This window comes from Nocardia kruczakiae NBRC 101016 (assembly GCF_001612965.1).
In the GTDB taxonomy this organism is placed as follows: domain Bacteria; phylum Actinomycetota; class Actinomycetes; order Mycobacteriales; family Mycobacteriaceae; genus Nocardia; species Nocardia kruczakiae.
Map to the genome: position 1 here is coordinate 1 of NZ_BDBL01000025.1, position 115,343 is coordinate 115,343.

The window sequence follows — 115,343 nt, forward strand, 5'->3', positions numbered from 1 at the left end:
TGCGCACCGGGACCGGCGCCGCCGTGAAGACCACCGGGTCCTGTCCGCCGCCCCGCTGCCCGCCGCCGGTGCGGCCGGGCGCGTTCCCCGCGGGTGATTCGTAGGCGCCGGAGACGTAGCAGGCGTTGAACCGCAGCGGATCGTCCGCATCGCTCTTGAGGTAGGCCGAACCCGGCACACTCGGCAGGTGGTAGGCGTCGGTGATGCCGAGGACCGCGCGTGATTCGTTGGCGGAGAAGGTGCGCAGGCCGATCCGGTAGGACAGATGGGAGTCGAGGCCGCGCAGTTTGTTCTCCTCGAGTCGCTGCGAGGCCAGCAGCAGGTGCACGCGCAGCGAGCGGCCCAGGCGGCCGATCATGACGAACAGATCCGCGAAATCCGGCTTCTGCGAGAGCAGTTCGGAGAACTCGTCGACGATGATGAACAGCGCGGGTAGCGGGTCGAGGGCCGCGCCGGCCGCGCGGGCTCGCTCGTATTCGGTGACGTTGGCGAAGTTGCCGGCCGAGCGGAGCAGTTCCTGGCGCCGGGTCATCTCACCCGACAGCGCGTCCTTCATACGATCGACGAGGGCGATCTCCTCCTCCAGGTTGGTGATCACCGCGGCGACGTGCGCGAGCGATTCCAGTCCGAGGAAGGTCGCGCCGCCCTTGAAGTCGACCAGCACCATGTTCAGCTGATCCGGCGAATGGGTCGTCACCATGGACAGCACCAGGGTGCGCAGGAATTCGGACTTACCCGAACCCGTTGCGCCGATGCACAATCCGTGCGGGCCCATACCGTTCTCGGCCGACTCCTTGATGTCGATCTCGACCGGCGTGCCGTCGGGAGTGATGCCGATCGGGACCCGCAGCCGCTCGCGATCGTTGCGCGGGCGCCACACCGACGCCGGATCGATCTGCGCGGCGTCGGGAATCTTCAGCAGTTCCATCAGGCCGGGCACGGCTCGCGATTCGTCGCCGAGGCTCACGATCTGGGCCGCGGTGGCGACCCGGTAACGGGCCAGCGCCCGCGCCAGGGTCTGTGCTTCGGCGATGGACACCGGGTCGGAGGTGGCGAACTGTTCCACGCCCGCGGCGGATCTCGCGGCGACGGTACCGTCGGCGACCACCAGCTGCAGACCACGGCGCACCGCGAGTCCCGCCTGCGGCGCGGTCAGGTCGAGCACGGTCACCGAATCCAGCCCGGCGTCGCTGACGATCCGCTCGGTTCCGCTGACGTAGCCGTCGTCGATGATGACCAGCAGGTGGATGCGCCCGGCGGTGGGCTGCGCGTTGCGCATGAACCGGCCGCGCTCGAGCAGTTCGGCCGCCATGGAGGTCTCCAGTTCGGCCAGCGACCGGTACATCATCCGAGCCGCCCCCATGCCGTCGCGGTCGACCGGATGTTGCAGGTGCGGAAGCCATTTCGCCCAGGACCAGGCCTCGGCATCCGGGTCTGCGCAGATGATCGCGACCGCGGCGTGGTCGGGGCCGTGGAAGGTCACGTATTCCATCAGCATGGCGCGCACCAGCATGCGCGTCTCGTCCGGGCGGCCCTCGATGTTGATCGCCGGGAACGCCCGCAACGACAGGGCCGTGGGCAGGCCGTGCACCACCGAATGGGTGCGCACGAAGCGGCGCAGCGCCACCGTGGACACCGGCTCGAGGTCCTCGAGCGGACCGGTTTCGGGGCGGGCCAGTTTGGTGGCCAGCCGGTGACTGCCGACGCCGACGCGCACATGCCCGAAATCCGGGTCGTTGGGCCGGCGTTCCCACATCCGGCGGGTACCGGCCACGGCCCGCAGATCGGCCGGTTCCGGATGGCTCCAGATCAGCGATTGCAGCTGTGCGCCACCGGTTTTGCGGACATCGCGGCGGACCTGGTCGAGGTAGCGGAAGTAATCCTTGCGTTCCTCGTTCAGTTCGGCGGCGCGCTTGGGGCCGCCCGAGCCGCGCATGCCCGCCATCATGCCGACCATCGACATCAGCATCATCATCGGGAACATCAGCATGAAGGGGTTGGCGAGCAGATTGCGCCCCATCATCACCATCATCGCGATCATGCCGACCACCGCGACCACCATGACCACGGGCATGAGCCGCATCAGCAGCGCGGGCGGCACCGGCCGCGGAATCTCCGGCGGGGCGGTCAGCGCCACCTCACCGCCCGGTGCGCGCGGCGGGGCGATCCGCGGTCGGCGCACGAATCCGTCGGTGGACATGCCTACTCTCCTCGAGCCGAGTCGGTCCCGGTGGGAGCCGGGGTGGCGGACAGGTATCCGGCGGCCGGATCGTCGGCGGCCGGTTCGGGCCGCCTGCGCCGATACGGCAGGGCGGCGGCCCAGCCGACGGCCAGCAGCGCCAGCAGCGCGCCGGAGCCGATGATCGCCACCCGGCGCGGCAGTGGGTCGGGGCCGCGGTCCGGGTCGGGCGGCGCGATGGCTCGCGGCACCTGCGCCGCCTGTCCGGGTGGTGGCGGCAGCTGCGCGGTGAGGGCCGCCAGCGGATCGATGAGCCCGAATCCGACCCGATCGTCGCGGCCCGCACCGGGATTGTGCGCGGTCCGCTCGATCCGGTCGATCACCTGCGCCGCGTTCAGATCCGGGAATCTGCTGCGCACCAGGGCCGCGAGGCCCGAGACGAATGCCGCCGAAAAGCTGGTGCCGTCGATGGTCAGCGGTCCCTCGTCGCCGTGTTCGGTGTCGACCAGGCCGGTTCCGCCCGGCTTGCTGTCGAGGGAGACGATCGAGCGGCCGGGCGCGGCGACGCCCACCCACGGGCCGTGGATCGAGAACGGTGAGGTCGCTCCGTCCGGATCGGTCGAGGCGACCGAGAGCACGTACGGGGAGAACCAGGCCGGGCTGATGACGGTGCGCACTCCGTTCCAGCCGCTGGTGTCGTTCTGGGCCGAGCAGGCGGACTGATCGAGGTTGCCGGCCGCGGCGACCACGACGACATTGCGGTCGGCGGCGTATTTCGCCGCCGCACCCAGTGCGCCGTCGGCGGTGTCGGAACCCGCTGGGGTGCAGGAGACTTCGGAGATGTTGATCACGGTGGCGCCCATGTCGACCGCGCGCACCACGGCGGCCGCCATCGTCAGCACGTCACCGTATCCGCCGGCGGCGACCTTGCCGGTCTCGTCGTTGTTGCGGTTCTTCGCCTCGTACTGCAGGCTCAGCTGCCGGATGGCCAGGATCTGCGCCTCCGGGGCGACCCCGGAGAAGGCGTCGGAGGGGTTCGGACGCGCGGCGATCAAGCCGGCGACCAGGGTGCCGTGGCCGTCGCAATCCTCGGTGCCGTCGCCTGCGGTGACGAAGTCGCCACCGGGCTGCAGATCCGGCAGGCGCGGATGGCGGTTCACCCCGGTGTCGATGACAGCGACCTTCTGCCCGGCGCCTCGACTGAACTTCCAGGCGCGATCCAGATCGAGAATCCGCTGCGGCAGTGGCGGATCCCGCGGAATCGCACCGGTCAGATACGGTTCGGCGCAGACCGCACGCTTCTCGGTCTGGTCCGGCGGACCGTTCTTGGCGTTGACGGCCAGCGCCTGCCCGAGCGCGCCCTCGTCGATCGCCGGCGGGGCGACCGCGGTCGCGGGAGCACCCCCGAGCAGCGACGCGCCGAGTACCGCCGCGGCAGCGGCCACGCGCAATCGGCGAGTGGCCTGGCGAACGAAACCCGCTATCGGACTGTTGTTTCCGTAGCGCAGCACAGTCATCGCCCGATCAGATGTTCCGCGCGGCCGAGTAGACGTCCATCAGCCAGAGCGACAGCGGCACGATGGCGATGATCAACAGGTACTCGAAGATCTCGATCGCCCGCCGCAGCACCGGCGACACATCCGCGCGAGGTCCGAGGACACCGAAGCCGACCACCGCCCCGGCGACGATCAGCAACAGTCCCGCACCGATGGCACGCCAATCCTCGTGCGTCACAGCGGCACCGGCGATGACGGCCAGCGCCACCACGGTGCCGCCCGCGATCATCGTCGACGCCTGGGTGAGATCCGCGTACGCCCGGCCACGCAGGCACAGCACCACCGCGGTGATCGCCGCCAGTACCAGCCCCTGCCAGCGCGCCCCGCCCAGCGGATCGGCGCCCAGGACCGCCCCGAAACCCGCTGCGAGCGTGGCGCCCACGAGAATTCCGGACTGGTACTGGTTGGCCGCCCGGGCGCGGCGCTCCAGTCCCGCCGCCGAGGGCAGTGCGGTCGCGCCGATGACTCCGATGTCGGCGATCGTCGGGCGGGGTTCATGATCGGTGGGGTCGATGGCGCCGCCGGCGGTCGGCACCGGGGGAACCGGCAGGCGCGCGGCGGCGACGGCGGCCCGGGGAGCCATCGTGATCAGCACCAGGCCGGCGATCAGCACGCCGACGGCGATCTTCGCGATGTCGAAGTCCCACACCATCCGTACGGCCGCGGCGATCGCGAGCACCGCGGCGCCGGTGACCACCGCGGCGACCACGAGCGATCCGGCGCGGGTCATCGAATACAGTGCCAGCGCCACGACCAGTGCCGACACCGCCGAGAACAGCAGGTGTGGCGACCCCACCCAGCCCGGGGTGAGCAGGCCCGCGCTCGCGCCCAGCAGCGCAATCGCGAACAGCGACAACACGATCGCCGTCGTGCGCTCGGCCGGATAGCGGCGCGCGACGATCACGGCGGCGCCGGCGGCGAGCGCACCCGCGCCCAAAGCGATGAATCCGTTCCAGATGCCGGTGCCCTTGCCGGACACCAGAACCGCTACCGCTACCAGTACCGCGATGAGCCCGGCGCCCAATCCCATTCGCCGAGCCGCCGTCGATGACCAGGCATTTCCCGATTCGGCGGTGAGCCGCGAGACGGCGTCGATCACATCGTCGAAGAGCGCGGGCGCCTCCTTGGCGGTCACCGAGCGCAACACCAGCAACTCGCCGTCGAAAACCTCTGCGTCGGTGAGTGATTGGTGCGGCGGGATGGGGTCGCGGCCGATCCGCGCCAGCGTCCAGTGCTGTGCGCGCACGGGCGTGCCCTCGTCGTGTTCGGTCAGGTCGGGATTGCGGGAATCGATCAGCTCGACCAGGTCGGTGATGTACGCCGCGACCGGCACGGTCGCGGGCAGGCCCACATCGAGTTGAGTATTTCCGCCGATCACCGACACTCGGCACAATTCCGGGTCAACGGCCCCCACGCCGCTGCTCGACGACTCGGTCACGGATTACAGAACTCCCTACGATTTTCGTCGCTGTATTGCGACGTTCCAAACTTAACCGAGATCGGCTGTCACGGCAGCCGGTATGCTGAGCGAGAATTAGCACATTGACGCGTTTAGGGGACTGTCCGTATGACCGGCAACCGCCAAGCACAACGCGCCTTCGATGCCGGCGTATTGTCATTGGGTATCGCTATCGACGGCCAGGAATCCACGCCCGATCTCGAATATGCGAAGCTCGCATTCCAGCGCGCCACCGAATGGGATCCGGGCATGTGCGACGCCTGGCTGGGCCGGGCCGCGGCCGGGGAGATCACCCCCGAGGTGGTGTTCAACCTCTACAAGACCAGCGGCTCCACCCTCTACCGCGAGCAGCGCCGGCTCGGCCTGGCGCCGCGGCAGCTGGCGGGCCGGTTCGTGGTGGGTCAGTACATCGACTATCCGCTGGCCGGGTACACCGAGATCTGGCTGGCGCAGGCGACCCAGCTCATCTCCGCCGGCGATTACGACGAGGCCGAACAGGTGCTCGACGAGCTGGCCCGGCATCGCGCGGGCCTGTTGTCGCAGCCCGATCAGGACCTCGACGACCGGATCTGCCAGTACGTTCGCGGCCTGCTGCACTACACGACGCAGCGCTGGCCGGATGTGATGACGGTGCTGGCCGGTTCGGCGGACTGGCAGGACTCCTACCTGGCCGCCGGTGCGCACGTGATGGTCGGCACGGCCTGCGCGCAGCTCGGCCTGTTCGGCGAGGCGATCCGCCGGATGGAGGCCGCCGAGAACGGCCCGATTCCGGCCGCCGCCACCACCGCCCGGTTCTGCCGCGGGTTGTGCCTGCGCGAGATGGGCCGCGAGGACGAGGCCCAGGCCCTGTTCGAGAAGGTGTTCTCGGAGGCGCCCGACTTCGCCGCGAACACGCAGGCCATGCGCGATCGCAAGTACCGCCTCACGGTGACCTCGAAGGAGCTGATCGACGCGCGCACCGACCGCTGGGATCCGGCCTCGGCGCCGACCGCCGAACAGGTCGAGACCGAGGAGCGCGGCGACCGGGCCAAGCGCCTGCTCGAGGTCGCCCGCGCCGAGCTGGACGAGCAGATCGGCCTGGCCGCGGTGAAAAATCAGGTGGCGAAACTCCAGGCCACCGCGCAATTGGCGAAAATCCGCGCCGAGAAAGGTATGTCCAGCGCGCCACGCGGACAACACCTTGCGTTCACCGGCCCGCCAGGAACCGGTAAGACGACGATTGCCCGAGTGGTGGCGAAAATTTACTGTGGGTTGGGTTTGTTGAAAACCGATCGACTGGTAGAGGTAAAGCGTTCGGATTTCGTCGGTGAACATTTGGGAAGCACCGCGATAAAAACGAATAAATTGATCGATTCCGCGATGGACGGAGTGCTGTTCGTCGACGAGGCGTACACACTGATTCAGACCGGTCTGTCCGGTGGTGACGCCTTCGGCCGCGAGGCCGTGGACACCCTGCTGGCCCGGATGGAGAACGACCGCGATCGGCTGATCGTCATCATCGCCGGATACGACGGCGAGATCGACCGCTTCCTCGCCTCCAACGACGGTCTGGCCTCCCGCTTCGCCAAGCGCGTGAAGTTCGAGTCCTACACACCCGAGGAGCTCGGCCGGATCGGTCAGTTCATTGCGAGCAAACGAGATTCGGAGGTCGCCGAGGATGCGCTGGAACTCCTGCAGGCCGCGTGCCGGGAGCTCTACGAGCGCCAGGTGACCGACCAGAGCGGCGAGCAGCGACGCGCGGTGGACCTCGCCGGTAACGGACGGTTCATCCGCAATGTGATCGAGGCCGCCGAGGAGGAACGCGAATTCCGTTTGGCCACCGATGAATCCATCGATCTGTCGGCGGTGGACGAGACCGTGCTCATGCGGATCGAGGGCGCCGACATGGCCAAGGCGCTGGAAGGTGTGCTCGGCGGATTGCGCTGAGCCGCACTGTGATCGCCACCGGGCGGCCGGTGGCGATCAGTTGTTCCTGCCCGGCGGTGGGATCGGCCGGGCACAGGCCATCGCGCTCGGGCCGGCGTCCGGGCACTGCGGCAGGCTGTCGTGACTCATCAGCGCGTCCTGCCGGGTCAGCGCCGGACCCGCCGACAAGGCCTCCACGATCGGCTTCGGCGCCGGCTTCGGGGTCTTCGGCATCCCGAGGACCTTGGCGGTGTCGGCATCAGGGATGCCGTAGCGAATTCCGTTGTCGCCCACGTAGAACAACGGCCCGTTGCTCACCGCTCCCGGTTCCGCGCCCACCGACCGCACGAATTCCCCCGTGCCCGGGCGCAGATAGACGCCGTCGATCCGATCTCCGGCGCCGTCCGCGGTCGCCGGGACGACCGGCTCCGCATCCGCGGGCAGCGGCAGTGCCCGGCCGGCGAGCAGCGTCACCGTGGCGCGCGCGTCGTCGGCGGCACGGGTCCACGACAGGCAGGTCACCGGATCCGCGTCGGGTGCGAGCACGGTCGGAACCTGCTGCGGGAAATCGTCGATCGGCAGCCGGTGCAGGACCGGAATACCGACGATGCGGTCCGGCGGGACCGTCGAGATCTCGTTCATACCTTGCGAGTTCGCGTCGCGGATCAGACCCGCGGCGAACGGCGTGACCCGTTGCACGCCGTCGGCGAGGACCACGTACAACTCGTCGGCGTCCACGCCGTGGACCCTGATCACACCGCCCACCGGCACATCGGACAGCTTGCCCGGGCCCGGCGCACCGTGCCCGCCGATCTCCGGAACCGCCAGCGGCGGAACAGGTTCGGTGGCGTCGAGCAATGCACCGCCGATCGGGCGCGGGCGCTGATCCCGCAATCCGAGGGAGCGGATCAGAACGGAATCGGCGGGATCGATCTCGGCCCGCTTACCGTCGTAGACGAGAAAGGTCTTGCCACCGTGGGTGGCCAGCAGCGCCTGGTCCGCCCGCACCGGCACCGCGTGGGTACCGCCGGCCGGATTGTCCAGCGGCCCGGCGATCACCGTGGTGAGCGGCCCCGTCGCGGCAGCACCGCCACCCGTCGAGGGCGGCAGCAGGTTGTCGCACATCGTCCAGGTGGACCGCCGGGGATCGCCCGATCCGGCCAGTGCGCCGGGTGCGCCGGGAATGCCCAGCAGCGGACCGCGCGGCTGCGTCAATTTGCTGTCCTTGACCGAGGCCGGGGACGCGGCGGCGCCGGTGATCAGGCGCGCCGAGGCCAGGTTGAGCACCGGATGCAGCGTTCCGTCGACGAGGACGTAGAGCGCGCCGGAGTCCTTGCCCATCACGATCTTCGAATCGCCCACGGATCCCTGCGGGTGCAGGAAGGCCAGGATCGCGGCGCCGGCCACCCCCAGCAGGCCCAGCACGGCGCCGATCACCAGCGAGCGGAACTGGGTGCGCATGGGATCGTGCAGCATCCGCACGTCGCGCCGCACCAGGGCGTGTTCGTAGCGCTTGAGCAGGAACCGGTAACCGTTGACTTGGGCACGGGTGGTCAACTGCGCCGGCACAACCGCCTCCCGATACCCACTAGCTGTTTCCGATGACCCGATTCGAATGCGCGAACCGTATCCGGCCGCGCTTCGACAGACTAGCGAAGCCGAACGAGTTCGGTCCATTATGTGCGCATGAACTCCACCGCGCGCGGAGATAAAGACACACCGTCCGAGGACGATTCATCCAACGCCCCCGAAAGCCGCTCGAACGTACCGCAATTGCGCTCGACCGAATTCTGGCTCTTTCACCTGCTCCCCCTGCGCCTGGTGCTTCCGGTGCTGGTCACGGCGGCTGTGGGCGCGTTCGTCGCCAGGGTTTTCACCCCGTTGTGGTGGGTTCCGGTCGTCGTTGCCGCGGCGGTGACGATCGTCGCGCTCACGCCGATTCGCGGTACTTCTCTCGCACAATCCCTGGCGCGTGGAATTACCTTTCGTTGGCAATTGTTTCGTAATCGTTCCACCGCCGTTCAACATTCGCCATTCGATGTTCCCCTGGCCGAAGGCGGAAGTTACGGAATGCGCTGGGACGGTGACCGGCTCATCACCATGTTGCGGATCGACGCACAGCCGCGGACGGTGACCCGGCTCAGCCCCAGCGGACTGCTCGGCGACGATATGCTGCCGCTCGCCGAGATCGCCCGCTGTCTCGATCAGTTCGACATCCGGCTGGCCGCCATCGACGTGATCAGCACCGGATCGCGCAGTGCCGGCACCGGTGCGGTGGCCCGCACCTACGAAAGCATCCTCGGACCGCTGCCGGCCGTGGCGCATCGGACGGTCTGGGTCGTCCTGCGGCTCGATCCGCTGGCCAACGCGCCCGCCGTGGATCGGCGGGGCGGAGGGGCGGAGGGCACCTTGCGGTCCGCGGTCGTGGCGACGCGGCGGGTGGCCAACCGGCTCGCCGCGCGCGGTCTGTCGGCGGTCGCGCTCTCGGCGACCGAGATGAATCAGGCGGTCGCCCAGCTGACCCTCGGCGCGGCGCCGGAGGAGTTCGAGGAGACCACGGACAGCCTGATCCACAACGGTTTTCACCACACCACCTACCGCATGACTCCCGAGGCTCTGGGTTCGCGAGGCATCGCCGAGGTGTGGTCGACGCCGACGGTGACCTCCACGATCACCGTGCGGCTACAGCGGGTGCCCGACGCCGGGACCGCCGCGGCCGCGACTACCGATCCGTCGATCGCCGTGACGGCCACCGCACGCTTCGCGACTCGCGACGCGCCGTGCCGGGTGCGTTCCGCCGGACTGATTCCGCTGCCCGGAAAGCAGCGGCGCGCATTGCTTTTCAGCCTGCCGCTGGGCACCGGGGTACCGGCGCTGCCGCTGGACAGCTACCTCGGACCGCCGGACGCGCTGGATCGGGTGCCGATGCCGATCGCCGGATGCGGACAGCTCATCGGCGCCGACAACTCGGGCCAGGGCGTGGCGCTGCCGCTGGTGAGCCGGCAGGTGCGCCGGGTCGAGGTGATCGGCTCACCGCTGGTCGCCAAACAGGTGATCCTGCGCGCCATCGCGTTGGGCGCGAGTGTGGTGGTGCATACGAATCGGCACGACGAATGGCGGCCGATGGTCGGCTGTGTCGATATGCCGCAGGCGCTCACGCTCGCGACCTGGTCGGCCGGTTCCCAGCAGGCCAGTTCGTATCGGTTCGCGACCATGGTGGTCTTCGACGGTATCGCGCCGAGCGGACACCACTCCGATGCCACCGTGATGGTGCTGCGCCAGCACGGACCGGTGGCCGACGGTTTCGAACCCGATGTCACGCTGATCGAGGACCCCGTGACCGCGAACAGAGTCACCGTACGCACCGAGAGCGGGGAGACCAGCGTGTACATGGTCGCCACGCCCGAGGAACTGCGGTATGTGGGGGCGAATCCAGCGGTCCCGGCCTGAACGGCGAAGGTCCCGCCCGATCTGGGACATCGGGCGGGACCTTTGTGGTGAAAACTGTTCCGGCAGTGTCGGAATCAGCCGCCGAAGCCGTTGGCGACGACCTTGTCGGCCGCGGTCGCGTTGTTCATCGCGGCCGAGACGGCCTTGGACAGCGCCGACACCTTGCCCATGGCGGTGCTGGGGTCGCTGTCGCCGTTGATGTCACCGAACTGCTGGTCCCACTTCTGCTTCGACTTCTGGAACGCCTCGAGACCGGCGTTGCCCTCCCAGGCCTGGGCCAGCTTGGCCGCGCAGTCCTGCAGGTTGCTCGCCTCGGACTGCAGGTCCTTGTGGAAGCCGTTCAGCAGGTCGGAAAGCTCCTGGAGAACTGTTCTTTCGTAAAGCATGTCACTACCTTTCGTACGTGTGCGGTGGAACGGTTGTGCTGGATTCGCCTCAGACGCCGAGGTTGGTCAGACCGCCGGTCTGCGAGATGAGCTGACGGAACTCGTTCTCGTTCTCGCTCTCCAAGCCGGTGTAGGTCTTGTTGCCGTGGCCGACTTCCTCGGTCATCTCGTTGAGGATCTGGTTCAGCTTGGCCGCTTCCTCGTCCCAGTCCTGGGCGGCCTTGTTGCACGCCGAGAACGCGTCGCCCTGCCAGCCACGCTTGGCGGAGTCGACCGCCTCGGTCACGCGGGCGATGGTGGCGCGGATGCGATCGACCGAGTTGGCCATATCCGTCTGCGCCTGCGAAGTACTCGCTGCATCGTTACTGATCTGCTGTCCGGCCATCGTCTGGCCCCTCTCTGTGTTTTCCGGTAATGCGGCGTATTCCGGTCATGCGGTTCGGTAGTACAGGTGGTCACTGGCACGGGATTTCGCGAGCTAGGGCATCCACCTTCCCCCGGGCAAGGTGCCGATCAGCGCCGTAATCGCCTGTGCGACGCGGTGATCGGATCCCGGCGTGAAGGTGGTCCACATCCGCTGGTCGGATGCGGCGCCCGGACTGGCCGCGATCCGGCCCCGGGCGGTGTCGTACACCGCCACGGCGCCGGACGATCGGGTGGTGATGCCGTCGGCGTGCACGTAGGCGACGATCTCGGCGTGCGCGTGGCACTGCGACAGCGCCATGCCGAATTCGATCGCCGCGCGTTCCGCGACGTCCAAGCCGTACAGCGCCTCGGCGAATTCGGTTGCCGCCATGGCGTCGTCGAGTCGCTGCGCGAGTTCGTCGGTGGCAGCGCTGAAGCTCGCGATATCCGCGGGTTCGGCGGGGCCGAGGACGTCCAGGACCGGGCGGGCCAGCGCCGCACCGTCCTCGTCGGCCCAGATGGTGCGGACGTCGATCTCGTCACCGGCTCGGACGGCGACCGCGTGCCCGGCGCCGCGCCGTACCACGGACACTCGGCACACACCGGCCGCGGTGACGATCCGCGCCGCGAGTTCGCGTTCCGGCTGGGCCAGAATCGACAGGGCCGCACCGAGTTCCGGGTCGACATCGTCGTAGCGGTCCACGAGTCCGGCACCGCGCAGCGCGCGCAACGCCTCGGCTCGCGCGGCCGTGAAGGCATCGATCGAGTCCTGCCGCGGACCGACCTCGAGCACCAGCGGCAACGTCTGCACGCCGAGCAACTCGGCGACGGCCAGGACGGCGTCGTTGGTCAGGGTCGCCATAACTCTCCTTACGCGGGGCTCGCAGTTCCGGTCGCGGGCGGCGCCTCGACACCACCGAGAACCGGTGGGGCGGCCGCGAATCCGGCATCGAGCTCGAATTCGCCGACGCCGGGCGCGTCCGCCACCCCGGCCCTCGCGGTGCGTTCCTCCTCGGACTGCGCGGCGGCGGGGCCGGCCGCTGCGGGGACCGCTTGGCCCGTCGCCGTGCCGGTCTGCGTGGGCGAGGCCTGCAGCGCGGTGAATTCGGCCGATTGCGCGGCCCGGGCGACGGTCTGGACACGGGTGCCGGTGAGGGTGCGCGGCATGTCGAAGGCGGTCAGGTTCGGCATGGCGGGCATACCGGCTATCGCCGACATCGCGGGCGCCGATTCGGCGGCCACCGCGGCGGCTGCCTGCTCCCCCGCGAGGGCGTCGCCGGTGGCCAGCACCGGCGGCTCGAGCTGCTGCCACGGCATCGCGAGCGGTTCGGTGGCGGCCTCGTAGGTGCGCATCACCCGGGCCGCACCGGCTTTGGCGACATCCTGATCGGCGCTGATGTCGGCGGCGGCGCCGACCAGCGGCGCGCCCATCGCGGCACCGATGGCCTGCACGGTGTGCATCGCCTGTTCCAGCGCCGCGATCTCCGCGATATGCGGCATCGCCAGCCGGGCCACCTCGTACGCCGCAGCCTGTTCGGCGGCGTGGGTGGCGTTGCGCCCGGCGGCGGTCGCGGCGTCGAGCAGCCAATCCCGCATCCGCGCGATCCGTTCCAGCACCTCGTCGCTGTGGTCGGACTGCCAGTGGCCGCGGATATCGGAGACGATCCGGTCGTAATCCAGCACGGCGGCACCGAAATTCGCGGCCAGGCGTCCCCAGGCGGAGGCGGCCTCGGCCATCGGCACCGAGCCCGGACCCGTCGTCAACTCCCGCGCCAGCCGCTCGGTGGGCCTGGCTTCCCAGACCACCCCGGTGAAGCCGTCACCCGGCGGTTCGACCATGTCGTCGTGCCCCGATCAGGCCGTGGCGCCGAGGTCGGCGGCGTTGTCGCTGTCCATCCGGGACAACCCGCGCGACTGCGCCCGGAGGGTGGCGGCCAGTTTGCGCAGCTCCTGCACGCCGAGATTGCCGGACGAGTCGAACGACGCGCCGACCTCGGTCAGCGTCGTCGCCGCGCGCCGCGACACCTCGTCGACACCGGGTGCGGCGACTGACAGCGCCGGAGTGTCGGCCCGCAGGCCCGCCTCCAGACGGTCGGCGAGTGCGTCGAGATCGGCGGCGGTGCGCGCCGCGACTACGGGATCGAATTCCATCGCGAACTCCTAGAGGGTGAGGGCTTTGTCCGGTGGCTCGGTGTCCGGGGTGGTCGTGACCGCGTCGGCGGCACCGACCACGGGAAGGGAGACTCCGGCGATATCACCCACGACGTCGTTACCGTGGGCGGCCGTGACGAGCTGACCGCGCACCGCCTCGCTCGCGCTGCCGGAATCCGAAGCGGCACGCGCCATTCCGGCGGCACCCGCTCCCGGCGTCATCGGCATCATGCCCGGGCCGCCGGTCGTGCCGGTCGAGGCGATCGCGGATTCGGTGCTCGCGGTGACGGCCGCCTCCGTCATGATCGACGGGGTGCGCGCGGCCTGCAGCGGCGACGACATCTCGGGTGCACCGGCGGCCGGTGCGCCGATTCCGCCGGGCGCGCCGGCTCCGGATCCGGTGGCGGCCGGGGCTCCGCCCGACGGCGGAACCGGCGCCGCGATCGGTTTCGCGGCGCGGCCGGTGAGGTTCGTGGCCGCCTGCGCGCCCGCCCCGCCGACGGCCGACAACGATTGCACCATCTGCAGTGCCTGCGAAACATATTGCGTCGCAGTGCCCGCGGCGCCGCCCGAACTCGACGCGCCGGTGGCCAGTGACATGCCGGACGGGGTAGCGCTGAGCCGGGACGTGGTCCCGGCCACGGACTTCAGCGAGGACTGCGGCACCGGCACCCGCTGCGCGGCGACATTCGACACCCCGTGCGGCACATTGGTGATCTTGACCTTCTGCCCGGTGTGCGCCATCTTCGCGCTGTGCGCGGTCAATTCGACTCGCGTCTTGGTGACCACGGCGAGCGCCTCGGCCAGCGTCTGAGCCGACATCGCCAGCACGAACACCTGCCCCGGCGGGGTCACGATGAACGGGGCCGCCGCCGCGAGCGTGGTCAGATACTGCGAGGTGATGCCCGTCATCAGCGCATTACCGGTGAAGACGCTGCCGGCCGCGGCGGTGGTGCCGAGCGACATCTGCGCCCCCTGCCCCGCCACCGCGGTTCCGTCGGCGGCCGCCTGGGTCGATTTGGCCGCTGCCGACAACGCGCCCGCGCCCTGCCACAGCGACATCGCCGTCTGCATCGCGGTGGTGCCCAGTTGAACGACGGTCTGCAAGACGGCCGACACCTGGGAGAGCACCTGCGTCGGGTCCGCGCCCGGGCCGGAGCCGAGTTTGCCGGTTCCGAAGCTGCTGGCCAGATCCGTGATCGGCTTGGTCAGCGCGTGCAGGTCGAGCACCGGCAGCGGCGGTAGTTGCGGCAGCGGTGGCGCCGGCGGCAGCTGTGGCAGGCCCGGCAGCCCCATGTCCCGCAGTACGTCGTTGACCGGCCGGTCCACGATCGACCCCATCGCGCTCTGGCGCAACAGGTCGACGATCGACCGGTCCAGGCCCGGTTCCATCACGCGCGACCGATTCCGCCGAGCAGGTCGGCGTTGTCCTGGTCGGTGGTCGCGTAGGTGGCGGCACTCTGATGCGCGGTGACCGCGGTTCCGGCGTGCACGGTCGCCAGCTCCGCGACCGAACTCAGGTGATTGGCCTGTGCCAGCGCGTATGTCGCGAGGAAGTCCTGGCCGATCAATCCGAAGACCGGAACGGCCGCGGCGATCGCCACCGCCTGGTTCACTGTGCCCGCGGAGAGGGTTTCGGTGGCCATCGCGGCCGCCGTGTCCCCGTAGCGACGGATCGCCTCCGGTACTGCTACCAACTCGCCCATCTGAAAGCCCCTGCCCGGTAAGCCGATTCGCGCTCGCGTAACCGGCGGATCGAACATCTACCGAGCAATTGCAACAGGCGACGACGTAGATTGGCACGCGCGCAGCTTAAGAACGCGTTACGCGTCAGTGAATCTCGCGCGTACCCGCGCCGTTCTCCTCGTTGAATGCGGCGACCAGTTCACCGCGTTGCGCGAACGCCCGGGCGGCGGCGCTGCGCGCGGTGGACACTACCACCTGCTCGAATTCCGCCGGGGTGAGCCGATTCACCAGCGGTGAGAAAATGAGATCGAGCAATGCCCCGTTACCGTCCACCTCCACCGTGACGGCACCGTCCGGTGAAGTTTCGCGAGCGCGTACAGCCGCCATCCGGTCGCCGAGGTCGCGCATGCGTTCCAGCTGCCGCTCCGTGCGGGCGACCAACTCGTCCATCACCGAAACACCGGTCGGGTCGGGCGGATTCGTCATCGGCTCGCCCTCGTTGGCGTCGTCTCCGGCATTGTGGGCTACCACTCCACCGACCTCAGCCAGCTCTGCGGTTCCGTGTCGTACTCCTGCTCGTCGATCAGTTCCTGCCGTTCGACCTGCTCCGCCGTGGGGAGTCCGGTCAAGGCGAGCAGATCGCTGCTCACTCCGGCCTCGGCGAGTTGGCGGCGCCGCGCGAGTCCGGCCCGATCGGCCGCGCGCGAGCACAGCCGGAGCAGTTCGGCCGCCAATTCGGCAGGGTCGCGGCGCAATTCGCTCGCTTCGATCGAAATGCGCAGCGGCAGTCCCTGTTCGGTGGTCTCGACCGCTATCGCGCCCGATCTGGTTGTCGCGGTGGACATCGTGCTCCTCGTTCGTCGGTCGGCATTCGGCTCGTTCGGCCGCGGGCTCAGACGCGCTCGTCCTTGATCGCGCGGACGACGGTGATGATCTCGGCGTTGACGGCGGCGATCAGTCCCCGCCGGTCCACGCCGGTGGCGGTGCGTGGCGGGCCCGCCTGGATCACGTAGCGGCCGTCGCCGGGCAGGTCGCGCCAGTCGAGATGGCGGACGGTACGACCACGCGGGCCGAAACGCGAGACGCCCTGGGCGATTTCGATCGTCCCGGAGCGTTCCGGGACGATATCGAGGAAGCGCTGCCCGGCGGCGTCGGCGGGCTCGTCGTAGCTGTCCCACAGTTGCGGGGCGCCGCCCGCGCTGTCGGCCGATATGTAGTGAGCTTCGGCAGCTCCGGCCGCCGATTCCGGATCGGGCGGCAGCAGGATGTGCCCGGAGACGCCGGCTTCGACCGGCGGCAGCGCGTCCGCGACCATATCGGCCAGCCGCAGCGGATCGCACTGCACCATCGTGAATCCCCCGGCGTGCAGCAGGGTGCGCCCGGGCAGCTGGGTCAGCAGGTAGCCGCGGTCCTCGCGACGCGCGGCCAGCAGCCGGACCGCCCCCTCGCCGCGGTGTGGATCGTGGCCGTCGAATCCGGTGACCAGGACGGCGAGATCGGGGCGCGTGCAGTCGCGGACCGCGTCGAACAGGGTGTGGTCGGGCCGCGCCAGCATCCGGTCGCGCAGCCGCGTGCATTCGCGCTGGAAGTCGTCCTCCAGCGGAATGTCGGTGGTGTAGACGAACGGACGCGGTGGCCCCTCGTCACCGAAATGCCGCCACAGGACGACGAATTCGAGATCGGTGAAGCTCCAGCTGCGAGTCATTTCTCGACGACCGGTTTCACGACCACGGGCGCATCGCCGAGCGCGTCCTCGAGATGCTCGACCGAATCCAGATAGGCGGGCCGCTTGTGTTCCTTGCCCTGCTGGTTCTGCGCGCCCGCCCCGGCCGCCCCCGGTGATCCCGGAGTGCCGGCCATCGGCGCGGCACCGGCCCGGCCGGTCGCGGAATCCACGGTGTTGGCACTCAACGCCGTGCTGAGCGTGCTCGCCCGCGGGAACAGCTTGGAGGCCTGCGCCAGATCGCGACTGAGCGCGGGCAGTCCCGGCACCCCGGCACCGCCGCCGGGCACACCGCCACCGCCGCCGCCCGCACCGCCTCCTGCGCCGGCCAGGGCGGACAGCGGATCCGAACCGTCCATACCCGGAATACCCAGCCCCGGAATATCGCCCAGCCCGGCCTTGGCCAACGCGTCCTGCTGCTGTTGCTGCGTCAGGGTCTGGGCAACCTGCTGGAACGCCTGCATCAACTGCTGCACGCCCTGCTGCGCGGCCGACATCAGCTGCTGGACAGCGGACATGACCTGCTGCTGTTGCTGCTGTTGCTGGGCGGCCGCCTGCTGCTGCTCCTGCTGCTTCTGCAGTTGTTCCTGCTGCTTCTGTTGTTGTTCCTGCTGTTGCTGTTGCTGCTGCTGATCCTTGTGTTGCTGCTGCTGGGCTTCCTTCTGCTGCTTCTCGAATTCCGCGGCCTGTTTCTGCTGCTGCGCCAACGCCTCCCGCTGCTGCCGGGCCGCCGCCTCCTGCGCGGCCTTGGCCTGCGCGTCGTTGGGTGTGCCGCCCGGAGTCGTACCGCCCGGCGGGGTCGAGCCACCGGGCGGAGTGTTGCCGCCCGGCGGGTTCTGACTACCGGGCGGGTTCTGACTGCCCGGGGGATTCTGGCTGCCCGGCGGGTTCTGCCCGGTCGGGTTGTACGGGTTGGCGGGAATCTGGCCGAATGCCGCGGCGGCCGCGGGCAGTACCGGCACGTGCGACGAGGACTGGTTCATCCCGAAGACATAGGTGCGCCGGAAACTGTCGCGAACGGTCTGGATCCACTGCTGCTGCGTCTTCGCGTCGGCATCGTTGTTCGGCGGCATGCAGTACTGGGTCTCGTTCAACCACCCCGAGCTGTAGACGAGCAGATCACCGGTGCCCCTGATCGCGGTGGACAGCCCCGGGATGCTCTTGCCGTAGGCCTGCACCGCCGCCACCGCGGTCTCCTTACCCGGCCCGCTCCACTTGTCGACGGTCACCGAGTCGATCTTGTTGAGCAGATCCGAGTACACCTTGTTCACCTCGGTCGCCATCCACCACCACGTGCCCGCGTGGTCGGCGAGATTCTCGGCCACCTTGTTCACCCGGATGTAGTTGCCGACCTGGAACAGGTCGTACCAGCTCATGTAGTCGGGCGCTTCGGGACTGATGGTCGAGGACTGGAACGACTGCAATCCCGCCTTGTTGTCCATCGCGTTGACGGGGTTCTTCAAATCGTCGGTGGTCCCCGGCACTTTCGGCGGATCACCGATCGGGTCCAGGCCGTCGGCGTCCCACATGTAGTCCGGTTTACCGCTGACGTTGTCGAGCAGCGCGGAGTTGAAGCCGTCCATCTTGCCGTAGGCCTTGCCGGCCGCGATGAACGTGTCGATCATCTGGCCGAGGATCGTCTTGTGGTCCTCGAAGACCGTCTTCAGATCGGTGGCCTCGGTACCGAACTTCTTGCCCAGCGCGGTCCCCGACGCGAGATTCGACACCGGCGATCCGGCGGTGAGGTCGTCGGTGTAGAGCTGCAACGTCTTCAGCGCGGCGATCGTGCTCTCGGCGGCCGCGGCCACCTCCAGGGCCACATCCGGCTCGAACTTCAACGCATCCTTGCCGGACGTGTGGTTCTTCGTGTAGTCACTCAACGCCGGCCACGGATTACCCGTAGCGACGGGCGTAGTCGGATCGGGCGCCATCGGTCGTGCTCCTCGAATTCGGTACCAGCGGACGCTGCGCGTTCACCCCGTCGGCTACCGGCCGGAGGTCGTCCCGCACCGCGACCGATATGCCGAATAACAAGTCCCGCATCATCTTTCGAACATGCTGCGACCTGCGAGCAACACCGGCGGCAACGGCGGTTGAACGCGGGGTGAAACACCGGCGGCCAATGTCATCCGGCTCGCAGGGCGCCGCGCCGCTCCCGGAACCGCTGTTCGAAACCCTCGACATACACCGACGGCGCGATCGAGGACGAGGACTGTTCCAGCACACCGTCGTCGGCGACGTAGAACACGGCCCGCCCGATCGCCACCTCGCCGGGTTCGGCGGGCACGTACACCATCCAGCCCACCGAGATCCGATCCGCGTGCAACCGATCCAGCGGATATCCGTCCGTTTCGATCCCGGCCTCGCCGAGATGACCACGCACCCGCTCGAGCGCCTCGGGTTCGGGCAGCGGCGCCGGGCCCGTCGGCGTCGCACCGGCCAGCGTGAGCTGGTTGAAAGCGCCGTCGATATCGAAGCCGCCGTCGTCGCCGAAGACGGCGACCAGGGTCTCGCGGGTGACCACATTCGCCTCGGCCGCGGCGACCAGAGTGTCCACCGCGGAGCGCAATTCGTCGTCGGCCTCGCCGTCGATCAGGCCACCGATCACCTGCGCGACCGTGGCCGCGGTCCACACGCCCGGCAGCGCGTCGCTGAGGTGATCGGCCGACGGCGACTCGCCGCGATACCACCGCCCGTCCTCGAACCAGTAGCAGAACGACAGCAACCCGTCGCCGAAGCGCGGATTGAGCACCGAATTCGACACCCATTCCGGTGCACCGGAATACAGCCCCGGCAGCGGTGCGCCACCGTTGTAGGAGGCATCGAGCGCCGGCGCCTCCCACACCCCGCCGGAGAGCACGGCCCGGCCGCCGGGCAGGAGATACAGCGTGCTGCCGCCGCGCCGGGCGCCCTCGAACCAGCCCAGCGAGGGCAAGACGCGCGGCCCCCACTGCGATCCGGCGGCGACGAAGGCGGCCGCCATCACCGCCCACCGGCTCCACAGCGTGGACAGATCCGGAAAGTCGTCGTCGGACACCACGGGCACCACGCCCGCGGCTCGATCGGCGCGAGCCTGCCGGGCCGCGACCGCCGGCGGCCGGGACTGCCGGTCGCCGTGCCCGATGTAGGCGCCCAGCCAGACCGGCACCCGATCGCGCGGATACGCCTGCAGATCGGCCAGATACGCCTCCGGCGCCAGCAGTTGATCGGCGGGGAACGGTTCGTCGCCGTAGTCGTAGTCCACCTGGAGATGTCCCGCGCGGTCCAACCGGACGAACAGGCGCCACCAGGGACCGCTGGCGAAGGCCGCCGACAGATCGCGGTGTTCGCGCACCAGTTCCAGGACCGACTCGGGCGGATCGGCGCGCAGCATGCGGTCCTGGTCGTCGGTGAAGACGACCTCGCCGCCGCCGACCACCACCGTGATGGCGAAGACCGCGGTCAGCTCGTGCCAGCCCTCGGGAGCGACCGCCGCCAATTCGCGGGCGATCCCGTGCGCCAATTCCCGGGCGCGCGCCTCCGGATCCGTTGCCGACGCGACGGATTCGGTCATGTCGCCGCCCAGGGTGAAGCCCACGTCCGGTTCGTCGTCGGAGTCGGGGACCGCTCGGTCGTGCGACCGGAGATCGGCCCGGTCGTCGTGTGCGGGATCCGGTGCGGACGCCGCCGGTGTGGTGACCGGTCCGGCCGACGCCGGTGTGGCATCCGGATCGGATTCCGGTCGCGAATCCGGGTTGTGGTCATCGGGGCGGGTCACGTCGCGGTGTTCTCCTCGTTCGCGTCCAACGTCCGGCGCGGCCGGCCGTGGACATCCTCATCGGTGCGATGCTCGGTAACAGTGTGCGGTGCTGCGCTTTTCACCGCACGCCCCGGACTTCGGCGAAGATCTGCGTCCGGCGGGCAGGATTGTCGAGCACATCGCGAATCCACAGGCCGAGGTCGAGTTCCGGTTTGCGCCGGCGGTAGCGCACCGTGCACACCGCCAGTCCCGCGCGGGTCACGGTGAACTCGGTATGCCGACGCCCCGCGCGCTGCCAATGCACGATGACCGCCAGATCGTCGGCATCGATCAACTGCCCCGCGACGCGCAGGAACAGCCGATCGTCGGTGCGGAAGAAGACGAACTCCACACCATCCAGATCGCCGTACACCCCGCTGAACGGGCCCATCGGCTCGGCCGACTCGTGCAGCGACCCGGTGAGCGGATCGACCTCCGCACAACGATGACCGTTGAACTCCTGCACCAGGATGCGCGTCGGGGCGGGCGTGGGCGAGCCGGTCGGGTGTGCGTAGTGACGTGCCGGAGTGGAAGCGGAGGCCGCGTTGTTGCCGTTCGGCATCGGTGGGGGGAACGGTGGGAAACCGTTCTGCGGGAAGTTGTTCTGCGGTTGGGCCGCCGGAACCGGTTGTACCCCAAGGTGTCCCGCCGCGCCCGGCTCCGGATCACCGAGGGAGAACGGGCGATCGACCGAGAATCGCCGGTCGTGGACGTTTCCGTCTCCCGCTCCCGGATCGTATCCGGTGCCGCCGTGGCGGTTTCCATTGCCGTACCGGTCGGCATCGCCAGGGCCCTGCCCGACGCCATGATCCCGCGGGATCGCTGCGTGTGAACCGTCGGATACACGCGGTTCAGGGGCCGGCTGCTGCGGAATCTGCTGTGGGATAGCAGGTTCAGCCGTGTAAGGGATCACCCCCAGCGGTTCACCGAACGGGTTGAGCCCGGTTGCAGCGTGGTTCACATTTCGCTCGATACCCGCGCCCGGCAGCGGGAACGGTTGCGGGGCGGCATTGCCCGGGGCGACTGCGTCCGAAAGCCACGGCGGTACCGGGATGTTCTGCTGAGCCTGCGAATTCGGCAGATGGTGGTCGTGGCCGCCATGGTCGTGATCATTTCCGTCGTGGTCGTGGCCCCCGTCATGAGCGTGATCATGCCCGTGGCCGTGCCCTCGGTGATCGCCGTGGTGATCGGGGTCGTGACCGTGATGGTCGTGATGGCCTGCGCCGGGCTGTCCCGGGCCGGGCTTTCGCGGCGGCTGATGCGGCGGCCGGTGAGGTGAGGGCGGCTGATGCGGCGGCGGCTGATGGGGGGCCGGCGGCTGATGCGGCGGGGGCTGATGGGGCGGCGGGGTGGGTATCGGGGTGGGCGGGAGGTTGACGTCGATGGGCTTCGGTGTGTAGTCCGGCCACTCGAATTCGGCGTTGTGCGGGACGTGCGGGACCGGCGTGATGTACGGCTTGCGCGGATCGCGAGCGCGCGGGCTCGCAGTGCCCGCGTGATCGGGTTCGCCACCGTCCGGCGGTTGCTGCCCAGCACGTCGGCCGGTATCCGCGCGGCCCTCTTCTCCGGACTCGGAATCCGTTCCGTTTTCGCCCGATCCCGGCTCGCGCCGGGCCCCGCCGCGCGGTGACGCGTCATGCTCGTCGGCGCCGGAACTCTCCGTCCTCGTCTCTTCTGTGCCGTCGCCCAGGGCCGGTCTCGGTGCGTCCGTGCCATCGAGGGCGGGGCGGGCCGGATTCGGCTCAGCCGCCCGCTCATCGGGCCCGGCCGCGTCGAGGTCGTCCAATCGGCGGGTGAGATCGCCGCGCAGGCGCCGGAGGGTTTCGGGCAGTTGCCTCGGCTCGACCGCGGCTTCGGGTTCGCCGAGGCGTTCGGCCCAGGCGAAGCGCTCGCCCGGGTCGGCGGCGTCGGCGAGCTGTTCCACGCGGCCGGCACGCAGCAGCAGATCCAGCAGCGGGTCTCGGGCGCCGGGGGCGGGCAGGGCGCGCAGCGGTCCGGCGTCGCGCGCCGCCAATTCCTTCAGTGCCGCGACCGGATCGCGCGGCAAACCCGGGAAGCGTTGCCGCGCATCGGTTTCGTTCAGAATCTCGGCGGCGCGGCGTTCGCGTGGCGAGAGCCATGAGGGGTCGGGCGCGGGTGCGTCGACCGCGTACGGAATCCGCGACATCCGCAGTGTCTTGTCGCGGTCGTGCTCGGGCGCATCGGGCGGCAGTTCGTCGGGATGGACGGGCACGCCGTCGCGGATCACGAGATGTCCGCTCAGGCGGCGCCGGTTGGTGTCCCAGTCGTAGCCGTGCCGGGCCGCTTCGAGGTCGGCGTCGTGCCAGGTGGCGTCGTCGTGGTCGGCGAGGTATTCGGCCTCGACGTAGGCGTCGTCGAGCAGCAGCAGGTCTTCGTCGTACGGCGTGGTCCGGCCGTCGCCGTCGCCTTCACCGGTGAGCCGCAGCCAGGCGTCGGCCACGTGCGGGAGCCGGTCGTAGGTCTTCTTGACCATCCGGCCCGTCGGATCGGCGTGGTCGCGCACCCACATCTCGTTGCGCATGAGGTGGTCCTTGACCAACTGGATGCGCTCGGTCAGTTCCGCGCGGGTGAGCGGAGTGCCGTCCGGATGCCGCGCCAGGTTCAGCGCCTCCAGCCGGGCGCCGCCGGGATCGGCGGGGTCCAGCAGCGGATCACGGGCCCGGGTCAGCAGGTCGACGATCCGGTGCACATCGGCATTGCCGGCATCGTCGGCGAATCGCCCGATCACGCGATCTGCCCAGCGCTGCACCGCATCCCAGCGCGCGACATCACGGTCCTGACGCGGTGTGGACCACTCCACCCGGTCGCGGGGCGGCACATGATCGGCGGCCGACCACGGCCGATGCGGCGGTTGCAGATCGATCCGCGGCCCGGCTCGCCATCCCTTCCAGCCGCGGAACGAGCGCACGACCGGAATCTTGCGCAGCACCGGATGATCCGGATCGAACGCGCCGTCGGGCAGCCAGGTCGTGTGCCCGCGCACCCACTCCCCGATCTCCGGCCGACGCTGCAGCGGACCCAGCACCCACGGGTGTTTGCGAGCCATGTCGTAGAGCTGCACCCACCGCTTCCCGATGGTGTAGAGCGCGCCGTCGAGCGGCATGCCGTGATGGGCCTCTTCGTCCCAGCCCGGCGGCGGTTCCGGTTTCGGCCCGGGTCCCTGATGCCACCACAGTTCGGCGCGGCCGGCTTCGCTCAATGTCAGGATCTGCTCATAGCTCAGCTCCGGCCAGTGATCGGTGAGGAGCCGAAGTACCAACGGCTCCACCATGTTCTGGAACGGTTCGGCGCCGAGTGTGCCACTGAACCCGTCCGGCATCTTCTCCTCACGCTGCCGGTACGGGATGTGGGAGTTGTCCGTACCGCCGAAGGCGGCCCATCCCTTGGGCGGCAGCCGCCAGCCGTCGACCTCCTTCTGCCAGTATTTGTCCAGCTTGGTGCCGCGCGGCAGTTCCGGCTGGTAGGCGCGGAAACCGCGGGCCTGGCCCTCTCTCGTGTCGTGCCACTGTCCGTCGGCGCCGCGCCAGCGCACCATCGTGTCGCCGGCGAACGGCAGAGTGTCCTCGCCCCGGCGGCCGCGCGCGGGCAGTCCCGTACGCTCGATCTCCACCGGCGCCATGGTCTCGACCCGCGCGCGGATCTGACCGGCGCCGTCACGATCGCCGCCCGCCAATTCACCCGTGACCGTCAGCCGATCGATGCTGGTGGCCGGATCCTTCAGCAGCGGAGCCAGATCGGGATGCCGGGCCAGCGCATCCAGCAGCGGAGCGTCGAATCGATCGTCGGCGGGCCGGCGCGGACCGTCCGGATCGTCGGCGCGGACCGGCACGTCCGGATGGTCGAATCCGGCCCGTCCGGCGACGACGATGAAGCGGGCCGGGCGGCCGCCGGTGCCGTCCTCGCCGGGGGCACGACCGTGGTCCAGCCACACGTTCTCGCTGATCCGGCGCAATGCCGGCGTCTCATCCGTGCCCACCGCGGCCCGCCAGTGGTCGGCGACGGCATCGGGCCACGCACCGGTGAGTGCGACCCGCTCGTCGTTGAAGCGATCGATCTGGTGTTCGGCGCGCTCCACCGCTTCCTCGGCGTCGGCGAGCCGGCGCAGGTTCTCCGGGGTGCGCTGCGCTGGGTCGTCGAGGAGCCGGGACAACTCATCCCTGGTGCGGCGCAACGGTTTCGCCCGCTGCACCGCGGCGCGGTGGTCGTCGGCCACCCGGCCGAGTTCGTCGCGGACCGCCTCGGCCTGCGACGCGTCGTGGCGGGCGCCCCGCCGCTCCAGATCGTGGATCTCGCGGTCGATGGCGTCGAGCCGGTCCTCGAAATGGAACAGCCGGTCCAGCGCCTCGGCCAGTTTGTCGACGTGGCCGGTCTGTTCGCGCTCCTGCTCCGGATTGAGCTGCTCGTGCCGGGCGACGTCGGGGCTGTCCGGGCCCGCGCTGTCACTGACGTAGCGCCCGGTGTCCGCGCGCAACTGGCGCAGGGTTTCCGACCAGCGGTTGCGGCTCAGATCCACATCGCCGAACGGGTCGGCGCGATGGTCGACCTTGGTGCGCCAGAACTCGAGATCGGCTGCTACATGGGCACGTTCGCGCACCTTGGCGTCGAGTGCGGCCTGCGGGTCGGCCACCGGCGCGGTCTCCGGTCGGGGGCCGTCCGCACGCGGATCGGCGGATTCCGGCGCTTGCGGCTCGGTTCCGTTCCGCTGCGGCTGCTCGAGTTCGGCGGGTCGACGGGCGGCCGCGTCGAGTTCCGGTGGCGGCCGGTGCATGTCGTCGACCCGAACGCGTCCGTCGGCATCCACGCGAACCTGCTGGAATACGAATTCGCCGTCGTCGCCGAGCACTGCGCGGCGGACAGCGGGATCGAGGACATGATCCGGATTCGCGCCCGGCGCCACCACCACGAGCCGGTCCGGTGCGCCGTCGCGGCCCGGAACCAGCCGCGCCACTTCCGGTTTCGGATTCGCCGGGTCCACGGAGCGCCCGTCGGCGGCCAGCGGAATGCCCTCGTGGCCGGCCAGGACATCGCGGGCAGCGAGTAGCGCGGCGTCGGCCGCCACCCGGTCACGCGCGGACACCAACGTCTGATCGTGCACCCGCAACAGCCCCAGTAGGGCCTTGCCGAGCGATTCGGTCTCCTCGGCCCGCGCTTCCTCGGCGCGGCGGTCCTCGAAGAACTTCCGCAGATCGGCCCGTGGAATGTCCGCGCGGTTCCACAGTTCGTCGGCCCGCGCCCGGCGCCGGACGATCAGATCGCGTACCGCACCGGCCAGCTCGCGCGGCCGCATCCGCCACGCGTCGTCGATGCCCAGATGTTCGGCGAGCTGCACGATCTTGGCGAAGTTCTTGTCCGCCTGATCGTTTCGCCGGCCCAGCTCCGCGCCGAGGTCGCGCAGTTGTCGGCGCAACGCCCGGGTGCTCGGCTCGTGTTCGTGCTCGTCGCCGGCGATCCAGTCACCGGGACGACGCGCCGGCTCCGGCCGCGTGGCAACGGGTTCCGTCGACGCCGGATGGTGCTCGCTCACCCAGATCCGGCCGTTGTGGTCCAGTTCGAGCCGGTAGTAGACGGCGTCGAACCCCTCGGCCGCGTGCCGGACCCGCTCCCGCGCGGGCAACCGGAGCTCCGGATCGCGACCCGCGCCGACACCGACCCACCTGCCGCGTTCGCCCGGTGCGCCGTCGACCCGCATGTGGTTGGGGGCGTCGAATCGGAAGCGGCGATAGGAGACGCCGGAGATTCGCGGCCCGCGATCGTCGAAACCGGCTCGCAGCCGGAGCATCTCACGTTCGGCGGCGTGCTGGGCGGCGGCCCGGCGAGCGGATTCGTTCGCCGCCGCCGTGCGATACCGGTCCACCAGTTCGACGGTCGCGCGGCGCTGCCGCTCGGAGATGGTATCGCGATGGTCGTTCACCGCCTCCCGTACCGCACGTTGCAGTTCCGGTCGTGACAGCCCCTCCGGGTCGACGCCGTATTCACCGGCGAGCCGCTCGAGCCGGCCCAGGTCGACGGTGCGCCAATCGTTGAGTTCGATGGACAGTTCGGCACGCCGCTGGGCAGGCGGCGCCAGCCGATCGCGGATCGCATCGGCGACCTGATGGTCGGACGGCAGCGCCACACCCAGGCGCGCGGCGCGCCGATCCACCTCGAGCCGGGGCGCGCCGCGATCGAGATCGCCCAGCAGATCACGCAATTCGTTCCGGATCGCGGGCGCGGTGCCGTCGGCATCGGCGGTGCGGGCGATCGTCTCGCGCAGGATCTCGCGCCGCATCTCCTCCGGCCGCAAGCCGAGATCATGAGCACGCGCGGTCATTCGCATCCAGGCGCGGGCCCGCGTGGCACCGGCATCCGCCAGATCCCGCAGCGCTTTACGCAAGGCACGCGTCACCGGACGGTGCTCGCGCTGCGGACCGTTCTGGTCCCACGCTTCACGCGCGGGCCGCTCGCCACCGTGCGGCGCGGGCGGGTCCGACTGGCGCGGGAACTGCGAGATGCCCGAATCCTGTTGCACCGGCAGGTTTTCGGAGCTGCCGTCGCCGTTCTGCGGCGGACTGCCGTCGTCGGAACCTCCACCCGTCGGTGGCTTACCACCGGCGCCACCATCGTTCCCACCACCGGCCGCATCGGGTGCGGGTTTCGCGCCGGGTCCCGCCTCGGCCTGCGGCGCAGCACCACCGGGCCGGTCGCCGCCCGGCTTCGCCGGCGAGCCACCCGTGCCGTCGCCACGGGAATCGGCCCCCGGCTCCTCCCCCTCGTCTCCGCGTTCGGTCGCGGATCGCTCGTCGACGGCCTGCAGTTGCTGCTCACCGGGTTTCGCCACAGCACTTTCATCGGACGCATTTCGGGCACCACGGTTCGCTGCAGACCCCTCTGTGGACTGGGGGTACGCGGCCCGCAGCTGCCGTTCTTCGATCCGGGCGGCCTGGTAGTCCCGGGCGGCGCGCATCATCTCGCGGCGCAGGCCATACAGCTCGTTCAGCCGCTGCTGGGCACGATCGCGGGCGGCGGCCCACTGGTCCGGACGCAGATCGTTGCGGGCGATGGTGGCCTGATGTTCGGCCGACTCCTCCTCGATCCGGCGCAGGATCGCCGCCTCCAGATCGCGTGCGTTGCCGTGATCGGGGAGGCCGAGTTCCCCTGCGATCCGGCGCAATTCGTGGTGTGCCGCATTCTGCCGGTCGAGCGCGGCGTTGATCGGATCCGGTTGTGCGCCTTCGACTCTCGCCGTTCGGTGAAGCGATTCCCCGCCGGCATTCTCATCTGGCAACGGTTCGGCCGCTCTCACCTCCGGTTCCGGCTCCGCCGCATCGGATTCCACCTTCGGCGCGGCAGCCTCGTCCGCACCCGACTGTCGCACCGCAGCGTCTCCGCCCTCCGGCAGAGGGCGGTCCGATTTTGTCGTCGGCGTATCCGATCCTGGTTCGGACGCAGCAGGTTTCGGCTCGCTGCGCGATGGCGAAGGAGGCGGTTCGGTGGGCCGGCGGTGGTCGCCGACGATCTTCCAGAGCCAGTCGGCATGCTGGGCGGCTTGCCGCGCCTCCCATTCCGCTTGATCGGCGCGCATCCGAGCGGCCCAGGATCGGGCACCCTCGGGGCCGTCCGGATCGCGCGCGACCATCTCGTCGGCGAGTTCGCGCATGCGCAGGGCATGCCGGTCCGCCATGCGCGCGTCCCAGCTCGCATTCTCCGCGCGCATCCGCATGCCCCATTCGGTCGGCGATTCGATGCGCGGAGGTGCGGTGGCACCGGAATAGGCACCATCGGGGTCCCCACCCTCGGGTTCCGGCGGTTGCGCACCCTCCCCCGGAGAGCTGGGCGGCTTCGACGGAGGTCCTTGCGGCGCAGCGACGGCCGCGCCGTGGTCCCCGTCGCCTTCGGACAGCTCCACATCGCGTTCCACGGCGGCGCGCAGTTCCGCGTCCAGATCCGCGACCCGCACATCGTTGTCGTGGAATCTGCGTGTCGCCTCGAACAGCGCGTCGTGCCTGCGCGAGAACTCCTCGAACCGCCGTCGATAGTCGGCGAGATTCTCACCCCGGACGGTGCGCGAACCGAGTTCGCCGAACAGATCGTGCAGGGCCGAGCCGTCCTTCAGATCGTCGGACAGCAACTCCTCCGGCGTCACGCGGAGTTCGTGGGCATGGTCCTCGATATGGCTGCGGGCCCGTTCGCGCTCGGTCCACGCCGCCGCCCATTCCCGGCTGATCCGATCGATGGTCGCCTGCCGGTTCTCCGGCAGGTCGGCGACCGCCTGGTGGTAGCGGTCGTCCAGTTCCGCCAGCGCCCGCAGATCGGCGGCCCGCTGCCGCACCTCCTCGCGCAGTTCGCGCTGCACCTGCTCCCGCTGCGCCGGGGTGAGCCGCTCGTGCTTCTCGATCTTGCCGTCTCGGTAGGCCTCGTAGGCCCGCACGTACTGTTCCGGCGTGGCGTCGGTGAGGTCGTGGCCGAGCAGCCGGGCCCAATCGCGATTCGGCCGCGATCCGGAAGCGACCGGCTGATCCGGGTCGGGCGTACCGAACAGCCGCTGCCCGTCGCCGATGACCTCCCGCAGGTGGGTCAGCGCCTCCGGATCGTGCATCGGTACTTCACCGTCGAACACTCGCGGATCGGTCGCGGGGTCGAAACGCAACCCGTTCGTGAACGGGTCCGCGTCCGCGAGAGTCCGGATGAAATCGGTGAGCGCCGCGGCGGTGCCGGGCTCGCGGAGCCGCCCGCGGATCAGCGAGGTCAGCTCACCGGGGTCGATTCCCTGCGGATTCCGCTGATAGTCGAGTTCCTTCGAGTACTTCTTCGGGAAGACGTCCTCCGGTTCGCCGCCCAGTGCCCGCACGAGGTTGTCGCGGGCCTCGACCAGGTGAGCCGGATCCTCGCCGCGCCCCTTCAGATAGCTCGCCAGTTTGTCGTAATACTTGACCAGCTGCTCGACCTGCTGTTTGCGCAGTGCGTTGCGGGTGCCGCGGTCGGCGATCGATTCGGCGACCCGCTCCGGTGTCGCGTGCTGCGCGTCGTCGATACCGCTGGTCTGTGCGAGCCGGTCGCGCGCGTTGGCCAGATCGTGAAAGGTCTCGATGGCGTCGCTGCTGCGCGCGTGGTCCAGCAGCGCCTCGATCTGGAGGGCGCGCAGGTCGTTGGCGCGCAGTTCGTGTTCGATGAGTTCGGGTGTGATCCGGTCGGGGTCCAGGCCGAGCTCGCGCGCGAGATCGTCTCGCACGGAACGGATTTGCTCCGGCGTGCGGGCATCCGGCGCGACCGGGGCCGGCTCGGCGGGCGGCTGGGTGACGTGCCAATTGCCGTCGGCGTCGCGGACCAGCAGTCCGTCCAGATGCCGGCCCTCGACGTCCACCGAGATCGCCCGCCCCTCGATGTCGCCGAGGTGGCGGATGTGCGCCTGATTGTTCGCGTCGACGACGACGGTCCACTTCTCCGCCCGCACCTCACCGTTGTCGAGGCGCGCGGCGAGTCCGGGATGGCGATCCAGCGCTCCGGCGAGCGTCTGTTCGTGGTCGCCGTGCACGTCGAGGATCACCAACCGGCCCGGCTCGCCCGGCCGCTCCGGCGGCAACTCCCGGACATCGTTGGCGGGGAAGCGTTCCCGGAATTGCGCCACCTGATCGGCGAAATCCCCGATCTCCCCGGCTCGTTCGTGCACTCCGTCCCGCAGGTCGTGCAATGCGCGTTCGAGCTGATCCGGTTCGAGCCGGGACAGTTCGGCGGCGAGCAGGTCGGCCCAGGTCGCGCGTTCGTCGCGAATCTGGTCGCGCCGCAGCGCATTCTCGAAATACGTCCGCAGGCCCTGGTCGCGGCCCGACTCGTCGTCGGGGTCGTATTCGATGCGCTCGTCCGGATTCTCGACGTTCAGCACGTCGAAGTCGCGGCCCGATTCGGCGCCGTTGTTCACGCCACGCCAGTTCAGCAGGCCGGGATCGTCACCCTGGGCGATGATCACTTCCTTGAGGAACCGCCCGAGCGGATTGTGGTCGGTGATCGACTGCGGCCGGTACGGGATATCGGCGTGTTCGGCGTTGTAGCGATGTGCCGCGTCGCGCAGGGCTTCGATGACGGCGGCCCGGCGGAGATTCTGGTATTCGGCGGTGTCGAGGGCGCGGCGCAGCGTTTCCGGGCTGATATCGGACAGCTCGACGCCCAGACGATCGGCGGCGGCACGCAGCTCGTCGGCCGGATTGCCGTGCGGCGCTTCGGATTCGCCCAGCTGCGGCACGGCACGGCCGGGCAGGTCGTGCGGCCGCGATTCGTCGACCAGATGGCCCAGGCCGATATCGCGCAGATACTTGTGCATCGCCGCGACCTCGGCCGGATCCGCGTCCTCGTTCCAGTACGCGTACTCCCGACCGTCGCGGCCGTGCATCGGAATATGTTCGCCCGCTTGCAGATCCATCCGAGCGGTGAGGTGGTTCAACAGCGGCGCGTGCTCCCGGTTGATCCAGAGCGTGAACGACTCCTTGAGCAACCGCGCGTAATTGATGCTGATGTCGTGATCGCCGAGGGTCTCGAGCGCGTGGATATCGAACAGATGCCCGAAATCCTCGGTCATCTCGGTCTGATATTTGCCGTCCTGACCACTGCCCGACGGATATTTCGGATAGTGCCCCTCGTAGCCGCCGGTGAACCGCTGCCACAGCGAACGCAGCCGGCCGGGCTTCGCGGGCTCGACCTCACCGCCGGCCGCCTGCTCGCCTTCCCGGACCGGCTCCACGGACTCGACCCGCCACCGCCCGCCACCGTCGGCGACCAGCCGCAACCGCACGTGCTCACCGTCGACGGCCACGATGACCTCAGCTCGCCGCGGGGGCTCACCAGGGGCCGCACCCGGCGTGGGCGTCTCGCCGGGCGGGCGGCCCGCACCTCCGGCACCGTCGGGCAGCTCCGGACTGTCCACGTGCGGTGCGCCGTCGAACCCTTCGGGATGCCGGAAAAGTACTGTGACGCCGGTGTTCTCGCCCAGCCGTCCCTCGAGCCCGGAGTCGCCCGGCAGATCCGGATCCCCGAACGTGACCTCGGTGTAGCCCAGCTCCTCGGCGAGCGTGCCGGTGAAGGTCCGGCGCGCGGCCTCCTCCGGTGTGAGCCCCTCCTGCACTCCGGCGTTGAAACTGTCCAGATTGTCGGTGAGCGCCCCGCCGTCGAACCATTCGGCCTGGATCGCCTCGACGCGGTCGCCGAGTTCGATCATCAGATCCCGGAACATCTCGCGCCCGGACGGGGTATCGGGGCCGACACGCACCTCGACGTGCAGCACGCCGCTCTCGGTCACCCACCCCTTGATGCCGTAAGCGGTATCGCCGCCGTAGTGGTTGGCATAGCTGGTCCCGCCCCCGTCGCGGTGCTCGGGTGGACCGGCCGGCGGGCGAGGGGGCTGCCCGGTGGGCGCATCCTCGCGGGGCGGATGCGCCGAATCCCATGCCTCGCCGTAACCGTGCGCGTAACTCGCGCCGCCGTCGGGCGCGTGATCACCCATGGCCGGGCGGATCGCGTCGACGCCGGCCTGGTTCGCGATCCGGTCCAGTTCGGCGGCCCGCGCGGCCGCATCGCCCGGCAGATCGTCCCGCGTGGCCGCCCGTTCGCGAGCCGTGGTGAACGCGTCGCGGTAGATCCGCTCGAGCGGGCTGGTCGCGATGTCGTGGCCCGCCTCGCGCAGCTGCGCGAGCGCGTTGTATTCCATTGCGTGCGCGTCGTTTTCCTCGTCCAGCATGTGCGATACGTAGTCGTCGCGCGACATCCGATCGCGGTCGAGCACACCGTCGCCGGTGCCGCGCTCGTGCGCCCGCTCGGCATGGATGGCGGCATGGACCAGGGCGGCCATCTGCTCGCCGTCGGTGCCACCGATGTCGAGGGTGAGCCGGTTGCGGGCGGGCTCGTAGCGATGCCCGCCGCCGGAGTCGTGTTCGATGATCACGCCCCGCGCGTGCAGGGTGTCGACCGCCCAGGCGCCCACCGGCACCTCCGCCAGCTTCCGCCGCAACTCGCCGATGATCGCCTCGGACGCCTGGGCCGCGAGGTCCTGCGGTTCGACGGGTTCGGCGGGATCGTCGCGAGCGGGTCCCGGCTGATCGACCCGCTCGTAGCGGATCTCGCCGTTGTGACGGGTATCGACATTCAGGTGTTCGGCCTCGAGACCCGGGCGGGCCAATCGCTCCACGATCTCGGGCGGCGCCGCCCTCATGACCCGCTCGTGATCGCCGGGTGCCGCGGCGACCATGATCCGTTCCGGCTCACCGGGAATCACCGCGAAGTGATCGCCGACCAATTCCGCACCCGGGGCGTCGGCGATCATGTCGCCGAGCAGCCGGCGCGCCACATCCGCCGCGGCGCTCGCCCGCAGCCGGTCGACCTCGGCCAGGGCGTTGTGATGGCGATCGACGAGATCCGACATCCGACGCAGATCGTGGGCCAGCCGCTGCAACTCGGCGCGGCGCTCGGGCGCCGGCCCGTCGTGCCCGAGTTCGCGGCCGACATTGCGCAGCTGTTCGGAGATCAAGTGCTGCACCATATCCCGGCGCATCGTCGGGTCGTATGGAATGCGGTCGGCCACCCGATCGGCGATGTGGGCCAGCTCCTGCGCATGCTCGTTCAACCGCACGGTGGCGATATGCCGTTCGAGTGCGGCCGAGCGGATACGGTCGCGGACCACCGGATCGTCCGGCACGTAGCGAATACTCCGATCGGCCGGCGTGCGGGCGCCGTCGTGCGCGCGATCCCAGATATCGCGGTAGTGATCGGCGTAGGTCCGGCCGCTGTCGTTGGGCGGGATATGTTCGAGGTAGTTGCGCAGATGGTCGACCGCCACCTCGTGCGCGATCTCGTGCGCTCCCGAGCCCTCGAGTCCGCGCAGCGCGCGCTCGTAGGCCTGGCGGTAGGCGACCTCGGCGGGATGTTCGGCGATGTCGTAGCCGAGTTCGCGCAACTCCGCCGCCAACTGGAATCGGCGTCCGGAGGCCATCGCCTCCTCGTGCACCATCTCCCGCACATAGTCGTCGCGCGAGAGCTCGAGGGGCCGATCGGCGGGGGATTCGCCGTTGAGATACCGCTCCGCGTGCACGCTCTCGTGCGCGAGGGTCAGGGCCTGAGCGATCTGGCCGCGCCCCTCGGCGTACAGAACCGCCGTGATGTCGCGGCGCCGGAACGACCCTGATCGGCCGTCGCTGTGCGAGCCCTGATCGATGTGCTCGCGATAGCGGCGATCGGTGAGTTCGCCGAGAATCCTTCTGCCGGTGGGTGTTCGAAGCAGCAGTTCATGGACGCGGCCGACATTGTCGTCGAGCGCCTGCCGAATCCGCACAGCGGACGGATCCTGCCGGCGTGCAAGGGCTTCGCGGTGTTCCGGGGTGAGCGGATGGATGGGACGCCCACGGTGGTCGAACAGGATCATGTGGGTGTCGTGCAGATCCGCGGGCACGCTCGCCGGGTGGTCGGTCACCACCCCCGTACTCGGATCGCGCACCACGATCCGCCCGCCGCCCTCGTGGACCATGACGTAGGCGTGCGCACCGACGACTCGGCGGCCCGGACCGGCGTGATAGCCGTCGACCACCAGCGCCGACGCACCCTTGCGCATCCGCGAGAGACGCCGCGCGATCGCGTCGTGGTCGCCGACCTTCACCATCCGGCCACCGGCGTCGGCCTGCACCTCCGCGGCGGTCATACCTTCCGGCCCGACCGCCCGCTCGGGCAGCCGGATCGTCTTACTACCGGTGAGATCGCGAATCAGCCTCAGCGCCAATTCGGCACAGCGACCGCGGGTCGACTCCGGACGAGGGGGAGCCGGTTTCGCCGCTTCGGGCGCACCGGTGTGATCGGGCTGCTCGCTCCGCCCGGGCCGCACCGGCGGATGATCGCCGACCGGCGCCGGCATGGGCGGAGCACCCGGCACCAACTGGTCTTCGGGCCGGTCACCGTTCGCGTCGTCACGGTCGCGCCGGGCGCCGTCTTCGCCGATCTCGCCGCGGACCGGTTTGCGCACCGTACCGTCGTGGTTCGTATCAGCTGCCGGGCGCCGTCGCGGTGCGCCGTGCTCGGACGATTTCTCCTGCGTGCCATCATGTTCCGCGCGCGAGTCGTCCGGGTGGGAGTGGTCTCGCGCCGGATCGCCGGTGTCGTCGCGCGGTGTTCCTGCGGCGTCGTCGGCCGTATCGTGGCGCACCCCCGGCTCGTCCGCGCGGTTCGACGCGGCCGAATCCGCATCGCGGTGTGCGGCCGCATCGGCATCGCGGGGTGCCGACGAGTCAGCCTCATGAGGAACGGCGGTATCCGCATCCCGGGGGATCGACGAGCCGGCATCGCGGGGAACGGCGGAATCGGCATCCCGAGGGACCGACGAGTCGGCGTCGCGGGCGGTAACGGACTCTTCTGCGCTTCGTCCGGCCTGGTCGGACTCACGGGACGGGACACGCTCGTCGTGCGGGAGCGAATCACGCGGACCGACATGTTCGGCATCCCTCGGACCGGCATGTTCGGATACTCGGGGCTCGGCGCTGTCGGTATCGCGCGGAGTTGACGTGCCGGTGTCGCGCTGCTCGGGATCCCGCTGAAACGCCTCGTCCCGATCGTGCGGTGTCGACGTGTCGGCCTCGCGCCGCTCGGGGTCCCGTTGTGCGGGCTCGGCCGGATCGCGCAGTGGCGTGGACTCGTCGCTGGGGGCTCGGGTCTCGTCGCGAGTGGTTGCTCGGTCCGGTCTTTGCGCGGCTGGTTGGTCGGATTTGGTTGGCGTGCGCGTGGTTTCGGGGCGTTCGCCCGCACCGCGCGCCGGTTCGGTACCGCGCCCCTGGTCGGTACGCGGTCCGGCACCGGCACGGTCTCGTGGCTGGGCGGTCTCCCCACGGTCTCGCGGCTGGGCGGTTTCTCCGCGGTCGCGTGGCGGGGCGGTGTCCGCGCGGTCCGGTTTGGCGGTGATCCGCTCGCCCTCGCTCGCGCCGGCTCGGTTCGCGGCGCGCGGGCCCTCGGAGTCGCCGACCTTGGCCTGGACGCGCGGATCGGCGGCGGGGCGGGCCGCGGACGTTTCGGCGGCACCGGCTCTGCCCTGTGGCCGGGCGTCGGTGGCGGAACCTCGGCCGAGATCGGAGGCGGCGCGTCCGTCGGTGGCGGTTCGGGCGTCCGGAGTGCGGACGTCGCCGGCCCGGGGAGTCTCGGTACCGCCGGACGCGGGACCACGGGCGTCGATCGGCGAGGCGCCGGATGCGGAGGTGGATCCCGTCGATGCGCCGGTTGTGGCGCTGGAACCTGTCGAGGCTCCCGCGCTCGAGGTACTCGGACCCGACGACGCGCTCGCCCCGGACGCCGTACTCGGGCCGGACGACGCCGCCGGGCCCGACGCAGCGGCAGAACTCGCAGGCTCGGCCGGACCCGACGCAGCCGTACCCGACGCGGCGGCGGAACTCGCCGACTCGGCCGGGCCGGACGACGCGGCAGGACCGGCGACCGCGTCGGTCTCGGTGGGAGCGGCGTCCGACGCATGGGACGCCGACTCCGAACCGGATGTCGTTGCGGAAGTGGCGGTTTCGTGCGCGACACCGCTCTGCGGCACCGTGGTGTCGGTGGGCGAGGAATCGTGTGTGCCGCCCGGCTCGTTTCGGGTCGGCGGAGCCGAGGACGAGTCTGATACCGGACCATTGGATGTCGCGGATTCGGACGATGGATTCGAGCCCTCCGTCCCGGAGCGCTCCGACGCAGGAGTCGGCGCTCCGGCCTCAGCTGTGTCCGAACGATGTTGTGACGCAGTCTGTTCCGGCGCGCCACCGGCCTCCGATGCCGGGCGTTCGTGGGTGCCCGCCGTCGTTGTCGGCGCACCCGCGTGACTGTCGTGCCCATTGGTCACCGGCCCGCCGCGCACGGGCCCGGAAGATCCCTGCTCGCCACCCGCACCGGCAGTCGAATCACCGTGCGGCACAGCACCGTTACCGTTGGCGAGATCGACGTGCGCGTTCGGCACGGTGCCGTCGTGGGTGAAACCGTGCAGGTCCCCGATATTGCCCAGATCGGCGCGCGGCGCGTTCAGCTTCCAGAACGGTGAATTCTCGAAATGACTGTGCGCGAAATTGTGATTCAGCGCCGACGCCCCGCCCGTGATCGCACCGGCGCTGAACATGCGCCAATCCACGTGGGTGTTCTTCAGGTTCTTCAGCGCGGTGTCCAGATCACCGTGTGCCAGATCGGAGGCGAACTGCCAGCCGACCGAGCCGCCGAAGGCCGCCACCGAGTTGACCAGGCCCGATCCGGCGCCGATTCCCGCGCGGGTCAGGTTGACGCCCCACTTCGAGGTGACGTCGCCGACCTCGTTACGGAAGGCGTTGCCGAACTTCTTGCCCATCGCCTCGCCGAAGGCGCCACCGGCGGCGCCACCGACACCGGCGGCGAAGGTGGTGACCTCGAGCTGCTGCCAGTCGATGCTCTTACGGTGCCCCTCCCACACCTGCCACTGCTGCACCGCGAAATCCTGGAGCGCCCCGAGGGCGGCGTTCAGCAGCACATGCCGGAACATGAAGCGCACCAAGGCATTCTCGGCCAGCAGACCCGCCCAGCCGGCCATCGCGTCGAGCACCCGGCGCATCATCATCCGTACCGCGACGCGGGTCGCCACGATGATGCCGGCTTCCTCCGCGGGAGCGGTCGGCGGGAAGATCCACACAGCCGCGATATCGGCGGCGGTGATCACCAGCGTCGAATAGAACATCAGCTTGGTGTATTCGATCTGCGTACCGCCGCCGTAGACCGAATCCCCGACCTGATCGAAGTATCCCGCCAGCGCCTCCAGCGAATCCTTGCCGTGGCGCATGCTGTCGAACGTGTCGATCATCTGCTGCTGACCGTCGCCGGACGGATAGGCGGCCAGCGTCGCGGACTTGGCGTCGTCCATCAGGCTCAGGATTTCGCGCAGCTCGCCGGCGGCGGTGTGCCAGTCGCCCGCCAGCGACCACATATCGTCTTCGTTGCCGTGCGGCCATTCCATTCCGATGGCCGCACCCAGCCACTCGAGCCAGCTGGGAAACTCGATCATGCGCCGTTACCCCGGGTCACCAACTGGAGTCGGTGACCCGGCGTTCCGGTTCGACCGGATAGGTCTCCGCATCCGCGAACCGGAGCTCGTCCTCGCCGTAAGCGGCGGTACGTTCCGGCGAATCCGGCGGTGCCAGTGAGGGTTCCGGTGCCGTCGGCAGCCGCATATCCGGCATGCCCTCGATCAGATCCGTGAGTTTGGGCAGCCGTGCCCGGCGTTCCCGCAGCGGCGCCATCAATTCGCGGTGCCGTTGCGCGAGGTTCTTCGATGCCTGCTGGGCTGCCTCGGTCACCGCCCGGGCGATCTCGGAATAACTCAGATCCTCGATCCCGGCGCCGAATTTGGTTTCGATGACGGTGCCGTCGGCATTCACGCTGACCGTGACCCGGTTCTTGCGCACCGACGCGGTACCGGTCAATTCCGCACGGTCACGCTGAATTTCGGCGATCACGCGCAGTTGCTGTCTGGCCTCGCCGATGATTCCCGCCAGCTCGGCCTTCATATGCTCGTTCGTCATGGGCGCTCGATCCGCGGCCGCTCGATCACTGGAAGCCGTAGGTGTTGCCGTGCTCCATGGTCTCCAGATAGGTGGCGCTGTCGTTCTGGCCGTCGGAGAACTTCTGGAAGGCGGTGGAGAAGTTCCGCGCGCCGGTGACCATGTTGTCGTGCGCGGCGAGGTAGCCGTCGCCACTGCCGGTGCCCGCGAACTGCTTGCCCAGACTGTCGTCCCCCCAGCAGTTTCCGTACGCGGTGGTCTTGCCCTGCAATCTCGTCAGCACCTGTTCGATGTGGTCGCGCACATCTTGCGTCTTGCCGGCGGCCGTGCGGAGTTTCGCCACCTCGACCTCGATCTCGTCCGCCATCGTCCGTCCCTCCATCGCACTGCCGGCCGGCGCCCGTCGACGCTGGACTTCGACGATGGCAGCCGCGGGAAAATCGTCAGTGGCGCCGACGTGAACACCCGGTGGCCGGTCCCGGAAGCCACCGCGAAACCCGCCTCGGCGGCCGGTATCCGATGATGGAGGGCATGCGAATCCTGGTACAGCGCGTGAGCTCGGCCCGGGTCACGGTCGACGACGAGGTGGTGGGACAGATCGACCCGCCCGCGATGGGGGTGCCGCACGGCCTGCTCGCCCTCGTGGGTGTCACCGGCACCGACACCGTCGCGCTCGCGAAAAGTCTGGCGGACAAACTGTTTCGTCTGCGCATTTTGGACGGTGAGCGCTCGGCCGCCGATCTCGGTGCGCCGATTCTGGTGGTCAGCCAGTTCACCCTCTACGCCGACACCGCGAAGGGCCGCCGGCCGTCCTGGTCGGCGGCGGCGCCCGGATCCGTCGCCGAACCGCTGGTCGACGAATTCGCCGCCGCACTACGCGACCTCGGCGCCACCGTCGCCACCGGCCGCTTCGGCGCGCACATGCAGGTCTCGCTGGTGAACGACGGGCCGGTCACGCTGCTGCTCGAGGCGTGAGCGGCGCGCTCACTCGTCCACCTCCTGATAGTCGTTCATCCGCTGCACGATGTGTTCGGCCTCGGTATCTATCCAGTCGATCAGCCCCGCCGACCCCATCCCAACGGCTACCGGCGCCGGTTCCTCCAGGGGAATCACGTAACGACCGTCGCCGGGCAGATCCCGCCACAGCCGGGCGACCGAGATGCGCCCGCGCGGACCGAATTTCGATCTGCCCTGCGTCAACCGGACGGTGCCGGTGTGAGTCGCGGGGATGTCGAAGAAGGCCGCGCTGGTGAGTCCGCGAAAGTCGTCATCGTCGTCGGCGATCATGGAACCGCCACCCGAGGGCCGGCCCGCGCTCTCGCCGATCTCGATCTCGATCGGTCCGCGCCGTCCCGGTTCGGCCGCGGGCAGCAGACCGACGACTGTCTCACCGAGCGCCCGCGGATCACAGGCGGTGATGGTGAAACCTTCGGCATGTTCGAGGGTTTCGCCCGGCAACTGAACGACCACGAACCCGCGGGAACCGAGCCGCCCGGCGTAGAAGCGCACCCGCTTGGCCGGATTGTCGAAATCCGAATCCTCCCAGGCCTCCCCACCGACCAGCACCTCCGGCAGCACCATCGTGTCCACGATCGCTTCGAAGGCGCTGTCGCCGCGATTCTCCAATTCCGCTCGGGTGCGGCGCCATTCGCGTTCGTAGTCGTCCAGATACGGAATGCGGCTGGTGATGCTGAACATCGACGGCACAAGGCCGAAGAATCGAGTGTCGCACAACACCTTGAATTCCAGGTCCGTCAGAGTCCACCTGTTCACATGTCCTCGTTCATGGTTCGATCACCGGCTTGACGCGGAACGGGGTGTCGCCCATCGCGTCGTCCAGCCAGTCCGTGGAGGTCAGATACTTCGGCCGCCGATGCTGGCCCTGCGCTCCGGAATTGCTCGCGCTCGAGGCCGGTGTCCCCGCCATACCGGGCTGACCGGGTTGTCCGGGCCGGCCGGCCTGCTGGTCGTACGAATCGTGCTGCCCCGCACCGTAGGAGGAGAGATCCGCCGGCAGCGACGCGCGCGGAAACTTGTCCGGTTGCCGCGGCTGATCGAGTTGCCGGGGCGGCGTCGTGTCGTCGGTCCCGGTACCGTCGCCGACTCCACCGCCTGCTCCCCCGCCGGTATCGGCGCCTCCGCCACCGGCACTGTCGCCGCCGCCACCGGGATCCAGCTGTGCCGCGATATCCGACAGCCCCTCCATCCCCGGCGTGTGGCTGAGGTCGCGCAGCCGTTCCGCCAGCGCGCGCAGCGGATCGGTGGCGTCCGTGCCCGACAACAGTTGATCCAGACCGGGAATGCCCGAGAGCAGATGACTCAGATCCGGATTGCCGGACAGCAGCTGATCCAACCCTGTCGAGCCCGACACCAGCTGGTCCAGGCCGGGGATACCGGCCAGGAGATGACTCAGATCCGGGTTGGTCGCCAGCAACTGGTCGAATCCGGGAATGCCGGACAGCAGTTGGCCCAGGCCGGTCAGGCTGTCGTGGGCGGTCCGACCGAGCTGGTTCAGCGCCTGTTCGCCGCCCGAGAGCAGCGATTCGAGCGGGTTGGAGCTGCCTGCGGTTCCGCCGAGCAGCGATTCGAGCGGATTCGTAGCACCGGTCCCACCGAGCAGCGATTCCAGCGGATTCGAGCTTCCCGTCGTCGCCGAATCGCCGAAGGACGGCACCGTCTGCCCGAGGCTGTCGCCGGTGGTGCCGGTTCCGGCTTCCGTATTCTGTTCTCCCGCAAGCCCGGACAGGAGATCGTCGAGCGACGGCAGTTGCTGTTGGCCGTTCTTGGCCGCGCCGGCCCCGGATTGCTGCGTCTTGCCGAGATTCGACGGAATCGTCGACGACCCCGTCCCCGAGGTCGATCCGGTACCGGTCGACGAACCGGTGCCACTGCCGCTCGGACCCGAATACGGCGTGCTGCTGGGACCGGAACTGCCGCCGGAGGATCCGCCGGTGTCACCGAGACCGGCGGAATTGAGCAGGTCGCTCAGATTCGGGAGTTGCTGATTGGACTCGCCGCTACCCGGCATGCTGTCGTAGTTGCTCGGGATCTGTGAACTCTTGCTCGTCCTGCCGGAACCCGAACTCGCCCCGGATCCACCGCCGTAGCCGCCGCCCGTGCCGCCTCCGTAACCCGAGCCGGTGTAGTCGGAACCGCTGCCGTACTCCGCGCCGCTCCCGTAACCCTCGCCACTCCCATAACCTTGGCCGCTGCCATTGCCTTGGCCGCTGCCATAGCCCTCACCGCTGCCATAGCCCTCACCGCTGCCGTAACCGGACCCACTGCCGTAACCGGACCCACTGTCATAGCCCGAACCACTGTCGTAGCCGCCCCCGTAGCCGGAGCCACTCCCCGAACCCGAACTGTGGGATCCCTCTTCGTATCCGGCCTCGTAGCCCTGCTCGTATGCCGCTTGGAGCTGCTGCGATGTGGCGCCGCTGCCGGACCCACTGCCATAGCCGGAACCGCTGCCGTACCCGGACCCACTGCCGTAACCCGAACCGCTCCCGTACCCCGACCCACTGCCGTAGCCCGACCCACTCCCGTAACCGGAACCGCTCCCGTAACCGGAACCGCTCCCGTAACCGGAACCGCTGCCGTAACCCGAACCGCTGCCGTAACCGGACCCGCTGCCGTAACCCGAACCGCTGCCGTAACCCGATCCGCTGCCATAGCCCGAACCACTCCCGTAACCCGAACCACTTCCGGACCCACTTCCCGATCCCGAACCACTGCCGGAACCGGATCCACTGCCCGACGTGCTGCCACCGCCCGTCTGACCCGGAATGGCGATCGTCGGAATCGTCGAGATCGTCGATTTCATCGGATCCGCGTAGTACTTCTTGTAATTGGCGCGGTATTCGTCGGTGTGGTGATGTTTGCAGCCCGTCTTCTCCGGCTGTCCGGGAGTCGGCATCGACTTGCGGGTCGCCTCGAGCCAGTCGCTGGTGTACCGCAAACTCGCCCCGGTCACCTTGATGGCGTCGATCAGATCCTGCGTGCTGTCCTTGTAATTGCGCACGGCGGTCACCGCCGCGGCCGACGCGTCACCGGTCCAGCTGGCCTGCAACTTCGCGATCTGGTCCGCGTAGGTGGCCATATTGCTCGATATCAGTTTCGACATCGAATCCCAGAACCCGGACAGATCCATCGGCGGCTGCGCGTGAATCGTCTGACCCAGCTGAATCATCTGATCCCAGTCCAGGCTGTCCGGATTCTCGATGTTGATGGTGACCGAATCGGTCTTACCGCCGTAACCCTGAATCGCCTCGGGAAAACTCGGCATCGACCAGCTGTCGTCGACGAAATCCTGATTGAGGTCGGCGACCAGACTCCCCCCGTTCGAGGAAAGTTTGGGCGGCGTCACATTGCTCGTGACGTTCTTGGGTTTGGCGATCGTGTCGAAATTGAACGTCGAGCTGTGCTCGTGCGCGGCGAACGTCTTACCGGCGGCGACGAAGGTGTCGAACTGATCGCGAACCACATTCGCATGCGTCATCAGCGAGTTGTACAGTGCCGCACCGTGATTGCTGTAGACACCCGCGAGGTCCCGGCTGGACTGCAGAATGCTGAAGGCGCCGACCTCGTGCGCGCGAGTGTCGTGGACCGATTGCGCCAATGCCTCCAGATTGGCGATCAGCTGCGCCGCGGCATCGGTGGCGGCCTTGATGTCCTTCGTATCGAATTGCAGCACACCGGAATTCGCCGCGCCCAGAATCTGCGTCCATTCGGTGGTATCCGCATTCGGCAACGTCATGATCAGCCTCCGAGACCTTGGGTCGAACCTTGTTCGGCGGCTCTGAACTGGTCGGCGGCCGAACGCTCACCCTCGGCGAACTGAAACAGGGCATCGGCCATGCCGTAGCCGCCGTCGACCATATTGGCCCGCGTCGTCTTGTACCCCTTGTCACCGTCGGCGAACTTCTTGCCGGACTTGTCGTTTCCCCACGGCTGGTTGGTGGAGTCGTTCTCGATTCCGGTGAGCGTGTTGTGCAGGGTATCGATCACGCCCCGCACTTTGTGTGAGACGTCCTCGGGCAGGTCGGCGGCTCTGGTCAGCGCGTCGACATCCACCTCGATCTTCTCCGCCATTGTCAGTCCCTACCTGTGTGCCTACATCTGGAACGGCTTGTCGACATTCGGATCGCCCCCGCCCGGATCGTTCGCACCCGGATCGTCCGTGGCCGGATTGCCGGTGGGCGGATTGTCTGCGGCCGCCGCGCGCGGTGCGGGTGGAGGTTCGGCCGCGTCCAGCCACGCTTGCTCGCCCGGCGCATCAGGCGCGTCGAAATGCGCCGGCATCGGACCGATCTCCGGCACCTTCTTCGGCCGCGACTTCGCGCGATAGTCCTTACCCGGCCCCAGCGGTTTCCCCGGATCCTGCGGCTCGGCCGGATCGGACGGTGGGGGCGGAGCCGGAGCCGGTCGCGACGGCGTCATGTAATTCGGATCCGACGGGTCGCGGAAACCACCGCCACCTTGCCCACCATTCACCGGCGGCGCAGGAGCAGGGCGCGACGGGGTCATGTAGTTCGGATCCGAGGGATCGCGGAAACCACCGCCACCCTGACCACCATTCACCGGCGGAGCGGGAGCCGGACGCGACGGCGTCAAGTAATTCGGATCCGACGGATCGCGGAAACCACCGCCACCCTGCCCTCCGGTGGAGGGATTCGGCGCGGGAGCAGTGGGCGGACCCGGTTGGGTGAACGGCCGGGAAAAGTTCGGCGGGTTACTCGGGTTACCCGTCGAATTCGCCACTGGCGCAGCGTGAATCGGCGCCGACGACGAACTCACCGGCCCGCCCGCCGACGCTCCCGGCTGCGTGAACGGCCGGGAGAAGTTCGGCGGGTTGTTCGAATTCCCCACCGGCGCGGCGTTGATCGAGGGCCCCGGGCGAGAGCCGGGGGCCGCGTTCGCGGAGCTGCCGGCCGGATGCGGGGCGGATCCGTCGCCACCGCCCACCGGCGGCGCGGGGGCCGGACGCGACGGCGTCATATAGTTCGGATCCGAGGGTGAGCGGAACCCACCGCCTCCTTGTCCGCCGTTCACCGGCGGCGCGGGAGCCGGACGCGACGGGGTCATGTAATTCGAGTCCGACGGATCCCGGAAACCACCACCGCCCTGACCACCATTCACCGGCGGGGCGGGAGCAGGGCGCGACGGGGTCATGTAGTTCGGATCCGACGGATCGCGAAAGCCACCTCCACCGTGCCCACCGTTCACCGGCGGTGCGGGAGCCGGACGCGACGGAGTCATGTAATTCGGATCCGACGGATCGCGAAAGCCACCTCCACCGTGCCCACCGTTCACCGGCGGTGCGGGAGCCGGACGCGACGGAGTCATATAGTTCGGATCCGACGGATCACGGAAACCACCACCACCGTGCCCTCCGGACGCCGACTGGTGCTGACCACCGAAGCCCGGTGTGCCCGAATGGTTTGCGCCACCACCGGTACCGGCCGCCTGGGTCGGCGGGGCGGGAGCCGGGCGCGACGGCGTCATGTAATTCGGATCGGACGGATCGCGGAAACCCCCACCACTGTTCACCGGCGGGGCGGGAGCCGGGCGCGACGGAGTCATATAGTTCGGATCCGACGGATCACGGAAACTCCCACCCTGCTGGTGATTTCCGCCCGTATTCGTCGTCGCGGCATTCGTCGTGGTGCCGGGGTGCGTCGTCGACGACGACTCGGTCTGTCCCGGTACCGGCCGCGGCGTCAGCGGATTGTTGGTGGGTGGTGTTTTCGGCGGGGCCCAGGGCGCTTTCGCATTCATCCACAGGTTGAATCGCGGGTCACCCTCGGTATCGGTGGTCGTCTTCGTACCGAGACCGCGCATACCGCCGACCATGCCACCGCGGGCCGCACTACCGACCCACCCCTCCGGCCCCGCGAAGGCGCCCGCGATATCGCCGGTCACCGCACCCGCGCCGATATTGCCGAAGATGTTGCCGAAGACACCGGCCGTGGCGCCGATGGTCGCCCCTTGCAGGAACATTCCCGACCGGAACGGCATATTGGTGATCGCGCCGCCGAATTTCTTGTCCAGATTGCCGATCCCGAAGCCCATGTAGCGGCCGAGTTCGCGACTGGGAATGGTGCTCAACGCCGACGCCGCCCAGGAGGCGCCGAATTCCTTCCAGTTGAATCCGTGCCGTTTACCGTCCGCGATCTGCGCGCCCTGCACGATCGCATTGGTCACCGGCGCCCAGAGCGCGCCCTCACCGAATTTCAGCGTGTAGACACCCATGCCCTTGGCGGTGGGCAGAATCGTCTTGGCCTTGTACTTCCAGGTCTGCCCCTTCATCCCCTTCCAGGTATCGGCCGAGAGGATGTGTTTGAACCAGTACCGGGAGGCACCGTTGAGTTCGCCGCGGGTCGCGAATCCCAACTTCGCCCACGCCCGTTCGAGTGCGTTCTGCAGGGCGTCGGCGATGAATTTCACGATCGATCGGGTGGTGCCGATCGCGGCCGCCTCCACCGCCGGTGCGGTCGGCGGGAACAGCCATGCCCAGGCGATCTCGACCAGCAGAATGCACAGCGAGACAATGATGTTGATCTTCGCCGACTGCAGTTCGGTGCCGACGTCGAAGGTCGAATCACCGATGGTCTTGAACGATTCGGCCAGCGTCGCGAGCGACTGGTCCCCCTGCAGGAAGACATCGAACAGCTTGCCGATCTGATCGGCGGCATCACCCGCCGGAAAGGCCGCCATCGCCGCGGTTTTCGCGCTCTCGATGCCGGGGACCTGCGCCGCGAGATCCTTGGACGCCTGCTCCCAGGCCCGCGACACCGCCCACATCTTGTCTTCGTCACCGTCGGGCCAGCTCGCACCGGCAACCCGGGCGATCGGACGTACGGGCGGGGGCAGGTACAGGCTCACGGCGGATCAGTCCTCGTCGGACACCATCGAACGGTGCGCGCTACCGTCCATCGGATGCGCGGGCGGGACGTCGCGATAATCCTCGACCCGGGTCGGTGTCGGTGGCGCGGTGGGCATCATCTGCCCGAGATCCGGTGCGCCCTCGACGAATTCCGACAATTTGGGCAACTGTAGCTTGCGTTCACGCAGCGGCCGCATCAGTTCAGCGCCCAGGCGCAGCACCTCGGCCGCGGCCTGCTGCACCGCCGCGGTCATCCCGGCGGCGATCTCGTCGTAGGTCAGATCCGCGATATCGTCGGCGAATTTCGTCTCGATCAGCAGCCCGTCGGCATTGACCGTCACCCGAATTCGCTGCTCACAGGCGCTCGCCGTGGCCGTCAGACGGGAGCGTCGCAACTGGATCTCCGCGATCCCGCGCAATTGCTCGTCGAGCCCCTCGAGCACCGTCATCATGTCGGCATGGAGCCGTTCGTTGACCACTGCCACCTCCACCGTCGACGCGCGCAGTAGCAACAACAGCACACCAGGTTGAATATCCGGTGGCGCCCAAGGAAATTCAGTGTCGACTACCGCCGTGCACCCGGGACAGATGGGTGGCCAGCGCCTCGAAGATCAGGAAGTTCGGAATATCGCTCACCATCGCCGAGGTCAGCGCGAACCAGCGCCCGGCGACGTCGACGCTGAGCCGGCCGTCGGAGATCGACACCTGATTCACCTGCGTCCACGGCGCCGACTTGCGCGGCGAGCCGACCTCGTACCACGTCATCCCCAGCTCGCCGAACACGAGCCGATGCCCCGCCTGCAGGGCCGCCAGTGCCTGCGGCAGCTGAGCGTCGGTGACGGCCCGCTGAATCGCCGGACCCCACTGCTGCGGATCCGATATACCGTCGCCGACAACGAAATTCGTACCGGCGAGATCGGTGAGGGTGTAGGCGTAGGTGGTGCCGATGTGATGGCCGTTGCGCATATGCCGCACGATGTTCTGGTACACGGTGGTGCTGTCGTAGCGCACCGCCCACAACCGTCCCAGCAGGGCCGCGACCAGTCCCCGCTCGTAGAGGTCCAGCCGAGCGCCCTCATAACTGCGGGTGTATCGGAACGCCCGAATCAGCGCCGGTACCAACACGATCGGGAAGATCGCGGCCAGGATGCCGAGCACCGGCTGCCGCACCGCGAACGACACCACCGCGGCGATCACCCCGGCGGTCGCGAGCACGATCAGCACGATCTTGCCGCCCGTCCGCGGCGACCGCGGCAGATACGTCTGCTGATGCCGGCCCAGCCCGGACCGCGCGGCCAGATCGCCGATCGCCGCCGCCAGTTCCCGATCGTTACCCTCGGCCATCGCCGAACCGGCCACAGTCCCCCCTCGACACACGATTACCGAGTCAGCTTAATCGACGTGGCGCGACCGACACCGCTGTGGCACACCCGCAGCGCCTCGCCGCACCGCTTGTGAGATGTCCAATGCGCACACCGGAACCGATCGATCGCACCGGCCCGCGAGTTAGGTTCTCGACCAGCAGATATTCATCGACACGTGCGGTCACGACACCGTACGCCGACTGAGAGGAGGGCCCGTGACCGAACGCAGTATCGCCATGAACCCCGGAGTGCACGAGGTTCTCGACTACTTCGGCAAATGTCCCGAATGCGGTTATCCCGCACGGGCTTCGGCCGATTTCGCCGGGGCGCCCACCGTCGTCGCCAGCTGCGACCGCCCGTGCGGCTGGACCGGCGTGGTACCACTCACCACCATGACCGGGCGTACGGCGTAACAGCCCGCCGACAGCACGACGCACCCGCGCCGACGAGGCCACGGGTGCGTCGCGAACGAATTATTCGGGGCGAACGGTCAGGATCCGCGGACCGTCCTCGGTGACCGCCACGGTGTGTTCCCAGTGCGCGGCGCGGCTGCCGTCGGTGGTGACGACGGTCCAATCATCTTCCAGCACAGTGGTTTCCGTGGTGCCGAGGGTCAACATCGGCTCGATGGCCAGCACCGAACCGACCACCAGTTTCGGACCGCGTCCGGGCGCGCCCTCGTTGGCGAGGAACGGATCCATATGCATCTGACGGCCGATGCCGTGTCCGCCGTAGCCGTCGACGATGCCGTAGGCGCGGCCGTGCTCCTTCTCCGCGGCGCGCGTGCCCAGCTCGATCGCGTGCGAGACGTCGGTCAGGCGATTGCCCGGCAGCATGGCCGCGATACCGGCGTCCATCGACAGCCGGGTGGCCTCGCTGAGCAGCCGGTCGGCCTCGATGACCTCGCCGATGCCGAACGTCCACGCCGAATCGCCGTGCCAGCCCTCGAGAATCGCACCACAGTCGATGGAAACCAGATCGCCCTCGGCGAGCACCTCGTCCTTCGACGGAATCCCGTGCACCACACGGTCGTTCACCGAGGAACAGATCGATCCCGGGAAACCGTGATAGCCCTTGAAGGACGGGACTGCGCCCGCTTCCCGGATGGTCTGCTCGGCGACCTCGTCCAATTCCCAGGTCGAGACCCCGGGCTTGGCGGCGGAGCGCACGGCGACCAGCGCGCGGCCGACGATCGCGCCGGCCGCGGCCATGGCATCGAGCTCACCGGCGGTGCGGAACGGCACCACCTTCTTCTGCTTGAGGCCGAAAACCATTCGCCTCAGCGACCCAGGGCTCGGAGTGCGCGCGTGTTGACCTCGGTGATCTCGCCGACGCCGTCGACGGCCACGACGAGACCGTCGTAGTGCTCGAGCAGCGGCTCGGTTTCCTCGCGGTACACATTCATCCGGTTCCGGATGATCGTCTCGTTGTCGTCGCTGCGTCCGCTGGTGCGGCCGCGCTCGACCAGACGCTCGACGAGCGTCTCCTCGGGAACCTCGAAACTCAGCACCGCGTCCAGCGCGTGGCCGGACTCCTTGAGCATCTTCTCCAGGGCCTCGGCCTGGTCGACGGTGCGCGGGTAGCCGTCGAGCACGAAGCCGTTGACGGCGTCGGGCTCGGCGATGCGCGACTCCACCATGCGGTTGGTCACATCACTGGGCACCAGATTGCCCGCGTCGAGGTACTTCTGCGCCTCACGGCCCAACGGAGTCTGCTGGGAGATGTTCGCACGGAACAAATTCCCCGTGGAGATGTGCGGAACGCCCAGCTTGTCCGACAGCAGTTCGGCCTGTGTCCCTTTACCGGCACCCGGCGGTCCGAGCAGTACGAGTCTCACTTGAGGAACCCTTCGTAATTTCTGTTCATCAGTTGGCTCTCGATCTGTTTGACCGTATCGAGGCCGACGCTCACGACGATCAGCACCGACGTACCGCCGAACGGCAGGAAGTTCGAACCGCCACCGCCGGCACCGATGTGCAACAGCAAGTTGGGCAGTACGGCAACAGCACCGAGGTAGATCGAACCGGGGAGGGTGATTCGGCTCAGTACATAGTTCAGATAGTCGGCGGTCGGCTTACCCGGACGGTAACCGGGAATGAAGCCACCGAACTTCTTCATCTCGTCCGCGCGTTCCTCCGGGTTGAAGGTGATCGCGACGTAGAAGTAGGTGAAGAACACGATCAACGCGAAGTAGATCAGGACGTACACCGGGTTACCCGGGTTCACCAGATACTTCTGGATGATCTTCTGCCACCAGCTGTCGGAGTTGGACGACTGGGTCAGCTGGGCGACCAGATTCGGCAGGTACAGCAGCGAGGACGCGAAGATCACCGGGATCACACCCGCCTGGTTGACCTTCAGCGGTAGGTAGGTCGACGATCCGCCGTACATCTTGCGGCCGACCACGCGCTTGGCGTACTGCACCGGTATTCGGCGCTGGCCCTGTTCGACGAAGATCACGCCGACGATCACCACGAAGGCGGCGACACACACCAGCCCGAAGATCAGGCCACCCTTGCTGTCGAGGATCTGCTTGCCCTCGGTCGGGATACGGGCGGCGATACCGGCGAAGATCAACAGCGACATACCGTTGCCGACACCGCGCTCGGTGATCTGCTCGCCGAACCACATCACCAGGGCCGCGCCGGCCGTCATCACCAGCACGATGATGATCATGCCGAAGATGCTGGTGTCGGCCAGGATGTCGTCGGGGCAGCCGCGCAGCAGCTGACCGCGCGAGGCCAGGGCGACCAGGCCCGTGGCCTGCAGAATCGCGAGCGCGATCGACAGATACCGCGTGTACTGCGTCATCTTGTTCTGGCCGGACTGGCCTTCTTTTCGCAGTTCCTCGAACCGCGGGATGACCACCGTCAGCAGCTGGATGATGATGCTCGCGGTGATGTAGGGCATGATCCCGATCGCGAACACCGACAGCTGCAGCAGCGCACCACCGGAGAACAGATTGATCAGCTGGTAGATACCGGCATTGTCACCGCCGGAGACGACGTCGATGCAATGGCGGATCGCCTTGTAGTCGACGCCGGGCGACGGTAGCGAGGCGCCGACGCGGTACAGCGCGATCAGGCCCAGCGTGAAGAGAATCTTCCGCCGCAAGTCCGGGGTCCGGAAGGCCGACACGAAGGCGGAAAGCACAGATCCTCCTGGCTGACGACACGGGGGTCACGCCCACTTCCGTCACCTCGGCACATACCGGTGCCCTACAGGGCAGAGCCGGTCCTGTGCCACGACAACGGGGCAGACTGGTTGGCAGACAACACTTGAACTCTAACAGCGGCGCCGGACGGGCTCTCACCCGTCCGGCGCCCCGACTGTATTACCAGTAACTGTCAGCCCAGTTCGGTGGCGGTACCACCGGCAGCGGTGATCTTCTCCTTGGCGGAGCCGGAGAACTTGTCGGCGCTGACCTGAACGGCCACACCGATCTCACCCTCGCCGAGCACCTTCACCAACTGGTTCTTACGCACGGCACCGGCAGCGACGAGCTCGTCCTTGCCGATGGTGCCGCCCTGCGGGAACAGGCGCGCGATATCGCCCACGTTCACGACCTGGTACTCGACGCGGAACGGGTTGGTGAACCCCTTCAGCTTCGGCAGGCGCATGTGGATCGGCATCTGGCCGCCCTCGAAACGGGCCGGCACATTCTTACGAGCCTTCGTACCCTTGGTACCGCGACCGGCGGTCTTACCCTTGGAGCCTTCACCGCGACCCACACGGATCTTCTCGGTCTTGGCGCCCGGGGCGGGCCGCAGGTGGTGGAGCTTGATGGGGGTCATGCGGTTTCCTCCTCAACGGAAACGAGGTGGCGCACGACGTTGATCAGCCCGCGGTTCTGGGCGTTGTCCTCGCGGACCACGGTCTGGCGGATACCGCGCAGGCCGAGGGTGCGAAGCGACTCCCGCTGATTCTTCTTGGCGCCGATCGTGGACTTGATCTGGGTCACCTTGAGCTGTGCCATGTCAGACTCCCTGTCCGGCACGCGCACGCAGCATGCCCGCCGGGGCAACGTCCTCGATCGGCAGACCGCGGCGAGCGGCCACCTCCTCCGGACGCTGCAGCATCTTCAGGGCAGCGACGGTCGCGTGCACGACGTTGATGGCGTTGTCGCTACCGAGCGACTTGGCCAGGATGTCGTGGATACCGGCGCACTCCAGCACGGCACGCGCCGCACCACCGGCGATCACACCGGTACCGGGCGAGGCCGGACGCAGCATGACGACACCGGCGGCAGCCTCACCCTGCACCGGGTGCGTGATGGTGCTGCCGATCATCGGGACGCGGAAGAAGCCCTTGCGAGCCTCCTCGACACCCTTCTGGATGGCCGCGGGAACTTCCTTGGCCTTGCCGTATCCGACACCGACCAGGCCGTTGCCGTCGCCCACGATCACCAGGGCGGTGAAGCTGAAGCGACGACCACCCTTCACGACCTTGGAGACGCGGTTGATCGCGACGACACGCTCGAGCTGGTTCTTCTCGGCGGCATTGTCGCGACGGTCACCGCCGCCGCGACGGTCGCGGCCACCGCCGCGCTGATCGCGCTCGTTGCTGTTCTGTCCGGCGGGTCCGCTGCCGCCGTCACGCCGCTGACGTCCCGGCATCAGACGTTCCTTCCGTTCAGGGTCATTCGGTCCATGAGTCGAATCTGCATCAGAACTTCAACCCACCTTCGCGCGCGGCATCCGCGAGCGCGGCGATGCGGCCGTGGTAGTCGTGGCCACCGCGGTCGAACACCACGGCCTCCACACCGGCAGCCTTCGCGCGGGCGGCCAGCAACTCGCCGACCTTCTTGCCCTTCGCGGACTTGTCACCGTCGAGCGCGCGCACATCGGCCTCGATCGAGGACGCCGAGGCGACGGTCTTGCCGACGGAGTCGTCGATCACCTGGGCGTGCAGGTGCCGCGAGGAGCGGAACACGACCAGACGCGGACGCTCGGCGGTGCCGAGGACCTTCTTGCGCAGACGGAAGTGCCGACGGGTCTTCGACACCCGGCGACGAGTCGACGCATCCTTGCCGACCGGCTTGCGGGCGGCTTTCTGAGCTTCAGTTTGTGCCATGGCTTACTTACCCGTCTTTCCGACCTTGCGGCGAACGACCTCACCGGCGTAGCGGATGCCCTTGCCCTTGTACGGGTCGGGCTTGCGCAGGCCGTGGATCACTGCGGCGATCTGGCCGACCTTCTGCTTGTCGATGCCGGACACCGAGAACTTGGTGGGGGCCTCGACCTGGAAGGTGATGCCCTCGGGGGCCTCGATCGGAACCGGGTGGCTGTAGCCGAGGGCGAACTCGAGGTTCGAACCCTTCTGCTGCACGCGGTAACCGACGCCGAAGATTTCCATCTTCTTCTCGTAGCCCTGGGTCACGCCGACGATCATGTTGTTGATCAGGGTGCGGCTCAGGCCGTGCAGCGAGCGGTTGCGGCGCTCGTCGTCCGGACGGCCCACCTCCAGCTCACCGTTCTCGGCCTTGGTGACGGTGATCGGCTCGGCGACGGTGTGCGAGAGGGTGCCCTTCGGACCCTTCACCGACACCTGCTGGCCGTCGATGGTCACCTCGACGCCGGCGGGAACCGAGATCGGCTTCTTACCGATACGCGACATTGTTCCTACCTCCCTTACCAGACGTAGGCGAGGACTTCCCCGCCCACACCCTGCTGCTTGGCCTGACGGTCGGTGAGCAGGCCCTTCGACGTGGAGATAATTGCCACGCCCAGACCGCCCAGCACCTTGGGCAGGTTGGTGGATTTCGCGTACACCCGCAGACCGGGCTTCGAGACGCGGCGCACACCCTGCAGGCTGCGCTCCCGGCTCTGGCCGTACTTCAGGTCGACGATCAGGGTCTGGCCGACGGGCGCATCCTCGGTGCGGTAGTCGGCGATGTAGCCCTCGCGCTTGAGGATCTCGGCGATGTTCGCCTTGAGCTTCGAGTGCGGAGCCTTCACCTGATCGTGGTACGCCGAGTTGGCGTTGCGCAGACGGGTCAGAAAGTCTGCGATCGGATCAGTCATGGTCATGTGTTGACCGTTACCTTTCTCGCCGCGGTTCCCATACAGCACCGTCACGCGGGGCGGTCGTGGGCCTACGACAATTTCGGCTGGTCCGGACGACACCTTTGCCGACCGGATTCGGAATGCTGTCACCCGGAGCAATGCGCACGCATATGGGCACGAGGGTGCCCGAGCAACCGGTCTAGTGTAGGCGAGCGGTATGAGCGGGCAAAATCGGGTAGCGATCAGACCTCGAGATCCGCTTCGATCGCCTTCAGCCGATGCCGGGCCAGGGCGAGATTCGCCCGTGCGCGGTCCAGGGCGAGATACAGAAACAGCCCTTTGGACGTGCGGCCGGTCATGGGGCGGATGAGGTGGTACTGGCTGGACAGGGAGATCAGGATGTCCTCGATGTCCTCGTTGAGGCCGAGCTGTTCGATCGTGCGCAGTTTGGCGCGTACCACCTCGGTATTGCCGGCCCCGGCGACCTGCAGGTCCAGGGATTTCGAACTTCCCAGCATCCCCAGCGACATACCGCTGTTGTAATCGACGACGGAGGCTCCCAGGGCGCCGTCGATCGACATCATTTCCTTCAGCGCCAAATCGAGGTTGGACATGTTCTTTCCTTTCAATCGGTATTACTTGTTCGGTCTTTGCTGTGCTTTCCGGTCGGGACGGCGGTGAGGTGGTCGGCGATCGCGCGGGCGGCCGGGCGGGATTCCAGATGCAGCCGGCCGACATTCACGTCGGGCTCGGCCAGCACCGTCAGCGAGGTCCAATCGGCGCCGTAGACCACGACGTGACCGCCGGTACCGCGCACGACCACCTCGTGGAATCCGCCACCGACCGCGGTGGTGGCCAGCCGATGCGAGAGCGCCAGTTGCGAGGCCGACAGCGCGGCCATACCGGTGGGCTCGATATGGGCGGGCAGATCGTGCTCGATGAGCAGGCCGTCGCTGGATGCCACCAGCGCACCGATCAGCCCGGGGACGCGTTCGCGCAACGCCTTCAATTCCGCGAGAACCGCCGCATTCGGCTCGGGTCCCGACATTGTCACCTTGCTGAGCCTTCCCATGAGATCGCCGAGCAGCCTCTTCCGCACGGTCACGCAAGTTCCTCCAACGCCGCCCGCAGGCGGACGAGCACGTCGATATCCACTGGAGATTCCCAATGGTCCGGTGGCGCAACGGATGTCGCGAAGCGGCGGCGCCGGACCAGCGGCGGCGCCCCGGCCGGCGCGTCGCGCGGTCGGACCGGTGGCGCGAGCGGCTCGAAGGAGGACGGCCCCGGCGGCTGGATCAGTTGGGCGTGCGTGAGATCGCGGACCGCCACCAGGCAGCCGTAGCTCGTGCGCCCGAGCTCCTGCGCGATATCGGCCACGGTGCGACGACCGTCGGCGGCGGCCAGGACCTCTGCCTGTCCACCGCTGAGCGCGATCCGGCGACGCCGCACCCGGCGGACCGGAACGACCGGCACGCGATCGACCGCATCGGCCGGCCACGGCCCCGCGTCCGGATCACCGCGGCGTGCACATTCGTCCACCAGCAGCCGCGGGTTGATATGACAGACCGGCGCCAGCCAATGTTCGGGCGCGGGCTCGAATTCCGGCACCGCCTGGGAAGCGAGCAGGAAGTAGGCGGCATCGAAAACCGACAGCAGCGCAAGGGTTTCCAGCTGCGGCTGCGCCAGCACATGTCCCGGGTCGCCGGCCCCGGCGCGTTGCCAATCCTCGGCGGTGGCCACACCCGCCTCGACGACGAGCCGGTCCAAACCGGTCGTGCGCCGGCAATCGGCGGAAACGATTGCCCCCCTGGTGAGATGAAACGATCCGTCCCCCGCACGCAGTACGCCGGTACTCCCCGCTTCCTCCAGCCGGCTCAGTTCTACCGCCAGTTCAATTCCCATGACTCCCCTCGGTCAATTCGGAGAGAATCCCCCGCAACTGAAATCTCGCCAGGGCCAGATTCCCGGATTCCTCGTCGAAGAGAACGTGCACGAACAACCTGCCGTCGAAATCGCCGTCGATCAGATTCAGCAGGTGATAGCCGCGGGTCCCGCAGACGATGATCTCGGTGACGTCGTCGTCGCCGTGCTCGGTGGCCAGCGCCGGGCATGCGAGCACCGAACGCACCACATCCGTTGTGGCAGCCGCATCTTCGTGTTCGTCGATCGAATCGCGGCGACCGGCCGCGGCGATCGCGAGCCCGCTGGCCCCATCCGCCAGCGTCACCCCGCGCGCCCCCGGAATCTCCATGATCCGCCGCAGGCATTCGTCGATACTGATCACACGCCACCGCTCGCCGAGTTCGGGCTATCTGAAACGCCGACGCTACACATCACCCGCCGCACCCGCATGTCGAATGCGAAGAATCGCAGGCAAAACTCGTGCGCCACAAGATCATTGGCGGGTATCAGACATTGCGGTCCCACCCCGCCGCAGAGCGCGACGCGACCTGGCCACGTGCCCCGGAACCGAAATCGAGCAAGCACTCAGCATCCGACGCAGCAGTCGGTATCGCCGCCACATCCGGGGCCGCTCACTCGTGGCAGCCGTCGACCGACGTCACCAAATGCTCTGCGATGCAACATGTTCCACCTACAACAGGCGAATATTCACAGCTTTTTCTGAGACGAACCCGATACGATTTGTCCCATTCGCCCACGACAGACAACAACTCAGGGAGCTGTATGCCTGCCATGAGCCTCACTCCTACGCATCGTGCACTCGTTCTCGGTTACGGATCGCTGCTCGCCACCGTCGCGGGCTTCGTCAATGCCGTGGCCATCCTCACCTTGGCCATCCCCGTCGGTAATCTGACCGCGACCACAACGCGGCTGGGGATGGACACCGCGAGCCCGTGGCTGTTCGAAAGCAGCGTGCTCATCCTCATCCTGATCGGTTTCCTACTAGGGGCGGCATCCGCCGGCGCGACCCTGGCACCCACGAAAACCCATGCGGGAGTTCGCCACAGCGCCGTCATGATCGGCGAAGCATTGCTGCTCGCGCTGGCCTTCACCTGGTCGGAACACACCGTGGCGGTCTTCTTCGCGGCACTCGCCTGCGGGCTGCAGAACGGGACGACCTCCAGCCTGCGGACAATGCAGATCCGCACCACTCATTTCACCGGCACCGTCACCGACCTCGGCCTGATCATCGGCCGGTCCCGTCGGCACGGCGTCGACCGCTGGCGGGCCGCGGTGCTGTCGGCCACGATCATCACGTTCGTCATCGGCAGTGTCGCGGGCACCCTGTTCGCCACCCGGGTCGGTGAAGCAGCGCTACTGGTACCCGCCGCGATCTGCGTCGCCATCGCCGTCGCCGGCCTCGCCTACGATCGCCGCCGCCCCTTCCGAACACCCGCGAGCGAACCCGAGCCACCAGAGGCCGGCAACTCCTGCGAGCCGGAGATCAGCAACAGTTCACGGGCGATGTACCAGGTCGGCTGACTCCGGCTGCCGCGTGCCGATCAGGTCCCGAGTTCGATCGCCGCTTGTCACGGAGCTGGAGCGAGTCCCGGGCGGCCCACTGAACTAATCGTGCAAACCTCGCCGATTTTTGCGGTTTTCCCGCATTTTCGCCGAGGTTTGCACGATCTGTTCACCCCTTCCCCATCCGCATCCCGTGGTCGGACCTCGAATTCTGAAGCGCAGCAACGCATACACAAGAAAAGGTACGGACCCCTCGGGGTCCGTACCCATTCTCGATTCGATTGTCGCGCTCAGCGCATGCGCTGCCTCAGCAGCGCGAGCTCACCAGGAGCTCTTGTGCACGCCCGGCAGCTCGCCGCGGTGCGCCATCTCACGGACGCAGACGCGGCACAGGCCGAACTTGCGGTAGACCGCGCGGGGGCGGCCGCAGCGCTGGCAGCGGGTGTAGCCACGAACGGCGAACTTCGGCTTCGCGGCGGCTTTGTTGACGAGAGCTTTCTTAGCCATGTGCTCAGTTCTCCTTGAACGGGAAGCCGAGGTGCTTGAGCAGGGCGCGGCCCTCCTCATCGTTGGTCGCGGTGGTCACGACCGTGATGTCCATACCGCGCGGGCGGTCGATGGAGTCCACGTCGATCTCGTGGAACATCGACTGCTCGCTCAGGCCGAACGTGTAGTTGCCGTTGCCGTCGAACTGCTTCGGCGACAGGCCGCGGAAGTCGCGGATACGGGGCAGCGCGATGGACACCAGGCGGTCCAGGAACTCCCACATGCGGTCGCCGCGCAGCGTGACGCGCGCACCGATCGGCATACCCTCACGCAGCTTGAACTGCGCGATGGACTTGCGGGCCTTGCGGATCTCCGGCTTCTGGCCGGTGATCAGGGCCAGGTCGTTGACGGCGCCGTTGATCAGCTTGGCGTCGCGGGCGGCGTCACCGACACCCATGTTGACGACGACCTTCACCACGCCCGGGATCTGCATCACGTTGGCGTAGTTGAATTCGTTGTTCAGCGCGTCCTTGATCTCCGCGCGGTAGCGCAGCTTGAGACGAGGCTGAATGTTCTCTGCGGTGGTCATGCTCAGATGTCCTTCCCGTTGCGACGGGAGATGCGCACCCGCTTGCCGTTCTCGTCGGTGCGGTAACCCACCCGGGTCGGCTTGCCGTCGGAGTCGACAACCATCACGTTGGACACGTGGATGGGCGCCTCCTGGGTCACGATGCCGCCGGAGCTGGCGCCGCGCTGGTTCGCGGAGTTCGCGACGTGCTTCTTGATCCGGTTCACGCCCTCGACCAGGACCTTCTCGGTAGCCGGGTAGGCCTGGATGACCTTGCCCTTGGCGCCCTTGTCCTTACCCGAGACGACGATCACGGTGTCGCCCTTGTGCACCTTCATGTCAGAGCACCTCCGGGGCCAGCGAAACGATCTTCATGAAACGCTTGTCGCGCAGCTCACGGCCGACGGGGCCGAAGATGCGGGTGCCACGCGGATCGTTGTCCGCCTTGATCAGCACCGCGGCGTTCTCGTCGAACTTGATGTACGAACCATCCGGACGACGACGCTCCTTGACGGTGCGCACGACGACCGCCTTGACGACATCACCCTTCTTGACGTTGCCGCCGGGGATGGCGTCCTTGACGGTGGCGACGATGACGTCGCCGATACCGGCATAGCGACGCGACGACCCGCCGAGCACGCGGATGCACAGAATCTCCTTGGCACCCGTGTTGTCGGCGACGCGCAGTCGCGACTCCTGCTGAATCACTTCAGCTCCTCCTAGACCTGGACGTAATGCACGCCGGATTACCGACCCGACGGGCATGGTCAGTTGCCCTTCGACGGACCTTGACGGCCCGCTCCCGCACAGTAGCGGGGCAGCGCCTGCCAGCGGTTTTGCACGATCTCCGAAGATCAACCACTGTGGGTTCGCGGCCGAAGTGCGGGCACAATGCCTGCAGGCAACCCGACAAGTGTAGCGAAGGCGCAGGTCGAGCCCAAATCAGGGGCGGACGGGGCATCCGGCGAGGCCGGCCCCCATGGGTGGCGGTCGAACTCAGCCGATACTCAGCAGGTTCGGTTAGCCTCTCACGGACGCGACCGGCCCCGCTTCCGGGTGGGGCCGCGGTGTTGTCGCGCAGGTGCACGATGAAGTCGGGGAGAGGATTTTCTGTGACATCGTCCGGTCGCCAGGTCCGCCTGGGTCGTCGCTCGTTCCTGATCGCCCTCGGCGCGGTGCCGGTGGCCACCGCCCTGGTGGCGTGCAACAGCGACGACACGAAGCCCAAACCTCTCACCGGACCCGATCTGTCGGGCGTCGACCCCGCGGTGCGCCCGCAGGACGATCTGTACCGCAATATCAACGGCACCTGGCTGCGCACCTACCAGCTGCCACCGGACAAGGTCTCCTACGGCACCTTCGCCGAGGTGTCCGATCGGGTCGAGGGCCAGCTGCGCGAGGTCATCGACGGCATCCACGATCCGAAGGACGGGTCGGAGGGCCAGCAGATCCGCGACCTCTACGACGCGCGGATGGATCTGGACACGCTCGAGAAGCTCGGCACCGCCCCGCTGCAACCGCTGTTCGCCCGGATCGACGGGGCGCAGAACAGGGCCGATCTCGCGAAGGTCATGGGCGCGCTGCCGCTGGGCGGCCTGATCGGGCTGGGCGTGAGTATCGACCGCAAGAATTCGAACGCCTACATTCCGGCGGTGGGACAGTCCGGCCTCGGCATGAGCGAGCAGTACTACCGGAAACCCGAATTCGCGCAATATCTTTCGGCGTACCAGACGTTGCTGCACAAATTGGCGACCGGCGCCGGCCTCCCGGATCCGGACGGTGCGGCCGAACGCACCCTGGACCTGGAGAAGCGCATCGCCGCGGGTTACTGGGACAACGTCCGCACCCGCGACGCCGACGCCACCTACAACCTCATGGCGTGGAACGAGATGACCACGCTCGCACCGGGTTTCGACTGGGAGCCGTGGCTCGCCGGTAGCACCGACCGGCCCAAGGAGCTGTTCGCGAAGATGGTCGTCGGCGAACCGTCGTTCGTCACCGCGGCGGGTCAGCTGTGGACCGAGGTGGATATCAACACCTGGCGGGAATGGCTGAAACTCAGCCTGCTGCGCAAATACGCCAAGTACATGAACAAGGACCTCTCGGACGCGAATTTCGATTTCCTGAAGGCCACCAGCGGAATCGAGCAGCGACCGGAGCTGTGGAAATCGGCGGTCGCGGTCGTCGACGCGAATCTCGGTGAGCAGCTGGGCAAGCTGTACGTGGCGAAATACTTTCCGCCGCAGGCCAAGACGCGGGCCAAGGAACTGGTCGACAATCTGCTCGCCGCCTACCGCGAGAACTTCCGCAATTCCTCGTGGATGTCGCCGCGCACCCGCGAGGCCGCGATCGCGAAACTGGACAAGATCACGGTCAAGATCGGCTACCCCGACAAGTGGGTGGACTATTCGAAGCTGAAGGTCACCCGCGGCCAACTGGTCGAATCCCTGCTCGCCATCGAAGCTTTCGAGGCGAAGCGATCGATGGACAAGCTGGGGACGCCGGTGGACAAGGCCGAATGGGGCATGTCGCCGCAGACCGTCAACGCCTACTACGAGGCGACCTCCAATTCCATCAACTTCCCGGCCGCGATCCTGCAGGCCCCGTTCTTCGACACCGGCGCCGAACCGGCGGTGAACTACGGCGCGATCGGCGCGACCATCGGCCACGAGATCGGCCACGGCTTCGACGACCAGGGTTCGAAGTACAACGGCGACGGCAATCGCGAGGACTGGTGGACCCCGGAGGACCGGGCCGCGTTCGAGGCCAAGACCAAACAGTTGATCGATCAGTACAACGCGCTGGTGCCCGAGGGACTGCCGCCCAGCGATCACGTCAACGGTCAGCTGACCGTCGGCGAGAACCTCGCCGACCTGCGCGGATTGATGATCGCGCTGGCCGCCTTCCGCATCGAGGAAGCCAAGAGCGGCCGCAACGCCCCGGACTACACCCCGATGTTCCAGTCCTGGGGCCGCAATTGGCGCGAGAAGCAGACCCAGCAGTCGCTCGAACAGCAGGTCGCGACGGATCCGCACTCCCCCGGCGAATTCCGCTGCAACCAGGTGGTGCGCAACCTGCCGGAGTTCTACACGAGCTTCGGCGTCCAGCCGTCGGACAAACTCTTCCTTCCCGAGGATCAGCGCGTCGCTCTGTGAAACCGGTCAGTGGGTGATCAGTCGCCAATCCTCGGGAAGGTTGGCGGCCGTCACCTGCTCGCCGTCCACCGCCAGATCCACCGCGGTACCGCCGAGGCGCAGATCGGTGAGCTCTACCCTGCCCCAGCGCGCGGGGACGTGCGGCAGGACGGTCACCGTGCGGTGCGGCACATCGGGTTCGAGTCCGAGGAACGAACGGACCAGCAGCAACGGCGCGGCACTGGCCCAGGCCTGCGGCGAACACGAGGTCGGGTACGGCACCGGCGCCGAGAACCGAGAACGCTGGAACCCGCAGAACAGCTCGGGCAGGCGGCCGCCGAAAGCCGTTGCGGCGTCGAGCAATCCGTTGGACAGCCGGGTGGCCAGTCCCACCGCACCCGGGATGTGACGGTAACGCAGCAGTCCGGCGACGGCGATGGCGGTGTCGTGCGGCCAGACCGAACCGTTGTGATAGCTCATCGGATTGAACGCGCCCATCCCGGAAGACAGTGTGCGCAAACCGAATCCGGAGTCCATCTCGGCGGTCGCCAGATGGTGCACCAGCTGTTCGGCATGTTCGTCGGTCACGATGCCCGACCACAGGCAATGGCCGACATTGCTGGTGAGCGCGTCGACGCGGCGTTTATTGCCGTCCAAAGCGACTGCGTACCAGCCCTTTTCGGGAATCCAGAACGCTTCGGAGAATTTCGTCCGCAGTTCGGCGGCGTGTTCGCGCAGCTTCTCGGCCTTGTCCGACTGCCCGAATTCCTCGGCCAGTTCGGCGCGGGCCAGGATCGCCGCGTAGACGTAGCTCTGCACCTCGCACAGCGCGATCGGCGCCTGGGCGAGATGTCCGGCCGCGTCGTTGATGCCGTCGAAGCTGTCCTTCCAGCCCTGATTGATCAGGCCGCGGTCGGTCGCGCGCTGATATTCGACGAAGCCGTCGCCGTCGCGGTCGCCGAAATGCGACATCCAGTCGAGGGCCGCGTCGGCCGCCGGCAGCAGCGTCTGCACGGCCTCCGGCGAGGCACCCCACCGCCGGGTCTCGGCCAGCAGCATCACGAAAAGCGGTGTGGCGTCGACGGTTCCGTAGTACACCTCACCGCCCAGGGCCAGTCCGCCCGCCGGGCCGCGGCGGATCTCGTGCATGATCCGGCCCGGTTCCTCCTCGGTGAGGGCGTCGACCTGCTGGCCCTGCATTTCGGCCAATTGCTGCATGGTGCCCAGGGCGAGCGAGGAGTCCAGCGGCAGCGCCATCCACGCGGTGAGCAGCGAGTCGCGGCCGAACAGCGTCATGAACCATGGGGCGCCGGCGGCGACGAAGGTGCGGTGGCGGCGTTCCTCGCGAATCTGCAACGCCCCCAGGTCGCTTTCGGTGCGCTGCAGAATGGCGGTGAGCTGCGGATCTCCGGTGGTGAGTTTGGTGGCGGTGTCACGCCACGCGGCCATCTTGCGGCCCGGTTCGCTGCTGCGGTAGTGCTCGCCGGGGCGGAGCGCGACATGCACCCGCTGATTGGCCACCGTCGGCTGGGCCAGGATCTCGGTCTGCCAGCGGCCGGTGGCAGGCACGACGATGCGCCAGGTCAGCGAGCCGGGCAGCACAATCGGCAGTTCCGAGGACGAGACGGCCAGGCCGCGGGCGCGATCGGAACGGTCGTTGAGCAGTAGTTCGTTGTCGGTGACCAGTATTTCGGCCCGTCCGTGCCCGGCGCGGCCCTCCTTGACGGCGAACAGATCCACGAAGTCGGCATCGGCACGCAGTTCCAGCACCACGGCCGTGGGTTCGCGGCCGAGATTCTCCAGGATCACCGTCTCCCGCATACCGTCGGCGACGAGGCGTTCGCGCACCACCAGCAGACTGGAATCGGCGGCGCCCGACCGCGGCGGCCGCCGCAGGATGAACCGTGCGGTGAAGGCCTCCGGACTGAGCACCGACAGCGGTTCGAGCCGCTGCCCGTCGACCCGCAACTCCCACCGCGACACCACGCGGGCATCGCGATAGAACAGGCCCTGCGACGTTCCCGATTCCACATCGCCGACCCGATCGGACAGGCAGAAGGTGCTGCCCTCGACCAGCGTCACCGAACCGTTCAGCAGGGCGGGTTCGCCGCCGTTGAGAGGTGAGGGGCCGGTCATCGCGCATCACCCCCTCGGGGGTGTCGCGGCACCGCGGCGGGCACAGTAGATCGTTTCGTCGACTCGAACATCACCATCGCGAACGGCTCCTCCCTGATCACCGGCGACAACCGATCCGGCTCGAGGTGTGCGTGGGCCTATCCGACAACGTTCGTGCGAGAACGTCTCGATCATCGAGAGTAACCGCTGGACGGTGTTCGGCACGGCCGATCCCTCGACCACGTCGCAAATCCGCGCCGCGGCGCAGCAGCGTGGATCGCGGACGGGACTCAGCGCGCGCGATCGCCCGCTCCCTCGACAGGCCGTTTACGCGGCGGTTTGACGTTGACCAGGCTGCGGTCACCTCCGTAGTGGGCCAGCACCCGGGGATCGATCACCGCGCGCCACAGCGGCGGCACCGCGGCCAGCAGGACCATCCCGGCATAACCCATCGGAAGCTGTGGCGCCTGCTCGACGCTGCGCAGGGTCTGGTAGCGGCGGCCCGGATTCGCGTGGTGGTCACTGTGGCGCTGCAGATGGAACAGGAAGATGTTGGTGACCAGGCTGTCGCTGTTCCAGCTGTCGCGCGGCGAACAGCGCCCGAATGTGCCGTCGGCGCGCCGCACGCGCAGCAGGCCGTAGTGCTCGACGTAGTTCACCGTCTCGAGCAGAAGGATGCCGATCAACGCCTGCAAGGCCAGCCACGGGATCACCCGCGGGCCGAAGTACAGGATCATGGCGCCGAACAGCACGACGCTCATCGACCAGGCCTGCAGCAGATGATTCTCGTAGCTGAACCACCGCTTGCCCCTGCGTGCCAGCCGGTCCCGTTCGAGCCGGAAGGCCGAGCGGAGCCCGCCGAGCACGGTGCGCGGCAGGAACACCCAGAGGGACTCGCCGAAGCGAGCGCTGGCCGGGTCCTCCGGGGTCGCGACGCGGGCGTGGTGGCCGCGGTTGTGCTCGACGAAGAAGTGCCCGTACGCGGACTGCGCGAGCGCGATCTTCGACAACCATCGTTCCAGATGCTCGGACCGGTGGCCGAGTTCGTGCGCGGCATTGATTCCGATGCCGGACACCACCCCGAGTGTGATGGTGAGACCGAGTTTGTCCACGAAGGACAGGACGTTGTCGGCCCACAGAAAACCCGCGACGAACAGGCCGAAGAATTGCATCGGCAGGAACAGGTAAGTGCACCAACGGTAGTAGCGGTCGTTGGAGAGCGCTTCGTAGTCCTCGTCGTGCGGATTACTGCCGTCGTCGCCGATCGCCCAGTCCAGCAGGGGAATGGCCACGAAGACGATGATCGGCCCGATCCACCAGAACACCGGCGATCCGGTGAGGACCACCAGTGGCCCGGGAAGCAGGGCACAAGCCGGTGCGATCAACCCCAGCATCCACAGGTAGCGCTTGGGATCGCGGGCGCGCGATTGTTCGAAGATTGCCATATTCTTCTCGCTGTCCAGGAGTGACACCAGATCGAGAATGCGGCCGCGGAAAGCGGCGTAGGCCTGAAATATTCAGAGTAGCGGTTCGTGCCAGGCTGTCCAGAGATCGCCGAAAAAGACCTACCGACGGGCAGATACCCCCGAATCGCCAAGGTATGTCCCCGATTTTTGCCAGGCCCGGTTTTCGGTACGAGACACCGCGACGCCGCCCACCCTGATCGGCGGGCGGCGTCTGTGGGGCTCGCTACGGCAGGGCGCCGCAGTTACTCGGCGCGGGCAGCCCGGCCAGCCGATCGGTCATCCATGCATCCGCGGTCATCAGCGACGGGAAATAGGCCAGGTCGTGGGTGCCCACGACGCCGGTGACAGCGGGCACCTGCGGATTCGCGTCCAGCTGAACCGGAGTGCCACCGGCGCACCACCCGGCGGCCACGGCGCGAACCGGCGGATACGGCGTGCCCTCGTCGTTCGCGGCCGAGGCGATGAGCACCGGCATCGAGGGCGCCCGGGTTCCGATGCGCTGCTCGTCGAATGCGGCTTTCAGCGCTGGAGAACGGTCGATGACCGCGGTGAGAGGTTCTCCGCTGGTGGTGATTTGCGTTATTCGCCGTATTTGAATGTCCAATGACGCCGCGATGGCGCACTTGCCCAGAGCGTCGTTCATCAGTCCTTTACCGGCGTCGTTGATTTCGGCATCGAGAATCGGACGCGTTTCGGGATAGTCGGCGGCGATACCGTTGAGAGTGAACGACGCGGAGGATCCGACACCGGGTTGGCCGTAGTTGTAGCCGATGAAATTCTCCGGGTCGACGATCGGGCCGCCGATGTAGGCCCCGCGCACGTTCAGTTCCGGCGCATAACTCGATTGCAGTTCGGCGGCGCCGGCCGAGGCCATGCCGCCCTGGGAGTAGCCGAACAGAATGACCGGCGAGTGCGGATTCAGCCCGGTGCCGGGCAGCTGCAATGCGGCACGCGCGGAGTCGAGTACGGCATACGCCTGCGCTTTCCGGTTCAGGAAATCGTGCACATCGGGCGTGCCCAGACCGTGATAATCGGTCAGCACCACGGCCATACCGCGCGCGAGCAACGACGTCAGCGCGATGACGTCGTATTCGGCGATGACGTCGTACGGCGGCTGGAACTGAGCCAGCTGCGGCAGCACCTTCGACGGCGCGCACTGATCGCCTTGGCCCTGCGAGCCGACTCCGTAGGCGACCAGCGGACGTTCACCCGGGCCGGTCCACGGCAGCGTCGGCTGCAGATAGGTCGCCACCACCGCGGTCGGAGCGTCGTGAGTGTCGCTGCTGATGTACATCATTCGCGTCGACGCCGCCGGCACGACACCCGGTTGGCCGGGCGCCGACATCACCAGCGCTGCCGGTTGGGCACGAAGGATCGCACCCGGGGGCATCGGCGGCACCGGCGGTGGCATGTAGAAATCATCGGCGGCGACCTCCGCAGCCGGTTGCGGCGACGCGGGTGGCGCCGAGATCGCCGCGCCCGCGATGACGACGAGCGAGCCGAACAGAACTGCGTTCCATCTGCGGATCAAGCCCCTCACGATCGATCCTTCCCTGCGTTCTCAGCGGATGTATCTCGAGCGTCGAGCGATCGAACATCAGCGGCCCGGATGAACGCCGTCGCCCATCCGGGCACGGGCCGCTACGGCAGCGCGGCGCAGTTGCCGGCCGCGGGCGCGGCCGCGAGCCGATCGGTCAGCCACATCTGCGACGCCGCCAACGACGGGAAGAACGCGAGATCGTGGGTGCCGATGACACCGGAAATCGGTGGCAGCTGGGAGTTCGCGTCCATCTGCACCGGCACGCCCCGGCTGCACCACGCGGCGGCCACCTCTCGGATGGGCGCGTACGGCGCACCCTCGTCGTTCCTCGCCGAGGCGATGAGCACCGGCGCCGACGGCGTGCCGCTACCGATGCGCTGATCGGCGAAGGCCTGGCTCAACGCCGGCGACCGGTCGATCACCGTGGTGAGTGGCTGTCCGCTGGAGGTGAATTGGGCCGTCTGCCGCTGCGGATTGTCGATCGATACCGCGATGGCGCATTTGCCCGCCGCATCGCGCATCAGCGCCTTGCCGGCGTCGTTGAGTTCGGCGTCGAGTTCCGGACGAGTGTCGGGATAGTCGGCGGCGATACCGTTGAGCGTGAAGCCGACCGCACCGGACAGGCTCGGCTGGCCCTCGTTGAAGCCGATGAAGTATTCGGGATCCACCACCGGCCCGCCGATGTACGCGCCACGCATATTCAGTTCGGGCGCATAGCTCGGTTGCAGTTCGGCCGCACCGGCCGAGGCCATACCGCCCTGGGAATAGCCGTACACGATGACCGGCGACTGCGGTCCCAGGCCGTTGTTCGGCAACTGCTCCGCGGCCCGCGCCGAGTCGAGTACCGCATAGGATTGCGCTTTCCGGTTCAGGAAGTCGTGCGTTTCCGGTGTGCCCAGCCCGTGGTAATCGGTGACCACGACGGCCATCCCGCGCGCCAGTAGCGAATACAACGCCAACACATCGTATTCGGCGATGACGTCGACCGGCGGCTGGTATTGGGCGAGCTGCGGGAGCAATTTCGAGGGCGCGCATTGATCGCCCTGTCCCTGCGTGCCGACCGCGTACGCGATCAGTGGGCGTTCACCGGGGCCGGTCCAGGGCAGGATCGGCTGCAGATACGTGCCCGTCACCGCGGTCGGCGCGTCGTGCGTGTCGTTGCTGAGATACATCATGCGTGTCGAGATCGCCGGGACGACACCGGGTTGTCCCGGCGCCGAGAACAGCAACGACGCAGGCTGGGCCCGCACGATGGCACCCGGAGGCCCCGGGGGCAACGGCGCCGGGGGAACGTAGAAATCGTCGGCGGCGGCCTGCGCCGACGGCTGCGTCCAGGCATGCGGCGCCGAAACCATTCCGCCCGCGACTGCGATGAGAGCTCCGAACAAGACAGCGGTACAACTGCGAATCCGGCTCCGCACGATTCGTCCTTTCCTGAGCTTCGGGATGCCTATCGGAACGAACAAACGGATCTCGACAGTACCGAAAAAGACGTATCGATCTTCGGGGAATCAGAATGACGGTCGGCGTGTCTCGCTAACGACTGGCTAACGGGTTGTCCGGAGGCGGACCGGTCAACTCTGAACGGCCCGCCGATAACCGCGAATGGCCATGGCGCCGAAAACCACGATCAGCCCTGCCGACCATGCGACCGTCTGCAACACCGGAACCAGGAGCGGACCACCGAGGGTGAAGTTGCGCATCGCCTCGATGGCGCAGCTCATCGGCTGGGCCCGCACGACCGGTTGCAACCAGCCCGGATAGTTCTGCACCGGTACGAATCCGGAATTGAAGAACATGCCGACCAGCACGACGATCGCGAACAGCTGCACCACCTTGTCGCCGGCGCTGCTCACCCCGACCGCGACGACCAGTGGCGTGAATCCGGCGATCACGATCACCGGCACCAGCAGGACGCCGATCGCACCGCCCCAGCCCTGCTGGAAACGCAGGCCCAGCGCCATACCGACGGCGACGACCACGATGGTCGCCGCGAGCGCGCGGGCGCATTCGGCGGCGAGCCGGCCGGACAGCCCGGCCCAGCGATGCATCGGGAGCACCCAGAACCGGCGCAGCAGACCGCTTTCCCGCTCGGCGTACAACGACATGCCGGTACCCATCGCGCCGTACATGGCTCCGGCGACGGCGATCATCGGCACGAAACCGTAGATCGGGTCGGCCCCGCCGGTGGCGCCGAGGGATTTGTCCAGCACCAGGTCGTACATGAGCAGCAGCAGAATCGGCAGCACCAGCGTGCTGGTGATCACCTCCGGCTGCCGCGACCAGCGCCGCAGCAGGCGACCGGTCTCCACCAGAGTCTGTGAGCCCAGATCGCCGATCCGGTTGCCGAGCACGGGAGAATCGCCCATCACCACCTCGCTCACGGCTGTGCCTACCGGGGACTTTCCGGTCACCTCACTCATGCCCGGCGCCCTTCCGCTCGCACCGCCAGAACCGCGGCCACCACCAGCAGCACCGCGATCCAGATCGCGGCTACGCGGAGTTCGGAGGTGTACTGCCCCGCGGCCAGCCCGCGCAGCGCGTCGGTGATCTGGGAGACCGGCTGATTGCGCACGTACGGCTGGATCCAGCCCGGAAAGCCCTGGACCGGAACGAATCCGGTGGAGGTCATCACCAGCAGCAACTGCGGGCCGAACAAGACCGTGCCGCTGAGTTCGCTGTTGCGGGTGATGGTGCCGAGCGCATCGGTGGCGATCACCAGGGTGGCGCCGAAAGCCAGGACCACCAGTACGAAGACCAGCGCGGAATCCGCGCTGTGGAATCGGAATCCGAAGCTCGTGCCGATGACCAGCGCCCCGGCGAAGGCGGCGACGGCACGCACCAGATTCGCCGACATCCGCGCGGTCACCGGAATCCACGGCGGCACCGGCATCGCCCGCAAGCGTGTGGCCATGCCGCCGACGACCTCTCGTGCCGCCCGGTCACCGGCGAACATGGAGGTGAAGAACATGGCGAAGACCGCGATCAGCGGAAGCAGGTACTGGGCGTAGTCGATACCGCCGGCTTCCATGGAATGCCGCAGCGGCACATAGAAGCAGACGAAGAACACCACGGGCGCCGCGAAGGCCAGCACGAGATCGCCTTCGCGCAGGGCGCTGCGAATCATGCGCCCGCTCAGGGCGGACCACTGCAGACCGGCCGGAACCCGGAACAGTTCCGGCGTTTCGGTGGTCGCCGCGCTCATGCCGATACCTCTTCGGCCGGTTTGGTCAGCTGGATGAAGACCTCGTCGAGGGAGGGGCGGCGCAGCGCGATATCGATCAATTCGATTCCCGCGGTGTTGATTCGGTCGAGCGCCTCCGACAGCGTCACCGCGCCGCCGGGCGCCGGCACTGACACCCGATCCTTCGATTCGGCGATCGTGACCTCGCCCAGGTTCGCCAGCGCGGCGGCCACGGCCGGCACATCCGCGGCGTCGACCGGAACGACCTCGCAGTAGCTGTCGCCGGAGCGGGCCTTGAGCTGATCGGCGGTTCCCTCGGCGATCACCGTGCCCTTGTCGACGACGATGATGTTGTCGCTCAACGCATCCGCCTCCTCGAGGTACTGGGTGGTGAGCAGGATCGTCACGCCCTGTTCCTTGAGCGAGCGCACCAGCGCCCACAGGCTCTGGCGGCTGACGGGGTCCAGGCCGGTGGTGGGTTCGTCGAGGAATACGACCCGTGGCGGGCGGACCAATCCGCAGGCGATGTCGATGCGCCGGCGCATACCGCCGGAGTACTGGCCCACCCGTCGTTCCGCCGCCTCGGTGAGCGCGAACCGTTCCAGCAGTTCCTCGGCGCGCTGCGCGGCGGCCTTGCGCCGCAATCCCATCAGCCGCGCGAAGAGCACCAGATTCTCCCGGCCGGTGAGCATTTCGTCGAGCGCCGCGTACTGCCCGGTCAGCATGATCGACGACCGCACCTGCGCGGCCTGGGTGACGACGTCGAAGCCGGCCACCCGCGCACGGCCGGCATCGGGCCGGATCAGCGTCGACAACACCGACACCGTGGTGGTCTTCCCCGCGCCGTTGGGCCCGAGCACGCCGAGCACACTGCCCGCGGGGGCGCTGAAGCTGATACCTCTCAGCGCACGCACCGGGCCGAAGGTCTTCTCCACGCCCTCGACGACGATCGCGTCGTCCGTATCCGCCGGACCACCCATTGAATTCGACACCATGCTCTCCGTCCGAGCGCCCACCCAATTACTTTGGTAAGGCTAACTTGATTATTCGACCGACTCCACCGCTTCGGCATCAGCCCAGCAGCGCCACCACCTCGTCGAGGGAGGCGCCGCCGAGGATGGCGGTGACGGGGAGATCCCGCCGCAACTCGGCCTCTACCCGCTTGCGCAGATCGAGCGCCTGCAGCGAATCCAGACCCAGCGCCACCAGCGGAACCGAGCCGTCGACGGCCTCGTCCGGCTCCAGCCCCATCACCCCGCGCAGCGCGTCGCGCACGGAGTCGGCGACGTCGCGCGGCACGGCCGGAACTTCCGCGGCGGGCACGGGTTCGGCGGCGGGCTCGGCGACCGGCGGCGCAGGTTCCGGCTCGTCCTCGGGTAGCTCGGCGAACTGCGGCGCGAAACCGAAGACCGAGAACAGGTCTCGAATCCGTCCCCACTGCGCGGCGGCGACCAGAACGTTGGCCGCGCGCGGCGCGAAACCGGCGGCGACCGCCACCGCCGGGTCCATCGGCAGCAGTCCGGTGCCGCTGATGCGGGCCAGCGCTTCGGCGTGGTCGGCGCCGACCGCCCGCCACAGACCCCACTGCACCGACGAGCATCGGATGCCCTCGGCCCGGTAGTGCGCGGCCTGTGCGTCCAGCATCCGGTTGACCGCCGAATAGACCATGTGCCCGCGCCCGCCGAGCGTGGCCGACAGCGAGGAGCACACCACGATGCGGCCGTCGCCGGTGCGCGGGAAGATGCGCGTGAGATTGTGCAGCACAACGAATTTGGCGTCGGCCGCCGCGCGGATGGTGACCGGGTCCGGATCGGCGGCCGCCGCCTCGTAGTCCACGGCGGCGTGCACGATCAGGGTCGCCGGACTCGCGGCGTATTCCGCGGCCAGGGCGCCGAACGCCTCCGCATCACCCGCGTCGCAGCGCCGCACGACGACCTCGGTGTCGTACCGGGCTCCGATCTCGGCGATACGCGCCCCGGCGGCGGCCGTACCTCCGGATCTGCTGACCAGCGTGATCCGGTCCGCACCCGCGGCGGCGAACTGGGCACAGAAATCCAGCCCCAGTTTGCCGGTGCCGCCGACGATCACGACCTCGCGCAATTCCTCCGCACGCAACGGAGCGTCGCCCGCGGTGTCGTCGAGGATCAGCCGTTTGGCGTAGAAGCCGCCGTCGCGCACGGCCAGTTCGGGTTCCGCGGCGATGTGGATCGCACCGAGCAGCGCCTTGGCCGCCGCGGTGGCGTCGACCCCGGCGCCCAGATCGGCATGCCGGAAGGCGACGCCCACGTGTTCGGCCGCCAGACAGCGGAATCCGGCCTGCACCGCGGCATGGAACGGATCCGGCAGATCGGATTCGACGACCTGTTCGCCGCCGCTGGTCACCAGCCAGATATCGCCGATACCGTCCAGGTCGTCCAACCAGACTCGGGCGCCGAGGAATTCGGCGACGTCGTGCACGGGTCCGTCCGCCGACGAGGGCGGGACCAGCACCACCACGGTGTCCGGCCTCGTGCCGGAAACCGGCTCGACGACCGTGGCACCCTGGCGCGGTGCGGCCGCGCGGACGGCCGCCGCGAGATCTTCGTTCGCGCCGGCCGGATCGATCACCGCGAAGGTCCGTGGCGGCACCATCGTTCGCCGCTGCAACCGGGTCCAGGTCTCCACCACCCGTTGCGGGGCGACCGTCGAATCGTCGGAATCGCTGTCGGCGAGCGGCTTGTGCGCGGCGCGTGCGTAATCGAACGGCGCCCACAGCGATTTGGCGCTCATCCGCGTATTGGGGAAGTCGAGCAGCGGCAGTGCGGGCACACCACCGTCGCCGGGTTCGCGCAGCGCCTCCCATCGATAATTCGCGTCGTGCACCGCGACGGTCGCCAGATTGCGGGTGAATTCCCGCAGGTCCTCGGCGGTGCGGCGGGAGGTGCCCAGCGCCTGGAATTCCCGCTGCCCGGGGATTTCGCTCAGGTTCTCCTGGATCGCGAGCATCAGCGTGGGATGTTCGGAGATCTCGACGAAGGTGCTCGCGCCGGCGGCGGCGGCCTTCTTGACGGCCAGGTCGAATCGCACGCGGTTGCGCAGATTCAGGTACCAGTAGTCCACGATCGACAGATCGGAATGCAGCCGGTCGCCGAAGGTGGCTCCGAAACACTCGATATCGGCGTCGAGGAATGCCGCATTGTCCATCTCCGAACTCACCGTGCCCGACAGAGGTTCGCGCGCGGTGGCCACGAAGGAGGTGTGCGCGGGATATTGCACCCGGATCTCTTTCGCGAATTTTCCTGCGGCATTGAGCGTTTCGACGATGTCGACCACAGCGGTGCGTTCACCGGAGATCGCGATGATATGCCGGGAATTGATCACCGACAGTTCCACGAAATCGGCCTGCCGGGCGATCAGGTCCTCGCATTCGTCCCGGTCGACGCCGAGCACCGCCATCGAGTAGCCGGTCAGCTCCATGCTGTCGACGATCTGCGCCCGGGTGGTGACGATCCGCACCGCGTCCCGCAGGGTCTGGGCCCCGCTCACACAGGCGGCGGCGATCTCCCCCTGGGAATGCCCCACCGTCACGCCCGGGGCGACCCCGGCGGCCTGCCACATCGCGGCCACACCGATCATCTGCATGAACAGTGCCGGCTGCACGGTCAGCGCCTTGTCGTCGGCCTGCTGGTCGGCCTCCAGCAGATAGGCGCGCGGCGACCAGCCGTAGAGATCGTGAAAGACCTTGTCGCACTCGTCGACTGCGTCGCGGTAGGCCGCTGAGTGCTCGTAGAGCATCGCGCCCATGCCCGGGCGCTGGCTGCCCTGACCGGGAAAGACGTAGGCCACGCGCTGCGCGGTCGCGGCGCGCTCCGATCGAACCACCGCCGGATGCGGACGGCCGTCGGCCACGGCGCGCAGCGCGGCGATCACATCGGTCTGCGCATCGGCCATGACCAGGGCACGGTGGCGGCGCGGCGACCGGGTGCGAAACAGCATGTCGGCCACGCGATCCGGCGACACCTCGGGATGCCCGGCGAGGTAGTCCGCGATCGCGGCCGCCTCCGATCCCACCAGATCCGGATTGTCGCTGGACAGCAGGATCGGAACGCTGCCGTCGGGCAGGCGATAGCTAGACATGACTCTCCTCTTCGGCCGGAACGGCCAGCAGCGCATGGGCATTCGTGCCCGAGACGCCGAACGACGACACCGCCGCGTAGCGCACGCCGTCGTGCGGCTGCCAGTCCTCGAGTTTCGCGGCCAGCCGCAGGCCGGTGGCGTCCCAATCCACCTTGCCGGTCGGGTTGTCGGCGAAGCGGGTCGGCGCGATCTGTCCGTGCAGACCGCTGAGCAGCACCTTGATCAGGCCGAGCATGCCCGCCGCCGCCTGGGCGTGGCCCAGATTCGATTTCACCGAGCCCAGGCGCGCGGAGCCCGAACCGTAGACGCGGTCCAGCGCCTCGAGTTCCAGCGGATCCCCGACCGCGGTCGCGGTGCCGTGTCCCTCGATCATGCCGACGACCTCGGGCGAAATACCCGCTGCGGCAACGGTCGCGCGGATCAGCCGCTCCTGCGCCCGGCTGCTCGGCACGGCGATCGGTGCCCCCGCGCCGTTGTGATTGACCCGGGTGGCGAGCACCCGGGCATAGACCCGGCGACCGGCCGCACGGGCCCGCGATTCGCGTTCCATTACGACAACGCCCGCGCCCTCACCCCACAGCGTGCCGTCGGCGGCATCGGAATACGGTTTGCACTGCCCGTCCGCGGCCAGCGCGTTGTTCTTGGAGAATTCGAAGAACGCGGCGGGCGAACCCATCACGCACACCGCCCCGGCCAGCGCCCAGTCACATTCCCCGGCGCGGATCGCCGCCGCCGCCATGTGCACCGCCGACAGTGACGAGGCACAGGCGGTGTCGACCACGATGGACGGGCCGCCGAGACCGAGACAGTTGGAGATCCGCCCCGCCACCGCCCCGAGCGCGGCACCGGCCGCGCGGTAGCCGGAGTAGTCGTTGACCTCGGCGCCGTGCGGACCGTATTCGGTCGGTGAGGCGCCCATATAGCAGCCCACCTCGTCACCGTCGATGGCCGCGGGATCGATGCCGGCGTTCTCCAGCGCCCGCCAGGCCACCCGCAGCGCCACCCGCTGCTGCGGATCCATGGCGACGGCCTCGCGCGGGGTGATGCCGAAGAACATCGGATCGAATTCCGCTGCGCGAGCGAGGAATCCACCGGCGTCGCGGACGGCCGCCCAGCCTTCGTGGCGCGACAGGTTCAGCAGTTCGGCGAGCGGCCAGCCGCGGTCGCGCGGGAACGGCCCGGTCAGATCGCGCGCCTGCGACAGCGCCGCCCAGTACTGTCCGGGCGTCTCGATGCCACCGGGCGCCTCGACGGCGAAGCCGCTGACGACGATCGGATCCGCGTCGCTCATGATGTGGTCTCCATTTCCGCGACCAGCAGCTCCGCGATGCCCTCGACGTGGTCGTGCAGATAGAAGTGGCCACCGTCGAACATCGACACCCGCAGGTGCGATTCGGTGTGCTGCTGCCAGCCGTAGAGGTCGCCCATGGTGACGTAGTCGTCGTCGCTGCCGCCCATCGCCTGGACGGGGGCCTGCACGCGCACGTCCGCCGGGCAGGAATAACGGTCGAAGGCGGCGTAGTCGGCCTTCAGCGCCGGGAGCGCCATCCGCATCAGCTCACGATTGCCGAGCAGATCCGAGCCGGTGCCCTCCAGCCCGGCCATATGGTCGAGCAACTGCTCGTCCTCGGTGGGATGGTTCGGCATCTCGGCGACCCGGCCCGGGGGCACCGCACCCGAGACCGCGAGCAATCGCACCGGAACTCCTTCGGATTCGGCGATGCGCACGAATTCGAAGGCCACGATCGATCCCATGCTGTGGCCCAGCACCGTGATCGGCTCGTCGCGATTCCACGGGGAGAGCGCGAATTCGTCGAAGGCGCCCTCGGCGATCTCGGGCAGCGTCTGCAGTGCGGCCTCGCGAGCCCGGTCCTGGCGGCCGGGGTACTGCAGCACACCGACATCGAAATGTTCGCGCAACTGCTTCGAGAAGGGCCGGTAGGTCGATGCGCCGCCGCCCGCGTGCGGGCAGATAATCAACGGCGCGCTCGCACCGCGCGGTGTGTGGAACTGCCGGATCCAACCGGGTGCTGCTGCCATGCTCGTCTGACTCCTCATGTCTGTCACTGCCACATCCGCCGCATCACCAGCAGGCCCTGATCCTCGTCGTCGATCACGGTGGTGTCGGCGACGGCTCGGTCGGGCTGTTCGGCGATGGCGCGCAACGTATTCCGGAAGGCGGTCTCGACGATGCGGGCATCGTCGGCTTCGAAGCTGTCCTCGGCGTAGAACACCACGGCCTGCACGGCGTCGCCGGGCAGCAGGGAATTCGCCGGGAAGATCATCAGCAGCAGGGCGTTGTCGGTGGCGCCGCCGCCCTCGAACGACACCAGCTCCAAACCGCCCTCGCGCAACGAGGTTTCCAGCTCGTCGCGCCCCGGCGGATAGGACTGGAAGACGAACATGCTGTCGAACAGCTTGCGCGCCGCCGGGCCGGATCGTCCCGCCGCCCGCATGGCCGAGGTGAGCCGATACTGGTGGTACTCCATCAGTTCCACTCGGTGCCGTTGCATCTCGGCGAGATGGTCGCGCCAGGTCCGGTCGCCGGCCAGGTCGATCGCGACCGGGATGGTGTTGGCGAAACAGCCGACGGCATGGTCGACGCCGTCGAGATCGGCGGGCCGGCCCGACACCACCTCACCGAACACCGTGGCCTGCTCGCCGGTGACGTACCGCAGCGCGTTGGCCCAGGCGAGCTGGCAGACCAGGCTGAAGGTAGTGCCCTGCTCCGCGGCCAGTTCGGTGGCGCGCGCGACCGTGTCGTCGTCGAGGACGAACGTGCGTCCCTCCGGCACGCCGCCACTGCCGGACGTGCGGGCCGGGGCGACGAGGCACGGTCGCACATCGTCGAGATAGCTCTGCCAGGCCGCCTCGGTGGCCTGCTCCCGTTCCCGGGTGAGGCGCAGGAAATGCGCGAAGGTTTCCGGATCGCCGAGCGGCTGCCCGCCGCGACCGGCGTATTCGGCGAAGATCTCGCGCGGCAGCAACTGACCCGACCAGCCGTCGGTGAGCAGATGGTGCGAGGTCAGTACGACCATGTGGTGGTCGTCGGGGAGATGCACCACCGTCACCCGCAGGAGCGGTCCGTGCGTGAGGTCGAAATGTTCGGCCTGGTCGGCGCGGAAGAACTCCTGCAACCGCTGCTGCGCGTCGGGCAGGTCCGCGAAGTCGATCTCGCGCACCGGGATCGGCATGTGGTCGGCGACCACCGCGTACGGCTGTCCGGCATGGGACACCGAAATCGACACGCGCAGATTGGGATAGCGGTTCAGCACGGTGTCGAAGGATGCGGCCAGCAGCGGCAGGTCGAGTGCGCCGCGCACCCCGATCAGCGTCTGCACGTTGTAGACGTCGTTGCCCGCGGAGCCGAGCGCGGTGAAGTACAGCCCGGCCTGCAGCGGAGCCAGCGGATAGATGTCCACGCAGCCCCGATACAGCGCCTGCCAGCGATCCAGGTCCAGCTGGGACACCTCGTCGGCGACCACGTCGCTGGGCGTGAGGCGGCGAATCGGGTTGTCGCGCACCGTCTTCACGAGCTCACCCAGTCCCTCGGTCCACAGCTGGGCCAGTTCGCCGGCTTCGTCGTCGGACAGCGGTCCCGCCGGGAAGCGGAAGGAGGCATGCAACCGCACGCTGTCGCCGTCGGCCAGTGCCACGGTGTTGATGTCCAGCAGGGCGGGGGCCGGCATGGCCGGATCCGCGTGGCCGCCCAGGTAGCCGAATTCCGGTGCGGCATCCCAGGTTCGGACCGATTCACCGTCGGCGGCGGCGAAGCGGCCCATGTAGTTGAAACTCACCTGCGGCGAGGGCGAACCCGCCAGCTCGGTGCGGGTTTCCGGGTTGAGCCGGCTCAGCAGTCCCCAGCCGATTCCCGATTCGGGCACCGCGAGCAGTTGCTCCTTGACCGCTTTCACCGCGGATTCGACTCGCTCGCCCGCGTCCGGGATACGTAGCGACACCGGATAGGTGGTGGTGAACCAGCCGACCGTGTTGGCCAGATCGACTCCGCTGAACAGGGTTTCGACTCGGCCGTGCCGTTCCATCGTCACCGCCACGGCCTGCGCGTCCCGGTCGCGACGACGGCGGAAGCGGTGGATCGCCACGGCCAGCGAGGCGACCTGGATGTCGAGAAAGTCGCAGCCGAAAGCCGTGGTGGCCGTGCTCATCAGGAACGCGGTGTCGTCCGCGTCGAGGGTGGCGGTGACCTCGCGAACGGTCGCGACGGTGTCGACGGCGGGGTCCAGGGCGCGGCTGCCGAGCAGCGGATCCACCGCCTCCGCGGCCGCGCGCCAGTACGGCAGCGTCGCGAGGACGGCGTCGCTGTTCGCCACGTGCACCAGGCTGGTGTTCCAGGTCTTGACCGAGGTCCCCGGCTGCGGTTCGACCGTCGCGGCCGCGACGCCCCACAGGCCGCGCAGATCGTCGTGCAGAACCCGCCAGGACACACCGTCGACCACCAGGTGGTGGACGACCAGCAGCAGCCGCCCTTGCGTTCCGTCGGCGGAGTGCACCCAGGCGGCGGCGAACATGCGGCCCGCGGCGGGATCCAGCTGCGAGCTCAACTCGGCCAGCTGCTCGTTCAGGCACGCACCCGCGGTGCGATCCCAGTTCTCGTCGCCGATCACGATCTCCGCGACGATGGGCGCGGCGGCCGGCTCGTCCGGTTCCGGGACGTAATAGGCCGTGGCGCCCTGTGGATCGGTTCCGAGCCGGGCACGCAGCATCGGATGGCGTGCGGCCAGCGCCGAGACCACCTCGGCGATCTGCTCACGCGTGCTGTGCGCGGGCGCCACGACCGCGGTGGCCTGGGTGTAGGCGTGGTAGTCGCCGGATCGTTCGGTGAGCAGGGCCGCGATGGGATTGAGCGGGATCCAGCCCGCCGGGCTCTCCGCCTCGACCAGGGCCGGGCCGCCGCTCTCGACGATCGGCTCGCACGCCGCGGCGATGCGGGCGATGGTGCGCGCGTCGAACAGGGCGCTGGTGGTGATCAGCAAGCCGTACTTCTTCAACGCCGACGCCATCCGGATCGCGCTGATGGAATCGCCGCCCAGCGCAAGGAAATCGTCGTCGGCCGCCAGCGCGGTGGTATCGCCGAGGTGCAGCACCGCGCGCACCACCTCCGCGACCGCGGCTTCGGCGCCCGCACGCAGTTCCCGGCCGTGGCCGGTGCTGCCACCGAGATCCGGCTGCGGCAGGGCCCGGCGGTCGAGTTTGCCGTTGGCGGTCAGCGGCAGTGCCGCCAGCTTCACCAGTGCCGTGGGGATCATGTATTCCGGCAAACGTTGTGCCAGTGCGGCTTTGATGCGCTCGGTGTTTGCGGCGTCGCCGCCGGTGGCGAATTCCGAATTCGCTTCGGGCACATAGTAGGCCACCAGCGCCAGGTCATGGCTCTGAGCATTCTGCGGCACGGTGATCGCCACGGCGGAGGCGATGCCGGGTACGCGGCGCAGCACGGTGCCGATCTCACCGAGTTCGATGCGATGCCCGCGAACCTTCACCTGATCGTCGACCCGGCCCAGATATTCCATGCGGCCCTGCGAATTCCAGCGCACGATATCGCCGGTGCGATACATCCGGGCACCGGGCTCACCGGCGAACGGGCACGCCACGAAGGCTCCGGCGGTCAGATCGGGGCGGCGGTGGTAGCCCTGCGCGAGCTGCACGCCGCCGAGGTAGAGCTCACCGATCACACCGGGCGGGACCTGCCGCAACCGCTCGTCGAGCACGTAGACCGACGAATTCCATTCGGGCAGGCCGATGAGCGCCGGTTCGAGCGCAGCGCCGGCCACGGCTTCGGTGTTCGTGCGGCCGGCGAAGTCCTCGTGCATCAGGTCCATCGAGCCCTCGGTGGGGCCGTAGAGGCCGAGCACCGTGCCGCCGAAGAAGCGGCTCGATTCCTCGACCAGCGCCGGCGGCACCGCCTCACCACCCAGGTACACGTACCGCATGGATTGCAGCCGCGCCGGATCCGGTCCCGCGTCGATGAAGGCGCGAACCACGCTGGGTACCAACGAGATCTGCGTGATGCGATGCCGGTGGATGATTTCGGCGAGCGCCTCCACATCGGCCTGCCACCACTGCGGCGGGGGCAGCACCGTCGCCGATCCGGTGCACAGCGCGTTCACCAGTTCGAAGACCGAGACGTCGAAGCCGATCGGCGCCTTCTGCAGGATGCGCTCCTCGCCGAAGCCGAGATAGTCGCGCATCCACTGCACGTGGTTGGCGATGCCGCGGTGGTGGATCACGACACCCTTGGGGCGGCCGGTGGTGCCGGAGGTGTAGAGCAGATAGGCGGGGTCGAGCGGATGCAGGGGCCGCGGCAGTGCGGCCGGCGCCAGCTCCGAGCCGTCGAGTGCGGACAGGCGTTCGACCACCTGCGGGGCGGTGAGATCGATTGTGGCCACATCGGTTTCGACGCGCAGCGCCTTGTCGGCCGATGTCAGCAGCAGCGCCGGTTCGGCATCGCCGAGCATGTACTCGATGCGGTCGATCGGGTAGCTGGGGTCGATCGGGAAATACACCGCGCCGACGCGCAGCACGGCCGCGAACGCGATCGGCAGCCGTTCACTGCGTTCGGCGTAGACACCGACGCGATCGCCCGGCCGAACCCCGTCTTCCAGCAGTAGTCGCGCGAGCCGGTTCACCCGGATATCGAATTCGCGGTAGGTCAGTTCGATATCGCCGAACACCACGGCCGTGCGGTCCGGGTAGGTACGCGCGGAGGCGCGGATCATCGCATCGGCGGTATCCGCCTCGATCGGTACCGCGGCGCCGTGCGACCACTGCGCCAGCGCCGCGCGGTCGGTTGCCGACAGCGTGGCCAGCTCCGAGACCCGCCGGTCGGCGGTCGCGGTGGCGAGCACCAGATCGATGTACTCGTGCAGGCGATCGATCGTGACGGCGTCGAAAAGGTCGGTGCGATAGGTGATCTGGACGTCGGTCCGATCACCGTGCATGAAGGTCTCCACCACCAGTGGCAGCAGGGCGGCGCCGTTGTCCATCAGCTCCCAGCTGGTGGACACGCCCGGCAGCTGAGGGCCGTCGATCTTCTGGTGCAGGAACAGCACCATCGTGTCGAACAGATTCGAGCCGACGTTGCCGGTCGCGGCGTTCACCGCGCGGACGATGCCTTCCTGCGGGAAATGTTTGTGCCCGAACGCGTCGGTGATCACGCCGCGGACCTGGTGGACCAGTTCGGCGAAGCGCTGATCGTCACGGCCGGCGATATGCAGCGGGAGCATATTGCTGAGATTGCCGATCAGCAGCTCCATCCCGGACTCTTCGCGGTTGGCCACGGTGGTGCCGATGACCATGTCGCCGCGACCGGTCATCTCGCGCAGCGCGACGTAGTATGCGGCGAGGAAGACCGAGAACGGGGTGGTGCGCAGCTCGGCGGTGAGGCGGCGCAGCGCGGTGTCGGCGGCCGCGCTCAGCGGGCGATCGCAGCGGGCGCCGCGTTCGGTGGCCGCCACCGGGCGGCGATCGTAGGGCAGTTGCAGCTCCGGGAGTTCACCGTCGAAGCGGCTCTGCCAGAAGCGAATATCCTCGGTATGGTCCTCGGCGGCGAACCGGTCGGCCTCCCATTCGGCGAAATCGGCGACCTGCAACCGCAGCGGCTCCACCGTGACCGGACCGGTCAGTGCCTGCCGGTAGAAGTTCTCCACATCCCGGGAGAGGGCGGGCAGCGTCATCCCGTCCCACGCGATGTGCTGAATCACCACCACCGCGACCAGTTCCGCGGCGGATATCCGGACGAAGGTCACCCGCAGCGAGGATTCCGCTGTCAGATCGAAGGTTTCGCGGGCCGCGGCCTCGGTCAGCTCGCGCAGCCGCTGCCGGGCCTGTTCCTCGGCGAGACCGGAGAGATCCTCCTCCTCCAGCCGGGGCGGCAGGTCGGCGTGGATCCGCTGATAGGGCTCACCGTCGTCATCGGTGTGATAGGTGGTGCGCAGCACCTCGTGCCGCTCGACGAGCGCGGCGAAGGCCGTGCGCAGCGCTCCGGCATCGATCGGCTCGCCCTCGAAGGTCAGCGCCAGGCACAGGTTGTAGGCGGAGCTGCCGGGCGAAATCTGCTGATGCGCCCACACGTAACGCTGTCCGAACGACAACGGCGCCCGCCGCGGATTCCGGCGTACCGGCACGGCCGCGGCGGTGGCCAAACCTTCCTCGGCGAGCCGAGCCGCCATCGCTACCTGCAGGTCTTCCAGCGAACGCATCTGACGAACCAATCTGTCTACAACGAAAACTCGGGGCCGGTGCTGCGGTCAGTTCCCCACCGGGGCGAGGGCCGAATCCGTCCGGGGCACCGGCACTTCGGCGAGCTCCAGCAGAATTCGCGACACCTGCGCCAAGCGACCCGGGGTGGTCTCGTCGGCCTGCAGCCGGGCGGCGATGCGGCGCACGGTCCGTCCGCCGAACACTGCGGTGACTCCGAATTTCTCGACCGCGAGCAGTCCGCGCACCTTGGCGGTGAGCGTGGTGGCCAGGATCGAGTTGCCGCCGATCTCGAAGAAATCGGTTTCCACACCCACGGTCTCGACACCGAGGATCTGCGCCGCGATATAGGCCAGCGCCGCCTCGATCTCGTTCGCGGGCGGCACCGCGGACGCACCGGCATCGGGGGCGCCGGCCTCGACCAGCCGCCCGATCGCGGCCCGGTCCAGTTTCCCGTTGGGAGTCAGCGGGATCTCGGTCACGATCTCGATCAGGTCCGGGATCATGTGCGTGGGAAGCAGATCCCGCAGCGCCGCCCGCAACTCGTCGGCGGTGACACCGACGGCCCGCACCGCGGCGGCCAGCCGGCCGGAACCGGTCACCAGTGCGACGGCCTGCTGGACGGAAGGCAGTGTGGTCAGCGCGGTTTCGACCTCGCCGAGTTCCACGCGGTAGCCGCGGATCTTGACCTGATGGTCGGCGCGACCGAGGAAGTCGACGGTGCCGTCGGGCAGATAGCGGGCCAGGTCGCCGGTGCGGTACCAGCGCAGGCCGCCGTATTCGACGAAGCGCTGCGCGGTGCGTTCCGGGTCGCCGCGGTAGCCGTCGGCCACACTGGTTCCGCCGATCCACAATTCGCCGACGACCCAGTCGGGGCAGTCCTCGCCGCGCTCGTTCACCACCCGCATCGCCACATTCGCCAGCGGCGTGCCGTAGGGCACGGTGGCGCGGTCGGCCGGGAAGTCGTCGGTCACTTCGCAGACGGTCGAGTGGATCGCGGCCTCGGTGGCCCCGCCGAGTCCGGCGAAACGCAGGCCGGGCACCGCGGCGCGCAGGCGGTGCGCGAGTTCGGCGTCGACCCGGTCGCCGCCGGTGACGACCACCCGGAGTGTGCGCAATGCCTCCGCGTCGGCGGCGTCGAGCAGCATCCCGATCAAGCCGGGCGCGCAATTGAGCACGCTCACTTCGTCTTCGGCGATCAGCCGGGCCCACGCCCGGGCGTCGCGCTCGATCTCGGCGTCCACGCACACCAGCGCACCGCCCAGGGCGAGCGGGGCGAAGATGTCGAAGACCGACAGATCGAATTCCAGCGACGACAGTCCCAGCAGCCGAGCGCTCGCGTCCAGGCCGAAAGCGGCGGCGAGGGCGTCGATCGTGTTGGCGGCGGCGCGATGGCTGACCTCCACGCCCTTGGGCTCACCGGTGGATCCGGACGTGAACAGCACGTAGGCGACGGCGTCCGGATCGCTCGCGTAGGCGCGCTCGAGGCGACGGCCGGCCAGCGCGGTGGTCAATTCGACGGCGGTGACGTCGGCCGGGAGCTCGAGCGCCGCATCGGTGAGGGCGATTCGGGCGCCCGCGCGTGCCAGGATGCGGTCGCGTCGCACCGGCGGCTGACCGGTGCCGATCGGCACATAGGCCGCACCCGCGGCCAGCACACCGAGGACGGCCGGAATCTGCCGGTGGCCCTTGGGAATCACCACCGCGACGGTATCGCCGGGCCGTACGCCGGCATCGGTGAGCGCGGCGGCCACCGCGAGCGCCTGATCGGCCAGATCGCCGTAGTCGCAGACGCCTCCGCGCCAGCGCAGGGCTTCGGCCTCCGGCTTGCGCCGGGCCCGGTCGAAGAACTCACTGTGCAGCGTGCGGGCCTGCCAGTCGGTGAAGGTGTCGTTCACCCGCTCGCGCACCGCACGCTGTGACGCCGGCAGCTCGATCGACAGCGGTGCGTTCCAGTCCGCACCCGGCTCGGCGAGAGCCAGCAGCAGGCGGCGGAATTCGGCGAACATCGCCGCGACCACGCCCTCGGGCATGGCATCGCGGCGCACATCCCAGTTGACCAGCAGACCGCCGGCCAGTTCGGCGACCTGCGCGTCGAGATCGACCTGCGGGCCCTGCGACAGAATCCACACCGGCTCACCGAACAGCGCGGTGACCCGGTCGGAGAAGAGCTCCCCCAGGTCCAGGCCGGAAGTGAAGACCACCGACGGCGTCACCGGACCGCCGCGCAGGCGGCCCAGATCACGCAGCACATCCAGGCCCTCGTACACCGAATGCACAGCGCAGGTGTGCAATTCGCGTTGCAGGCGCTTGGCGCGGGCGACCATCGATTCCGGCGCGCGGGCATCGACGTCGACCAGCACGGAATTGGTGAAGTCGCCGACCACCCGGTCGATATCGTCGTGCAGCGGCTCCCGATCGAACAGCGGGACGTTCAGCAGGAAGCGCTGCCGCGCGGACCAGCGTGCGATGGCCTCGGCGAACACCGTGGCCAGCGCCACCGCCGGGGTGACACCGTGGCTGTGGGCGAGCTTGTCGAATCCGGCCTTGGCCTCGGGTTCGAACCAGTGGTGCAGCCGGATGCTGCGGCTCGGGTCGGCGCGCTCGTCCTCGGCCAGTACCGGCAACGACGGGATATCGGGCAGGTCGGCCAGTCGCTGCTCCCACCAGGCCTGGGCCGCCGAATTGTCCGGCGTGTGGCGCGCTCTGGCGTCGAGATATTCGCGGAAGGTGTAGCCGACGGTATCGGCCGGTTCGGCGTCGCTGTCGTAGAGCGCGGCCAGATCGTCGAGAATTCGCCGGTAGCTCAACGCATCTCCGGCAAGCATGTCCACATCGACGTGCACGCGGTGGGCGCCGCCGGGCAGCAGGGTGAGGGTGATGTCGACGACCTGGCCGGCCTCGACATCCATCCGCTGATGACTCTTGTCCTGGCGCAGTCGTTCCAGTTCCGCATCCGGATCGGCGGCCGCGCGCAGATCCTCCACCCGGAACACCGGGAGCAGCGGCTCGGGCAGCACGCGCTGCGTGCCGGCGTCGGTGAACTGCACGCGCAGCTGGGGATGACGCCGGACCAGGCGTTCGACCGCACGGCCCATGCGCTCGGCATCCAGTTCGCGGCCGTCGAATTCGACGTAGAGATGGGCGGCGACACCGCCGAGCCGCTGGTCCTGGCGGCGGCCCACCCAGTAGGCGTGCTGCATGGTGGCGAGGGGGAATTCCTCGCCGTCGGCGAAGACGGTGCCGGCTTCGGCCGAGGCGGCAGGAGGGGCGGGCGCGGGTTCGGGAGTGGCGCCGAGCAATTCGGCCCAGGCGGAAATCGTGGGCGCGAGTGCGAGTTCGGAACTGCGGACCTCGTGACCCTGTTTGCGCCAGCGTCCGGCCAGGCGCATCAGCTTCATCGAATGCATGCCCAGGCCGACCAGATCGTCGTCGTATCCGATTTCCTCGGGCCGGATCCCCAGCTCCGCCGCCACGATGTCACGAACGTCAGCCTTGCCGAGCATCAGACAAACTCCTCACCGGCCGGAAATCGGGCCTCACCACCTACTTCAAAGGCTAGGCTTGCCTAACCTCCAAGCATAGTAGCCCACCCGACCCCAACTGCCGTAGGGATGTGGTTTGGCTAACCTAACCCAGCTACCCTAACCCCATGGGCAAAGGCATCAACGGCGTCATCCTCAAGGCGCTGCGCGCGGACGACTACCGGCTGACCGTCACCTCCGTGCGGCAGATCGGCGACAAGTACCTGCGGCTCGGCTTCACCGGTGGCGGCCTGCTGGCCGACCATCCCGTGCATCCCACGCAGTGGATCCGCATCTGGTTCCCCGACGAGAGCGGCACCTTGCAACAGCGCGGATACACCCTCGTCGACCCCGATCCCGGTAACGACGCATTCGATATCGAATTCGCGCTGCACGGCGGACCGGCCTCGCGGTGGGCCGCTCGCGCCGCGATCGGCGACGAGATCGACGCCACCGTCATGGGCTCGAAATTCGCGGTGCCCGAACCGGTTCCGTCGGAATTCCTGATCTTCGGCGACAGCGCCTCGCTGCCGGCGATCAATTCGCTGCTGGATGCGATCGGTGAGACGCCGGCCCGGGTCTGGCTGGAATGGCAGGAGGAGTCCGAACAGTCGCTGCCGGTGCGCACCGGACCGAAGACCGAGGTGACCTGGGTGCAGCGAGTGAACTACGGCCAGTTGCTGCGGCAGGCGGCCGACTCGGTGACCTGCTCCCCCGACGCGTTCGGCTGGGCCGCCTGCGATGCCGCCACCACGCGCGCGATCACGAAATCGCTGAAAGCCAAACTGCCGAAACACAATATCGCCACCCGCGGCTACTGGCGGTGAGCGCGAGCAGTGGCCACCTGCCCATCCGGCCTGCCATCGACCACCGGCTGCAGCGAGACGGCATCCCGCAACGTCAGGCCGCGGTGGTGAGCGAGATATCGAGTTGCATGCCGACCGCAGTGGCCAACCGCTCGAGCATGTCCAGTGTCGGGATCCGGCCGCCGCCCTCGATCCGGGCGATCGTCGGCTGAGTAGTACCCATGCGACGCGCCAGCTCCGTCTGCGTCAGACCGGCCGCCGTGCGGGCGTCATAGAACAGCTCCGCGAGTCGCAGTGCCAAACCGGCGTGTTCGTAGGCAGCGTCGTATTCGGCACGCTGCTCCGGGGTCATCCGCGCCAGCCGCTGGGCATGAACCTTTTGATAGTTCACAGTGTTCATCGTTCACCCTCTTCGCTCCCGCGATAACGCTTCAGCGCACGGCGTGCGCGCAGCATATTCCTCAAAGGCATATAACCTGGCCAAAGTCATGTTTGGCGAATTCGGCACTGCTACACGGCTTCGCCCCGCGCGGAACGAACCCTAGGCCGACACCAGATGCCAGCCGGTCGCGCGGGAGCGCTCCGACCAGAACCCGGCGTAGCGGCCGCCGAGTTCGAGAAGTTCGGCGTGCGTGCCGCGTTCGACGATCCGGCCCGCCTCCACGAACAGGATCTGATCGGCGTGGGCGATGGTGTCGAGCCGGTGCGCGACCACGACGACGGTTTTGTCCCGCGTCAGTTCGTGGATGCCGCGCACCACCGCCGCCTCGCTGTGCGGGTCGAGGGCGCTGGTCGCCTCGTCGAGCAGCACGATCGGTGCGTCCTTGAGCAGCGCGCGGGCGATCGAGACCCGTTGGCGCTCACCGCCGGACAGTGCCGCGCCGCCCTCGCCCACCGCCGAATCCCAGCCCTCGGGCAACTGGTCGACGATCTCGTCCACCCGGGCGATCTCGGCGGCGCGGCGCACCTGCTCGTCGGTCGCGTCCGGGTTTCCGATGCGGATGTTGTCGGAGATGGTCTCGTCGAACAGGTAGACGTCCTGGAAGACCAGCGACACCTGGCGCAGCAGGGTTTCCGAGGGCTGCCGGCGTACGTCGTGGCCGCCGACGGTGATGCTGCCGGATTCGACGTCGTAGAACCGGGAGGCCAGCTTGAGCAGCGTGGTCTTACCGCCGCCGGACGGGCCGACGATCGCCGTGGTGGTACCGCTCGGCACGGTGAAAGACACACCGTCGACGACCTTTTCCCCCGCGCGGTAACCGAATTCGACATTGTCGAAGACGATCTCGGGCGCACCGGGCGTCACCGGTTCGGTGGCCTCGGCCAGATCGTGCTCGGCCAGGAAGTTCGTGATCCGGTCGGCGGCGTCGCCGGCGCTGCGGATCGCGGTGCTCAGCTGCGCGGCGCGGTTGATCGGCTCGATGAACCGGGAGGTCACCGCGATCAGCGCGATCGTGGCCGGAATGGAGAGGTCGCCGCCGGTCCCCCGGGCCACCACCACCGACACCACGATCAGGAAGACGATCTGCACACACAGTGCGAACACCATCAGCCCCGGCACACTGGCCACGATCATGCGCTTGGACGCGGCCTCCTGGTCGCGCAATGCCCGGGTGAGTGCCCGGTTGCCCGCGCCCACCGCACCGAAGGCCCGCAGCACCGGCTGCGCCTGCGCGAACTCCACGACCCGCGAATTAGCTTCTGCCGCAGCGGCATCGAGCCTGCGGTCGGCGCGGGTGTAACTGTTGTTGGCCCAGCTGCTGACCAGCAGCAACACCGGCAGGCTGACCAGCATGACCAGCGCGATCCGCCAGTCGATGAAGGCGACCCCGATCGCGACGCCCACCGGAACCAGGACCGCGGTCAGTACGGGTGCGAGCAGATAGTTGACGACGCTGAGGATTTCGCGCACGCCGCCGACCACCATGCGGGAAAGGGATCCGGCGTTGGCGGTGGCGAACCAGCCCAGCGGCAGCGTGCTCAGGTGGTCGCCCAGCCGGGTCTGCACGCCGCGCAGCATGCCCACGCCGATCCGCAGACCCACCAGCAACTGCTGATACGAGCAGACCGAGGCGACGACCACCGCGAGCGCCAGCCAGGCGGTCCAGCGCCAGGCGCGTCCGAAATCGCCGTCGAACAGCGCCTGCAGCACCGGAATCAGCAGCAGATAGGCCGCGATCTGGCCCAGCGCGCCCGCGCCGATGAGGGCCAGATGGCGCGGCACGTAGCGGCGCAGGTCCGGCGGAATGAGGGCGAAGATCTTCCTGATCACCGCAGTTCTCCTTCGGAGTCGGAACCGGCCGGCACGCCCACCGACGCCTGATTCTGTTCCCAGAGGCGCTGATAGAGCCCGCCGGCCACCGACAGCGTCGCGTGGTCACCCGTTTCGGCGAGTTCGCCGTTGTCCAGCACCAGAATTCGGTCGACGCCCGTGATGGTGTGCAGCCGATGCGCGATCACCAGCACCGTGCGCCCAGCGACCAGGACCGCGAGCGCGTCCTGGACCGCGGCCTCGGATTCCGGGTCGGCGAAGGCCGTCGCCTCGTCCAGCACCAGCACCGGGGTATCGGCCAAGAGGGTACGGGCGATCGACAGGCGCTGCGCCTCACCACCGGACAGCACCGCGTCGACACCGATTTCGGAGTCGTAGCCGCGCGGCAATTCCAGAATCCGATCGTGGATCTGGGCGGCGCGTGCGGCTCGCTCGACGGCGGCCGCATCCGCGTCGGGCCGGGCCAGCGCGATGTTGTCGCGGATCGTGCCGCGAATCATCCGCACGTCCTGCAGGACGAATCCCACGGTGCGGTAGAGCTCGGCGGTCGAGTATTCGCGAACATCCTTGCCGCCGATCGTGATCCGGCCCGCCGTCACGTCGTAGAAGCGCGGCAGCAGCCGGGCCAGGGTCGACTTGCCGGAACCGCTCGGGCCGACCAGGGCGGTGATGGACCCGGGAGCGAGTTCGAAGTCGACCTCGCGCAGGACGGTGCGGTCGGCGCGATAGCCGAAGCTCACCTGTTCGAACCGGACCGCGAGTCCCGTGGCGGCAGCGTTACCGGCGGCATCCGCATCGGCAGCCTCGTCGCCGTCGGCCCGCACCTCGAGTTCGGGTGTCTGCTGCAACTGGTGCAGGCGCAACGCCGCGGCACCACCCTCGCGCAGCGCCTGTCCGCCGAAGCCGATACCCAGCAGCGCGCTGCCCAGGCCGATGCCGAGCAGCAGGAACGGCAGGATGTCGACCGGATCGGTCCAGCCCAGATCGGCGAAGCCCACGCCCGCGACCACCACGACCAGCATCAGCAGCGCCGGGGTCAGCAGGATTTCGGCGGCCGACTGCAGTTTGGTCATCGGCGTCTTCCACGCCAGCAGGCTTTCGGCGGTGTCGTCGACCGCGCGCTGGAAGGTGCTGTGCGCCTTGCGGGCCCGGCCGAACGCCCGCACCACCTGGATGCCGTCGACGAATTCGATGATGGACTGTTCGATGGCGCGTTCGTTGGTGTCGAAGACGGCGAAGCGTTCCTGATGTGCCTTACCCATCATGGCCGCCAGGCCGCGGGTGTAGAGCACCAGCGGCACCAACAGAATCAGCGTCAGCCGCCAGTCGACGGTGAACAGGTAGATCAGCGCCACCAGTTGCACCGTCACCGCGCCGACGAATTCCAATCGCGCGTGTGCGACCAGATAGTGCAGAGCCTCGACGTCGTCCTGCAGGAACTTCTTCACCTCACCGGAACTGCGGTCGGTGAACCAGCCCAGCGGCACCCGGGTCAGCTTGGCCGCCAGCAGTTGCCGCAGGGTGAGCTGGAATTTCGCATCGACCATATGGGTCCAGACCAGCGCCACGGCCTGCAGCAGGCCGCGCAGCACCAGCACCACGACCGCGGCGATCACCAGCGTCCACACCCGGTCCTTGTCGATCGGCGCGGACAGCAGTTCCCGGCAGGCCGCCACGATCAGGACGAACGGCACCACCGCACAGATCGAGGAGACCACCACGACCAGACTCGCCAGCGACAGCGCGCCGTTCACCGGCGCGAGCACCTGTTTGCGGGCCAGGCCGTCGGCGCGGCGCTGCTGTTTCAGCGCGACCCGGTCGGGTTGCAGCGGTGCGTCGGGCGTGGTCGGCGGTACCTGCCGCGCCGCCTCCGGCTCGGCCGGATCCACGGTCTGAACCGTCATCAGTCCTTCCCTCCCATAGCTGTCACCCTGCCTGTCGCTGTGCACCGAATTCGGACATTCCGGCGGCGAAATCACACAGTATGGTGCGCCAGCGCTCGGCGCGCGCGTCGGCCCCGGCCTCGTCCAGCACCGCCGAGTTCACGTCGATGTGCGCGACCAGAACCGGACGCCCATCCTTCGACACCACCGCGGTGTTGAGGTCGATGGTGAAGCGCAGCGGCAGATCCGGATGGCCGGCCGCACCGAATTCGGCGGTGAGCTCCGGCAACGGCACCGGCGTCCACGGGCCGCTACCGAACTGCAGCACGTCGAAGCGGCCCAGGTGGTTGAGGCGAATCTGCCCGCGCGCGTGCGGGGTTCGATCGTGGACCGGCGCCCGGCCGGTCGCCGGCGTCCAGATCTCGAGTTCGGCCGCCGGCACCAAGGCCGTCTCCTCGACGGTGAACCAGCCGACGCGGCGGGTGTCGTCGCCGGGGTCGCGGCCGTGCGATTCGCGGGTCACCGCGATGCGACCGGTGTCGTCGGCGGTGTCGGCGACCAGTCGCGCACACGCGGCCAGTAACAGATCGTCCAGGGGCACATCGGTGTCCGCGCACCGGGCGAGCAGCGCCTCGGTGTCGTCGGGGCCCAGTTCGACGATTCGCTGGATGGCCTTACCGGCCCGATCGCTGCGCGGATCGGTGTAGCGGCCGCCGAGCGGTGTGCCCAGCGTCGGCGGAATGCCGGTCCCGGTGTCGTCGGCGCCGAATTCCGAAACCTGTTCGGCCCCGGTCTCGTTCACCGCGCCAACACCCTGTTCGAGCCGGCGCAGATCGTCCACGAGAATCAGCCAGGACACCACGTCCACCGCCAGGTGGTGAATCGACAGCACCAGTCGCGGCCGGTCGCCGGGCAACAGGGTCGCGGCCACCATCCGGCCGGCGTCCGGATCCAGCCGTTGCACGGTAGCAGCCAAATGATCTGCCGCACTACGGCTTTCGTCCGGCGCCGCGACGGCGAACGTGGCGGCCGCGCTCGAGCGGTCCTGCGCGATCAGGACCGGCCGTCCCTCGTCGCCGACCTCCAGGCGAGACCGGAGGGTGGGATGGGCGGTGGCCAAGTCCTCGAGCCGTCGCACGATCACCTCGGGCGTGATCTCCGGATCGAGCGAGATCACCTGAGATTGGGCGAGCCAGCGATAGTCGCCGTAGCCGAGGATCTCGTGCGCCAGGGCGGTGAGCGGAAGTACGGTTCCCGCCGGTGTCACCTCGGCATCGGCAAGACCGTCCTCGGACGGTTCGTCCAAACGCTCGGCGAGATCGCGAAGATCGGCCGCCGCGAGCACTTCTCGCGCCGAGACGCGGTAGCCGGCGCCGCGCAGCCGCGACACCAGATCGATGACGCCGATACTGTCGATCCCCAGGTCCACCAGGCTGTCCAGGATGCCGATCCGCGACCCCGCGCCCATCGCCTCGATCAGCGCCAGCAGCGTGCGTTCGGTCTCGGTGCGCGGTTCGGCGCGGGCGCCGGTGCCGTCCGGGCGAGCCAGCAATTCGGTCGCGACGTGCACATCGAGTTTGTCGTTGCGGTTCAACGGAATCTCGTCGACGAACACGATGCGGGTGGGAACCAGGAACTGCGGCAGCCGCCGGGCCAGATCGGAACGCAGCCGCGCGACGGTGCCGTCACCGACCACCAGCGCACCCAGCCGGGTCCGCCCGTTCTCGGTGAAGGCCAGCGCCGCCGCGTGGCGAACGCCGTCGAGTTCCCGCAGCACCACACTGACCTCGTCGGGTTCGACACGGTATCCGTTGATCTTCACCTGCCGGTCGACGCGCCCCTCGTAGACGACGGTGCCGTCGTCGGCTCGGCGCACGAGATCGCCGGTGCGATAACGCCTTTCGCCGCCCTCGCCCGCGACGAAGGCGGCCGCGGTGGTGGCGGGCCGCCGCAGATAACCGAGCGCGAGTTGCGGCCCGGAAAGGTAGAGCTCGCCCTGCCCGCCGGGCGGCACCGGCCGCAACCGGTGATCGAGCACCTCGGCGGTCATCGCGTCGAACGGGCGGCCGATGGTGGGCGCGGCGTGGTCGTGCACATCCGCCATCAGCGCCTCGACGGTCGCCTCGGTCGGGCCGTAGAAGTTGATGACCCGGGTGGTCGCCAGGCCCTGCAGGCGGCGCCAGGTGTCCGGGCTGATCGCCTCGCCGCCGAGGGCGAGCACGGCCAGCGGACAGCGCTCGGCGCCGGTCTCGGGATCGGTGCGGAACAGTCCGGCGGCGATCAGCCGGTTCAGCATGGACGGCGACGTGTCGAAGATGTCGATCCCGAATTCGCCGATGGCGCCGACGATGCGCTCGGCATCGGTGCGCACCTCGTCACCCAGCAGAACCACGGTATGGCCGCTCAGCAGGGCGACCGTGGGCTGCCACGCCGCATCGAACCCGGTGGACCAGCCGTGCCCGATGCGCAGCGTACGCCCGGTGGCGGCGGCGATCGGCGCGAAGATCCGCCGCTCGTGATTGCCCCAGTGGTTGAGCAGTGCGCGATGCGATACCGCGACACCCTTGGGCCTGCCGGTCGTACCGGAGGTGAAGACCACGTAGCACGGTGCGTCCGAATGAGGCTGCGGCACAGTGTTTGCCGCAGGATCGACCACATCGGCGACCGGAAACCGGAGGCGGCCGTCGCTGTCCGTGATCCCGTGGCGGCAGTCCACGCCCTGGGCGCGGACCTCGGCCAGGACGTCGGCGCGGTCCGCGTCGGCGAGCACGATGCGCGCACCGCTTGTGCTCAGCAGGTAGGCCACGCGGTCCGCCGGTGTGGTCGGATCGACGTGCACACAGGTGGCACCGGCCAGACCGATGGCGAAGGGGGCGTGCAGGACCCGGCGGTCGCGGGGCAGCATGACCGCCACCGCGTCACCGGAACCGATCCCCGCCGCACGCAGCTCGGCTGCCAATGTGCGCACCGCGGAACCGAATTCGGTGAAGCTGTGCTCGCCCGCCGCGTCGACGACCGCGATCCGATCGGCGGCCGCACGAGCCGCGTTGAGCAACGCTTCCGGAACCGTCGCGGCAGAACTCGCCGCACCGCCCGGCACCGTCTGCGCGGATGCAGGGGGGCCCGATTCGACGACGGACGAGCCGGCCGTCTCCTTCGCCGTATCGGAAAACCCTGCCCCACAGTCATATTCAGAGATCAACGTGGCGGGCTCGTCGTCGAGCAGCACATCGACCGCACTACACTGCCGCGCGCTGACGATCCGGGTGGCGACAGCGAGCAACCGGCGCGCCATCCGGTCCGGGTCGAAGGTGGTGAGCAGGTCGGGGCGGGTTTCGACGCGGCAGATCAGCTCGCCGTGTTCCAGTACCGGCACGACGGCGATCGGATAGTGGCTCGGCGAATCGACGCGGCGGGCGGTCATGGTGGCGCCGCCGCCCATCGGCATTCGCGGTGCGACCGCGCCGACCGGTGAGTTCTCGAAGACGAGCAGGCTGTCGAACAACTGCCCGGCCCCGGCGTGGCGGGTGATCTCCGCGATGCCCAGATATTCGTGCGCCCGCAACTGCGCCACCGCGCGCTGCAGTTCGGCGCCGACCTGCGCGGGCGCGCGATCGTCCATCCGCACCCGCACCGGAATGGTGGTGACCAGCGCGCCGACCAGGCGCTCCGCATTCGGCAGCGAGGCGTCGCGACCCGAGGTGGTCTGACCGAAGACCACGTCGTCGCGGCCGGTCAGCCCGGAAAGAATACGTGCCCAGGCCATTTGGAGCACGGTGTTCAGCGTGAGGCCGTTGGCCCGGGCCCAGGTGAGGAGCAGGTCGGTGCCCGCGGCGTCCACCCGCGCCTCACCCACGACGGGCAGGTCGAGATCCGCCGGAGCCGGCGGCCCGAGCATCGGCATCGGCGCCAGACCCTCCAGTGCCGCGGCCCACGCGCGCGCCGAGGCCTCGGTGTCGCGGCTCGCCAGCCAGGCCGCGTGTTCCCGCAACGGCGGAGCCGGGGGCAGCGCCGCGCCCTCCCCGCGGTGCAGGGCGATCAGATCGGAGAACAGCAGCGGAATCGACCAGCCGTCGACGACGATATGGTGTGCGGTACACACCAATTCGTACTCGCGCTCGCCGACCCGCGCCGCGACGACCCGGAACAGCGGGCCGCGGTCCAGATCGAGGCGCCGGCGCGCTTCCTGCCAGTAGAGATCCCGCGCCGCCGCCTCGGGGTCGGGGGCCGAGCGCAGATCGACCTCGCGCCAGCCGATCCGGTCCTCCGAGGTGATGACCAGCACCGGATGCGGTACATCCTCGGCCAGTACCGCGGCGCCCAGATGCGGATAGCGCCGCAGGACGCCGTCGAAGGCCGCGCGCAGTGCCGCCGGATCGGCCAGATTCTCCACTCGCACCGCGAAGGTGACGAGATAGGGGTCGATGCCCTGCGCCATCGAACTGACCGAATACAGCCCGCGCTGCAGTGGCGACAGCGCGACGACGTCGAGAATCTCCACCTCGCTCACCGTGCGGCGAACTTCTTGCCGAGTGCGGCCAGCGCGGCCGGATCCAGACCGGAAGCGCTCATCGGCGCGACCGGGGCGGTCTGTTCGGCGGCCGGGGCCGTTTCGGCCTCGGTCAGCTGTGCGGCCATTTCGTGCACAGCCGGGAACTCGAATACTTTCTGCACGTCCAGCGCATAGCCTCGCTCACCGAGCAGGGTGACCATGCGCAGTGCGGCGATGCTGTCACCGCCCAGGGAGAAGAAGGTGTCGGCGCGGCCGACCTCGTCGTCCGCGTCCAGTTCGAGCACCTCGCGAATGGTGTCGGCGATCAACCGTTCGGCATCGGTACCGGGCTCTCCGCCGAGACCGGGGCCACCGTGGTAGGACGCGTTCCGTTCGAACACCGCCGGAAGCTCGACATCGCGCAACGGATTATCCGAGGCCGCAGCGCAATTCAGCAGCCATCGCTCGATTCCGGCTGCGAGCGCGTCGAATTCGGCACTCCCGGCGAATACGGCCGGGAATTCGAGGGTCACCGACACCTCCTCGGCCCCGGTGACCACGTCGGCGACGACATCCACGCCGTGCGGCCGTGCCACCCGTCGGGCGATCTCGCGCGCATTCGCGCCGGTCACCTCGGTTCGGGTGGTGACCAGGGCCTGGAAGGGCGCACCCGCGGCGACGGCGGCGGCGCCGCGCAGCTGATGCGTGATCCGCTCGATCCGGGCCGCGGCATGGGCGCGCGCGGGCACCGCGAGCTCGGCGACCTGCGCCAGCAGCGCTCGTGGACTGGCAGCCGCGGCGGTGTCGACGCGCAGCACCAGATGGTTGGCGTAGGCGCCGAGCGCCGAATCCTCCTGTGCGCCGGTGCGTCCCGCGTCGGCGATGCCGACCGGCACATCGTTCCCGAGACCCGCCGCGCCCAGCACCGCGGCCAGCGCGGCGACCACCGACAGTTCGACGTCGTGGTCGCCGAAGGCGGCCGCCGGGACCCGCAGGGTGCGCGTCGCGGCTGCCGGACCCGCTTCCGCGACGGAATCAGCGGCCACCGTCACGGTCGCCCGCTCCGGCAGATCGGCCAGCCGATCCAGCCAGTACCCGAGGTCGGGATCGGCGGCGGCATCGCCGACCAGCGACTTCATCTGTGCCATCGCGTAGCCCCGGTACTGCGTCACGGGCTCGGCGACCGTCCCCTCGACCAGTTCCGCGACCAGCAGTTCGAGACTGCGATCGTCGGCGGCCACCGGATGAGCGGTGAGGGACAGGATGTCTCGATCCGGCGTGCGGTGCAGTCTGATCCGGATCGGCAGCTCGCGCACCGGATCGATGCGGTGCGCGGCATCGGAGCGCAGTGCGGCGTCGAGGTCCGCGGAGTCTGTCTCCACCGTCTCGATCACCGTGTCGGGCGCGTCGACGACACGCTGGTAGGGAATCCGCCGATCGTCCGGATAGACCGTGCGCAGAATGTCGTGCCGGCTCACCGCGGCGACCGCGGCCCGGTCCAGATCGGCCGGACCGAGGTCGCCGGTGATCTCCAAGGCCAGAAAGAGATTCGTCGCCGCGACGCCGCGCAGTCGTTCCGGCAGCAGGGCCGCCTGCTGGGCGGGGGACAACGGGATGCCCCGCCCGCCCGTTCGCGACTCCGTCGCGGCCGCGGCGGTTTTCGGAGCAGACGTGGCCGGCGCGGACGTATTCGGCACGGGCGAATCAGACATGGGTAATCAGTCCTTACTTGCCGACGGTCGCGAATGTCGGTTCGAGCTTGTCGAGCAGATACGGCACCGACAGCGCGGTCGGCTGGTTGATGGCGTTGATCGTGATCATGTCCACGAACGAGATGCCGCCCTGGCGCACCGACGGCAGATCCGCGTAGCCGGGTAGCTGGGTGAACTTCTCCTGCAGGCCGGGTGCCGCGCCGCACACCAGCAGATCGGAGGTCAGATCACCGAGCCGTTCCGGCGAGAGCGCCAGCCGTCCGCCCGAGGGCGCCTCGGCGACCAGTTTCGCCGGCATCGTCATCCCCAGCCGCGTGAACACCTGCGCGGAACCGTCTTTCGGATCCGCCAGCACCATCAGCTGGGTCGGCGTGGTGAGCATGCAGGTGAGGAAGGTCTTGCCCTTCAGCCCCGGATGTTTCGCGGCGACCGCGTCGATCCTGCCGTGCACATCGGCGACCACCTTCTCGGCCTGGTCCTGCTTGTGCAGCGCCTTGCCGAGGGCCTGAACCTGGTCCTCCCACGGATCGATCTGCGCCGAGGACAGCGGCCCGATGGTCGGGGCCAGCTTGGACAGTTTGTCGTACATGGCCTTGTCCATCATGTAGCCCGGCGCCACGATGAGATCGGGCTCGAGCGCCGCGATCTGCTCGACGACATCGCCGCCCATGTTCAGGGCCTTGGACTGTTGTGGCAGCGACGGCGGCAGCCACGGCACGGTCATCCCGGCCCCGGCGCCGGGCACCAGATAGCCGACCGGGGTGACCCCGAGCGAGACGGCCGCGTCCAGCCAGGCCGGGCCGAGGGTCACCACACGCTTGGGCGTGCCGTCGACGGTGGTGGTGCCCATGCTGTGCTCGATCGTCACGGCTCCACCGGAATCGGCATCGTCCGAACCGGATCCGCAGGCGGCCACGACCGTCACCAGACCCAGGATCAGCGCCAGCACCGTGGTTCGCAGCACCGCGCCGCGTGCGCGCATACCGCGGCGCGCGGATGTTCGACCTGGGTTCATTGCACAGCTCCTTGTACTTCGCTCCGGGCGACTCGCGATCCCGGCCCTCTCGGAATCGTAGCTTAGGCTAAGCTAACACTGGTCGTCGATGCCTCGACCCGGGCCGCCAGTCCGGCCACGGTCGGAGTGTCGAACAGCGCGCGCACGCCGATCCGCACGCCGAATTCGGCTCGGATCCACGCCAGCAGCCGCACCGCCAGCAGGGAATGACCACCGAGTTCGAAGAACGAATCCTCGGCGCCGATCCGCTCGCGGCCGAACATCCGCCCGAACAACTCCGCGATCCGCGTCTCCACCGCGGTGTTCGGCTCCCGATACAACTCCACCGGCGACCGCTGTGGCAGCGGCAGGGCGCGGCGGTCGAGTTTTCCGTGTTCGGTCAGCGGAATATCGTCGATGATCGCGAAGGCGCCCGGAACCATGTACGGCGGCAGGACCGCCGCGGCGTGTGCGCGCACCGCCTCCACATCCAGTGCGGCGCTGCCGTTTTCGCGGCGTGCGGGCACGAGGTAGGCGGCGAGTACCGTGCCGAGCGTCTCGTCGGCCACCGCGGCGGCCACGCAGTGCGCGACGTCCGGATGGGCGGCGACGGCGGCCTGTACCTCGGCGAGTTCGATGCGGTAGCCGCGCACCTTGACCTGTTCGTCGGCGCGGCCCAGGAATTCGAGTTCGCCGTTGCCGTTGCGGCGCGCCAGATCTCCGGTGCGATAGAGCCGCTGCCCGGGTGCGAACGGGTCGGCCACGAAACGCTCGGCCGTGGCGGCGGGCCGGCCGAGATAGCCGCGCGCCAATTGCGCTCCCCCGAGGTAGATTTCGCCCACCACGCCGGTCGGCACCAGTTGCAGCCGCTCGTCCAGCAGATACAGCGCGACGTTGCGGTTGGGGCGGCCGATGGGCACGATCCCGGTTCCCTGCGGACCCTCCACGGTGAGATGGGTGGCCGAGACGACCGCCTCGGTGGGCCCGTAATGGTTGCGGAGTTCGGCCTCGAAGATGCCGGCGAACCGGTCGGCCACCTCACCGTAGAGCGCCTCACCACCCACCGGAACATGGCGCAGCGCGCGCCACTGGCTCACCTCCGGCAGCATCAGCAGGGTGCTGAGCATGGACGGCACCATATGCAGGACGGTCACGCCGCAGCGCGAAATCAGTTCCGCCACATAGGGTATGTCGTCGAAGGCGTCCACCTTCGGAATCACCAGGCCGGCGCCGAGGGTGAGCGTCACGAAGATGTCGAGCAACGAGGCGTCGAAACTTATCGACGAGGATTGCAGCAGCCGATCCTCGGCGCCCACACCCCACTGCGCACAGAATCCCACGACGTGTTCGGCGATCGCGGCGTGGGAGACCGCGACTCCCTTCGGCGTTCCGGTGGAGCCGGAGGTGTAGATGACGTAGGCGAGATTGCCGGGCCGCAGCGGGCGCAGCCGGTCGCTGTCGCGCGGATCGTGCTGCGGCGAGGTGCGGGCGGCCGCTTCGGCGGCACGCAGATCGCCGGCATCGAGGACCAGCGCCGGCCGCGCATCGGCGAGCAGGAATTCCACCCGATCCGCGGGATAGGCCGGATCGATCGGCAGATAGGCCGCACCGGCCTTCAGCACCGCGACGACGGCGACCACGAACTCCACCGAGGTATTCAGCCGCAGCGCCACCACGTCCTCGGTGCCGATACCCCGCCGAATCAGGTGATGCGCCAGGCGATTCGCGCGCCGGTCGAGGTGTTCGTAGCTCAGTTCGCGATCTCCGTCGCGGGCGTCGACGAGTGCGACCGCCTCGGGATTCGCCGCCACCCGGCGCTCGAACAGATCGACCAGCGTGGTGGGAGCGACGGCGACGAGTTCGCCGTGCGACTGCTCCAGAATTCCCTCGCGGTCGTGGGCCCCGAAGATATCCAGCTCGCCGACGCGACGCTCGGGTTCGGCGATCGCCGCCGCGAGGACACGCACATAGTGGGTGAGGAACTGTTCGACGATGCGGGCATCGAATTCGTCTGCCTGATAGGTGATTTCGACGCGCTCGGGTACGTCGTCAGTGGTGATCACGGTGAGCGACAGCGGCATCCGCGTCGTCGGGCTGCCGATATCGGCCGCCGCGGTCGCGATGCCGTCCAGGGAGAGCGTCGCGGTGCGGCGGATGCCGAATTCGATGCGGGCCAGCTGCTCCAGGCCGTCGCGACCACTGCCCCGCTCGGGGTTGAGGTCGGCGACGACCTGGTCGATCGGCGTGCCGCGGTGCTCGAAAGCCGCTGCGGCGCGGTCGTTCACCACGCGCAGACAGTCGAGGAAGGTGTCCGCCGGATCGACCGTCGTACGCAGGAGCAGCGTATTGCCGAAGTACCCGATTCCGGTGTCGTCGGCGTGCCGCACGGTGGCCGGCACGCACACGAGGAAATCCGTTGCGGCGGTGTAGCGGTGGATCAGCGCGTCGAAGGCGGTGAGAAGTACGACGAACGGCGTGGTGCCCTGCCGGTGCGCGAACTCTGTTACCCGCGCGGGCAGGTCGTCCGGGAGCCCGGCGCGGACATGGCCGGTGCGTAACGAGGGCACGGTCGCGACGACGCGGCCGGGCAGTTCCAGCGGCTGCGGCAAGGGCGACAATGCGTTTCGCCAATACGTGCGATCGGCCTCCGCCGCCGGGACGGGTGCGCCGTCGCGCCGGCTACGCACCGCGCGGTCTTCGCCGGACGCCTGCGCGGTCGCAACCGTGTCGTAGCGCTGACCGATCTCGTCGAGGAAGATCTGCCAGGAGTCGTCGTCCCACGCGATCGTGTGCACCACGAGGGTGAGGACATAGTGCCGCTCACCCGTGCGAATCAACAGACAGCGCAGCGGTGTCTCGGACGACGGATCGAAGGGCCGCCCCGCCTCGCGGCGGATCAGCACCTCGGCTCGGCGCTCGCGACTGGCATCGGCGAGATCGCGCAGATCCACCTCCTGCCAGGACGGCGTCGCGCCGGAACGCACCACCGCCCGCGGCTCGTCGTCCTCGTCGAGGGTGTACATCGTGCGCAGAACATGATGCCGCGCAACGGTTTCGGTGATCGCTTCTCGCAACCGGGTGACGTCCACCGCACCCTCGAGCCGGTGGACCGCGCAGCAGTTGAGTGTGGTGTCCTCCGGATCACGGTTCTGCAGGAACCAGATCCGGCGCTGCCCCGCCGACAGCTCCCCCGCGGCCGGCTCCTGCGCCGACAGCGCGGTCATGCCGGGGCGTCGGTGAGATAACCACCGCGAGCGAAGAATTCGGCGCCGTCGTGCTCGGCGCCGTCGGCGGTCGTCACCCGGGTGACGACCAAACCGAGATTGCCGCCGCGATGTGCGTCCGGCCCGCAGATCACCACGCCACCACCCTCCTGCACGACCACCCGGCCGGGAGTTCCGCCGTAGCGGGCCTGCGACAGGGTGGCGGCGGTGATCTCCACCTTCTCGCCGCGGTAATAGGAGAAGGCCCGCGGATACGGCTCGGACAGCGCGCGCACGAAACGCTCCAGATCCACTGCGTCCCAATGCCAGTCGATGCGGCTGTCGCGCTCGGACCGCTTGTGGAAATAGGTGCGCTCGGCCTTGTCCTGCGGCCGCCAGACCGCGGTGCCGGATTCGATCGCGCTCAGCGCCTCCTGGAGCGCGCCCGGAATCAATTCCATTCCGGCGAGGACGAGTTCGGTGCCGGTGGCGGTCGGGCCGATCGGCAGGGAGCGCTGCACGAGGATGTCGCCGGTGTCGAGCTGTTCGTCCATCCGGTGCACGGTCAGGCCGAATTCGGATTCGCCGCTGATCAGCGCCCACAGCACGGGCGAGAATCCGGTGAACTTCGGCAGCAGCGAATCGTGCAGATTCAGCGTGCCGTGCGGCGGCATCAGATACAGCTCCGGCGGCATCCAGGTGTACCAGCTGTTGACCACGATGATGTCGGGTTCGGCGCGCTTGACCAGATCGATGGTCTCCGCATCGGCGCGCTCGGTCAGGTGGACCGCAATGCCGTGTTCGCGCGCCAGTTCCTCGACCGAATCGGACCAGATGCCCTTGTAGGCGTGTTCGCTCGCGGGGTGGGTGACCGCGAGTACCACCTCATGTTCCGAATCGATCAGGGCCTGCAGCGTTTTACGACCCCAGGTCTGATAACCGAACGACACGATACGCATGAAACCGAACCTCTTCCCTAGAACTAAGGGTAGCCTAGCCTACAGTTTGCCGGGCGATCATTCCGGGCGCTGCCCGGCCCCGATCCGTGCCACCGCGGGGGCCCGGCGAACCGGCACCTCACCCAGCACCCGATCCGAAAGTTCGCCCAGGCAGCTGAGATTGGGGAAGCCGGGCCCCTGCGCCATCCCCGCGAGATTCGGCAGGTAGAGCTTGGCGTCGAGGCCGGACACCGCCAGATCGTGGCCGATGGCCGCCTCCAGCCGGGCATGGGTGACGGGCCCGCCCACCGCGAGCTCCACCAGATCCGAGGCATCGGCGTCGAACAGATCCAGGAACCACAGCGGCTGGCCGCCGGTCGCGTCGACCACCAGATCGAAGGCGTGCATCTGATCGGGGCGCAAATCGTTGCGCAAGGTGAGCGCCACCCCCTCGCCGCGCTCGGCCACCCGCACCACGCGTCCCTGGAGATGATGAACGCGATTGTCCCCCAGCACGTTCTCCTGCACCCGCACCGAGAACACGCCACGATCGGTGCGGCGGATGACGTCGCGACGCTCCTGCAGGCTCAGCGCCCGCCACTTCGCCGGATCGCTGAACAGCGCGTTCTCGAAATAGCTTTCGCCGCGGGTGTAGATGGTGGCGGCGGGCGAGATCACCGACACGGTGAGGACGTCGTGGCGGACCAGTTCGTCCACCGCCGACCCCGCGGTCTCACCGCCGCCGATCACCGCCGCGCGCGAGGAGACCGGCAGCCGGCGCTTACCGGCGAGATCCCAGAAATCCGCGATGCTCAGCACCTTCGGATGTTCGGCCAGCGCCCGCCGGCTGTCGCCCGGGCCGGTGATCATCAGCCCGTCGCAGTCGATTTCGGTCTCCACGCCGGCACTGTCGGCCACCGCGACCAGCCAGCCGTCGGCGGCCGGGCGGATCCGGCGCACCGCGCCCATCACCATCTCGACCTCGGCCTTACGGGCGACCCACTGCAGATAGTTGGCCCAGACGTGGTGATGCGGATTGGGCCTGCCCCGGTCGACCCATTCGGCATAGGTGCCGTTCTCGACCAGGAACGAGCTCCAGCTGTAGGCGATCATCGCCCGGTCGATCGCGCGGTTGTGGCCGCGCGCCCAGGTGGAGTGATACGGGAAGCCGACATCCTTTTCGGGGCTGGTGCCGAGCCGGTGCTGGCCGTCGGTCCATCCGCCGCTGGGCAGCCAATTGCCGCCCACCGCATGCGGTTCCACCACGACCACGCGCGGAGCGGGTAACCCCAGGTCCCGCAGCACCCGAGCCTTCGCCGCCACTGCCATCGCTTTCGGCCCGGCTCCGACCACGAGAAGCGTCTTCACTGGTTCTCCCGTTCTGTGATTCCAGCCACCACTCAGCCGGTCGCCGGGGCGTTCAGCTGCGCAGATCCGACATATCGGGAAGAGCGGATCCGCCCGAAGTCGACTGAGTATTACCTACCTTTGCATAGGCTTACCTTATATTGCTTAGTGGTGCCAGCCCTTGCGGAACGATTGCGAGGCACGGCACTCCTGTCCCCCAACTGATCGGATACGACCATGATCAAGATCAAATCCCGTGCCGTTGCGGCGTTTTCGCTGGCCGCCGTGGTCTTCGCCGGCGGCGTCGCTTCTGTGACCCCGGCCGTCGCCGCGCCGATCGCCGCCCCTGTGCACGCCGCCGCTCCGGGCGTCGGCGAGCTGCAGAGCAAGCTGCAGTTGGTGCTCGACCCGAACGGTTCGCGGTCCGCTCGCGCCAACGAGCTGGAGGCCGGCGAGGCCGGTCTGAGCCTGGTCGACCAGGTCGGCGGCGTCATGGCCTCGGTGCCCGGATTCCAGTGGCAGGCCGTCGCTCCGGTGAACGTGCAGGGTGACACCCTCACCCACAACCTGCAAATCAACGTCCCCGGCTTCGATGCCATGTACATCGAGCTGAAGTGGAAGGACATCGACGGCACCTGGAAGCTGACCCGCGAATCCGAGTGCACGATCGCCTATTACGCGAACCTCCCCTGCACCGTCTAGTGCCCGGAGCGGTCCCGGGCGCCCGCCGTCGTGCCCGGGACCGCCATCGCGGACGCTAGGGCGACTCGCCCGACAGCTCCGCCCGCTCCCGCCGCGCACGCTCCAGATCCTCCGGCGTCGCGGTCGGTCCGTATCTGCGCAGGCCGACTTCCAGCACTCGCAGCGCCGCCGCGTCGTCGTTCTTGAAATCACGCAGTATGCGCACATTGTCGAGCACCCGAGCGAGACCTTCGAGTGCCGCGGACCCGCCGTACTCCAGGTCGCGCGGCTCGTCCCGTTGGATCACCAGCACGTGATTGCCCGCGGGATCCACCATCGTGAAGCGGGTCTGCCCGGGCTTGAATCGCGTGATTCGCGGCATCCCCTTGGCCGGCACCTTGCCGAGCCGCGCGCGCAGCGCGGCAGTGAATTCGCCGTGATAGGCGCCGACGTCGTCGACGAGAATCAAACAGCTGAGTTCCGCGTCGACGCCGTCGGGCCGGGCGGTGAAGTGCAGTTCGTACCCGCTGCGCGTGACAGCGCCGTACACGTAGGGGCGAGTCTGCTCATAGGTGACCTCGAAACCGAGGCCGCGGTAGAAGTCGAGCACTTCGGACAGCTCGGACTTACGGCTCCACAACAACGGCACCGCACTCTCGGGCATCCCACATCCTCCCGGTATTCAAATTTGACTAGTGGAGGTTATCATCCATTCGTGTCCACAGTGCGATTACTCGTCCTCGGCGTGATCCGGTTGCGGCAGCCGACATACGGCTACGCGGTTCGGCGCGAATTGCTGTCCTGGCGCGCCGACACGTGGACGAATGTGAAGCCCGGCTCGATCTACCACGCCCTCAAACAGCTCACCCACGAGGGCAAACTGCAGGCGAGCGGAACCGAGGCCAGCAGCACCGGGCCCGGCCGCACCCTCTTCGAAATGACCGAGGCCGGTGACGCCGAGTTCCGCACCCTCCTGGACGCGGCGCTGGTCAGCATCGATATGGAGGAACTCGGTGCCGGTATCGCGTTCATGGACACCCTGCCGCGATCGCATGTCATCGGTCTGCTGCGACAGCAACGGCAACGCAGTGCGCAGGTGCGAGACGAACTACTCGCCATGAAGGCCGACTACCCGCCTCGGTACGAAGCTCCGCATTCCGCCGACCTGCTCGAGCTGTGGAGCGGCACATTCGACAACCTGTCGCAGTGGACGGCCGGCGTGCTGGAACGGCTCGAGGCCGGCCGCTATCGAATGGCAGACGACCGACCGGCGGCACGGGACCGCGACCTCTGATCCGGGGCACCGCGGCGCTGTCGTTAGGGTCGTTACGTGCGACGCCGGCAACAGCCGCCGCTGCCCAAGCGCCACGGACTCGATCCGGCGCGGCTGCGGTTACCCGAAGACGGAACCTGGGCGACGATTCGCGACCATCTGGTCCATCGGCTCCCCCGGGTCCCCGCCGCGCGCATCGACGAGATGCTCGCCGGCGGTGACATCGTCGACCTCGACGGTCCGATCGAGCCGGACGCGCCCTATGTCCCCGGGGGCGCGGTGTGGTTCCACCGCGATCTGCCGAACGAGACACCGGTGCCCTTCGACGTCACCGTGGTACATCGCGACGACCATCTGCTGGTCGTCGACAAACCACACTTCCTGTCCACGATTCCGCGCGGACAGCACATCCTCGAGACCGCACTCGTCCGGTTGCGGCGCGACCTGGACCTCCCGGATCTGGTGCCCGCGCACCGGCTGGACCGGACCACGGCCGGACTGATCCTGTTCGTGGTCGATCCGGCGCGGCGCGGGGCGTATCAGACCCTGTTCCACCAGCGCCGGGTGCACAAACAGTACGAGGCGATCGCGCCCTACGATCCCGAACTGGCCCTGCCCCGCACGGTGCGCAGCCGAATCGTCAAGGAGCGCACGATCCTTCGCGCCTTCGAGGTCGAGGGCGAACCCAACGCGGAAACGCTGATCGAACTGATCGAGCACCGCGACGGCCTCGGCCGCTACCGGCTGAGCCCGCACACCGGCCGCACCCATCAGCTGCGACTGCACATGAACGGGCTCGGGGTGCCGATCCTGGGAGACGACTTCTATCCCGACCTCACCGATCGGCCCGTGGACGATTTCACCCGGCCGCTGCAACTGCTGGCCGCGCGACTCGCCTTCACCGACCCGATCAGCGGGACCGAGCGGGTGTTCGAGACCACGCGGACCCTGCAGGCGTGGACCGATTACGCGGGCTGGAGCGGCGAACCGACCGGATAGCGCGAATGGTCGTTCGCCCGCGAGCCGCGACACCGGCGTCCGACGCGTCGATCGTGACCCGCCGAACACGGCGCACCCGCGCGGATGAACGTAGACTGGCGACGATGTCTCGAAACGATAACGGGGTTGTGCAGTCCTCGGCCCCGGTCGACGCGGGGCGCCGGTTACACGCTTACCTCGACGTCGCCGTCGTGGTGGCGGTGCTGGCCGGTACGAATCTGATCGCGCATTTCACCTCGCAATGGGCGAATATCGCGACCGTTCCGGCGGCCGCGGTGATTCTCGTGCTGTTGATGCGGCGACGCGGGCTCGGCTGGGCGGAATTGGGGCTTTCGCCGCGGCAGTGGCGGCGCGGAACGCTCTATGCGCTCGGCGCGGTCGCGATTGTCGTGGGCGCGGTGGTGATCGGCGCACTGCTACCGATTACGCGGCCGTTCTTTCTCGCCAATCGATATGCGACCCTGTCCGGGGCATTGATCGCCTCCATGATCGTCATTCCGCTGCAGACCGTGATTCCGGAGGAACTCGCCTTCCGCGGCGTCCTGCACGGCGCACTGGATCGAGCGACCGGCGCACGCGGTGTATTCATCGTCGGGTCACTGCTTTTCGGCTGCTGGCATATCGCCTCGTCACTCGGCTTGACCAGCGGAAACCGCGGTTTGAGCACACTGCTCGGCGGTGGTGTGGGCGGGCAGATCGCCGGAATCGCACTGGCCGTCCTGGCCACCGCGGCCGCCGGTGTGATTTTCACCTGGTTGCGCCGGCGCAGCGGAAGTCTGCTCGCGCCGATCGCACTGCACTGGTCGCTCAACGGGGCGGGCGCGCTCGCGGCGGCCATTGTCTGGCATACCGCCGTGCACTGAAATTCCGCTGTCGCAGCGCAATTCGGAATCGCCGGGCCGAGCAGCCCATTTGCATATTCACCCGAACTGATGTTCGGTGAAAGCGTTGACCGCGCCGATGGTCCGCGATTACTCTCTCACTTCGATCACACATATGTTCGAGTACTCGGGTAATCGACCTCGGTAGCGCGGCTGCTGCCGGGAAAGGCACGCCATGCTCGACGAGCAGTCGACCACCACGACCGCCGTCCCTCCGGCGGACTCCGCGCACCCTCCGACCCACGACGCCGCACTCCCCTCGGCCACGCCGAAGGCCGCCCGGCGCCGGGGCGCCACCGAGCACTCCCCGCAGGCGGAGCTCGACGCGCTCGCCCGGCGGGTGGCGACCGCGCGGGACAAGCTGCCCCTGCAGGCGGACCCGGCGCTGTTCGCCGAACTGTCCGATCGGGAGATCGCCGCCGAACGCGATCTCGCCGAATGGATTCGCACCCAGCGCCGCCGGCAGCGCAAGCGCGCGGTGACGGGCCAGCTGTCGGCCGAGAAGCGTGATCGCCGCGTCGCTCTCGCCCTGCGCCGGGCCGACGACGCGGACGCCCGCTGGCACCGGCGGGCCCGCGCGGCGCGCATGCGGGTGTCGAATCCCGATGCGCGCCTGGCGCAACTGTTCCGCCGCGCCGAATGGTCCTCGCGGGCACTGATCGGCGTCGTCGTCCTCGGCATGGTGTGGGCGGGGGTGAACGTCCAGCACAACCTCGTGCCCAGCGGCGACATGTCGGATCCGCTGTACTGGCTCAGTTACGGCTTCGAGGCGATGATCTCGATCCCGATCATCACCATCATGGTGGTCGCCACCACCGCCGCCCGGTGGGGCCGCGATATCGACCGCGGCAAGGTCGTCTTCCTGGAAACCGCGCTGCTCGGCGTCACCATCGCCCTCAACGCCGGCCCACATCTGGTCGCGGGCGCACCGGCGCGCGCCGCCGAGGCCGCCGTCGCCCCCGTCATGGTGGGCGTCGTGATCTGGTTGCACGCCTGGGTTTCCGCGCGCTACGCCCAGCTCATCGACGACATCCCGATGGAGGACATCGACTCCGATCTGCCGCCGACCGGGTACCGCCCGAGCTACCGCGGCGACGACCTTCCGGACTGGGCGGAGGCGCGTCCACTGCCCGAATCCGCCGGGACCGCGGAATTCCCCAGTTATCCACAGCTCCCGTCGACCACTGCGCCGCAACCGGTTTCGGTGGCGGGGTGGGATGCCTCGCTGCTGCTCGCGGACGCGGTGGAACGTTGCCGGCCTACGGCTGCCACGGTGGACGCGGCCGAGGCAGCGCCCGAACCCGTGTCTTCCCCGTCGCAGTCCGCCGCGCGCACCACACCTACCGTTTCGGTGGCGTTCGAATCGCCGGGCCCCGCTCTCGCCGAGCCGGCCGCGGCAGACGAGGTGGTCACCGACGCGACAGCGACCAACGACCCTACCGACGCGACGGCCACCGACGACTCCGCCGACGCGGCAAAGGTAAAGGCCGACCAGCCGTCGGTAAACGCCTCGGCGCCAACGGAGGTCGCGGAGGCCGAGGCGCCCGCGCGCTCCGATGAGCGGTCGGGATCGCACGGTGCCGGGCTGCGGATCGTCTCCGACGAACCGCGCAAGACGCGCACGCGGCGGGCCGTGGACGACGCCGTGCAGTTGGTGCTGGGTGATCCGGTCGCCGAAGCACCGCGGGCGAACGCGGCCGCGCAGGACGTCGAACGTACGCTATCGCCGGACGACACCGCCCCCCTGCTCGACACCGATATCGACGCCGCCGCCCTGCCCGATACCGAGATCGCGGAGGTGGACGAGGCCGAATTCGCCGATATCGAGGACGTCGCCGCCGGTGAATCCGCCGCTGAGGAATCCGCCGCCCCGGACTTTGTCCCTGCCGAATTCGCCTCCGTCGATTCCCCCGCTGTCGATTCGGCGGAGGACGAGACCGGCGAGGTCGCCATCCGCTCGGTTGCTCACGAGATCCGCCGCCGCGGCCTGTCCAAGCTGTCTGTCGACCAGCTCGCCGAAATCCTGACCCTCACCGACGAATCGTGGACTCCGGCCGCGATCGGTGCCGCCATCGGCCTGCCGGGCTCCCGGATACTGGGAATTCTGGAGGCGGCGCGCCGCATCAGCATGCCCGTGGCGGTCGGCGGCTGAGCGCCGATTCGCGACGCCGTTACCAGCCGGTTCAGGCGCCTCGAAGGGCCCGATAAGGAACCTCACAGGCTCGGTCGTAATCATGGAGTGCGACGACCGACTCGAGGAAGCAGATGATCGAGACCTTTCCGCGAGCGCATTCGTCGGCGACCTTGCTGCGCGACGGACGGTGCTCCTGCCCACGGATCACGGCACGATGAGTACGGCGATTGCGACCTCGGTCCGCGGTACGCCCACCTCCGTCACGACCGAATCCGGAGAGGCCGCACAACCCCGGCCGTCGCGGCCCTATCTGCATCAGGTCAACCTGTTCCGGATCCTGACCTTCGCCAGTGTGATCGCCGTACACGTGATCGACAGATCCAGTGATCCGAACAATGTGTCGGCGAACGGGGTCATGGTGCTGCTGCACTTTCCTCGCGAGGCCTTCTTCACACTGACCGGATTCGTGCTGATCTACCAGTACGCCGACCGGTCCTTCGACGCGCCACACTTCTGGCGCCGCCGCTTCGCCCTCGTCGGCATCCCCTATGTCCTCTGGTCGGTGTTCTACTGGGGATATTCGGTGGTCGCCGGTATTCATGAGGAGTCCGCGGCGGGAGCGGTACGCCGGTTGGCGGTCGAACTCGTGACCGGAGAGGCCTGGTATCAGCTGTACTTCCTGCTGGTCTCGATGCAGATCTATCTGCTCTTCCCGCTGTTGCTCCGGTTCGTCCGCTGGTCGGCCGGCCACCACCGCTGGGTGCTCGCGACGAGTGCGCTCGTCCAAGCGGGCATGCTGGGGGCCCTCACGCATCCGCCGACGCTCACCGGTATGCCGGGGCAGCTGTGGGACCACCTCTACGTGACGGTACTGCCGTACCAGTTCTACATCCTGTTCGGCGCGGTCGCCGCCTGGCATATCGGCACCGTCGACCGGGCCGTGCGCCGCTTCGGCCCGCTGCTGATCCTCGGCACTGTCCTCGTGGCGGCGGGCGCCGAGTGGTGCTATCAGCACGCCGTCGCGGGCGGAACCACGCCGTGGCAGGCCGACAACGTCTTCAACCCGTACATGGCCGTCTATTTCGTCGCGCTGATCGTCGGCCTCTACACCGTGAGTACGTGGTGGTCCTGGCTGCGTCCGAAGTACCGCGTCGTCGGCCGCATCTCGCGCTACGGCGCCGATCGCTCGTTCGCGGTCTTCCTGATGCATCCGATCGTGCTGGAACTGCTGATCCCCCTCTACCCGCGGCTGCACGACGCGGTCGGCGCCGTGGGCGCGACGGCGCTGTTGTTCGTCGCGGTCCTGGCGGTGACCCTCGCGATCGTCGGCGTGGTGCGCCACGCGCCCGGCAGTATCTACCTCACCGGCCGGCCCCGGATCGAAGGAACCACCCCGCTCGGACGTCGATTGCGGTCACTGGGCTCGACAGCGCCGCAGCGCGCGACGGCGTTCGAGACCGGTCACCGCGTCCCTGAGTCGTACGGACGGCCGTCGTCCGCCGAGGCACCGGCGGCATAGGTCGTGGCTTCTGCCGCGACCGCGTCCGATGCGAGGTCGACGGGAACAGCAGCACTGGCATGGCGGTACGCCTCGGCAAGGCCGGCGAGTTCGGCCGCGGTGAGCACCTCCTCGATCCGATCGAAGCCGAGCGGCGCCCGTTGCGCCACCGCGTGCAGCACCCGGTCCATCGGCATATCACGGTTCGCCAGCACGATGGCGTTGACCGCCTTCCGCCGGACCTGCTCGTAGCGCGCCAGCCCGGCGATCGGATCGGCGGCCGCCGCGAGTTCGGACGCCAGAACGCCGGCATCGAGAATGGCTTGCGAGCCGCCGTTGGAGCCGACCGGATACATCGGATGGGCGGCATCGCCCATTATCGTGACGCGTCCGGTCCCCCAGTGCGGCAACGGGTCTCGGTCGACCATCGGATACTCGAGCACCTCGGCGGCGGCGCGCAGCAAGCCGGAAACGTCGACACCGGCCAGGTGCCAACCGTCGTAGTGCGGGAGCACATCCGCCAGCCGCCCGGCGCGATTCCAGTCCGGGCTCTGCGCCGCCGTATCGGGCACGCGCACTTCGGCAACCCAGTTCACCAGCGAGCTCCCCCGACGATGCGCGGCGCCGGAAATCGGGTACATGACGAATTTCGCGGCGTGGTTGGAACCCGCGACCACCATCGTCCGGCCGTCCAGGAAAGGCCGAATCTCACTGACGCCCCGCCACATTCGAATGCCGTTCCACAGCGGAGGACCCTCGGCCGGGTGCAATTGCGCTCGGACGGCCGAATGCAGACCGTCGGCGCCGATCAATACATCCGCGGTCTCCTCGACGAAGTGGCCCGCGGACCGGTCGCGGAACCGGCAGCGCACCCCATCGGCGTCCTCGGTGAACGAGTGCAGCGCCAGCCCTTCACGCACGGCGTCCGCTCCCAGCCGGGCACGCACCAGCTCCACGAGCAACTCCTGCAATTCGCCGCGATGGACCGCATACTGCGGCCAGCGCTGACCGGCGGCCAATCCGCGTGCCTCACTCCAGATTCGATTCCCGAACCGATCCAGGTGCAGCGTTCGCGACGTCGCGATCGCGCAATCGGACAGGGCCGCACCGATTCCCAGCTCGACCAGTTCCCGCACCGCATGGGGCAAGAGATTGATCCCGACACCGAGGGGACGCAGTTCGGTCACCGCATCGAACACCACCGCGTCGATACCCACCCGGTGCAGACAGGCCGCCGCGGTCAGCCCGGCGATCCCTGCGCCCGCGATCACAACCCGCATCACCGCTCTCCCGCCGGTAGTCGCAGCGAATCGAAATTCCCTACACCCCACACCTTCTCGTTCCTCCCGCCGATGTCCGGAGGACGCGACCAATCTACCGATTCTCGGCTGTGGGCAACCCAGTCAATCACCGTCGGTGGGTATGTCCCGATCGACGGCCACCGGCGGCCGGCCGGTTACCCGCGCGGTGGCAGCAGACGTCCGGTGAAGCCGGCCGCCACCAGCCGCTCGTACGCGACGCGAACCGCGTCCGGAACATCCTGTTCGATCGCCCATCCCTCGGCCGCATACCGCCACACCCGTTGCGTATCCCCCACCAGCATCGTGACGACCCGCTCCGCATCGCCGATCCGCGCCACATAGTCGTCCAGCGACTCCGGCAGCGATCCGCACACCACCTCGACCTCCGGCCAGCGCTTCCGGCAGGTCGCATAACTGCGCCGCTGTTGATACGGCCGGCAGATCAGCAGAACCGACCGCACGACGCGACCTGAGTCGCGCAGCAACGCCCGCGAAAGGTCGATGTTCTCAGCGGTATTCGTGGCGCGCGGCTCGACCAGGACAGCGTCGTCCGGAATCCCCTGCGCGACAGCGTGTTCCCGATAGTGAACCGCTTCCCCGTCCGGAAACTCGGCCACCGTCGTGGGCGCGTTGGCGCCACTGAACACGATCGTCGAAAAGATCCCCCGCCGAAACAACTCGACCGCATACACCGCCACCCCGATGTCGTGACTCCCCAGCCCGATCCCCACATCCACCGGCCGCACCTCATGCCCCATGAGGTTGTACTCCCACAGGGTGCGGACATCTGGTCGAATACGCTCGGGAATCCGCATCCGACGATCATACGAACGCGGCGGACACTCGCCGGCCGGTGTGGTCGTAGCAGACCCGTCGCGTACGAACGAGCTGCCGGTCCGGCGAAGCCGCAAGCGGAATGATCGGCCTCGGATGCACGAAGGCCCGCTTCCCGAACCGGGAAGCGGGCCTTCGTATTTCGACTACACAGCCGAGGCCGGAGAAGAAGGAGTCTTCCTACTTCGCCTTCTCCAGGACCTCCACCAGCCGCCACCGCTTGGTGGCCGACAGCGGACGGGTCTCCATCAGCTGCACGCGGTCGCCGACACCGGCGATCTCGTTCTCGTCGTGCGCCTTCACCTTCGAGGTGGTGCGGATGATCTTGCCGTAGAGCGGGTGCCGGTTACGGTCTTCCAGCTCGACAACGATCGTCTTGTTCATCTTGTCGGAGACGACGTAACCGACACGCACTTTGCGCGAGCCACGTTCGGTCTCCTTGGCCGGCGTCTTGGCCGGGCCCTTTACGTCGCTCATGCGGCGTCTCCCTTGCCTTCAGGACCGGAGGCCAAGCCGAGCTCGCGCTCACGCATGACCGTGTAGATGCGCGCGATCTCGTGACGAACCACACGCAGGCGCCGGTTGTTCTGCAACTGGCCGGTCGCCATCTGGAAGCGCAGGTTGAACAGCTCTTCCTTCGATTCACGCAGGCGGGCGACGAGCTCGTCCTCGTTGAGCTCGCGCAGGTCTGCGGCCGGAGTTCCGGTAGCCATCAGAACTGCTCCTCCCTGGTCACGATCCTGCACTTCATCGGGAGCTTGTGCATCGCGCGGCGCAGCGCCTCACGAGCGGTCTCCTCGTTCGGGTAAGACATCTCGAACATCACGCGACCCGGCTTGACGTTCGCGACCCACCACTCCGGCGAACCCTTACCGGAACCCATGCGGGTTTCGGCCGGCTTCTTGGTCAGCGGGCGATCCGGGTAGATGTTGATCCAGATCTTGCCGCCACGACGGATGTGGCGGGTCATCGCGATACGCGCCGACTCGATCTGCCGGTTGGTGACGTAGGCCGGCTCCAGAGCCTGGATGCCGAAGTCACCGAACGCCACCGAGGTGCCGCCCTTGGCCATACCGGTACGACGGGGGTGATGCTGCTTGCGGTGCTTGACCTTGCGGGGCATCAGCACGGGTCAGCCCTCCTGGTTCTCTGCCGGCGGCTCCGCCACCGCGGTGGCGGCCCGACCGGCTTCAGTGCTGGTCGCGGTGGTGCCGGACGAACCGGACCGCCGCGGACGGCTCGGCCGCTCCCGACGCTCGCGACGCTCGGGCTGCGCGGCGGCGGCGGTGACCTCACGCTTGCCGCCGACGATGTCGCCCTTGTAGATCCACACCTTCACGCCGATGCGGCCGAAGGTGGTGCGAGCCTCGTACAGGCCGTAATCGATGTCGGCGCGCAGCGTGTGCAGCGGCACCCGACCCTCGCGGTAGAACTCCGAGCGCGACATTTCGGCGCCACCGAGGCGGCCCGAGCACTGCACTCGAATGCCCTTGACGTTCGGCGAACGCATGGCCGACTGGATGGCCTTGCGCATCGCGCGACGGAACGCCACACGGTTGGACAGCTGCTCGGCCACACCCTGGGCAACCAGCTGCGCATCCGACTCGGGGTTCTTGACCTCGAGGATGTTCAGCTGAACCTGCTTGCCGGTGAGCTTCTCCAGCTCGGCGCGGATGCGGTCGGCCTCGGCGCCGCGACGGCCGATCACGATGCCCGGACGCGCGGTGTGGATGTCCACCCGGACGCGGTCACGAGTGCGCTCGATCTCGACCTTCGAGATGCCGGCCCGCTCCATACCCGTGCTCAGCAGCTTGCGGATCGCTACGTCTTCCTTGACGTATTCCTTGTACTGCTTGTCGGCGTACCAGCGGGACTTCCAATCGGTGGTGATACCGAGGCGGAAGCCATGGGGATTGATTTTCTGTCCCATTTACTTAGCCCCTCCCTTCCGGCGGCTACGAGCCGGGGCGGCGCTGGCGACGCTCTCGACCTCGATCGTGATGTGGCTGGTGCGCTTGCGGATCCGGAACGCGCGGCCCTGGGCACGCGGCTGGAAACGCTTCATGGTCGCGCCCTCGTCGACATACGCCGTCGAGATGACCAGGGTGTCGGGGTTCAGGCCGAAGTTGTTCTCGGCGTTCGCCGCGGCGCTTGCCACGACCTTGGCGACGGGTTCGCTGGCGGCCTGCGGCGCGAAGCGCAGGATGTTCAGCGCATCCTCGACCCGCTTGCCGCGGACCAGGTCCACGACGCGGCGAGCCTTCATCGGAGTGACGCGAACGTGCTTCGCGGTCGCGCGCGCGGTCGGGTTCTGAAGCGTGGTGTCTTGTTCGCTCATCGCCGCTTGCTCTTCCGATCTTCCTTGACGTGGCTCCGGAACGTCCTGGTCGGCGCGAACTCACCGAGCTTGTGCCCGACCATGTTCTCCGAGACGAACACCGGCACGTGCTTGCGGCCGTCGTGGACCGAGAACGTGTGGCCGATGAAATCGGGGATGATGGTCGAACGACGCGACCAGGTCTTGATGACCTGCTTGGTGCCCTTCTCGTTCTGGACGTCCACCTTCTTGAGGAGGTGTTCGTCGACGAACGGGCCCTTCTTGAGGCTGCGTGGCATCTTTAACCTCCTCCTTAACGCTTCTTGCCGCGGCGGCGGACGATGAGCTTGTCGCTCGGACGGTTGGGCTTACGAGTACGGCCTTCGGGCTTACCCCAGGGCGAGACCGGGTGGCGACCACCGGAGGTCTTGCCCTCACCACCACCGTGCGGGTGGTCGACGGGGTTCATGACGACACCACGGACCGTGGGGCGGCGACCCTTCCAGCGCATACGGCCGGCCTTACCCCAGTTGATGTTCGACTGCTCGGCGTTG

General features: G+C 68.4%; 86 protein-coding genes (1 of these 86 running past the window's edge). 13 read left to right on the forward strand and 73 right to left on the reverse strand.

Going from position 1 to position 115,343, the window contains the following annotated elements; all coding sequences use genetic code 11:
- The 3 genes from eccCa to eccD form a co-directional block, all read right to left on the reverse strand.
- On the reverse strand, window positions 1-2,200 hold a 2,200-nt coding region (eccCa, locus tag NK1_RS18460), incomplete at its 3' end, for a type VII secretion protein EccCa (protein WP_063906042.1).
- Window positions 2,201-2,202: 2 nt separating this feature from the next.
- A complete protein-coding gene (mycP, locus tag NK1_RS18465; protein ID WP_084461170.1) occupies window positions 2,203-3,696 on the reverse strand; it encodes a type VII secretion-associated serine protease mycosin in 1,494 nt (497 codons plus the stop codon).
- Between the two features lie 7 nt (window positions 3,697-3,703).
- Window positions 3,704-5,173, reverse strand: coding sequence for a type VII secretion integral membrane protein EccD (gene eccD, locus NK1_RS18470; protein WP_063010260.1), 1,470 nt, complete (start codon window positions 5,171-5,173; stop codon window positions 3,704-3,706).
- A gap of 129 nt (window positions 5,174-5,302) precedes the next feature.
- Here eccD and eccA point away from each other — a divergent pair, with 129 nt between their 5' ends.
- Window positions 5,303-7,120 (forward strand): type VII secretion AAA-ATPase EccA, encoded by a 1,818-nt coding sequence (gene eccA / locus NK1_RS18475; RefSeq protein ID WP_063010262.1) that lies wholly within the window; start codon window positions 5,303-5,305, stop codon window positions 7,118-7,120.
- A 36-nt stretch (window positions 7,121-7,156) separates the two neighbouring features.
- On the opposite strand, the gene eccB is transcribed toward eccA, so the two are convergent.
- Window positions 7,157-8,668: a type VII secretion protein EccB gene (gene eccB, locus NK1_RS18480; RefSeq protein ID WP_063010264.1), complete on the reverse strand. Its 1,512-nt coding sequence runs from the start codon at window positions 8,666-8,668 to the stop codon at window positions 7,157-7,159.
- A gap of 117 nt (window positions 8,669-8,785) precedes the next feature.
- Between eccB and eccE the strand changes: the two genes are divergently transcribed.
- Window positions 8,786-10,549 (forward strand): type VII secretion protein EccE, encoded by a 1,764-nt coding sequence (gene eccE / locus NK1_RS18485; RefSeq protein ID WP_063906043.1) that lies wholly within the window; start codon window positions 8,786-8,788, stop codon window positions 10,547-10,549.
- 74 nt (window positions 10,550-10,623) lie between these two features.
- On the opposite strand, the gene NK1_RS18490 is transcribed toward eccE, so the two are convergent.
- From NK1_RS18490 to NK1_RS18560, 15 genes are all read right to left on the reverse strand, one after another.
- Complete coding sequence (locus tag NK1_RS18490; RefSeq protein ID WP_036498239.1) at window positions 10,624-10,935, reverse strand: WXG100 family type VII secretion target; 312 nt, start codon at window positions 10,933-10,935, stop codon at window positions 10,624-10,626.
- Window positions 10,936-10,984: 49 nt separating this feature from the next.
- Window positions 10,985-11,320, reverse strand: a complete 336-nt coding sequence (locus NK1_RS18495; RefSeq protein ID WP_030513428.1) for a WXG100 family type VII secretion target — start codon at window positions 11,318-11,320, stop codon at window positions 10,985-10,987.
- A gap of 93 nt (window positions 11,321-11,413) precedes the next feature.
- Window positions 11,414-12,202, reverse strand: coding sequence for an ESX secretion-associated protein EspG (locus tag NK1_RS18500; protein ID WP_063010266.1), 789 nt, complete (start codon window positions 12,200-12,202; stop codon window positions 11,414-11,416).
- Window positions 12,203-12,210: 8 nt separating this feature from the next.
- Window positions 12,211-13,179, reverse strand: a complete 969-nt coding sequence (locus NK1_RS18505; protein ID WP_063010268.1) for a PPE domain-containing protein — start codon at window positions 13,177-13,179, stop codon at window positions 12,211-12,213.
- A gap of 15 nt (window positions 13,180-13,194) precedes the next feature.
- Window positions 13,195-13,491: a PE family protein gene (locus NK1_RS18510; RefSeq protein ID WP_063010270.1), complete on the reverse strand. Its 297-nt coding sequence runs from the start codon at window positions 13,489-13,491 to the stop codon at window positions 13,195-13,197.
- Window positions 13,492-13,500: 9 nt separating this feature from the next.
- Window positions 13,501-14,886, reverse strand: coding sequence for a hypothetical protein (locus NK1_RS18515; RefSeq protein ID WP_157104336.1), 1,386 nt, complete (start codon window positions 14,884-14,886; stop codon window positions 13,501-13,503).
- The gene (locus NK1_RS18520) at window positions 14,883-15,197 is read right to left on the reverse strand and encodes a type VII secretion target (RefSeq protein WP_063010275.1); all 315 of its coding nucleotides are present in this window, start codon (window positions 15,195-15,197) and stop codon (window positions 14,883-14,885) included. Before NK1_RS18520 ends, NK1_RS18515 begins: the two co-directional genes overlap by 4 nt.
- 124 nt (window positions 15,198-15,321) lie before the next feature.
- Window positions 15,322-15,708 carry a YbaB/EbfC family nucleoid-associated protein gene (locus NK1_RS18525; RefSeq protein WP_245660650.1) on the reverse strand — a complete coding sequence of 129 codons (387 nt, stop codon included), beginning with the start codon at window positions 15,706-15,708 and terminating at the stop codon, window positions 15,322-15,324.
- A complete protein-coding gene (locus NK1_RS18530) occupies window positions 15,702-16,022 on the reverse strand; it encodes a hypothetical protein (protein ID WP_036498233.1) in 321 nt (106 codons plus the stop codon). Before NK1_RS18530 ends, NK1_RS18525 begins: the two co-directional genes overlap by 7 nt.
- 47 nt (window positions 16,023-16,069) lie before the next feature.
- The gene (locus tag NK1_RS18535; RefSeq protein ID WP_063010277.1) at window positions 16,070-16,882 is read right to left on the reverse strand and encodes an ESX secretion-associated protein EspG; all 813 of its coding nucleotides are present in this window, start codon (window positions 16,880-16,882) and stop codon (window positions 16,070-16,072) included.
- Window positions 16,879-18,831: a hypothetical protein gene (locus NK1_RS18540; RefSeq protein WP_157104337.1), complete on the reverse strand. Its 1,953-nt coding sequence runs from the start codon at window positions 18,829-18,831 to the stop codon at window positions 16,879-16,881. Before NK1_RS18540 ends, NK1_RS18535 begins: the two co-directional genes overlap by 4 nt.
- A 194-nt stretch (window positions 18,832-19,025) precedes the next feature.
- Window positions 19,026-20,657: a hypothetical protein gene (locus NK1_RS18545; RefSeq protein ID WP_157104338.1), complete on the reverse strand. Its 1,632-nt coding sequence runs from the start codon at window positions 20,655-20,657 to the stop codon at window positions 19,026-19,028.
- Window positions 20,658-20,757: 100 nt separating this feature from the next.
- On the reverse strand, window positions 20,758-37,701 hold the full coding sequence (locus NK1_RS18550) for a WXG100-like domain-containing protein (protein WP_063010281.1): 16,944 nt from the start codon (window positions 37,699-37,701) through the stop codon (window positions 20,758-20,760).
- A gap of 16 nt (window positions 37,702-37,717) precedes the next feature.
- Entirely contained in the window at window positions 37,718-38,218 is a 501-nt protein-coding gene (locus tag NK1_RS18555) for a YbaB/EbfC family nucleoid-associated protein (protein ID WP_063010283.1), read from the reverse strand.
- A gap of 25 nt (window positions 38,219-38,243) precedes the next feature.
- The gene (locus tag NK1_RS18560; RefSeq protein WP_146161311.1) at window positions 38,244-38,564 is read right to left on the reverse strand and encodes a WXG100 family type VII secretion target; all 321 of its coding nucleotides are present in this window, start codon (window positions 38,562-38,564) and stop codon (window positions 38,244-38,246) included.
- A 164-nt stretch (window positions 38,565-38,728) separates the two neighbouring features.
- On the opposite strand from NK1_RS18560, the gene dtd reads away from it, so the two are divergent.
- Window positions 38,729-39,172 carry a D-aminoacyl-tRNA deacylase gene (dtd, locus tag NK1_RS18565; protein ID WP_063010384.1) on the forward strand — a complete coding sequence of 148 codons (444 nt, stop codon included), beginning with the start codon at window positions 38,729-38,731 and terminating at the stop codon, window positions 39,170-39,172.
- Window positions 39,173-39,181: 9 nt separating this feature from the next.
- On the opposite strand, the gene NK1_RS18570 is transcribed toward dtd, so the two are convergent.
- Genes NK1_RS18570 through NK1_RS18595 form a run of 6 tightly spaced genes read right to left on the reverse strand, consistent with a single transcriptional unit; the run spans window position 39,182 to window position 47,441 of the window.
- Complete coding sequence (locus NK1_RS18570; RefSeq protein WP_063010288.1) at window positions 39,182-39,970, reverse strand: ESX secretion-associated protein EspG; 789 nt, start codon at window positions 39,968-39,970, stop codon at window positions 39,182-39,184.
- A gap of 10 nt (window positions 39,971-39,980) precedes the next feature.
- Window positions 39,981-42,953: a hypothetical protein gene (locus tag NK1_RS34610; protein WP_063906044.1), complete on the reverse strand. Its 2,973-nt coding sequence runs from the start codon at window positions 42,951-42,953 to the stop codon at window positions 39,981-39,983.
- 2 nt (window positions 42,954-42,955) lie between these two features.
- Window positions 42,956-43,288 carry a hypothetical protein gene (locus tag NK1_RS18580; RefSeq protein ID WP_063010290.1) on the reverse strand — a complete coding sequence of 111 codons (333 nt, stop codon included), beginning with the start codon at window positions 43,286-43,288 and terminating at the stop codon, window positions 42,956-42,958.
- Window positions 43,289-43,309: 21 nt separating this feature from the next.
- Window positions 43,310-46,081 (reverse strand): WXG100-like domain-containing protein, encoded by a 2,772-nt coding sequence (locus NK1_RS18585; RefSeq protein ID WP_063010292.1) that lies wholly within the window; start codon window positions 46,079-46,081, stop codon window positions 43,310-43,312.
- A gap of 6 nt (window positions 46,082-46,087) precedes the next feature.
- Window positions 46,088-46,603, reverse strand: a complete 516-nt coding sequence (locus NK1_RS18590) for a YbaB/EbfC family nucleoid-associated protein (RefSeq protein ID WP_063010294.1) — start codon at window positions 46,601-46,603, stop codon at window positions 46,088-46,090.
- A gap of 34 nt (window positions 46,604-46,637) precedes the next feature.
- Window positions 46,638-47,441: a DUF6585 family protein gene (locus tag NK1_RS18595; protein ID WP_063010296.1), complete on the reverse strand. Its 804-nt coding sequence runs from the start codon at window positions 47,439-47,441 to the stop codon at window positions 46,638-46,640.
- A gap of 220 nt (window positions 47,442-47,661) precedes the next feature.
- Between NK1_RS18595 and NK1_RS18600 the strand changes: the two genes are divergently transcribed.
- Complete coding sequence (locus NK1_RS18600; protein ID WP_063010298.1) at window positions 47,662-47,859, forward strand: hypothetical protein; 198 nt, start codon at window positions 47,662-47,664, stop codon at window positions 47,857-47,859.
- 60 nt (window positions 47,860-47,919) lie between these two features.
- On the opposite strand, the gene map is transcribed toward NK1_RS18600, so the two are convergent.
- The 13 genes from map to NK1_RS18665 form a co-directional block, all read right to left on the reverse strand.
- A complete protein-coding gene (map, locus tag NK1_RS18605) occupies window positions 47,920-48,720 on the reverse strand; it encodes a type I methionyl aminopeptidase (RefSeq protein ID WP_063010300.1) in 801 nt (266 codons plus the stop codon).
- 5 nt (window positions 48,721-48,725) lie between these two features.
- On the reverse strand, window positions 48,726-49,283 hold the full coding sequence (locus tag NK1_RS18610) for an adenylate kinase (protein ID WP_036498218.1): 558 nt from the start codon (window positions 49,281-49,283) through the stop codon (window positions 48,726-48,728).
- On the reverse strand, window positions 49,280-50,599 hold the full coding sequence (gene secY / locus NK1_RS18615; RefSeq protein ID WP_063010302.1) for a preprotein translocase subunit SecY: 1,320 nt from the start codon (window positions 50,597-50,599) through the stop codon (window positions 49,280-49,282). Before secY ends, NK1_RS18610 begins: the two co-directional genes overlap by 4 nt.
- A gap of 194 nt (window positions 50,600-50,793) precedes the next feature.
- Window positions 50,794-51,240 (reverse strand): 50S ribosomal protein L15, encoded by a 447-nt coding sequence (gene rplO / locus NK1_RS18620; RefSeq protein ID WP_030513405.1) that lies wholly within the window; start codon window positions 51,238-51,240, stop codon window positions 50,794-50,796.
- Complete coding sequence (gene rpmD / locus NK1_RS18625; RefSeq protein ID WP_030513404.1) at window positions 51,237-51,422, reverse strand: 50S ribosomal protein L30; 186 nt, start codon at window positions 51,420-51,422, stop codon at window positions 51,237-51,239. The genes rplO and rpmD overlap by 4 nt, the downstream gene beginning before the upstream one ends.
- A 1-nt stretch (window position 51,423) precedes the next feature.
- On the reverse strand, window positions 51,424-52,062 hold the full coding sequence (rpsE, locus tag NK1_RS18630) for a 30S ribosomal protein S5 (RefSeq protein WP_030513403.1): 639 nt from the start codon (window positions 52,060-52,062) through the stop codon (window positions 51,424-51,426).
- Window positions 52,063-52,111: 49 nt separating this feature from the next.
- Window positions 52,112-52,519 (reverse strand): 50S ribosomal protein L18, encoded by a 408-nt coding sequence (gene rplR, locus NK1_RS18635; RefSeq protein WP_036498216.1) that lies wholly within the window; start codon window positions 52,517-52,519, stop codon window positions 52,112-52,114.
- A gap of 3 nt (window positions 52,520-52,522) precedes the next feature.
- Entirely contained in the window at window positions 52,523-53,062 is a 540-nt protein-coding gene (rplF, locus tag NK1_RS18640; RefSeq protein ID WP_030513401.1) for a 50S ribosomal protein L6, read from the reverse strand.
- A gap of 14 nt (window positions 53,063-53,076) precedes the next feature.
- Window positions 53,077-53,475, reverse strand: a complete 399-nt coding sequence (rpsH, locus tag NK1_RS18645; protein WP_030513400.1) for a 30S ribosomal protein S8 — start codon at window positions 53,473-53,475, stop codon at window positions 53,077-53,079.
- 218 nt (window positions 53,476-53,693) lie between these two features.
- Complete coding sequence (locus NK1_RS18650) at window positions 53,694-54,065, reverse strand: hypothetical protein (RefSeq protein ID WP_063010304.1); 372 nt, start codon at window positions 54,063-54,065, stop codon at window positions 53,694-53,696.
- A gap of 11 nt (window positions 54,066-54,076) precedes the next feature.
- Window positions 54,077-54,556 (reverse strand): roadblock/LC7 domain-containing protein, encoded by a 480-nt coding sequence (locus NK1_RS18655; RefSeq protein ID WP_245660651.1) that lies wholly within the window; start codon window positions 54,554-54,556, stop codon window positions 54,077-54,079.
- Window positions 54,553-55,353 carry a hypothetical protein gene (locus NK1_RS18660; RefSeq protein WP_063010306.1) on the reverse strand — a complete coding sequence of 267 codons (801 nt, stop codon included), beginning with the start codon at window positions 55,351-55,353 and terminating at the stop codon, window positions 54,553-54,555. The genes NK1_RS18655 and NK1_RS18660 overlap by 4 nt, the downstream gene beginning before the upstream one ends.
- Window positions 55,343-55,735, reverse strand: coding sequence for a roadblock/LC7 domain-containing protein (locus NK1_RS18665; RefSeq protein WP_063010308.1), 393 nt, complete (start codon window positions 55,733-55,735; stop codon window positions 55,343-55,345). The genes NK1_RS18660 and NK1_RS18665 overlap by 11 nt, the downstream gene beginning before the upstream one ends.
- A gap of 401 nt (window positions 55,736-56,136) precedes the next feature.
- Between NK1_RS18665 and NK1_RS18670 the strand changes: the two genes are divergently transcribed.
- The gene (locus NK1_RS18670) at window positions 56,137-56,895 is read left to right on the forward strand and encodes a YoaK family protein (RefSeq protein WP_157104339.1); all 759 of its coding nucleotides are present in this window, start codon (window positions 56,137-56,139) and stop codon (window positions 56,893-56,895) included.
- 303 nt (window positions 56,896-57,198) lie between these two features.
- Here NK1_RS18670 and NK1_RS18675 read toward each other — a convergent pair whose 3' ends face one another.
- The 4 genes from NK1_RS18675 to rplN are packed head-to-tail and all read right to left on the reverse strand — an operon-like array spanning window position 57,199 to window position 58,639.
- Window positions 57,199-57,384, reverse strand: coding sequence for a type Z 30S ribosomal protein S14 (locus NK1_RS18675; protein WP_025347225.1), 186 nt, complete (start codon window positions 57,382-57,384; stop codon window positions 57,199-57,201).
- 4 nt (window positions 57,385-57,388) lie between these two features.
- Window positions 57,389-57,952 carry a 50S ribosomal protein L5 gene (rplE, locus tag NK1_RS18680; protein WP_036498214.1) on the reverse strand — a complete coding sequence of 188 codons (564 nt, stop codon included), beginning with the start codon at window positions 57,950-57,952 and terminating at the stop codon, window positions 57,389-57,391.
- A 2-nt stretch (window positions 57,953-57,954) separates the two neighbouring features.
- A complete protein-coding gene (rplX, locus tag NK1_RS18685; RefSeq protein ID WP_040818503.1) occupies window positions 57,955-58,269 on the reverse strand; it encodes a 50S ribosomal protein L24 in 315 nt (104 codons plus the stop codon).
- Window position 58,270: 1 nt separating this feature from the next.
- Entirely contained in the window at window positions 58,271-58,639 is a 369-nt protein-coding gene (rplN, locus tag NK1_RS18690) for a 50S ribosomal protein L14 (protein WP_030513395.1), read from the reverse strand.
- 404 nt (window positions 58,640-59,043) lie between these two features.
- On the opposite strand from rplN, the gene NK1_RS18695 reads away from it, so the two are divergent.
- Window positions 59,044-61,086, forward strand: a complete 2,043-nt coding sequence (locus tag NK1_RS18695; protein ID WP_369689822.1) for a M13 family metallopeptidase — start codon at window positions 59,044-59,046, stop codon at window positions 61,084-61,086.
- 6 nt (window positions 61,087-61,092) lie between these two features.
- Here the strand turns inward: NK1_RS18695 and NK1_RS18700 are convergent, their stop codons facing one another.
- The 12 genes from NK1_RS18700 to NK1_RS18755 all read right to left on the reverse strand — a co-directional run bounded on the left by NK1_RS18700 (window position 61,093) and on the right by NK1_RS18755 (window position 85,206).
- Entirely contained in the window at window positions 61,093-63,201 is a 2,109-nt protein-coding gene (locus NK1_RS18700) for an amylo-alpha-1,6-glucosidase (protein ID WP_036498201.1), read from the reverse strand.
- Window positions 63,202-63,470: 269 nt separating this feature from the next.
- Entirely contained in the window at window positions 63,471-64,625 is a 1,155-nt protein-coding gene (locus NK1_RS18705) for an alkane 1-monooxygenase (RefSeq protein ID WP_063010389.1), read from the reverse strand.
- A gap of 244 nt (window positions 64,626-64,869) precedes the next feature.
- Window positions 64,870-66,186, reverse strand: coding sequence for a lipase family protein (locus NK1_RS18710; RefSeq protein ID WP_157104340.1), 1,317 nt, complete (start codon window positions 66,184-66,186; stop codon window positions 64,870-64,872).
- A gap of 101 nt (window positions 66,187-66,287) precedes the next feature.
- Entirely contained in the window at window positions 66,288-67,607 is a 1,320-nt protein-coding gene (locus tag NK1_RS18715; RefSeq protein WP_157104341.1) for a lipase family protein, read from the reverse strand.
- Between the two features lie 153 nt (window positions 67,608-67,760).
- On the reverse strand, window positions 67,761-68,609 hold the full coding sequence (locus tag NK1_RS18720; RefSeq protein ID WP_245660652.1) for an ABC transporter permease: 849 nt from the start codon (window positions 68,607-68,609) through the stop codon (window positions 67,761-67,763).
- Window positions 68,606-69,391 (reverse strand): ABC transporter permease, encoded by a 786-nt coding sequence (locus tag NK1_RS18725; RefSeq protein WP_063010314.1) that lies wholly within the window; start codon window positions 69,389-69,391, stop codon window positions 68,606-68,608. Before NK1_RS18725 ends, NK1_RS18720 begins: the two co-directional genes overlap by 4 nt.
- Window positions 69,388-70,365 (reverse strand): ATP-binding cassette domain-containing protein, encoded by a 978-nt coding sequence (locus NK1_RS18730; protein WP_245660654.1) that lies wholly within the window; start codon window positions 70,363-70,365, stop codon window positions 69,388-69,390. The genes NK1_RS18725 and NK1_RS18730 overlap by 4 nt, the downstream gene beginning before the upstream one ends.
- A gap of 76 nt (window positions 70,366-70,441) precedes the next feature.
- A complete protein-coding gene (nbtC, locus tag NK1_RS18735) occupies window positions 70,442-73,486 on the reverse strand; it encodes a nocobactin polyketide synthase NbtC (protein WP_063906046.1) in 3,045 nt (1,014 codons plus the stop codon).
- Window positions 73,479-74,777 carry a beta-ketoacyl [acyl carrier protein] synthase domain-containing protein gene (locus tag NK1_RS18740; protein ID WP_063010318.1) on the reverse strand — a complete coding sequence of 433 codons (1,299 nt, stop codon included), beginning with the start codon at window positions 74,775-74,777 and terminating at the stop codon, window positions 73,479-73,481. The genes nbtC and NK1_RS18740 overlap by 8 nt, the downstream gene beginning before the upstream one ends.
- Complete coding sequence (locus NK1_RS18745; RefSeq protein WP_063010320.1) at window positions 74,774-75,526, reverse strand: thioesterase II family protein; 753 nt, start codon at window positions 75,524-75,526, stop codon at window positions 74,774-74,776. The genes NK1_RS18740 and NK1_RS18745 overlap by 4 nt, the downstream gene beginning before the upstream one ends.
- 23 nt (window positions 75,527-75,549) lie before the next feature.
- Window positions 75,550-81,702: a non-ribosomal peptide synthetase gene (locus NK1_RS18750; RefSeq protein ID WP_063010322.1), complete on the reverse strand. Its 6,153-nt coding sequence runs from the start codon at window positions 81,700-81,702 to the stop codon at window positions 75,550-75,552.
- Window positions 81,703-81,750: 48 nt separating this feature from the next.
- Window positions 81,751-85,206 carry a non-ribosomal peptide synthetase gene (locus tag NK1_RS18755; RefSeq protein WP_063010324.1) on the reverse strand — a complete coding sequence of 1,152 codons (3,456 nt, stop codon included), beginning with the start codon at window positions 85,204-85,206 and terminating at the stop codon, window positions 81,751-81,753.
- Window positions 85,207-85,352: 146 nt separating this feature from the next.
- Between NK1_RS18755 and NK1_RS18760 the strand changes: the two genes are divergently transcribed.
- Complete coding sequence (locus NK1_RS18760; protein ID WP_063010326.1) at window positions 85,353-86,051, forward strand: siderophore-interacting protein; 699 nt, start codon at window positions 85,353-85,355, stop codon at window positions 86,049-86,051.
- A 73-nt stretch (window positions 86,052-86,124) separates the two neighbouring features.
- On the opposite strand, the gene NK1_RS18765 is transcribed toward NK1_RS18760, so the two are convergent.
- The 9 genes from NK1_RS18765 to NK1_RS18805 all read right to left on the reverse strand — a co-directional run bounded on the left by NK1_RS18765 (window position 86,125) and on the right by NK1_RS18805 (window position 102,853).
- On the reverse strand, window positions 86,125-86,430 hold the full coding sequence (locus tag NK1_RS18765) for a helix-turn-helix domain-containing protein (protein WP_063010328.1): 306 nt from the start codon (window positions 86,428-86,430) through the stop codon (window positions 86,125-86,127).
- Between the two features lie 141 nt (window positions 86,431-86,571).
- The gene (locus NK1_RS18770) at window positions 86,572-88,302 is read right to left on the reverse strand and encodes an ABC transporter ATP-binding protein (protein WP_063010330.1); all 1,731 of its coding nucleotides are present in this window, start codon (window positions 88,300-88,302) and stop codon (window positions 86,572-86,574) included.
- Window positions 88,299-90,206 carry an ABC transporter ATP-binding protein gene (locus tag NK1_RS18775; RefSeq protein WP_084461174.1) on the reverse strand — a complete coding sequence of 636 codons (1,908 nt, stop codon included), beginning with the start codon at window positions 90,204-90,206 and terminating at the stop codon, window positions 88,299-88,301. Before NK1_RS18775 ends, NK1_RS18770 begins: the two co-directional genes overlap by 4 nt.
- Window positions 90,207-90,228: 22 nt before the next feature.
- Window positions 90,229-94,695, reverse strand: coding sequence for a non-ribosomal peptide synthetase (locus NK1_RS18780; RefSeq protein ID WP_245660656.1), 4,467 nt, complete (start codon window positions 94,693-94,695; stop codon window positions 90,229-90,231).
- Window positions 94,692-96,389: a condensation domain-containing protein gene (locus tag NK1_RS18785; protein WP_063010332.1), complete on the reverse strand. Its 1,698-nt coding sequence runs from the start codon at window positions 96,387-96,389 to the stop codon at window positions 94,692-94,694. Before NK1_RS18785 ends, NK1_RS18780 begins: the two co-directional genes overlap by 4 nt.
- Before the next feature lie 13 nt (window positions 96,390-96,402).
- A complete protein-coding gene (locus NK1_RS18790; RefSeq protein WP_063010334.1) occupies window positions 96,403-97,404 on the reverse strand; it encodes an ABC transporter substrate-binding protein in 1,002 nt (333 codons plus the stop codon).
- Between the two features lie 62 nt (window positions 97,405-97,466).
- Window positions 97,467-100,607: a non-ribosomal peptide synthetase gene (locus tag NK1_RS18795; RefSeq protein WP_063010336.1), complete on the reverse strand. Its 3,141-nt coding sequence runs from the start codon at window positions 100,605-100,607 to the stop codon at window positions 97,467-97,469.
- Window positions 100,604-101,545, reverse strand: coding sequence for a methionyl-tRNA formyltransferase (locus NK1_RS18800; protein ID WP_063010338.1), 942 nt, complete (start codon window positions 101,543-101,545; stop codon window positions 100,604-100,606). The genes NK1_RS18795 and NK1_RS18800 overlap by 4 nt, the downstream gene beginning before the upstream one ends.
- Window positions 101,546-101,602: 57 nt before the next feature.
- Window positions 101,603-102,853: a SidA/IucD/PvdA family monooxygenase gene (locus NK1_RS18805; RefSeq protein ID WP_084461176.1), complete on the reverse strand. Its 1,251-nt coding sequence runs from the start codon at window positions 102,851-102,853 to the stop codon at window positions 101,603-101,605.
- A gap of 255 nt (window positions 102,854-103,108) precedes the next feature.
- Here NK1_RS18805 and NK1_RS18810 point away from each other — a divergent pair, with 255 nt between their 5' ends.
- Complete coding sequence (locus tag NK1_RS18810; protein WP_036498181.1) at window positions 103,109-103,573, forward strand: MTB12 C-terminal domain-containing protein; 465 nt, start codon at window positions 103,109-103,111, stop codon at window positions 103,571-103,573.
- A 55-nt stretch (window positions 103,574-103,628) separates the two neighbouring features.
- Here the strand turns inward: NK1_RS18810 and NK1_RS18815 are convergent, their stop codons facing one another.
- Entirely contained in the window at window positions 103,629-104,216 is a 588-nt protein-coding gene (locus NK1_RS18815; RefSeq protein ID WP_063010342.1) for a DUF8817 family protein, read from the reverse strand.
- 51 nt (window positions 104,217-104,267) lie between these two features.
- Between NK1_RS18815 and NK1_RS18820 the strand changes: the two genes are divergently transcribed.
- From NK1_RS18820 to NK1_RS18840, 5 genes are all read left to right on the forward strand, one after another.
- Window positions 104,268-104,846: a PadR family transcriptional regulator gene (locus tag NK1_RS18820; RefSeq protein WP_063010344.1), complete on the forward strand. Its 579-nt coding sequence runs from the start codon at window positions 104,268-104,270 to the stop codon at window positions 104,844-104,846.
- Between the two features lie 36 nt (window positions 104,847-104,882).
- Window positions 104,883-105,824 (forward strand): RluA family pseudouridine synthase, encoded by a 942-nt coding sequence (locus NK1_RS18825; protein ID WP_063010346.1) that lies wholly within the window; start codon window positions 104,883-104,885, stop codon window positions 105,822-105,824.
- Between the two features lie 104 nt (window positions 105,825-105,928).
- A complete protein-coding gene (locus NK1_RS18830) occupies window positions 105,929-106,687 on the forward strand; it encodes a CPBP family intramembrane glutamic endopeptidase (protein ID WP_063010400.1) in 759 nt (252 codons plus the stop codon).
- 193 nt (window positions 106,688-106,880) lie between these two features.
- Window positions 106,881-108,857 carry a hypothetical protein gene (locus NK1_RS18835; RefSeq protein WP_063010348.1) on the forward strand — a complete coding sequence of 659 codons (1,977 nt, stop codon included), beginning with the start codon at window positions 106,881-106,883 and terminating at the stop codon, window positions 108,855-108,857.
- A 196-nt stretch (window positions 108,858-109,053) separates the two neighbouring features.
- Window positions 109,054-110,358, forward strand: a complete 1,305-nt coding sequence (locus NK1_RS18840) for an acyltransferase (RefSeq protein ID WP_167354274.1) — start codon at window positions 109,054-109,056, stop codon at window positions 110,356-110,358.
- Here the strand turns inward: NK1_RS18840 and NK1_RS18845 are convergent.
- From NK1_RS18845 to rplB, 9 genes are all read right to left on the reverse strand, one after another.
- Window positions 110,301-111,617, reverse strand: a complete 1,317-nt coding sequence (locus NK1_RS18845; protein ID WP_063010352.1) for a flavin-dependent oxidoreductase — start codon at window positions 111,615-111,617, stop codon at window positions 110,301-110,303. The genes NK1_RS18840 and NK1_RS18845 overlap by 58 nt on opposite strands.
- A gap of 176 nt (window positions 111,618-111,793) precedes the next feature.
- Window positions 111,794-112,453 carry a YdcF family protein gene (locus tag NK1_RS18850; RefSeq protein WP_063010354.1) on the reverse strand — a complete coding sequence of 220 codons (660 nt, stop codon included), beginning with the start codon at window positions 112,451-112,453 and terminating at the stop codon, window positions 111,794-111,796.
- Between the two features lie 199 nt (window positions 112,454-112,652).
- Window positions 112,653-112,949: a 30S ribosomal protein S17 gene (rpsQ, locus tag NK1_RS18855; RefSeq protein ID WP_036498176.1), complete on the reverse strand. Its 297-nt coding sequence runs from the start codon at window positions 112,947-112,949 to the stop codon at window positions 112,653-112,655.
- Window positions 112,946-113,185: a 50S ribosomal protein L29 gene (rpmC, locus tag NK1_RS18860; RefSeq protein ID WP_025347181.1), complete on the reverse strand. Its 240-nt coding sequence runs from the start codon at window positions 113,183-113,185 to the stop codon at window positions 112,946-112,948. The genes rpsQ and rpmC overlap by 4 nt, the downstream gene beginning before the upstream one ends.
- A complete protein-coding gene (gene rplP / locus NK1_RS18865) occupies window positions 113,185-113,601 on the reverse strand; it encodes a 50S ribosomal protein L16 (protein ID WP_030513364.1) in 417 nt (138 codons plus the stop codon). The genes rpmC and rplP overlap by 1 nt, the downstream gene beginning before the upstream one ends.
- A gap of 3 nt (window positions 113,602-113,604) precedes the next feature.
- Window positions 113,605-114,402: a 30S ribosomal protein S3 gene (rpsC, locus tag NK1_RS18870; RefSeq protein WP_030513363.1), complete on the reverse strand. Its 798-nt coding sequence runs from the start codon at window positions 114,400-114,402 to the stop codon at window positions 113,605-113,607.
- Entirely contained in the window at window positions 114,403-114,810 is a 408-nt protein-coding gene (gene rplV / locus NK1_RS18875; RefSeq protein ID WP_025347178.1) for a 50S ribosomal protein L22, read from the reverse strand. It abuts the gene before it with no gap.
- Entirely contained in the window at window positions 114,807-115,088 is a 282-nt protein-coding gene (gene rpsS / locus NK1_RS18880; RefSeq protein WP_030513362.1) for a 30S ribosomal protein S19, read from the reverse strand. The genes rplV and rpsS overlap by 4 nt, the downstream gene beginning before the upstream one ends.
- 14 nt (window positions 115,089-115,102) lie before the next feature.
- Window positions 115,103-115,343: the final stretch of a 50S ribosomal protein L2 gene (gene rplB / locus NK1_RS18885; protein WP_036498168.1), read on the reverse strand. 590 nt of this gene lie beyond the right edge of the window; only the last 241 of its 831 coding nucleotides appear in the window; its start codon lies off the right edge, out of view; its stop codon occupies window positions 115,103-115,105.

Bases quoted from the DNA above. Each gene is read 5' to 3' on its own strand.
- NK1_RS18810 (WP_036498181.1), top strand. From the start codon at position 103,109: ATGATCAAGATCAAATCCCGTGCCGTTGCGGCGTTTTCGCTGGCCGCC.
- NK1_RS18505 (WP_063010268.1), bottom strand. From the start codon at position 13,179: ATGGTCGAACCGCCGGGTGACGGCTTCACCGGGGTGGTCTGGGAAGCC.
- NK1_RS18670 (WP_157104339.1), top strand. From the start codon at position 56,137: ATGCCTGCCATGAGCCTCACTCCTACGCATCGTGCACTCGTTCTCGGT.
- NK1_RS18775 (WP_084461174.1), bottom strand. From the start codon at position 90,206: ATGACGGTTCAGACCGTGGATCCGGCCGAGCCGGAGGCGGCGCGGCAG.
- nbtC (WP_063906046.1), bottom strand. From the start codon at position 73,486: ATGTCTAGCTATCGCCTGCCCGACGGCAGCGTTCCGATCCTGCTGTCC.
- rpsH (WP_030513400.1), bottom strand. From the start codon at position 53,475: ATGACCATGACTGATCCGATCGCAGACTTTCTGACCCGTCTGCGCAAC.
- NK1_RS18580 (WP_063010290.1), bottom strand. From the start codon at position 43,288: ATGGCGGAGAAGATCGAGGTGGATGTCGACGCGCTGACCAGAGCCGCC.
- NK1_RS18500 (WP_063010266.1), bottom strand. From the start codon at position 12,202: ATGGCGACCCTGACCAACGACGCCGTCCTGGCCGTCGCCGAGTTGCTC.
- NK1_RS18850 (WP_063010354.1), bottom strand. From the start codon at position 112,453: ATGCGGATTCCCGAGCGTATTCGACCAGATGTCCGCACCCTGTGGGAG.
- NK1_RS18705 (WP_063010389.1), bottom strand. From the start codon at position 64,625: ATGGCAATCTTCGAACAATCGCGCGCCCGCGATCCCAAGCGCTACCTG.
- NK1_RS18490 (WP_036498239.1), bottom strand. From the start codon at position 10,935: ATGCTTTACGAAAGAACAGTTCTCCAGGAGCTTTCCGACCTGCTGAAC.
- NK1_RS34610 (WP_063906044.1), bottom strand. From the start codon at position 42,953: ATGACGTTGCCGAATGCGGATACCACCGAATGGACGCAGATTCTGGGC.
- eccE (WP_063906043.1), top strand. From the start codon at position 8,786: ATGAACTCCACCGCGCGCGGAGATAAAGACACACCGTCCGAGGACGAT.
- rpsC (WP_030513363.1), bottom strand. From the start codon at position 114,402: ATGGGACAGAAAATCAATCCCCATGGCTTCCGCCTCGGTATCACCACC.
- NK1_RS18730 (WP_245660654.1), bottom strand. From the start codon at position 70,365: ATGGTGTCGAATTCAATGGGTGGTCCGGCGGATACGGACGACGCGATC.
- rplE (WP_036498214.1), bottom strand. From the start codon at position 57,952: ATGACCACCGCAGAGAACATTCAGCCTCGTCTCAAGCTGCGCTACCGC.
- NK1_RS18720 (WP_245660652.1), bottom strand. From the start codon at position 68,609: ATGAGTGAGGTGACCGGAAAGTCCCCGGTAGGCACAGCCGTGAGCGAG.
- NK1_RS18555 (WP_063010283.1), bottom strand. From the start codon at position 38,218: ATGACGAACGAGCATATGAAGGCCGAGCTGGCGGGAATCATCGGCGAG.
- NK1_RS18750 (WP_063010322.1), bottom strand. From the start codon at position 81,702: ATGCGTTCGCTGGAAGACCTGCAGGTAGCGATGGCGGCTCGGCTCGCC.
- NK1_RS18805 (WP_084461176.1), bottom strand. From the start codon at position 102,853: ATGGCAGTGGCGGCGAAGGCTCGGGTGCTGCGGGACCTGGGGTTACCC.
- NK1_RS18800 (WP_063010338.1), bottom strand. From the start codon at position 101,545: ATGCGTATCGTGTCGTTCGGTTATCAGACCTGGGGTCGTAAAACGCTG.
- map (WP_063010300.1), bottom strand. From the start codon at position 48,720: ATGGTTTTCGGCCTCAAGCAGAAGAAGGTGGTGCCGTTCCGCACCGCC.
- NK1_RS18675 (WP_025347225.1), bottom strand. From the start codon at position 57,384: ATGGCTAAGAAAGCTCTCGTCAACAAAGCCGCCGCGAAGCCGAAGTTC.
- NK1_RS18535 (WP_063010277.1), bottom strand. From the start codon at position 16,882: ATGACTCGCAGCTGGAGCTTCACCGATCTCGAATTCGTCGTCCTGTGG.
- NK1_RS18755 (WP_063010324.1), bottom strand. From the start codon at position 85,206: ATGCTCGGCAAGGCTGACGTTCGTGACATCGTGGCGGCGGAGCTGGGG.
- dtd (WP_063010384.1), top strand. From the start codon at position 38,729: ATGCGAATCCTGGTACAGCGCGTGAGCTCGGCCCGGGTCACGGTCGAC.
- rplR (WP_036498216.1), bottom strand. From the start codon at position 52,519: ATGGCACAAACTGAAGCTCAGAAAGCCGCCCGCAAGCCGGTCGGCAAG.
- NK1_RS18845 (WP_063010352.1), bottom strand. From the start codon at position 111,617: ATGCGGGTTGTGATCGCGGGCGCAGGGATCGCCGGGCTGACCGCGGCG.
- NK1_RS18795 (WP_063010336.1), bottom strand. From the start codon at position 100,607: ATGACCGCGCTGTCGGCGCAGGAGCCGGCCGCGGGGGAGCTGTCGGCG.
- eccA (WP_063010262.1), top strand. From the start codon at position 5,303: ATGACCGGCAACCGCCAAGCACAACGCGCCTTCGATGCCGGCGTATTG.
- NK1_RS18760 (WP_063010326.1), top strand. From the start codon at position 85,353: ATGGGCAAAGGCATCAACGGCGTCATCCTCAAGGCGCTGCGCGCGGAC.
- rpmD (WP_030513404.1), bottom strand. From the start codon at position 51,422: ATGGCACAGCTCAAGGTGACCCAGATCAAGTCCACGATCGGCGCCAAG.
- NK1_RS18745 (WP_063010320.1), bottom strand. From the start codon at position 75,526: ATGGCAGCAGCACCCGGTTGGATCCGGCAGTTCCACACACCGCGCGGT.
- NK1_RS18725 (WP_063010314.1), bottom strand. From the start codon at position 69,391: ATGAGCGCGGCGACCACCGAAACGCCGGAACTGTTCCGGGTTCCGGCC.
- NK1_RS18495 (WP_030513428.1), bottom strand. From the start codon at position 11,320: ATGGCCGGACAGCAGATCAGTAACGATGCAGCGAGTACTTCGCAGGCG.
- NK1_RS18790 (WP_063010334.1), bottom strand. From the start codon at position 97,404: ATGAACCCAGGTCGAACATCCGCGCGCCGCGGTATGCGCGCACGCGGC.
- NK1_RS18660 (WP_063010306.1), bottom strand. From the start codon at position 55,353: ATGGGAATTGAACTGGCGGTAGAACTGAGCCGGCTGGAGGAAGCGGGG.
- rpmC (WP_025347181.1), bottom strand. From the start codon at position 113,185: ATGGCTACCGGAACTCCGGCCGCAGACCTGCGCGAGCTCAACGAGGAC.
- rpsE (WP_030513403.1), bottom strand. From the start codon at position 52,062: ATGCCGGGACGTCAGCGGCGTGACGGCGGCAGCGGACCCGCCGGACAG.
- NK1_RS18815 (WP_063010342.1), bottom strand. From the start codon at position 104,216: ATGCCCGAGAGTGCGGTGCCGTTGTTGTGGAGCCGTAAGTCCGAGCTG.
- NK1_RS18835 (WP_063010348.1), top strand. From the start codon at position 106,881: ATGCTCGACGAGCAGTCGACCACCACGACCGCCGTCCCTCCGGCGGAC.
- rpsS (WP_030513362.1), bottom strand. From the start codon at position 115,088: ATGCCACGCAGCCTCAAGAAGGGCCCGTTCGTCGACGAACACCTCCTC.
- rplF (WP_030513401.1), bottom strand. From the start codon at position 53,062: ATGTCGCGTATCGGTAAGAAGCCGATCTCGGTTCCCGCCGGCGTCGAG.
- NK1_RS18540 (WP_157104337.1), bottom strand. From the start codon at position 18,831: ATGGCGCCCGATCCGACTACGCCCGTCGCTACGGGTAATCCGTGGCCG.
- NK1_RS18550 (WP_063010281.1), bottom strand. From the start codon at position 37,701: ATGATCGAGTTTCCCAGCTGGCTCGAGTGGCTGGGTGCGGCCATCGGA.
- NK1_RS18785 (WP_063010332.1), bottom strand. From the start codon at position 96,389: ATGTCTGATTCGCCCGTGCCGAATACGTCCGCGCCGGCCACGTCTGCT.
- NK1_RS18510 (WP_063010270.1), bottom strand. From the start codon at position 13,491: ATGGAATTCGATCCCGTAGTCGCGGCGCGCACCGCCGCCGATCTCGAC.
- rpsQ (WP_036498176.1), bottom strand. From the start codon at position 112,949: ATGAGCGACGTAAAGGGCCCGGCCAAGACGCCGGCCAAGGAGACCGAA.
- mycP (WP_084461170.1), bottom strand. From the start codon at position 3,696: ATGACTGTGCTGCGCTACGGAAACAACAGTCCGATAGCGGGTTTCGTT.
- NK1_RS18560 (WP_146161311.1), bottom strand. From the start codon at position 38,564: ATGGCGGACGAGATCGAGGTCGAGGTGGCGAAACTCCGCACGGCCGCC.
- NK1_RS18520 (WP_063010275.1), bottom strand. From the start codon at position 15,197: ATGGGCGAGTTGGTAGCAGTACCGGAGGCGATCCGTCGCTACGGGGAC.
- rplV (WP_025347178.1), bottom strand. From the start codon at position 114,810: ATGAGCGAACAAGACACCACGCTTCAGAACCCGACCGCGCGCGCGACC.
- rplX (WP_040818503.1), bottom strand. From the start codon at position 58,269: ATGAAGGTGCACAAGGGCGACACCGTGATCGTCGTCTCGGGTAAGGAC.
- rplO (WP_030513405.1), bottom strand. From the start codon at position 51,240: ATGACCCCCATCAAGCTCCACCACCTGCGGCCCGCCCCGGGCGCCAAG.
- NK1_RS18740 (WP_063010318.1), bottom strand. From the start codon at position 74,777: ATGAGCGACGCGGATCCGATCGTCGTCAGCGGCTTCGCCGTCGAGGCG.
- NK1_RS18700 (WP_036498201.1), bottom strand. From the start codon at position 63,201: ATGACCGGCCCCTCACCTCTCAACGGCGGCGAACCCGCCCTGCTGAAC.
- NK1_RS18830 (WP_063010400.1), top strand. From the start codon at position 105,929: ATGTCTCGAAACGATAACGGGGTTGTGCAGTCCTCGGCCCCGGTCGAC.
- NK1_RS18650 (WP_063010304.1), bottom strand. From the start codon at position 54,065: ATGTCCAACCTCGATTTGGCGCTGAAGGAAATGATGTCGATCGACGGC.
- NK1_RS18530 (WP_036498233.1), bottom strand. From the start codon at position 16,022: ATGTCCACCGCGACAACCAGATCGGGCGCGATAGCGGTCGAGACCACC.
- NK1_RS18840 (WP_167354274.1), top strand. From the start codon at position 109,054: ATGAGTACGGCGATTGCGACCTCGGTCCGCGGTACGCCCACCTCCGTC.
- NK1_RS18765 (WP_063010328.1), bottom strand. From the start codon at position 86,430: ATGAACACTGTGAACTATCAAAAGGTTCATGCCCAGCGGCTGGCGCGG.